The 115343-nt window shown below is 64.7% G+C and carries 94 protein-coding genes and 1 tRNA gene (1 of these 95 running past the window's edge); 39 read left to right on the forward strand and 56 right to left on the reverse strand.

Translation table 11 applies throughout. From position 1 onward, the window contains the following. Positions 1-165: 165 nt before the first annotated feature. Together ACE3OO_RS01995 and ACE3OO_RS02000 are read right to left on the reverse strand one after the other, a co-directional pair. On the reverse strand, positions 166-1050 hold the full coding sequence (locus ACE3OO_RS01995) for a hypothetical protein (protein ID WP_374299190.1): 885 nt from the start codon (positions 1048-1050) through the stop codon (positions 166-168). A gap of 364 nt (positions 1051-1414) precedes the next feature. Then, entirely contained in the window at positions 1415-2464 is a 1050-nt protein-coding gene (locus ACE3OO_RS02000) for a hypothetical protein (RefSeq protein WP_374299193.1), read from the reverse strand. Positions 2465-2562: 98 nt separating this feature from the next. On the opposite strand from ACE3OO_RS02000, the gene ACE3OO_RS02005 reads away from it, so the two are divergent. From ACE3OO_RS02005 to fabF, 3 genes are all read left to right on the forward strand, one after another. Further along, positions 2563-3882, forward strand: a complete 1320-nt coding sequence (locus ACE3OO_RS02005) for a ferric reductase-like transmembrane domain-containing protein (RefSeq protein ID WP_374299195.1) — start codon at positions 2563-2565, stop codon at positions 3880-3882. A 145-nt stretch (positions 3883-4027) separates the two neighbouring features. Then, positions 4028-4510 (forward strand): MarR family winged helix-turn-helix transcriptional regulator, encoded by a 483-nt coding sequence (locus ACE3OO_RS02010; RefSeq protein ID WP_374299197.1) that lies wholly within the window; start codon positions 4028-4030, stop codon positions 4508-4510. Between the two features lie 56 nt (positions 4511-4566). After that, positions 4567-5877 carry a beta-ketoacyl-ACP synthase II gene (fabF, locus tag ACE3OO_RS02015; RefSeq protein ID WP_374299199.1) on the forward strand — a complete coding sequence of 437 codons (1311 nt, stop codon included), beginning with the start codon at positions 4567-4569 and terminating at the stop codon, positions 5875-5877. On the opposite strand, the gene ACE3OO_RS02020 is transcribed toward fabF, so the two are convergent. Continuing rightward, a complete protein-coding gene (locus tag ACE3OO_RS02020) occupies positions 5874-6932 on the reverse strand; it encodes an anhydro-N-acetylmuramic acid kinase (RefSeq protein WP_374304648.1) in 1059 nt (352 codons plus the stop codon). The two genes, fabF and ACE3OO_RS02020, sit on opposite strands and share 4 nt — an antisense overlap. Before the next feature lie 140 nt (positions 6933-7072). Here ACE3OO_RS02020 and tyrS point away from each other — a divergent pair, with 140 nt between their 5' ends. Both tyrS and ACE3OO_RS02030 read left to right on the forward strand, forming a co-directional pair. Then, the gene (gene tyrS / locus ACE3OO_RS02025) at positions 7073-8329 is read left to right on the forward strand and encodes a tyrosine--tRNA ligase (protein WP_374299201.1); all 1257 of its coding nucleotides are present in this window, start codon (positions 7073-7075) and stop codon (positions 8327-8329) included. A gap of 163 nt (positions 8330-8492) precedes the next feature. After that, positions 8493-10880 (forward strand): penicillin acylase family protein, encoded by a 2388-nt coding sequence (locus ACE3OO_RS02030; protein ID WP_374299203.1) that lies wholly within the window; start codon positions 8493-8495, stop codon positions 10878-10880. 132 nt (positions 10881-11012) lie between these two features. Here ACE3OO_RS02030 and ACE3OO_RS02035 read toward each other — a convergent pair whose 3' ends face one another. Next, complete coding sequence (locus ACE3OO_RS02035) at positions 11013-14192, reverse strand: AsmA-like C-terminal domain-containing protein (RefSeq protein ID WP_374299205.1); 3180 nt, start codon at positions 14190-14192, stop codon at positions 11013-11015. 146 nt (positions 14193-14338) lie between these two features. On the opposite strand from ACE3OO_RS02035, the gene ACE3OO_RS02040 reads away from it, so the two are divergent. From ACE3OO_RS02040 to ACE3OO_RS02055, 4 genes are all read left to right on the forward strand, one after another. Then, on the forward strand, positions 14339-17644 hold the full coding sequence (locus tag ACE3OO_RS02040; protein ID WP_374299207.1) for a bifunctional [glutamine synthetase] adenylyltransferase/[glutamine synthetase]-adenylyl-L-tyrosine phosphorylase: 3306 nt from the start codon (positions 14339-14341) through the stop codon (positions 17642-17644). Then, positions 17628-18182 carry a thioredoxin-dependent thiol peroxidase gene (gene bcp / locus ACE3OO_RS02045; RefSeq protein WP_374299209.1) on the forward strand — a complete coding sequence of 185 codons (555 nt, stop codon included), beginning with the start codon at positions 17628-17630 and terminating at the stop codon, positions 18180-18182. The genes ACE3OO_RS02040 and bcp overlap by 17 nt, the downstream gene beginning before the upstream one ends. A gap of 269 nt (positions 18183-18451) precedes the next feature. After that, positions 18452-19723: a M23 family metallopeptidase gene (locus ACE3OO_RS02050; protein ID WP_374299211.1), complete on the forward strand. Its 1272-nt coding sequence runs from the start codon at positions 18452-18454 to the stop codon at positions 19721-19723. Continuing rightward, entirely contained in the window at positions 19680-20189 is a 510-nt protein-coding gene (locus ACE3OO_RS02055) for a polymer-forming cytoskeletal protein (protein ID WP_374299213.1), read from the forward strand. The genes ACE3OO_RS02050 and ACE3OO_RS02055 overlap by 44 nt, the downstream gene beginning before the upstream one ends. 58 nt (positions 20190-20247) lie before the next feature. Here ACE3OO_RS02055 and ACE3OO_RS02060 read toward each other — a convergent pair whose 3' ends face one another. The 4 genes from ACE3OO_RS02060 to ACE3OO_RS02075 form a co-directional block, all read right to left on the reverse strand. Further along, positions 20248-20928 carry an esterase/lipase family protein gene (locus tag ACE3OO_RS02060; RefSeq protein WP_374299215.1) on the reverse strand — a complete coding sequence of 227 codons (681 nt, stop codon included), beginning with the start codon at positions 20926-20928 and terminating at the stop codon, positions 20248-20250. 136 nt (positions 20929-21064) lie between these two features. Next, a protein-coding gene (gene prfB / locus ACE3OO_RS02065; RefSeq protein ID WP_374299217.1) for a peptide chain release factor 2 occupies positions 21065-22184 on the reverse strand; the annotation gives its coding sequence in 2 pieces (ribosomal slippage) (positions 21065-22114 and positions 22116-22184; 1119 coding nt in all). Between the two features lie 201 nt (positions 22185-22385). Next, a complete protein-coding gene (locus ACE3OO_RS02070; protein ID WP_374299220.1) occupies positions 22386-23150 on the reverse strand; it encodes a DsbA family protein in 765 nt (254 codons plus the stop codon). A gap of 120 nt (positions 23151-23270) precedes the next feature. Further along, on the reverse strand, positions 23271-24608 hold the full coding sequence (locus tag ACE3OO_RS02075; RefSeq protein ID WP_374299222.1) for a M48 family metalloprotease: 1338 nt from the start codon (positions 24606-24608) through the stop codon (positions 23271-23273). Between the two features lie 133 nt (positions 24609-24741). On the opposite strand from ACE3OO_RS02075, the gene ACE3OO_RS02080 reads away from it, so the two are divergent. Together ACE3OO_RS02080 and ACE3OO_RS02085 are read left to right on the forward strand one after the other, a co-directional pair. Then, the gene (locus tag ACE3OO_RS02080) at positions 24742-26211 is read left to right on the forward strand and encodes a gamma-glutamyltransferase (protein WP_374299224.1); all 1470 of its coding nucleotides are present in this window, start codon (positions 24742-24744) and stop codon (positions 26209-26211) included. A gap of 26 nt (positions 26212-26237) precedes the next feature. Continuing rightward, positions 26238-27395: a pyridoxal phosphate-dependent aminotransferase gene (locus ACE3OO_RS02085; protein WP_374299226.1), complete on the forward strand. Its 1158-nt coding sequence runs from the start codon at positions 26238-26240 to the stop codon at positions 27393-27395. A gap of 3 nt (positions 27396-27398) precedes the next feature. Here the strand turns inward: ACE3OO_RS02085 and ACE3OO_RS02090 are convergent, their stop codons facing one another. From ACE3OO_RS02090 to ACE3OO_RS02100, 3 genes are read right to left on the reverse strand one after another with little or no spacing between them, the layout of a single operon-like run. Next, on the reverse strand, positions 27399-27863 hold the full coding sequence (locus ACE3OO_RS02090) for a YiiD C-terminal domain-containing protein (RefSeq protein WP_374299228.1): 465 nt from the start codon (positions 27861-27863) through the stop codon (positions 27399-27401). Positions 27864-27877: 14 nt separating this feature from the next. Next, on the reverse strand, positions 27878-28369 hold the full coding sequence (locus tag ACE3OO_RS02095; RefSeq protein WP_374299230.1) for a GNAT family N-acetyltransferase: 492 nt from the start codon (positions 28367-28369) through the stop codon (positions 27878-27880). Next, positions 28366-31257: an Rne/Rng family ribonuclease gene (locus tag ACE3OO_RS02100; RefSeq protein WP_374299233.1), complete on the reverse strand. Its 2892-nt coding sequence runs from the start codon at positions 31255-31257 to the stop codon at positions 28366-28368. Before ACE3OO_RS02100 ends, ACE3OO_RS02095 begins: the two co-directional genes overlap by 4 nt. Positions 31258-31805: 548 nt before the next feature. On the opposite strand from ACE3OO_RS02100, the gene ACE3OO_RS02105 reads away from it, so the two are divergent. Next, positions 31806-32981, forward strand: coding sequence for an N-acetylmuramoyl-L-alanine amidase (locus tag ACE3OO_RS02105; RefSeq protein WP_374299235.1), 1176 nt, complete (start codon positions 31806-31808; stop codon positions 32979-32981). Here ACE3OO_RS02105 and ACE3OO_RS02110 read toward each other — a convergent pair. Beyond that, positions 32978-33397, reverse strand: a complete 420-nt coding sequence (locus ACE3OO_RS02110) for a YciI family protein (protein WP_374299237.1) — start codon at positions 33395-33397, stop codon at positions 32978-32980. The two genes, ACE3OO_RS02105 and ACE3OO_RS02110, sit on opposite strands and share 4 nt — an antisense overlap. A gap of 393 nt (positions 33398-33790) precedes the next feature. Here ACE3OO_RS02110 and ACE3OO_RS02115 point away from each other — a divergent pair, with 393 nt between their 5' ends. Next, a complete protein-coding gene (locus ACE3OO_RS02115; RefSeq protein WP_374299239.1) occupies positions 33791-36250 on the forward strand; it encodes a penicillin-binding protein 1A in 2460 nt (819 codons plus the stop codon). Positions 36251-36385: 135 nt separating this feature from the next. Further along, positions 36386-36460 (forward strand) — tRNA-Val (locus tag ACE3OO_RS02120). A gap of 25 nt (positions 36461-36485) precedes the next feature. Here ACE3OO_RS02120 and ACE3OO_RS02125 read toward each other — a convergent pair. The 7 genes from ACE3OO_RS02125 to ACE3OO_RS02155 form a co-directional block, all read right to left on the reverse strand. Then, positions 36486-38345, reverse strand: coding sequence for an MASE3 domain-containing protein (locus ACE3OO_RS02125; protein WP_374299241.1), 1860 nt, complete (start codon positions 38343-38345; stop codon positions 36486-36488). Positions 38346-38587: 242 nt separating this feature from the next. After that, complete coding sequence (locus ACE3OO_RS02130) at positions 38588-40498, reverse strand: bifunctional sugar phosphate isomerase/epimerase/4-hydroxyphenylpyruvate dioxygenase family protein (RefSeq protein ID WP_374299243.1); 1911 nt, start codon at positions 40496-40498, stop codon at positions 38588-38590. Positions 40499-40537: 39 nt separating this feature from the next. Continuing rightward, positions 40538-41419: a shikimate dehydrogenase gene (locus tag ACE3OO_RS02135; protein ID WP_374299245.1), complete on the reverse strand. Its 882-nt coding sequence runs from the start codon at positions 41417-41419 to the stop codon at positions 40538-40540. Between the two features lie 4 nt (positions 41420-41423). Next, positions 41424-42701 carry a TRAP transporter large permease gene (locus ACE3OO_RS02140; protein ID WP_374299247.1) on the reverse strand — a complete coding sequence of 426 codons (1278 nt, stop codon included), beginning with the start codon at positions 42699-42701 and terminating at the stop codon, positions 41424-41426. After that, positions 42698-43219 carry a TRAP transporter small permease gene (locus ACE3OO_RS02145; RefSeq protein ID WP_374299250.1) on the reverse strand — a complete coding sequence of 174 codons (522 nt, stop codon included), beginning with the start codon at positions 43217-43219 and terminating at the stop codon, positions 42698-42700. The genes ACE3OO_RS02140 and ACE3OO_RS02145 overlap by 4 nt, the downstream gene beginning before the upstream one ends. Positions 43220-43278: 59 nt before the next feature. Beyond that, positions 43279-44319: a DctP family TRAP transporter solute-binding subunit gene (locus tag ACE3OO_RS02150; RefSeq protein ID WP_374299252.1), complete on the reverse strand. Its 1041-nt coding sequence runs from the start codon at positions 44317-44319 to the stop codon at positions 43279-43281. Between the two features lie 233 nt (positions 44320-44552). Beyond that, positions 44553-45260: a TetR/AcrR family transcriptional regulator gene (locus tag ACE3OO_RS02155; protein WP_374299254.1), complete on the reverse strand. Its 708-nt coding sequence runs from the start codon at positions 45258-45260 to the stop codon at positions 44553-44555. A 226-nt stretch (positions 45261-45486) separates the two neighbouring features. Between ACE3OO_RS02155 and ACE3OO_RS02160 the strand changes: the two genes are divergently transcribed. Together ACE3OO_RS02160 and ACE3OO_RS02165 are read left to right on the forward strand one after the other, a co-directional pair. Continuing rightward, the gene (locus ACE3OO_RS02160) at positions 45487-46305 is read left to right on the forward strand and encodes an RMD1 family protein (RefSeq protein ID WP_374299256.1); all 819 of its coding nucleotides are present in this window, start codon (positions 45487-45489) and stop codon (positions 46303-46305) included. A gap of 33 nt (positions 46306-46338) precedes the next feature. After that, a complete protein-coding gene (locus tag ACE3OO_RS02165; RefSeq protein WP_374299258.1) occupies positions 46339-47748 on the forward strand; it encodes a homospermidine synthase in 1410 nt (469 codons plus the stop codon). Between the two features lie 48 nt (positions 47749-47796). On the opposite strand, the gene ACE3OO_RS02170 is transcribed toward ACE3OO_RS02165, so the two are convergent. The 3 genes from ACE3OO_RS02170 to ACE3OO_RS02180 form a co-directional block, all read right to left on the reverse strand. Further along, entirely contained in the window at positions 47797-48540 is a 744-nt protein-coding gene (locus ACE3OO_RS02170) for a CoA-transferase (RefSeq protein WP_374299259.1), read from the reverse strand. Between the two features lie 5 nt (positions 48541-48545). After that, positions 48546-49364 (reverse strand): CoA transferase subunit A, encoded by an 819-nt coding sequence (locus tag ACE3OO_RS02175; RefSeq protein ID WP_374299261.1) that lies wholly within the window; start codon positions 49362-49364, stop codon positions 48546-48548. A 66-nt stretch (positions 49365-49430) separates the two neighbouring features. Then, positions 49431-51026 carry a class I adenylate-forming enzyme family protein gene (locus ACE3OO_RS02180; RefSeq protein ID WP_374299263.1) on the reverse strand — a complete coding sequence of 532 codons (1596 nt, stop codon included), beginning with the start codon at positions 51024-51026 and terminating at the stop codon, positions 49431-49433. A gap of 198 nt (positions 51027-51224) precedes the next feature. Between ACE3OO_RS02180 and ACE3OO_RS02185 the strand changes: the two genes are divergently transcribed. Next, complete coding sequence (locus tag ACE3OO_RS02185; RefSeq protein WP_374299265.1) at positions 51225-53027, forward strand: PHA/PHB synthase family protein; 1803 nt, start codon at positions 51225-51227, stop codon at positions 53025-53027. A 4-nt stretch (positions 53028-53031) separates the two neighbouring features. Here ACE3OO_RS02185 and ACE3OO_RS02190 read toward each other — a convergent pair whose 3' ends face one another. The 9 genes from ACE3OO_RS02190 to ACE3OO_RS02230 form a co-directional block, all read right to left on the reverse strand. Further along, positions 53032-53565, reverse strand: coding sequence for a 2,4'-dihydroxyacetophenone dioxygenase family protein (locus ACE3OO_RS02190; protein ID WP_374299267.1), 534 nt, complete (start codon positions 53563-53565; stop codon positions 53032-53034). A gap of 32 nt (positions 53566-53597) precedes the next feature. Next, positions 53598-54362, reverse strand: a complete 765-nt coding sequence (locus ACE3OO_RS02195; protein WP_374299269.1) for an SDR family NAD(P)-dependent oxidoreductase — start codon at positions 54360-54362, stop codon at positions 53598-53600. Positions 54363-54373: 11 nt separating this feature from the next. Beyond that, the gene (locus ACE3OO_RS02200) at positions 54374-55825 is read right to left on the reverse strand and encodes an aldehyde dehydrogenase (RefSeq protein WP_374299271.1); all 1452 of its coding nucleotides are present in this window, start codon (positions 55823-55825) and stop codon (positions 54374-54376) included. A gap of 19 nt (positions 55826-55844) precedes the next feature. Then, positions 55845-56567, reverse strand: coding sequence for an ABC transporter ATP-binding protein (locus tag ACE3OO_RS02205; RefSeq protein WP_374299273.1), 723 nt, complete (start codon positions 56565-56567; stop codon positions 55845-55847). Then, positions 56560-57294, reverse strand: a complete 735-nt coding sequence (locus ACE3OO_RS02210) for an ABC transporter ATP-binding protein (RefSeq protein WP_374299275.1) — start codon at positions 57292-57294, stop codon at positions 56560-56562. The genes ACE3OO_RS02205 and ACE3OO_RS02210 overlap by 8 nt, the downstream gene beginning before the upstream one ends. Then, the gene (locus tag ACE3OO_RS02215) at positions 57291-58232 is read right to left on the reverse strand and encodes a branched-chain amino acid ABC transporter permease (RefSeq protein ID WP_374299277.1); all 942 of its coding nucleotides are present in this window, start codon (positions 58230-58232) and stop codon (positions 57291-57293) included. The genes ACE3OO_RS02210 and ACE3OO_RS02215 overlap by 4 nt, the downstream gene beginning before the upstream one ends. After that, positions 58229-59101: a branched-chain amino acid ABC transporter permease gene (locus ACE3OO_RS02220; RefSeq protein WP_374304649.1), complete on the reverse strand. Its 873-nt coding sequence runs from the start codon at positions 59099-59101 to the stop codon at positions 58229-58231. The genes ACE3OO_RS02215 and ACE3OO_RS02220 overlap by 4 nt, the downstream gene beginning before the upstream one ends. 75 nt (positions 59102-59176) lie before the next feature. Continuing rightward, entirely contained in the window at positions 59177-60385 is a 1209-nt protein-coding gene (locus tag ACE3OO_RS02225) for an amino acid ABC transporter substrate-binding protein (RefSeq protein WP_374299279.1), read from the reverse strand. Between the two features lie 248 nt (positions 60386-60633). Beyond that, positions 60634-61362 (reverse strand): DUF1194 domain-containing protein, encoded by a 729-nt coding sequence (locus ACE3OO_RS02230; RefSeq protein ID WP_374299281.1) that lies wholly within the window; start codon positions 61360-61362, stop codon positions 60634-60636. A 254-nt stretch (positions 61363-61616) separates the two neighbouring features. Here ACE3OO_RS02230 and ACE3OO_RS02235 point away from each other — a divergent pair, with 254 nt between their 5' ends. From ACE3OO_RS02235 to ACE3OO_RS02250, 4 genes are all read left to right on the forward strand, one after another. Then, positions 61617-61862 carry a hypothetical protein gene (locus ACE3OO_RS02235; RefSeq protein WP_374299282.1) on the forward strand — a complete coding sequence of 82 codons (246 nt, stop codon included), beginning with the start codon at positions 61617-61619 and terminating at the stop codon, positions 61860-61862. An 87-nt stretch (positions 61863-61949) separates the two neighbouring features. Further along, entirely contained in the window at positions 61950-62876 is a 927-nt protein-coding gene (locus ACE3OO_RS02240) for a glycosyltransferase family 2 protein (protein WP_374299284.1), read from the forward strand. 19 nt (positions 62877-62895) lie between these two features. Further along, positions 62896-64176, forward strand: coding sequence for an O-antigen ligase family protein (locus tag ACE3OO_RS02245; protein ID WP_374299286.1), 1281 nt, complete (start codon positions 62896-62898; stop codon positions 64174-64176). Between the two features lie 2 nt (positions 64177-64178). Continuing rightward, on the forward strand, positions 64179-65099 hold the full coding sequence (locus tag ACE3OO_RS02250) for a glycosyltransferase family 9 protein (protein WP_374299288.1): 921 nt from the start codon (positions 64179-64181) through the stop codon (positions 65097-65099). A gap of 22 nt (positions 65100-65121) precedes the next feature. Here the strand turns inward: ACE3OO_RS02250 and ACE3OO_RS02255 are convergent, their stop codons facing one another. The 5 genes from ACE3OO_RS02255 to ACE3OO_RS02275 form a co-directional block, all read right to left on the reverse strand. Continuing rightward, a complete protein-coding gene (locus ACE3OO_RS02255; protein ID WP_374299290.1) occupies positions 65122-65586 on the reverse strand; it encodes an HPP family protein in 465 nt (154 codons plus the stop codon). After that, entirely contained in the window at positions 65583-66611 is a 1029-nt protein-coding gene (locus ACE3OO_RS02260) for a lysophospholipase (protein ID WP_374299292.1), read from the reverse strand. The genes ACE3OO_RS02255 and ACE3OO_RS02260 overlap by 4 nt, the downstream gene beginning before the upstream one ends. Then, a complete protein-coding gene (locus tag ACE3OO_RS02265) occupies positions 66608-68050 on the reverse strand; it encodes a sensor histidine kinase (protein ID WP_374299294.1) in 1443 nt (480 codons plus the stop codon). The genes ACE3OO_RS02260 and ACE3OO_RS02265 overlap by 4 nt, the downstream gene beginning before the upstream one ends. After that, the gene (locus tag ACE3OO_RS02270; RefSeq protein ID WP_374299296.1) at positions 68050-68595 is read right to left on the reverse strand and encodes a molybdopterin-dependent oxidoreductase; all 546 of its coding nucleotides are present in this window, start codon (positions 68593-68595) and stop codon (positions 68050-68052) included. The genes ACE3OO_RS02265 and ACE3OO_RS02270 overlap by 1 nt, the downstream gene beginning before the upstream one ends. Before the next feature lie 107 nt (positions 68596-68702). Further along, complete coding sequence (locus ACE3OO_RS02275) at positions 68703-69476, reverse strand: SDR family oxidoreductase (RefSeq protein WP_374299298.1); 774 nt, start codon at positions 69474-69476, stop codon at positions 68703-68705. A gap of 90 nt (positions 69477-69566) precedes the next feature. Between ACE3OO_RS02275 and ACE3OO_RS02280 the strand changes: the two genes are divergently transcribed. The 3 genes from ACE3OO_RS02280 to ACE3OO_RS02290 all read left to right on the forward strand — a co-directional run bounded on the left by ACE3OO_RS02280 (position 69567) and on the right by ACE3OO_RS02290 (position 73441). Beyond that, a complete protein-coding gene (locus ACE3OO_RS02280) occupies positions 69567-70445 on the forward strand; it encodes an SDR family oxidoreductase (protein WP_374299300.1) in 879 nt (292 codons plus the stop codon). Positions 70446-70589: 144 nt separating this feature from the next. Next, positions 70590-72023 (forward strand): aspartate ammonia-lyase, encoded by a 1434-nt coding sequence (locus ACE3OO_RS02285; protein ID WP_374299302.1) that lies wholly within the window; start codon positions 70590-70592, stop codon positions 72021-72023. Between the two features lie 182 nt (positions 72024-72205). Then, complete coding sequence (locus tag ACE3OO_RS02290) at positions 72206-73441, forward strand: hypothetical protein (RefSeq protein ID WP_374299304.1); 1236 nt, start codon at positions 72206-72208, stop codon at positions 73439-73441. Here ACE3OO_RS02290 and ACE3OO_RS02295 read toward each other — a convergent pair. Together ACE3OO_RS02295 and ACE3OO_RS02300 are read right to left on the reverse strand one after the other, a co-directional pair. Continuing rightward, positions 73438-74298 (reverse strand): acyl-CoA dehydrogenase, encoded by an 861-nt coding sequence (locus ACE3OO_RS02295; protein ID WP_374299306.1) that lies wholly within the window; start codon positions 74296-74298, stop codon positions 73438-73440. The genes ACE3OO_RS02290 and ACE3OO_RS02295 overlap by 4 nt on opposite strands. Before the next feature lie 19 nt (positions 74299-74317). Continuing rightward, positions 74318-77791 (reverse strand): hypothetical protein, encoded by a 3474-nt coding sequence (locus ACE3OO_RS02300; protein ID WP_374299308.1) that lies wholly within the window; start codon positions 77789-77791, stop codon positions 74318-74320. A gap of 562 nt (positions 77792-78353) precedes the next feature. Here ACE3OO_RS02300 and ACE3OO_RS02305 point away from each other — a divergent pair. Both ACE3OO_RS02305 and ACE3OO_RS02310 read left to right on the forward strand, forming a co-directional pair. After that, on the forward strand, positions 78354-80279 hold the full coding sequence (locus tag ACE3OO_RS02305; protein WP_374299310.1) for a ribonucleoside-diphosphate reductase subunit alpha: 1926 nt from the start codon (positions 78354-78356) through the stop codon (positions 80277-80279). A gap of 174 nt (positions 80280-80453) precedes the next feature. Beyond that, on the forward strand, positions 80454-81011 hold the full coding sequence (locus tag ACE3OO_RS02310) for a PAS domain-containing protein (protein WP_374299312.1): 558 nt from the start codon (positions 80454-80456) through the stop codon (positions 81009-81011). Positions 81012-81084: 73 nt separating this feature from the next. Here ACE3OO_RS02310 and ACE3OO_RS02315 read toward each other — a convergent pair whose 3' ends face one another. From ACE3OO_RS02315 to ACE3OO_RS02330, 4 genes are all read right to left on the reverse strand, one after another. Further along, positions 81085-81477: an SPW repeat protein gene (locus ACE3OO_RS02315; protein ID WP_374299314.1), complete on the reverse strand. Its 393-nt coding sequence runs from the start codon at positions 81475-81477 to the stop codon at positions 81085-81087. A 208-nt stretch (positions 81478-81685) separates the two neighbouring features. Beyond that, complete coding sequence (locus ACE3OO_RS02320; protein WP_374299316.1) at positions 81686-84142, reverse strand: TonB-dependent siderophore receptor; 2457 nt, start codon at positions 84140-84142, stop codon at positions 81686-81688. Positions 84143-84292: 150 nt separating this feature from the next. Next, entirely contained in the window at positions 84293-85297 is a 1005-nt protein-coding gene (locus ACE3OO_RS02325) for a FecR domain-containing protein (RefSeq protein WP_374299318.1), read from the reverse strand. A 79-nt stretch (positions 85298-85376) separates the two neighbouring features. Next, positions 85377-85874 carry an RNA polymerase sigma factor gene (locus ACE3OO_RS02330; RefSeq protein ID WP_374299320.1) on the reverse strand — a complete coding sequence of 166 codons (498 nt, stop codon included), beginning with the start codon at positions 85872-85874 and terminating at the stop codon, positions 85377-85379. Positions 85875-86096: 222 nt separating this feature from the next. Between ACE3OO_RS02330 and ACE3OO_RS02335 the strand changes: the two genes are divergently transcribed. From ACE3OO_RS02335 to ACE3OO_RS02360, 6 genes are all read left to right on the forward strand, one after another. Next, on the forward strand, positions 86097-86519 hold the full coding sequence (locus ACE3OO_RS02335; protein WP_374299322.1) for an Ohr family peroxiredoxin: 423 nt from the start codon (positions 86097-86099) through the stop codon (positions 86517-86519). Between the two features lie 69 nt (positions 86520-86588). Beyond that, a complete protein-coding gene (locus tag ACE3OO_RS02340; RefSeq protein ID WP_374299324.1) occupies positions 86589-87050 on the forward strand; it encodes a MarR family winged helix-turn-helix transcriptional regulator in 462 nt (153 codons plus the stop codon). Between the two features lie 151 nt (positions 87051-87201). After that, entirely contained in the window at positions 87202-88161 is a 960-nt protein-coding gene (locus ACE3OO_RS02345; RefSeq protein WP_374299326.1) for a ribonucleotide-diphosphate reductase subunit beta, read from the forward strand. Between the two features lie 109 nt (positions 88162-88270). Continuing rightward, entirely contained in the window at positions 88271-88789 is a 519-nt protein-coding gene (locus ACE3OO_RS02350) for a GNAT family N-acetyltransferase (RefSeq protein WP_374299328.1), read from the forward strand. A gap of 109 nt (positions 88790-88898) precedes the next feature. Further along, on the forward strand, positions 88899-89852 hold the full coding sequence (locus ACE3OO_RS02355) for a M14 family metallopeptidase (protein ID WP_374299330.1): 954 nt from the start codon (positions 88899-88901) through the stop codon (positions 89850-89852). Further along, the gene (locus tag ACE3OO_RS02360; RefSeq protein ID WP_374299332.1) at positions 89849-90913 is read left to right on the forward strand and encodes an AbrB family transcriptional regulator; all 1065 of its coding nucleotides are present in this window, start codon (positions 89849-89851) and stop codon (positions 90911-90913) included. Before ACE3OO_RS02355 ends, ACE3OO_RS02360 begins: the two co-directional genes overlap by 4 nt. Here the strand turns inward: ACE3OO_RS02360 and ACE3OO_RS02365 are convergent. After that, positions 90910-91680 (reverse strand): methyltransferase domain-containing protein, encoded by a 771-nt coding sequence (locus tag ACE3OO_RS02365; RefSeq protein WP_374299334.1) that lies wholly within the window; start codon positions 91678-91680, stop codon positions 90910-90912. The genes ACE3OO_RS02360 and ACE3OO_RS02365 overlap by 4 nt on opposite strands. A 46-nt stretch (positions 91681-91726) precedes the next feature. On the opposite strand from ACE3OO_RS02365, the gene ACE3OO_RS02370 reads away from it, so the two are divergent. Continuing rightward, the gene (locus ACE3OO_RS02370; RefSeq protein WP_374299336.1) at positions 91727-92233 is read left to right on the forward strand and encodes a thioesterase family protein; all 507 of its coding nucleotides are present in this window, start codon (positions 91727-91729) and stop codon (positions 92231-92233) included. A 105-nt stretch (positions 92234-92338) separates the two neighbouring features. On the opposite strand, the gene ACE3OO_RS02375 is transcribed toward ACE3OO_RS02370, so the two are convergent. Genes ACE3OO_RS02375 through ACE3OO_RS02395 form a run of 5 tightly spaced genes read right to left on the reverse strand, consistent with a single transcriptional unit; the run spans position 92339 to position 98088 of the window. Continuing rightward, positions 92339-92623, reverse strand: coding sequence for a cupin domain-containing protein (locus ACE3OO_RS02375; RefSeq protein WP_374299338.1), 285 nt, complete (start codon positions 92621-92623; stop codon positions 92339-92341). An 11-nt stretch (positions 92624-92634) separates the two neighbouring features. Beyond that, positions 92635-93462 (reverse strand): RNA methyltransferase, encoded by an 828-nt coding sequence (locus ACE3OO_RS02380; RefSeq protein WP_374299340.1) that lies wholly within the window; start codon positions 93460-93462, stop codon positions 92635-92637. A 4-nt stretch (positions 93463-93466) separates the two neighbouring features. After that, the gene (cimA, locus tag ACE3OO_RS02385) at positions 93467-95074 is read right to left on the reverse strand and encodes a citramalate synthase (RefSeq protein WP_374299342.1); all 1608 of its coding nucleotides are present in this window, start codon (positions 95072-95074) and stop codon (positions 93467-93469) included. Between the two features lie 18 nt (positions 95075-95092). After that, positions 95093-96418, reverse strand: coding sequence for a glutamate--tRNA ligase (gene gltX, locus ACE3OO_RS02390; protein ID WP_374299344.1), 1326 nt, complete (start codon positions 96416-96418; stop codon positions 95093-95095). Continuing rightward, positions 96415-98088, reverse strand: a complete 1674-nt coding sequence (locus tag ACE3OO_RS02395; RefSeq protein ID WP_374299346.1) for an NAD+ synthase — start codon at positions 98086-98088, stop codon at positions 96415-96417. Before ACE3OO_RS02395 ends, gltX begins: the two co-directional genes overlap by 4 nt. A gap of 131 nt (positions 98089-98219) precedes the next feature. Here ACE3OO_RS02395 and ACE3OO_RS02400 point away from each other — a divergent pair, with 131 nt between their 5' ends. Continuing rightward, positions 98220-99230, forward strand: coding sequence for an NADP-dependent oxidoreductase (locus tag ACE3OO_RS02400; protein WP_374299348.1), 1011 nt, complete (start codon positions 98220-98222; stop codon positions 99228-99230). 50 nt (positions 99231-99280) lie between these two features. Then, entirely contained in the window at positions 99281-100267 is a 987-nt protein-coding gene (locus ACE3OO_RS02405) for a Bug family tripartite tricarboxylate transporter substrate binding protein (protein WP_374299351.1), read from the forward strand. A 66-nt stretch (positions 100268-100333) separates the two neighbouring features. On the opposite strand, the gene ACE3OO_RS02410 is transcribed toward ACE3OO_RS02405, so the two are convergent. The 4 genes from ACE3OO_RS02410 to ACE3OO_RS02425 all read right to left on the reverse strand — a co-directional run bounded on the left by ACE3OO_RS02410 (position 100334) and on the right by ACE3OO_RS02425 (position 105222). Beyond that, positions 100334-101506 carry a nicotinate phosphoribosyltransferase gene (locus ACE3OO_RS02410; RefSeq protein ID WP_374299353.1) on the reverse strand — a complete coding sequence of 391 codons (1173 nt, stop codon included), beginning with the start codon at positions 101504-101506 and terminating at the stop codon, positions 100334-100336. Then, positions 101490-102878 (reverse strand): class II 3-deoxy-7-phosphoheptulonate synthase, encoded by a 1389-nt coding sequence (locus ACE3OO_RS02415; RefSeq protein WP_374299355.1) that lies wholly within the window; start codon positions 102876-102878, stop codon positions 101490-101492. Before ACE3OO_RS02415 ends, ACE3OO_RS02410 begins: the two co-directional genes overlap by 17 nt. A 153-nt stretch (positions 102879-103031) precedes the next feature. Beyond that, on the reverse strand, positions 103032-103784 hold the full coding sequence (locus tag ACE3OO_RS02420; RefSeq protein ID WP_374299357.1) for a hypothetical protein: 753 nt from the start codon (positions 103782-103784) through the stop codon (positions 103032-103034). 31 nt (positions 103785-103815) lie between these two features. After that, positions 103816-105222 carry an FAD-binding oxidoreductase gene (locus ACE3OO_RS02425; RefSeq protein ID WP_374299359.1) on the reverse strand — a complete coding sequence of 469 codons (1407 nt, stop codon included), beginning with the start codon at positions 105220-105222 and terminating at the stop codon, positions 103816-103818. A gap of 211 nt (positions 105223-105433) precedes the next feature. On the opposite strand from ACE3OO_RS02425, the gene ACE3OO_RS02430 reads away from it, so the two are divergent. Together ACE3OO_RS02430 and ACE3OO_RS02435 are read left to right on the forward strand one after the other, a co-directional pair. Then, positions 105434-107689, forward strand: a complete 2256-nt coding sequence (locus tag ACE3OO_RS02430; RefSeq protein WP_374299360.1) for an ATP-dependent helicase — start codon at positions 105434-105436, stop codon at positions 107687-107689. Positions 107690-107706: 17 nt separating this feature from the next. Continuing rightward, complete coding sequence (locus tag ACE3OO_RS02435) at positions 107707-108618, forward strand: 50S ribosomal protein L11 methyltransferase (RefSeq protein WP_374299362.1); 912 nt, start codon at positions 107707-107709, stop codon at positions 108616-108618. Positions 108619-108640: 22 nt separating this feature from the next. Here the strand turns inward: ACE3OO_RS02435 and ACE3OO_RS02440 are convergent, their stop codons facing one another. Continuing rightward, complete coding sequence (locus ACE3OO_RS02440) at positions 108641-109141, reverse strand: DUF1127 domain-containing protein (protein WP_374299364.1); 501 nt, start codon at positions 109139-109141, stop codon at positions 108641-108643. A 445-nt stretch (positions 109142-109586) separates the two neighbouring features. Further along, positions 109587-109949: a DUF1127 domain-containing protein gene (locus ACE3OO_RS02445; protein ID WP_374299366.1), complete on the reverse strand. Its 363-nt coding sequence runs from the start codon at positions 109947-109949 to the stop codon at positions 109587-109589. 194 nt (positions 109950-110143) lie between these two features. Between ACE3OO_RS02445 and ACE3OO_RS02450 the strand changes: the two genes are divergently transcribed. Then, positions 110144-112150 carry an aminopeptidase P family protein gene (locus ACE3OO_RS02450; protein WP_374299368.1) on the forward strand — a complete coding sequence of 669 codons (2007 nt, stop codon included), beginning with the start codon at positions 110144-110146 and terminating at the stop codon, positions 112148-112150. A 126-nt stretch (positions 112151-112276) separates the two neighbouring features. Further along, on the forward strand, positions 112277-112984 hold the full coding sequence (locus tag ACE3OO_RS02455; protein WP_374299370.1) for a ribonuclease activity regulator RraA: 708 nt from the start codon (positions 112277-112279) through the stop codon (positions 112982-112984). Positions 112985-112988: 4 nt separating this feature from the next. Here the strand turns inward: ACE3OO_RS02455 and ACE3OO_RS02460 are convergent, their stop codons facing one another. Both ACE3OO_RS02460 and ligA read right to left on the reverse strand, forming a co-directional pair. After that, entirely contained in the window at positions 112989-113699 is a 711-nt protein-coding gene (locus ACE3OO_RS02460; protein ID WP_374299372.1) for a 3'-5' exonuclease, read from the reverse strand. Continuing rightward, positions 113675-115343, reverse strand: partial view of an NAD-dependent DNA ligase LigA gene (gene ligA, locus ACE3OO_RS02465; RefSeq protein WP_374299374.1) — the 3' portion only. The gene runs 437 nt beyond the window's last position; only the last 1669 of its 2106 coding nucleotides appear in the window; its start codon lies beyond the right edge, outside the window; the stop codon is at positions 113675-113677. The genes ACE3OO_RS02460 and ligA overlap by 25 nt, the downstream gene beginning before the upstream one ends.

Here is a 115343-nt window from a genome sequence, read left to right on the forward strand (position 1 = left end):
CCGGGCTTGACCCGGCCATCCACGTCTTTTGCCTATGCCATGCGACGGATGCCGATCCCGGTGCAAAGGCATGAAAAATGAACTCGTGGATGCCCGGACCAAGTCCGGGCATGACGGAAGAGAAAAGCGCGGACCCTTGAGCGTTCGCTGCCGTCCTGACCTTCATCACGTCTCCATCTCCTCATCCGGATCGGGATCCCTGGCATAGCGGATGCGGTGCATGTCCGGCCCCGGCAGGTCGGTGATCGTGCCCAGCAGTTCGGCGCGGCTGCGCGGCGGCGGCGGATCGGGTGGACGGGGCGGACGCGGCTCCGGTTTCCAGTCTTCCGGGTTGCTGCGCGGCCGGGGCCTGAAAGATGGAGGATGCGGTGGCGATGGCGCGGGCGATGGTGGCGCAGCCGGCGCCGGCTTTGCGTCGTTTTGCGATGGTTTTGCATCGCTTAACCCTTGATTTTGCTCAGGCTGATTTTGCCCAGACTGGTTTTGCCCAGGCTGGTTTTGCTGGCGCGCCGCCTCGGCCGCCTGCCGGCGCCTGAAGCTCTCTTCCATGCGCGCCACCTGGGCATCCATCCTGCCGCGCTGGGCGGCGATGCGCTTGCGGAACGCCTGGTTGGGCGGCGGCGCGGCAGCGAGCCGCAGCCGTTCGCCGGCATCGGGGCGATCCTGCGAACTCGCGCCGCCCTGCAGCCCCGCCTGCTCGCCCAGCCAGCGCAACGTCGCCGGATCGTAGTTTTCGATCTGCGGCATGGCGCGCAGCAGGGCGTCGCGCCCTTCGCGCGCCAGCCGGACCTGCGCCTGCAGCCGCCGGCGGTCGCCGGCCTGCTGGATCAGGAAACGGAAGCGCTGGCTGTTGCGCACATGGCGCCAGAAGCGCTCCTCGTCGATGCCCAGCACCGCGCAGATGGCGGACAGATCCTCGCCATCGGCCCACATCATCGCCCCGCGCCGCCAGGCAATCTGCGGCCGGCGCGGCTTTAGCTCGGATTGCGGCTGGGCCGGGGGTGGAACGTATTCTTCCTTGAACGGATCGTTTTCCGGTCGGTACGGCATGCTCGCCTCCTGCTCTGGGGAGACGGACAAGGATAACGCGGATTTGGGAAAAATAAAACAAAAAAAGAACAGATAGGAAAATAGATAAGAAAACCACTCATAGCATCATATGCACGGCACTACTTATTGCCTCGCTATGGCTGCGAAATCTGCCAATAGCTGTTTAGGGAGCAGTCGACGCTCCGCCGCAGTGTCACAGTCAATGAAAACAAGCCGGCAGCAAGAACCGTGGCGAAGATGTCGCCAGTTGCCCAATAACAAATTCTTGGCGTTCTGCATCCAGAGCACACAAATCAGCGTTTCCCGAAAGCAACTTTCAAAATACCCGAGTTGAATATCACTACATCATACAAAGACATTTTTCTTAATCACTTTTCATCGTTGCCTTGGATACGTGCTGATTAAACTCGGAAAGTTCTACTGACAAATCTTCCCAGTAGATAGTTTTGTCATAAAATTTATGTCTAAGAACCATCGCACCTCCATCAAAGTACGCCCCTCTTAAATCTTCTTGCGTTATTTTCATTAGATTCCGAGAGGGCGGCTTGCGGCCATAAATAGTGATATGCTGTGAAATGTATTGAGCCAGCCAGTTCAACCTTTCATCTGGCGTAGCACTTAATAAATCACTGCCACCCAACTTCTCAGCACCTAAAGCGAGCAATCGATTTCCCCTGAGATTTTCCTCATACAATCGTGTTGTCGCCTCTCGCATCGATATGAATTTCGGCGAATTTAAACGAATATCTAGAAACTCGTTTGGTTTTCGGCCGACAATTAGCATCGTTTGGCGGGTCCTAGGCTTTTCATTTTCGCGGTCAACGCCGCTAAACGAAACCTCCCATCCAGTCGCATGCTCAATCGCATGCTTGAGAGCAGCGCCAAATGAATCCCGCGGGTGAATCACAAGCCCATCAGCACCTGTTGCATCAAATCCTCCCGATCCCGAAAGAGTCGGCCAACCTAGATCACGAAATATATTCGTGAAGTCCCGTGCCAAATGTTCGCAGTCACTGCCTTCGCAGGCGACATACATATCGGGACGGACGGGCCAATCCTTGATGGCTAACTTGATTTGGCGAATTTGTGTCTCAGTCAGCGGCTCCCATTCGAGCGGACCCAGCCCTGACGACAAAGACACAGAGGTCATAGGGGAATGTTTTTGCCGAAAGAGTGCCAATAGTGCGAACACAACTAAAATGAAGCCAATCACATAGGCCAATAATTCGAATGGCGGCGGCCGAGTTAGTACTGCCTCAATGAGGTCAGCCACCCATTGGCGTTCTTTGACCAAGCCAATAATGAAATCAAATCTGGAAATCCAATCAAAGAGCCACCAAATCGCACCCCAGCTGGGGGTGACCAGCCCTATGAATAAGGTCCACCATGGATGGCGCTTGATAGTTTCCCACATACGTTAACTTTACTCCGACAGTTGGGCGGTAGTCCAAAAGATACTCTTTGGAATCTACGAGGCTTTCACTAAGCTGGCTTTATCACTTCCGTTAGCCCATGCCTCCAGCCCTCCTCATCGCCGGCTATGTGCTGCTCACCCTCGCCCCGCTGGCTCTGGCCTGGGCACAGGGCAAGCCGCCGCGCCCGTTCATGGACGAGCTGTCGTCCGGGCTGGCGCTGGCCGCCTTTGCCATCCTGCTGATGGAGTTCCTGCTGTCGGGCCGCTTCCGCAGCATCTCGGAACGCATCGGCATGGATGTGACCATGCGTTTCCACCAGTTGCTGGCGCGCGTGGCCGCCGCCTTCATCCTCTTGCATCCCTTCCTCTATTCCACGCCGATTGGCCTGGCGCGGCCCGACGACGCCACCCATCGCGGGCATCTGGGCCTGACCGGGGCCGCGGCCTATAGCGGCGTCCTTGGCTGGCTGCTGCTTCTGCTGCTGGTGATCACCGCCATGCGGCGCACCCAGATCGGCCACAGTTACGAACGCTGGCGCATCGGACATGCCATCGGCGCGGTGCTGATCGCCGGACTGGTGGCGCATCATGCCTTTGCCGCCGGGCGCTACAGCGGCGAAGGGCCGCTGCTGTGGTTCTGGATTCTGCTGCTGGCATTGGCGGCGATGACCATGCTGGTGGTCTATCTCATACGCCCGCTGCTGCGGCTGCGCCGGCCCTATGAGGTGGTGGCCGTGACACCCGTGGCAGCAAACACCTGGCAGCTTGAGATCAGACCGCGCCATGGCGCGGCGCTGGACTACGAGGCCGGGCAGTTCGTATGGCTGCGCGTGGGCCGCAATCCGTGGTCGCCCGATGAACATCCGTTTTCGCTGGCCTCGGCGCCGGCGGACCGCACCAAGCTGTCGTTCGTCATCAAGGCGTTTGGCGATTTCACCTCAAAGCTGGGCGGGATCGCGCCGGGCACGAAAGCCTATGTCGATGGTCCCTATGGGCATCTGACGCTGGCGCGACGGCAATGTGAGGGCGTGGCCCTGCTGGCCGGCGGCGTCGGCATCGCGCCGCTGCTGGGCATCCTGCGCCAGATGCAGGCGAGCGGCGACGACCGCCCGGTCGTCCTGGTCTATGGCAACCGCAGCCGGACGCAGATCGTGTTGGCCGATGAGCTGGAGTCGCTGAGCGCCAGCCTGAACCTGAAGGTGGTGCATGTGCTGTCGGAACCCGACGATGCGTGGACCGGCCGGCGCGGCATGCTCGACGAGGCTTTGCTGCGCGAGCTGTTCGGCTTCGATGGTGCGGCGCGCTGGTGCTACCTGCTGTGCGGGCCGCAGGGCATGATGGAAAGCTGCGAACGCAGCCTGCTGGGTTTAGGCGTCCCGGCGCGGCAGATCGTCTCCGAACGCTTTTATTACGACTGAGGTCTCATGACGGCCGCACACCGCCTGCTGATCGTGTTCTGGGGCATCACTGCCGCGATAGTGGCCGCCGTGCTGGCCTTCGCCCTGCGCTGAGGGGAGCTGGCGCGGCCTTTGACTTGTGCATATGCATATGTCAGGGTGGGGCATGGCCTCACGTCCCCTGAAAGCCGCCAAGACCAAAGCCGCCGCCTGCCCGCCGTCCGTGCTGCCCGAGGGCATGGCCGATGTGTGCATGGTGCTGAAGACGCGGCGCGCGGCGCGCGCGGTGACGCGGCGCTACAACGCCCTGCTGAAGCCTTTTGGATTGCAGAGCACGCAGGTCTCGCTGCTGGCGGCCATCGCCAAGGGCGGCTTCGAGTCGGTGAGCGACCTGGCCGAAACCATGGCGCTGGAGCGCAGCGCCATGCTGCGCAACCTGAAGCCGCTGGAACAGGCCGGCCTGATCGCCTGCCCGCAGGGCGGCCAGGGCCGGGCGCAGAAATTCGCCCTCACCCGCAAGGGCGAGGCCTTGATCGTGAAGCTGGTGCCGCTGTGGCACAAGGCGCAGGACGACCTGCGCAAAGCCCTGGGCGACAAGGCCTGGCGCGCGGCGCAGCAGGGGCTGGCGGCGCTGGGGGCGCTGGCGTGAGTTCGGGGACCTGAAAATTTTTTGCCTTAACATGTGTATATGCACAGGAGAAAGCCATGAGCACACCTAACGCCCGCCCCGCCAGCGACCGTATCGTCGTCACCGGCATGGGCCTCGTCACGCCGCTGGGCTGTGGCGTGGCGAAAGTCTGGGAGCGGCTGGTGGCGGCGAAATCCGGCATCCGGCGCAACACGCGCATCGATGTTTCCGACCTGCCCAACCAGATCGCCGGCCTGGTGCCGACCCGCGAAGACGATGCCGAGGCCGGCCTCGATATCGACAGCGTGGTGGCGCACAAGGAGCGCAAGAAGGTGGACCTCTTCACCATCTATGCGCTGGCCGCCGCCGAAGAGGCGCTGGTCCAGGCGAACTGGAAGCCCGAGGACGAACCCGCGCGCGAGCGCACCGCCACGGTGATCGCCAGCGGCATCGGCGGCTTCCCCACCATCACCGAAGCCAAGGCGACGCTGGATGCGCGCGGGCCGCGACGGCTGTCGCCCTTCGTGGTGCCGGCCTTCCTCGCCAACCTCGCCGCCGGCAATGTCTCGATCCGCTACGGCTTCAAGGGGCCGCTGGGCACGCCGGTCACCGCCTGCGCCGCCGGATTGCAGGCCATTGGAGACGCCATGCGCCTGATCCGCTCGGGCGAAGCGGACGTGGCGCTCGCCGGCGGCACGGAGGCCTGCATCGACCGGCTCTCCATCGGCGGCTTCGCGGCCGCGCGCGCCTTATCCACCGCGCGCAACGAGGCGCCCGAGACCGCCTCGCGGCCGTTCGACCGCGACCGCGACGGCTTCGTGATGGGCGAAGGCGCCGGCCTCTTGGTGCTGGAGACGCTGGAGCATGCGCAGGCGCGCGGCGCCACGCCGCTGGTGGAACTCACCGGCTATGGCACCAGCGCCGATGCCTATCACCTCACCTCGGGGCCGGAGGATGGCTCGGGCGCGGCGCGCGCCATGCAGGCCGCGCTGAAGATGGCGGGCGGCGATGGCAGCGGGATCGGCTACGTGAACGCGCACGCGACCTCGACGCCGGTGGGCGACAATGGCGAGGTGGCCGCCCTGCGCCGTGTGTTCGGCGCCCATTTGCGCGACGTGGCGATTTCCTCCACCAAGTCGGCCATCGGCCATCTGCTCGGCGCCGCCGGCGGCGTGGAGGCGGTGTTCACCGCCATGGCGATCCGCAGCGGCATCCTGCCGCCGACGCTGAACCTGCATGCCCCCGACGATGGCAACGAGGATCTCGATTTCGTGCCGCTGACGGCGAAGGCGCGCGCCATCACGGCCGCGCTCTGCAACGGCTTCGGCTTCGGCGGCGTGAATGCCGCGATTGTCATGAAGCAGATTGGCGTCATGCGCGCGGTTTAATCCGGGCGATACATCCGCCCGCCGCTCACCGGCCTGCGCACGCCGGTGGTGCCGGGCAGGCTTAAGCTCAGGCCCCGCACGGCGCGGGCGGCGAGGAAGGCGAAGGCTTCGGCTTCCAGATGGTCGCCATGCCAGCCCACGGCTTCGACGGCCTCGACCGGCATGTTGAGCTGCTGGGTCAGCATGTTCATCAGCGTGGCGTTATGCCGGCCGCCGCCGCAGACCAGGCAGCGCAGCGGCCGCTGCGGCAGGTGTTGCAGCCCGCGCGCCACGCTGGCGGCCGTGAACGCCGTGAGCGTGGCGGCGCCGTCGGCCAGCGACAGCCCCTGCACGGGGGCGGCGCTGAAATCGTTGCGGTCGAGCGATTTCGGCGGCGGCGCGCCGAAATAGGGATGATCGAGCAGGTGCTGCAAGGCGCGCTCATCCACGCGGCCTTTGGCGGCCGTCGCGCCGCCTTCGTCATGGGCCTGGCCGCTGTGATGCAGCATCCAGTCGTCGATCAGCGCGTTGCCCGGGCCGGTATCGAAGGCGATCAGATCGGCTTCCGTGGCGCCGCCGATATACGTCACGTTCCCCACGCCGCCGAGATTGAGCACCAGCAAAGGCGGCGGCAGACCGGCATGGCGCGCGAGTGCGGCGTGATAGAGCGGCACCAAAGGTGCGCCCTGCCCGCCCATGGCGACATCGGCCGAGCGGAAATCGGACACGGTGGGAATGCGCGTGAGGCGGGCCAGCAGCGCGCCATCGCCGATCTGCCAGGTGCGGCCGGCTTCAGGGCGATGCAGGATGGTCTGGCCGTGGAAGCCCAGCCAGGCGATGTCGCTGGCCGCCAGGCCGGCCTTGTCCAGCAGAGCGGCGACGGCTTCGGCATGGGCCTGGGTAAGCTGCCGCGCCGCCGCGCCGGCCTCGTGCCCCCCCTTGTTGAGCAGCGTCCGGATTTTCTCGCGCAAGTCCGGGGCATAGGGCAGCGTCAGCGCCGGACCGAACCCGGCAATCGCCTCGCCGTCGGTGCGCAGCAGGGCGGCATCGATGCCGTCCAGCGAAGTGCCGCTCATCAGGCCGATGATCCAGGAGGGCTGCGGGGACAAGTCGGGAACACCTGATCGAGGGGGCGGAGGCTGGGAGAATCGGGTCCGCTATGATAGACCATCGGGCCTTTCCCGCCCACAGGACCCAAGCCGAACCAGAGCGCGCCATGACCGAGTTCCGTTCCGATTTCCTGCAGACCATGAGCCAGCGCGGCTATCTGCACCAATGCACCGATGGCGCCGCCCTCGACGCGCTGGCGCAGCAGCCGTCGGGGATCACCTGCTATGTCGGCTACGACTGCACCGGGCCGAGCCTGCATGTCGGCCACCTGCTCTCGATCATGATGCTGCGCCGCCTGCAGCAGGCCGGCCACAAGCCCATCGTGCTGATGGGCGGCGGCACCACCAAGGTCGGCGATCCCTCGGGCAAGGACGAGGCGCGCAAGCTGCTGACGGTGGACGACATCGCCGCCAACATGGCGAGCATCAAGACCGCCTTCTCGCGCTTCGTGACCTTCGGCGACGGCCCGTCGGACGCCATCATGGTCAACAACGCCGACTGGCTGGACAAGCTCAACTACATTGACTTCCTGCGCGACTATGGCCGGCATTTCTCGGTCAACCGCATGCTGTCGTTCGACAGCGTGAAGCTGCGGCTGGAACGCGAGCAGCCGCTCAGCTTCCTCGAATTCAACTACATGATCCTGCAGGCCTACGATTTCGTCGAACTGGCGCGCCGGCACAAATGCAATCTGCAGATGGGCGGCTCGGACCAGTGGGGCAACATCGTCAACGGCGTGGAGCTGGGCCGCCGCGTGCATGACCTCAGCCTCTATGGCCTGACCTGCCCGCTGCTGACCACCGCCGCCGGCCACAAGATGGGCAAGACCGCCTCGGGCGCCGTGTGGCTGAACGAGGACATGCTGCCGACCTACGAGTACTGGCAGTACTGGCGCAACTGCGAGGATGCCGATGTGGGCCGCTTCCTGCGCCTGTTCACCGACCTGCCGCTGGACGAGATCACCCGGCTGGAACGCCTGCAGGGCGCCGAGCTGAACGAGGCCAAGAAGGTGCTGGCCACCGAGGCCACCGCACTCTGCCGTGGCCGCGAGGCTGCCGAACTGGCCGCCGAGACGGCGCGCAAGGCTTTCGAGGAAGGCAGTTTCGGCGGCGACCTGCCGGTGGTGAAGGTGGAGCGCGCCAAGCTGGAAGCCGGCATCGAGGCCTTCGCGCTGGTGCTGGAAGCCGGGCTGGCGAAATCGGGCGGCGAGGCGCGCCGGCATATCCGCGGCAACGCCATCAAGCTGAACGACCAGCCGGTGAAGGAAGAAACCCAGCGCATCTCGGCCACCGACCTCGGCGCCGATGGCCGCCTGCGCCTGAGCTTCGGCAAGAAGCAGCATGTGCTGATCGAGACGGCGTAAGACTGAAAAATGGGATCCCCGCTTTCGCGGGGATGACGCTCCGCGTTTTGTCATCCCGGCCTTGAGCCGGGATCCCATTTGCTGCTCCGAGTCGCTTCCCCAGCGGCAGGATTGCCGCCGCCGTCGCGCTGGCGGATAGTCTTGCCATCAAGGGAGACCCGCCATGTTGAAGCGCATCGTCAAAATCCTGCTCGCTCTCGTGATCGTCGTCGCCGCCGCCATCGGCGGCGGGCTGGCCTGGCTGCGCTGGGGCAACGGCTACAAGACCGATGGCGAGCTGCAGATGGCGGGCCTGAGCGCGCCGGTGCGCGTGCTGCGCGATGCCCATGGCATCCCCTACATCTTCGCGCAGAACACGCCCGACCTGATCCGCGCTCAAGGATTCGTCACCGCGCAGCACCGCCTGTTCCAGCTGGAAGCCTATCGCGCGCTGATATACGGCCGCGTGGCGGAAGTGGTCGGCGAGGCCGGACTGGCCAGTGATAAGGAAATGCGCATTCTGGGCCTGGCGCAGAATGCGCAGCGCCACGCGAAACTGCTCAGCGCGGAAGCCCGCGATTTCCTCACCTGGTATGCGGAAGGGCTGAATGCCTATGCAGCACAGACCGCCGATCATCCCATCGAGCTGAAGCTGGCCGGCTTCCGCGTCGGGCCGTGGAGCCTGGACGACATGGTGGCCGTGCTGCATTTCGTGAATTACAGCCACGCCACCAATTACAAAGCCGAGCTGCTGATGCAGGCGATGATCGACAGGCTGGGATTCGAGAAGGCGAAGGCGCTGTTCCCGCTCAACGTCAATCCCGACCGTAAGGCGCAGCTGGCTTCGCTGGATGCTCCGGTGCAGGTCGTCGAGGGCCTGAACGTGCAGGATCTGATCCTGCAGGGCGGCGCACCGGTTGCCGCGCCCATCGAACTCGGCAGCAACAACTGGGCGGTCTCGGCCGCGCGCTCGGCCTCGGGCGCCACGATTGTGTCCAACGATCCGCATCTGGATGCGCGCACCCTGCCCGGCGTGTGGCATCCCGTCGGCCTGTTCGCGCCCGGCATCCAGGCCGTGGGTGCCGCCCTGCCCGGCGTGCCCGGCCTGACGGTGGGCCGCACGCCCCATGTGGCCTTCGGCGTCACCAACGGCTATGGCGATTCCCAGGACCTGTTCATCGAGACCGTCGATCCGGCCAGCCCGGCCAATTATCTGGATAACGGCGCGAGCGTGCCGTTCGACACGCGCGAAGAGATCATCCGCGTGAAGGACAGCAAAGCGGAAGGCGGCCTGCGCGAGGAGAAACTGACCGTGCGCAGCACCAAGCGCGGCCCGGTGGTGGGAACCGCCGCCAATGGCCGTGTGCTGGCCCTGCGCATGGCCTCGGCCGAGATTCCGGGCGGTGGCTTAGGGATCGAAAAGCTGCTGACAGCGAAGACCGTGCAGGAAGTGGATGCCGCCGCGCAGCAGATGGGCGTGATGTATTTCAACTACGTGTTCGGCGACAGCAGCGGCGCGGTGGGCCATCGCGCCACCGGGCTGGTGCCGCTGCGCGCCAGCGGCCAGGGCGTGTTCCCCAAGCCGGCGGAAACGGCGGCCAATGACTGGCGCGGCTTCATCCCGTCCGACAGGCTGCCGGGCCAGATCGCGCCGGCGCGCGGCTGGGTGGGCACCGCCAATCACGACACCCAGCCGGACAATTATCCCTATCACTACGGCAGCTATTTCTCGCCGCCCTATCGCTACGCCACGATCAAGAACCGCATCGAGAACGGCCCGGCGATGAAGGCCGAGGACCACCTGAAACTGATGCAGGATATCAGCAACGCGCAGGCGCGCATGCTGGCGCCGAAGATCGTCGCCGCCCTGCAGGGCGGCAAGCATGCGGACATCGCCGCCATCCTCGGGGCCTGGGATTTCAACGAACGCACCGACAGCGCGGCGCCCACCCTCTATCACAGCATCTACGAGGCCCTGGCGGCGCAGACCTTTGCCGACGAACTGGGGCCGGAGTTGGCGAAACGCTGGCTCTCGAACTGGTATACCTGGCAGTCGCGTTTTGATGCGCTGCTGGCCGATCCCGCCTCGCCGTGGTTCGACGACACGGCCACGCCGGCCGTGGAAACCCTGCCCGACATGATCCAGCGCGCAACCGATATCGCCCGCGCCGATCTGGAAGCCAAATACGGACCCAAGCCGCAGGAGTGGCTGTGGGGCAAGGTCCATACCATCGCCTTCGTCAGTCCATTGCGCCGCAGCGGCCCCGGCGCCGCCCTGCTCGGCACGACACCGCAGCCCTATGCCGGCTCGGGCGAGACGGTGCAGCGCGCGCTGTCAGGTTACGGCCAGGGCTTCGACACGCGCTTCTTCGCATCGTTGCGCTTCATCGCCGATTTCTCGGATGCCGAGAAGGTGATGGCGGCCGTGTCGGGCGGCGTGGCCGAGCGCCAGTTCGGCCCGCACCAGACCGACCAGCTCGACGCCTGGATGGGCGGTCGCCTGCTGCCCTGGTGGTTCGCGCCGCAGGCGGTGGAGGCCAATGCGCGGCACGTGCTGGTGCTAAAGCCGTAGAGGCGGAAAGAAGACGTGGATGGCCGGCCAAGGAAGCGGTCCTGGGCCCGGCCATGACGTTCAGGGAAACGCCTCAATACATCCGTCATGCCCGGCCTTGTGCCGGGCATCCACGCTACGCCCTAACCGCGACTACGGCGTGATGCGCTGCTCGAACGGGATTTCGGTCGATGGCGGCGCTTGCTGCGTGCCATTGCCTTCGCCGGTAGTCGGCGCCTGGAAGATGCGGCGCAGGAAGCCCGGCGCGATGGCCGACAGCGGATTGACGGTGAATTGCGGATCGTCCTTCGGCCCCGAGACGGCGAAATTCACGCCGATGATGCCGTCGCCGACGAACAGGTCGCCCAGCAGCGGAATCTTGCCCAGGATGGTGTTGAGCACGAAGGCCGGCACGGCCGTTCCGGTGATGCTGACACTGTCGGTGCGGTTGTAGATATTGCCCTCGAAGGTGATGCCGAGCTGCTGGCCGGTCAGGCGCGCGGGCCGGATCGTCAACACGCCATCCTGCTGCCTGAACGGCACTTCGCCGTTTTCGAACAGGATACCCTCGCCCGACAGCAACGCCGACAGGCCGGCAAACGAGCCGATGCCGAACAGCCGCGCCAGGAACGGCGCGCGCACCGCGCGCACATTCTGCATGGTCATCCTGCCGGCCAGCGGCTGGTTGGCCTTGGTGTCGTCGTAGGCGGCATTGATCTGCATGGTGCCGCCCTGCATGTCGGTGATGCCGAGAAAACGCAGCATGGCGCCGGCATTGTCGGAATCGAGCCGCAGGGAGCGGCCTTCCAGCGCCGGCGTGATGAAGAAGGCGACGCCGCCGGTGGTGGCGAAACCGCCGGTCAGGCTCAGGCGCTCCAGCCGCTTGGGTTCGCGCTGCACGCTGAGCGACAGGTTGCGCATTTCCAGCGCGTCTTCGATCTGCGCCTCGTCCAGCCGCAGGTCGAGCGTCAGCCTGGGCTTGATCTGGCCCGGTTCGCTGTCGTCGTCGAACACATCCTTCACGAATGGCCGCAGGTCGTAACGTTTGCCGCTCAGTTCGATCTGGGCATCGCCATTGGCGGCATAGCTGATGCGGCCGCGCGCGTCGTTGTCGCCGGCCTTCAGGCTGGCGATCTCGGTGCTCCAGCCGCCATCGGTGTTGAGCTGCGCCTTGGCACGACCCGACAGCGTGGGGCCGGTCAGCTCGATCAGGTCGAACATCACCGGCTGGCCCGCGCGGGTGCGGATCTGCACGCGGCCCTGCGCCGGCGTGCCCGCCGGCTTGCCCAGATGCGCCTCGGCGACGACGATGGTGGCATCCTTGAGATCGAACTCGCCGCCCACCGCCGTTTCGCCGCCGCGGCGTTCCTCGATCTCCATGGTGGCATCCACCGGCCCGTCGATATAGGGCGCCAGCGGATAGCCCAGCGCCTTGCGCTGCGCCTCGTCGATGCGGCCCATCAGGCGATAGCGCGCCGGCACGGCGGCACGGGCATTGAATTCCTGGCGCCAGACAATCTGCAACGGCACGCCGTTCAGCGCCGCCTTGCCGCTGGCTTCCAGCGCCTTGGTATCGACCTTCAGCTTCATCGTGCCGTCGGTGAGGCCATAGCGGCCCATCAGGCCATCCATGCTGAGCGCGGCGAGATCGGCTTCGGCCGTCACCGCGATATCGTCGGTCTTCAGCGCATTGAGCAGCGGGAATTTCAGCCGCCACTTCACCACGGCGTCGCCGCCCACGCCGGCCGGCTTGATGGCGAGCTTGGACGGGAAACCGAGCGGCTTCTGGTCGATCAGCGTCAGCACGTCGCTGCTTTTGCCGCGCGCCGTGCTGGTGATGTCGGCATGCTGGTCGGCATCCTGCAGGCCGGTGATCTTCACGCTGCCGGGGCCGACCTGCAGCGCGCCGCCGGGAAGGTTCACCGAGGCCGTCTCCATCGAGAGGTCGAACGTATCGGCATCCAGCGCGGCACTGCCCTTCGCCTCGCGCAGCCTGGTCATCGGCGCCAGGTAATCCACCTGCAGGCCCTCGAAGGCGAAATCGAGCTTCACGGCTTCGCGCGGCAGCCGTTCCTGGCCGGCCACCATGGCCGGCGTCAACGCCGCGGCGAAACGGCCGGCCGAGACCTTGCCTTCGCGGATATTGGTGGTGACCCAGTCGCGCGCGTTCTTCGCCATGCCGGGCGGCCAGTATTGCCCGAGCGCATCGGTCGGCAGGTCGAAGAACTGGCCTTTCAGCTCCAGGCCATAGCGTTCGCCTTCGCTGCGGCTGACCCAGCCACCGAAGGAAAGCCGGAACTGGTCGGCAAAGCTGATGCTGCCCTCGTCGATATACAGCCGGCCGTTGGCGGCATCGGCATAACCGCGAAACCGCGCCTCGGTGAGATCGAGGGGCGCGGCGAGGAAATCGGGCGCCTGGATGCGGCCGGCGCCGGCATGCAGGTCGAAATTGAGGCCAAGCTGCTCGCCACTTTCGTTCAGGCGCAGGGTCAGGCTGCCGCCGAGCGGCGCCGCGAAATATTCCAGCGGCTGCAATTCGGGCACCACATCGGCGAAATCGGAGGGCTCGATATTGTCGAACTGCACGTTCACGCTGGCGGCGCGTTCGGCCGACACATAATCGGCGCCGACGGTGAGATTGACCCGCCGGTTGCGCCAGTCCAGCGCGCCGGTGGCCGAGGCATAGACATGGCCGTCGCCGCGCCGGAAGGACAATTGCGCCTCTGGCACCACCCAGCGCTGGTTGAGTTTCCAGTCCTCGATCACCAGGCGCTCGGCCAGCATCGACACCATCTCGAGCTGGCTGAGGGGATCGCCCGGATCGGGTGTACGCGACAGCAGCTCGAACACGCCGGCGAACATGCTGGTGGCCAGCGCATCGCTGGGGGTGCGCACTTCCTCGGACTCGGTGGTGGCACCGGGCTGGCCGTCGTTTTCCAGCGGCAGGCCGATCTGGAACCGCCCCCGCGCATCGCGCACCAGTCGCGCCTCGATGCCGCTGGCGAAGACGTAACGCGGCGCGATCACGCCGCGCAGCAGCGAGGGACCGCTGAGCGCCATGTCGATGAAGGGAATGCGCAGGGTGACGCGTTCGTCACTGGCGCGGTAGCGCGCATCCACCACGCGCAGGCGCAGACTCTGGTCGCGCTCCGACCAGGCCAGCACCAGGTCGGTCATCTCGGCGCGGATGCCGAATTGCGGCAAGGCCAGCGCCTCGCTGACATAGGGGATCAGGAAACCGACCGAGATGGGCTCCTGCGCCACACGCCAGGCCAGCAGCCCACCCAAACCCACCAGTGTCAGCGCCACCGCCACAACCGAGCGAACCAGCAACCGACTCCATCGCAAAACCACGTATCGCGTCCTCAATTTCCGTCGGCCAGAGATGACCGGGTAGGCTTTATGTCGACAGGGGGCCGCCGCTGCTTGACCCTGTGCCGAGTTTAGCCGAACTTCGCCCACGGCACGAGGGAAACGCCATGCCATCCAAGCGATTACCGGCCAAACCCGGGAAAAAGACAGTCACGGCCCGCAAGGCAAAATCCGGCGGTGCCAAATCCGGCCCTGCAAAATCCAGTGCCGGGAAATCCATCGCCGCCAAACCGGCCGCAGCCAAAAAGGCTGTCCCCACAGAGATCGGAACGAAAAGCGGCACCCGCAAGGCAGCACCGGGAAAAAAGACCGGGTCCGCGAGAAAAAACGGGCCGACGTCGAAAAAACCGCTGGCGGCCGCCAGCGGCGGGGCCGGTATCGGCCGGTCGGGGGCCGACTGGTCCGGCCTGCCCCGCCCCTTCGATACCGAGGCCGCCGCGCGCGGCTTCGAACACTGGGCCGACATGCTGGCCGAATGGCCGGACCGGAGCCTGGCGAAGCATCTGGCCGCGGCGACGAAGCAGCCTCCTGCGAAGACTGAAGGGGGCGCCAGAACCCTGCTGGCCTGCCTGTTCGGCAACAGCCCCTTCCTGACCCAGCTGGCGCTGGATGAACCCGCCACCGTGGCCCTGCTGCTGGACAAGGGGCCGGATGCCGCCTTCGAGCAGGCCATGCAGGCGGTGAAGGATATCGTGCGCGGCTGCGACGAACCCGAGGCGCTGGCCGCGCCGCTGCGCCAGGCCAAGAAACGCGTCGCGCTCTCGATCGCGGTGGCCGATATCGCCGGCCTGTGGCCGCTGGAAAAGATCACCGGGTGCTTAAGCGACTTCGCGTCCTTGAGCATCGACAGCGCCATGGCCGTGCTGCTGCGCCATGCTGCCGCGCAGGGCGAGCTGAAGCTGCCGGATGCGAAAAAGGATCCGTGCCGCGGCTCGGGCTTCGTGGCCTTGGGGATGGGCAAGCTGGGCGCGCGCGAGCTGAATTACTCCAGCGACATCGACCTGATCATGCTGTTCGACCAGGACGTGGTGCGCTACACCGGCCGCAAGACGCCGCTGGAATGTTTCGTGCGCCTGACCCAGCAGATGTTCCGCCTGCTGCATGACCGCACCGAGGACGGCTATGTGTTCCGCACCGATCTGCGGCTGCGGCCCGATCCGGGCTCGACGCCGGTGGCACTGTCGATGGCCGCCGCCGAGACCTATTACGAAAGCTTCGGCCAGAACTGGGAACGCGCGGCGATGATCAAGGCGCGGCCCGTGGGCGGCGACATCGCGGCCGGCACCGGCTTCCTGCAGCGCCTGACGCCCTATGTGTGGCGCAAGAACCTGGATTTCGCCGCCATCGAGGACATCCATTCGATCAAGCGCCAGATCCACGCCCATAAGGGCCATGCCGAGATCGCGGTGGAAGGCCACAACATCAAGCTGGGCCGCGGCGGCATCCGCGAGATCGAGTTCTTCGCCCAGACCCAGCAGCTAATCGCCGGCGGCCGCGACACGCGCCTGCGCGCCGCCCCCACCTGCGAGGCGTTGCGCGCGCTGGTCGCCACCGAACGCCTGAGCCAGGCCGTGTGCGACGAGCTGATCGCGGATTACCGTTACCTGCGCCGCGTGGAACACCGGCTGCAGATGATCGCCGACGAGCAGACCCACACCCTGCCGCGCGACATCGCGCATCTGGCCTGTTTCCTGGGTGAGGAAAATCCGCAGGCTTTCCGCGCGCGCCTGCTGGCCGTGCTGGCGCGGGTGAAGCGCTATTACGACGACCTGTTCAGCGAAGCGCCATCGCTGGGTTCGGAAGCCGGCAGCCTGGTTTTCACCGGCACCGACGACGATCCGGAGACGCTGAAAACACTCAGCGGCCTGGGTTTCTCCGATCCGCCGGAAATCGCCGCCATGATCCGCGGCTGGCATTTCGGCCGCTATCGCGCCATGCGTTCGGAACGCGCGCGCGAAAAGCTCACCGCCATCATGCCGCACCTGCTGGAAGCCTTTTCGCGCACCGGCAGCCCCGATGTGGCGATCCGCCGCTTCGATCAGTTCCTTGCCAGCCTGCCGGCCGGCGTGCAGCTTTTCGCGCTGCTGCAGGCCAATCCCGCCGTGCTCGACACATTGGCCGAGGTGCTGGCCGCCGCGCCGCAGCTGGCCGAGACGCTGTCGCAGAACAGCGCGCTGTTCGACAGCCTGCTGGAATATGCCGAGCATCCGCCCAGCTTCGATGCCGAGACGCTGGCGGCCAGCCTGAAGCGCCAATTGTCGGCGGCGCGCGATTTCCAGGACGTGCTGGACTGGACGCGGCGCTGGACCACCGAACTGAAACTGCAGGTCGGCATCGGCCTGCTGCGCGGCACGCTGGACGGCGTGGCGGCAGGCGACAGCTTGAGCCGCGTGGCCGATGCGGTGCTGGCCGAATTGCTGGAGCGCGTGGGCGACGAATTCGCCGCCCAGCACGGCAAGATCCGCGACATGGAACTCACGCTGATCGGACTGGGCCGGCTGGGCAGCCGCGAACTGACGCTGGAATCCGATCTCGATCTGGTGCTGATCTTCGACTGCCCGGAGAATGCGGGCGAGTCCAGCGGCGCGCGGCCGTTGAGCCCGGGCCTGTATTTCGCGCGGCTGTGCCAGCGCTTCATCAACGCGATCACGGCGATGACCGGCGAAGGCCGGCTGTATGAGATCGACATGCGGCTGCGGCCCAGCGGCGGCGCCGGACCGATCGCGATCAAGCTGGATGCCTTTGCCGATTACCAGCGCAACGAGGCGTGGACCTGGGAGCATATGGCACTGACCCGCGCCCGCGTGGTCTGCGGCGCGCCGAAACTGGCGACGCGATTCGAGGCGGTACGGCAGGAAATCCTGACGGCCAAGCGCGACGACAGGCGTCTGTTGGCCAATGTGGCGAGCATGCGGGCACGGCTGGCGGCGCAGAAGCAGGGCAAAAGCATCTGGGACCTGAAGCAGAGCCGCGGCGGCCTGGTCGACCTGGAATTCATCCTGCAATACCTGCTGCTGCGCCATGGCGCCATGCATCCCGACATCCTGCAGGCCAATCCGCTGCAGGCGCTGGAAGCCATGGCGCGGGCCGGGCTGCTGGAGGCAAAGACCTTGCGCATCCTGCGGCTGGCCGGGCCGCTCTATGCCACCTTGCTGGCCGCCACGCGGCTGGCCGGCCGCGAGGAAGCCGGCGATCCGGCATTGTGGCCGCCGGCGCTGGCCAAGCGCCTGCCGCAACTGGTGGGCGACGACAATCTTGCGGCCCTGAGCGAACGGCTGGAGGATTGCCAGCGCCAGGTGCACAAACTGTTTGTCACCCTGGTCGAGCAGCCGGCCGCCCCCTATCTCTCGCTCGCAGATTCGCTGAACCAGGATTCCAACCGCACAGGACAGGACGATGGCAACGCCCGCTAAAAAGAAACCCGCCGCGAAGAAGAAGGCCACGCCAAAGAAAGTAGCCGCGCCGAAGAAGGCCAGCGCCGCCTCCACCGGTTTGCAAGTGGGAGACCGCGCGCCCGCCTTCAGCATGCCCACCGATGGCGGCGGCAAGGTTTCGCTGGCCGATCTGAAGGGCAAGGCGGTGGTGCTGTATTTCTATCCCAAGGACGACACCTCGGGCTGCACGATGGAAGCCATCGACTTCACGGCGGCCAAGGCGAAGTTCGACAAGCTGAATGCCGTGGTGATCGGCTGCTCGCGCGACACGGCCAAAAGCCACGACAAATTCAAGGACAAGCACAAACTGAAGGTGATCCTGGCCGCTGACGAGTCGGGGCAAGTCACCGACTCGTATGGCGTCTGGGTTGAGAAAAGTCTGTACGGGCGCACCTATATGGGCATCGAGCGCGCGACATTCTTAATCGACCGTACCGGGAAGATCGCGGCAATCTGGCGCAAGGTGAAAGTGGCCGGTCATGTGGACTCGGTGCTGCAGGCCGTGCAGGCACTTTAGAATCAAGCGCTTGCGGTTCTTATCCACATTCTGTGGATAACACGCGCGACACGGGTTAAGTCCGTGTTCGCGCGTGTTTTTCTGAGATTCGTAACAGATTCTTTCTTGCATTAACCAAGCCAAATAAGCCCTAATCCCCTCAGCCACAGGCGAGCGGTTTCCAAGACAAAACGGGGGGCTTAGTGACGCGACGCGCGAGACGGCAATGGCGGGAGTTGCGCGACCGCCTGTTCCCAGAACGGCAGATCATTTTCCGTAGCCGGGGCGACGTGCGTTACGTCGCTCTCTCCAGTCGCGCCCAGATCGCGATGGCTGCCGGTGTGGTCGCTTTCGCCGGCTGGATTGGCTACGCCTCCGTGAACGTCTTCTATCGCGACGCCCTGCTCGACACCCGCGACCGCCGCATCGCCGAACTCAGCCTGGCCTATGAGCGGCTCGCCGCCGATTACGAAAAGAGCCAGGAGAATTTCGTCGTCACCTCGCGCGACCTGGAAGAGCGCTATCGCCGCCTTTACGACATGGCGATGAAGCAGCGCAGTCCTGCGCTGCCGGGCGATTCCGCCGACGCCGGCAAGACCGATGGCGGCAAGGCTGGCGCCAAGGTCACGGCCAAGGCCGCGCCAGAGCCCCAGCAGGCCGCGCCGAAAGCCGCCGCCGAGGCCACGAAACCTGACAGCAGCAAGCTGGCCTCCGCCGCGCCGGTCCGCAGCAGTGACGATCCCGCCTCGATCGAGGATCTGGAAGGCATGCTGCGTGAGTCGAAGGCCAAGCCGCCGATGCCGGCAGTGAAGCCGCGCGACATCGAGACCCGCATCCTTACCGTGCGCGGCCGCCAGCGCGAATTGCTGGACGAACTGGACCATCGCACCGAGCAAAGCCTGGCCGCGCTGGAAAAGGCGCTGACCCTCACCGGTCTCGATATCGGCGGCATGCTGGCCCGCGCCACCGAGGCCCGCGCCGAAGTTGGCGTCGGCGGCCCGCTGCGCAGCCTGGAGCCGCATCCGACCCAGACCGCGTCGCTGGATCCGGTGGACCGCGACATGAGCAGCCTGGAAGGCAAGCTTGGCCGCTGGGGCGAATTGATGGCCCTGGCCCAGCGCCTGCCGCTGGCCCTGCCGATGGGCATCGAGGCGGAAACCTCGTCCACCTTCGGCCGCCGCATCGATCCCTTCACCAAGCAGCCGGCTTTCCATGCCGGCATCGACTTCATCGGCCCGAACAAGGCGCCGGTGATGGCCACCGCACCCGGCGTGGTAGTCTTTGCCGGCCGCAAAGGACCCTACGGTCGCGCGGTGGAAATCGACCATGGCCTGGGCGTGAAAACGCGCTATGCTCACCTGAGTTCGATTTCCGTGCAGGCGGGCGAGACCGTCGCTTACGGACGCCCGCTGGGCACCATGGGTTCGACCGGTCGCAGCACCGGTCAGCATCTGCACTACGAAGTGCTGCTCGATGACGAGCAGATCGATCCCGCCAAATTCATCGAGGCTGGCTATCATGTTTTCAAGCAGCAAGAAAACCAATCCGCAGCCCGCCGCTAAGCAGGCGCCGCCGTCGATCCTGAGCGCCGGCCTGACGGTGAACGGCGATCTCAATTCCGAAGGCGAGATGCAGATCGACTGCCTGGTCAACGGCGACGTGACCGCGGTGCGGCTCGCCATCGGCGAGAATGCCAAGGTGGTGGGCGAAGTGGTGGCCGAGCAGGTGCTGATCCGCGGCGAGGTGATCGGCCGCATCCGCGCCAAGTCGGTGGAACTGGACAAGACCGCGAAGGTGCGCGGCGACATCTGGCACGAGTTGCTCTCGATTGCCGCCGGCGCCAAGATCGAAGGCCTGTGCAAGTTCGCCGAGAACCCGCGCGACATGGTGGCCAAGCTGAGCGTGGTCAGCAGCGAAGCCAAGGACGAAACCGAAAAGACCGTGCAGAAGGCGATCAAGGGCGCGGCCGAAACCGGCCTGTCGGGCGCCCTGCCCGGCCTCGCCGCCCGCGCCGCCACCGCGAGCTGAGACAGCCCTTATCCGGCATTTTTAAGGCGGCCCCTGCGGGCCGCCTTTTTTCATGGCGCTAGAAACGTCCGTCTTTCAGGAACCGTTGCACGGCCGCGATCACGCGCGGATCACTGGGCAGGAAGCTGTGCCCGACCGGCAGCATCAGCGTATGCGTCAGTGCCGGCGGCAGGGCGGAATCCAGTTCCACCGTGCCGTCGCCCTGCTCCGTGGCACCATGCAGCAGATTGACCCAGGCGCTGGGGATCAGCGGGTGAAACCGCCGCGTGCCGGCAACCGCGCCGGTTTCCAGCGGCGGCCAGGGCAGATCCTGCAGCCACGGCGCATCGCGATAGAGGTCGCGCGCCGGGCGGCCGAATATTTCGGGCAAACGGCTGAAGGCCCTGTGCGCCTGCAGCCGCGCCACGGATAACGCGCCGCGATTGGGCACACCCAGCAGCACCAGGCGACCGGCGGAGAATGGCAAGGGTTCCGACAACAGGCTGCGCAGCAGCAGGCCGCCGAGCGAATGGCCGACAAAATGCGTTCTGGCGAAATGCGTGCGCTGCGCGCCCGCCAGCGCGGCGATGCGCGGCCGCAGCAAAGTCAGCAGGCCGGCATACTCATGCTGCCGCGAGGGATAGTCCCAGTTTTCGACAGCGTAGCCCTCGCGCAGCAAGGCCTGCGCCAGCCGCGCCATCGATTGCTTCGTGCGCGCCAGGCCATGCAGCAGGATCACGCGGTCGGGTCCGGAGTTCACGTCCATCCCCTATTGTCATGCCCGGACTTGGTCCGGGCATCCACGAGTTTTTTTGCCTGACCGGACCAAAGACGTGGATGGCCGGCCAAGACGAGTTCCTGGGCCCGGCCATGACGATTATAGTAGCGGAAAGGAATTACGCCGCGTCCTTGTCGCCGCCACCGACCTTGGCGGCGAGCTGGGCAGCCATGAAGGCGTCGAGATCGCCGTCCAGCACGCCCTGGGTGTCGCTGGTTTCCAGCTCGGTGCGCAGGTCCTTCACCATCTGGTAGGGATGCAGCACATACGAGCGGATCTGGTGACCCCAGCCAATATCGGTCTTGCTATCGAACACCGCCTGCTTCTCGGCTTCGCGCTTCTGCAATTCGCGCTCGTACAGCCGCGCCTTCAGCATCTTCATCGCCTCGTCGCGGTTGCGATGCTGCGACTTGTTGGTCTGGCAGGCCACCACGATCCCGGACGGCATATGCGTGATGCGCACGGCGGAGTCGGTCTTGTTGACGTGCTGGCCGCCAGCACCCGAGGCGCGATAGGTGTCGACGCGCAGGTCCTTGTCCAGCACCTCGATCTCGATGGTGTCGTCCACCACCGGGTAGACGCCCACGGATGAGAAGCTGGTATGGCGGCGCGCGTTGGAATCGTAGGGCGAGATGCGCACCAGCCGGTGCACGCCGCTTTCGTTCTTCAGCCAGCCATAGGCATTCGGGCCGATCACCTTGATGGTGGCCGACTTGATGCCGGCTTCCTCGCCTTCGCTCTCTTCCTGGAATTCGACCTTGTAGCCGTGCTTCTCGGCCCAGCGCACATACATGCGCAGCAGCATCGAGGCCCAGTCCTGGCTTTCGGTGCCGCCAGCGCCGGCATGCACTTCCAGGAAGGTGTCGTTCATGTCGGCTTCACCCGACAGCAGGCTTTCCAGCCGCGCCTGCGCCACTTCCTTGGACAGGCCCATGATCACGGCTTCCGCCTCGTCGATCACGCCCTGGTCGCCCTCGGCCTCGCCGAGTTCGATCAGATCGATATTGTCCTGCAGGGCCGCTTCCAGCCGGCGCTGGGTGGATACCGCGCGTTCCAGCTTGGTGCGTTCGCGCATCAGGGCCTGCGCCTCGGCAGGCTTGTTCCACAGGCTCGGATCCTCCGAGCGGGCGTTCAGTTCCTCGAGTTTCTTGACTGCGTTATCCCAGTCAAAGAGACCTCCTCAGCAGTCCGAGCGACTGCTGGATTTCATCGGCCATCGCCTGGATTTCGGCGCGCATACTGTTTCCTTCATCAACTTTTGTCGGGCGGAAAGTAATAAGTCGTGGATGGCCGGGTCAAGTACCCGTTGCCGGCTGGCAAAGCCAGCCGTTGGCCCGGCCATGACGCAAAGGTCTGGAAACGGCGACAAAAAATAACCGTCCTGCCCGGGTCCGGGATGGTTTCTTGGCCGGGCATCCACGTTTTTTATTCCCGAAACATCACCCCCGCGCCGCCTTCACCAGCTGGCGCATCGAATCCAGCGAGATCGCGCCGGGCACCAGTTCCTTGCCTATCACGAAGCCGGGCGTGCCGTTGATGCCCAGCTTTTCGGCCAGCGCGAGATTGGCGCGGATCACCTGCTCCACCTTCGGCGCGGCCATGTCGGCCTTCAGCCTGGTCAGGTCCAGCCCGCTGGCGGCCGCCATGCGGAACACCTCGGGCTCGGTGAGCTGACCGCGGAAGCCCATCATGGCATTGTGGAAGGCAAAATACTTGCCGCCCTTATCCTGCTCCAGCGCGGCGATGGCGGCGCGCGCGGCGATCACGCTGTCGGGCCCCAGCACCGGCAGCTCCTTCAGCACGACGCGCAGCTTGGGGTCTTCCTTGATCAGCGTGATCAGGCTGGACTGCACCTGCTTGCAATAGCCGCAGCGGTAATCGAAGAACTCGACCAGCGTGACATCGCCTTTCGGATTGCCGGCGACATACGACACGCCATCGTCGAACAGCGCCTTGGCGTTGCTGGTCAGCGCCTCGCGCTGGGCCTCCGCCTTCTTCACCAGCACATGGCTGGCTTCCTGCAGGATCTCGGGGTGGCGCAGCAGCACTTCCAGCACTTCCGGATTGTCGACCAGCACGTCGCGCACCGCGGCCCGCTGTTCGGCCGGAAAGGCGGGGGCCTGCACCTGGGCCTGCACCTGTTTCGGGATGGGTGCCGCCAGCAGCAGGACGAAGGCAACGGCGGCAAAACGGAACGGCGACATGGAAAAATCCTTTGGTGGAAACCCTTGGTGACGCTGCCGGACTATGCGGCGGGGCCGGTGCCGGAACAAGGCACAAGACCGTGAGGAAAACGGGGCCGTGAAGCCCCGGAATCAGCGGAATCAGCGGCGTTGCTGTTGCTGGCGGCGCAGATCCTTGGCGGCGGCGATGATGTCCTGCGCGCGCAGCCAGCCGGGCGAGCCCTCCTTCAGCAGGCGCGAGGCGCGTTCGGCCTGGCCCTCGGCATCGCGCGCGCTGCCGATCACCAGATACCGTTCGGCCGAGGCCAGCGAGGCCATGCCGATATCGTTGCGGCGGCCATAGGCGGTGGCGAGCTGCTGCCAGGCACCGCCGTTGTCGGGTTCGCGCAACGTCACCTGGCGCAGGATGGTGATCGCCTCGTCCAGCCGGCTGTCGTCGTTCAGGGCTACCAGGCGCTGGCCCACGCCATAGGCGATCAGCGGCTCGTTCGGCGCCAGGCGGTGCGCCTCCTGGATCGGCGGCAGGGAGTCGGCGACGCGGCCCATGTTGAGCAGGATGTCGGCCTTCAATTCGTGGAAGAACGGATCGTTGGGATAATCGCGGATCAGGCTGTCGGTCTCGGTCAGGCTGCGCTGAAAATCCAGCGCGCGGAAATAGGCAAAGGCGCGGGCATAGCGGCCGTAGAGCGACGTGTCGCTTTCAGGGTATTTGCGCAGGGTGGCCGGCAGCCCTTCCAGATAGCCGATCAGCTTGGCCTGCATGCGCCGGAACCGCTCGAGATTCTCCGGGCTGTCCTTGGCATTGCGATAGGTCGAGCGCTGCGCCCGCGATTCCAGCGCGGCGACGCGTTCGGGCGTCAGCGGATGGGTGCGCACGTAAGGATCCTGGCGTTCGACCACCAGCGCCTCCTGGCCGCCGATGATGCGCAGGAACTCGATCAGGCCCGAACTCGACTGGCCGGTTTCCTCCAGATAGGTGGCGCCGGCCTGGTCGGCGGCCGATTCCTGGGTGCGGGTGAAGGACAGCAGGCTGCGTTCGGCCACCTGCTGGCCGCCCAGAATGGCCGCCGTGGCCGCCTCGCCGGACCCGGCCACGGCGGCGGCGGCGCCGAACAGCATGGACAGGATCATCGCGGTGGAGGCCGTGTCGAGGGCATCGTACAGCCGGGCCAGGTGGCCGCCCGAGATATGGCCGATTTCATGGGCCAGCACGCCGATTACCTGGGCCGGCCGTTCGGCCCGGATCAGCAGGCCGGTATTGACGAAGATGCGCTGGCCGCCGGCCACGAAGGCGTTCAGGGTCCGGTCGTTGACCAGATGGACCGAGATGGCCTCGCTGGAGAGCCCGGCCGCCCCGAAGAGTGGCGCGGCATAGACGCGGATGGTATTTTCGATCTCGGCGTCGCGCACCAGAGATGCGCCGCGACGCTGGGCCTCGGCGGCGGTCGGCAGAACCGTCCCGGCGGCCGTCAGCAGCATACAGCCGACAGCAAGCAAACGGCGGAGAGAACGGCGCATGGAAGACCAGCGTACGGCCATGGCGAAGTATTGTCCCAATCCCGGATATCCGGGCCAAGCAAGACGGTTCATTCTAGGTAAGGGCACCTCCGCGATGCGTCAATGCACCCTTCTCGCGATAGTGGCGGTTCTGGCCGCCGGCTGCTCGAAATCCGACAGTAACGTCCAGGTCGGCCAGATGGACTACCTGAAGGGCTTCATCGGCGGCGTGGCGGCCGATGAGCCGCGCGCCGCCCTGGTGGCCCGCGACATCCTCTCGGCCGGCGGTTCGGCCGCCGATGCCGCCGCCGCCGCCGCGCTGGCCTATGCCGTGACCTATCCCTCGGCTGGCGGGCTGGGCGCGGGTGGCGTCTGCGTCGTGGGCGACGGGCCAACCAAACGCATCGAAACCATCGAGTTTCCCATCGTTGCGCCAAAGAATGGCGGCAATGTGACGGTGCCGCCGCTGGTGCGCGGCATCGGCCTGCTGCAGAGCCGTTACGGCAAACTGCGCTGGGAAGCCGCCGTGACGCCGGCCGAACAGCTCGCCCGTTTCGGCGAACCGGCCAGCCGCGCCTTCGTGCAGGCCGCCGTGGAAACCATCCCGCCGGTGACGGCCAGCCCGAGCCTGACGCCGATCTTCGGCACGGCGCGCGGCCTGGTGCCGCAGGAAGGCGAACGCCGCGTGCAGCTGGCGCTGGCCGGCACGCTGGGCCGCCTGCGCACCGCCGGCCCGGGCGATCTGTATCAGGGCCAACTGGCGCATATCCTGCTGGCCGACAGCCGCGCGCTGGGCGGCAGCCTGACGGCCGAGGAGCTGCGCGGCTACACCGCCGCCATCGGCAAACCCATCGAGGTGCCGTTCGAGAACAACGTCACCTTCTATGCCTCGAACAACGCCGCCGGCGGCGCGGTCGCCGCCTGGCTGATCGAACAGGCCTATGACGGCGGCAGCCTGATCGGCAGCGGCAGCATGAAGCCCGACAAATTCGCCGCCGCGCTGGGCCAGGCCTATCGCGCCGAGCCGCCGCTGACCATGTATGGCTTCGGTTCGGCCAGCATCGCGGTGATCGACAGCAAAGGCATGGCGGTGTCCTGCGCCTTCGGCATGGGTCCGGCCTATGGCAGCCGCCTGGTCGGCCGCGAAACCGGCATCCTGTTCGGCGCGCTGCCCGGCACGGCCGGCGAGGAAACCGCCTACCTGACCGCCGTGGTGGGCATCAACAAGCGCGTCAGCCTGACCTATTACGCCGCTGGCGGCAGCGGCGGCGCGCCGGCCCCCGCCGCCGTGGCCTACAGCCTGCTGCAGGCCGCCTTCAGCAAGGCGAAGGACCCGACCACGCCGGCGCTGGGCGCGCCGCGCCTGTTCCAGGCCAACCCGCAGGCGCCGCTGCAGCACGAGCCGGGTGCCGACCCGGCCGCCCTGGCCGGCGCCCGCAGCCGGGGGGTGAGCGTGGCCGAATTCGGCCGGCTCGGCCGCGTGAACCTGGCCTATTGCAGCAACGGCCTGCCGCGGTCGCCCGAGACCTGCAGCTTCGCCGCCGACCGGCGCGGCTACGGCCTCAGCCTCGGTCGCCAGTTCTGAGCACCCGTTTCCGTCTGGAGTCCATCATGTCGGCTTCCCCTCCATCGCCATCGCGGCGCGGCGCCATCGATCCCTTCTTCGTGATGGAGGTGATGAAGGCCGCCGCCGCGCGCGAGGCCGCCGGCGGCGACGTGATCCACATGGAAGTGGGCCAGCCCTCGACGCCGGCGCCGCGCAAGGCCATCGAGGCCGCGGTGACGGCGGCGCAGCGCGATCCGCTGGGCTATACGCTGGCGCTGGGGATTCCGGAATTGCGGGCGGCGATCTCGGCCCATTACCGCAGCTATTACGGCCTGGATGTGCCGGCAGAACGCATCGTCGTCACCACCGGCTCCTCGGCCGGCTTTCAGCTCGCCTTCCTCGCCGCCTTCGATGCCGGCGACACGGTGGCGCTGGGCGAGCCGGCCTATCCGGCCTATCGCAACATCCTCAAGGCGCTCGATCTCAACCCGGCAATGATCGTGACCGAGCCACAGACGCGCTTCCAGCCGACGCCGCAGCTCATCAACGCCCAGGCGCCGCAGGCGAAAGGCGTGCTGGTGGCCAGTCCCGCCAATCCGACCGGCACCATGCTGGGCGATGCGGAGATGAAGGCGCTGGTGGACGACTGCGCGGCGAAGGGCCGCTGGCTGATCGTCGACGAGATCTATCACGGCATCACCTATAACGGCCGCGCGCAGTCGGTGCTGGCGCTGACCGACCAGGCCATCGTGATCAACAGCTTCAGCAAATACTTCTCGATGACCGGCTGGCGGCTGGGCTGGATGGTGGTGCCGGAAAGCCTGCTGCGCCCGATCGAATGCCTGACGCAGAATTTCTACATCTCGGCGCCCGGCATCAGCCAGGTGGCCGGCGTGGCGGCGATGTCGGCTTACGACGAACTGGAAGAAAACGTCGCGCGGTATGCCAAGAACCGCGAGATCCTGCTGAACGAACTGCCGCTGGCGGGTTTCGACAGGCTGGCGCCGGCCGATGGCGCGTTTTACATCTACGCCGATATCAGCCGCTTCACCAATGATGCGAACGATTTCTGCAAGCGCATGCTGGCCGAAACCGGCATCGCCGCCACGCCTGGCTTCGATTTCGACCGCGGCCGCGGCCATTACTTCATGCGCTATTCCTTCGCCGGCAGCACCGACCGCATGATCGAGGCGGCGAAGCGGCTGAAGGACTGGCGGAAGTAGATCTCAGCCCTGCGGCTGGTTCAGGAAGGCGACGAACTCGCCTTCGAAGCGGCCGCCGGTCACATCGCCGCAGCGGACGACCGATTTCGCAAGGATGCGCGCGCGGCCTCTGCGTTTCAGCATTTTGACGAAGGACGGCCAGGCGGCCGAATCGGCGAGCCTCGCGGTGGCGGTGAAATCCCCTTCAACCGGCGCGTCGTAATCCATGTGGTTGGACTGGATCACCAGCCGGCCGGGCAGCCCTTCGGCATTCAGCCGCATGTTCACCAGCGCCCAGGCCGAAAGGATCGCCAGCGTCGAAAGGCTGCCACCGAAAGCGGTGCTGCGATGGTTGATGTTGGGTGCCAGCGGCGCGCTTAAGGCAACCGCATCGTCAGACGCCGCGACGACGGCCACCTGCATCGCCGCCGATAGCGGAATATGGGTATGCAGATAGGCTTCGAGTTCTTGCGTGGGGCCGGCGGTCATTGCCGACGCGCCGCTTACGCCGTCGCCACCAGCGACTTGGCCATATGCACCAGCTCGCGGCCCTCGAAGGTTTCCAGGCCCGTCTCGGCATAGCCGAGATGGGCATAGAGTTCGCGGTTCTCGGTGAATTGCGCGTTGGTGTAGAGGCGCACTTCATTCAGGCCGCGTGCGCGCGCCTGTTCCTCGGCGAAATCGAGCAGGCGGCGGCCCAGTCCGGTGCCCTGCTGGGTGGGATCGACCGCCACGCTCCAGATCAGCAGGTGATCCGGCGCGGAACGCAGCACCAGCGCGCCGGCCAGGCCATCCTCCACGCCATCCACCACCCAGACTTCATAAGCCTGCAGCAAAGTCGCGGCGGTTTCGGCCATCGGCTGCGGCTCGGCGCCGATGCGCGGCACGTATTTCACATAGGCCCGCTTCTGCAGCGCGCCGAGGCGCGCTTCATCTCGTGCAGCGGCGCGGCGAATTCTCGCCTCGCTGACCGGATCCCCCGCCGGAAGACTCACCGGCGCCACCAACCCTTCTTCGGGGCCGGCGCGGCGGCTTCGGCCTTCTCGGCCTTGCCATCGGTGTGAATCACCACGGTCTCGAAGACCGGGCCGGTGCTGGCCGGCGCGGGTTCGGCAGCCGGAGCAGGCTCGGGCTGCGGCGCAGCGGCAACGGCAGGCGGTTCGGCCACGGGAGCGGGAACGGGAGCGGGAACCGGGGCCGGTTCAACCTTGGCCTCGCCCTTGGGGGGCGCGGGTTTCGGGGCCGGTTCCTCGTCGTCGAATTCGTAACCCGGCAGGCCATCGAGCAAGGCACCGATGGAGGCCGGCGTCATCGCCGGGGCCATGACCTCGCGTTGTTCGCGCTGGGGCTGGCGTTCCTGGCGCGGCGTATCCTGGCGCGGAGCTTCCTGCACCGGACCGCCTTCGTCGCCGGCCACGGCCGTGCCATCCTCGCGACGACGACGGCGACCGCCACGGCGGCCGCGACGACGGCGACGGCCTTCGGCGCCATCCTCATCGCGGGCTTCGGCACCGCCTTCATCCTGGGCTTCATCACCGCCGGCTTCATCGGCGGCGGATTCCGCACCGTCTTCCTCGCCGGCCGCGGCCTCATCCACATCGGTTTCGGCCTCGGCACCGGCTTCGACGCCCTCGCCGCGCTCGCGACCACCACGACGACGGCGGCGGCGGCGGCGGCGACGGCGGCCATCGCCATCTTCCTCGGCCCCTTCGGCGCCCGGTGCCGCCATCTCCTCGCCTTCGATCTCGTCAGCGGCGATATCGTCGGTTTCGGCATAGGCCGATTCCTGGGTGATCGGACGCGGCGCCTCGCTGCGCGGCGCCAGTTCCGGCCGATTGACCTCGCCCGGCTGGCGCGGCTTGTTGCGCTCGATGCGGAAATCGGGCGGCACCAGGCTGGCATCGGCGGCCAGAATCACGCGCATCACGTAACGGCGCTCGATTTCGCTCAGGCGCTCGCGCTTGTGATTGAGCAGATAGATCGCCACTTCCGCCGAGGTCGAGACGGTGATCTCGGCCGAACGGTCGCGGATGCCTTCCTCCTCGATGGCGCGCAGCACCTGCAAAGCGGTGGATTCCACCGAACGCACATAACCGCGGCCCTGGCAATGCGGGCAGGTCATGGTCGAGCTTTCGATCAGGCTCGGCCGCAGACGCTGGCGCGACATTTCGAGCAGGCCGAAAGCCGAGATACGGCCGACCTGGATGCGCGCGCGGTCGTTGCGCAGGCATTCCTTCAGGCGCTGCTCGACCTTTCGGATATTGCGGTTCTCCTCCATGTCGATGAAGTCGATGACCACAAGGCCGGCCAGATCGCGCAGGCGCAACTGGCGGGCAATTTCCTCGGCCGCCTCAAGGTTGGTCTTGTAGGCGGTCTCTTCGATATTGTGCTCGCGGGTCGACTTGCCCGAGTTCACGTCGATGGAAACCAGCGCCTCGGTCGGGTTGATCACGATGTAGCCGCCCGAACGGAGCTGCACCGTGGGCGAGAACATGGCGTCGAGCTGCTGTTCAACCTGATAGCGGGTGAACAGCGGGATCTTGTCCTGATACTGCTTCACGCGGTCGGCGTGATTGGGCATCAGCATCTGCATGAAGTCATGCGCGAAGCGATAACCCTCATCGCCCTCGACGATCACCTCGTCGATCTGGTCGGAATACAGGTCGCGGATCGAACGCTTGATCAATCCGGCCTCTTCGTAGATCAGGGCCGGCGCCGAGGATTCCAGCGTGCGTTCGCGGATGCTGTCCCAGGTGCGCAGCAGATATTCGAAATCGCGCTTGATCTCGGGCTTGGAACGCTCCATGCCGGCGGTGCGCACGATCACGCCCATGCCGTCCTGGATGTCCAGCTCGGCGGTGATCGCCTTCAGGCGCTTGCGGTCGGCCTGCGACTGGATCTTGCGCGAAATGCCGCCACCGCGCGCGGTGTTGGGCATCAGCACGCAATAGCGGCCGGCCAGCGAGAGATACGTGGTGAGCGCAGCGCCCTTGTTGCCGCGTTCTTCCTTCACCACCTGCACCAGCATGATCTGGCGGCGCTTGATGACTTCCTGGATCTTGTAGCGACGGAAGGCGTTGGCGCGGCGGCGCCGGCGGCCATCGCTGGTCTCGTCGTCGCTTTTGCCGTTTTCCTCGGCCCGCGCGTCGGCAATCTCTTCAGACTGGCCGGTTTCAGATGAACCGACCTCGCCTGCTTCCGCCAAGCCCGATTCAGCCAGGGCGGCTTCGCCATCAGCGGCGTCGGGCGCGGCATCGTCGTTCTCGTCCACCGGTGCGCTGACGCTGGGCGCCGGGCTGCTGCTGGCCGGAACGTTCCAGTAAGCCGGCGCGGCAACATCGCTGGCTGCCTCAACGGCATCGGCAATCGCCTCGCCCTGGGCGGCGGCTTCGGCGCCTTCGTTTGTGGCGCTTTCGGTTGCGGCATCAGAGGCCGAGGTTTCCGGCTTGATCTCTTCGACGGTGTCGTAATCGCCATCGACCGTTTCGATGCCGTGATCCTCGACATGCTCATCGCTGGCGCCAGCGGCCTGCGCCATGGCACGCGCTTCCTCGGCAGCCAGTTCGGCTTCCTCGGCAGCCGCAGCAGCCGCTTCTTCCTCGGCCTGTTGCGCCAGTAGGGCCTGCCGGTCAGCGATCGGGATCTGGTAATAATCGGGATGGATTTCGCTGAAGGCCAGGAAGCCATGGCGGTTGCCGCCATATTCCACGAAGGCCGCCTGCAGCGAGGGCTCTACGCGGGTGACCCGCGCCAGGTAGATGTTGCCCTTGTTTACCTGTTTGGTGGAGGTCTCGTAATCGAATTCCTCGAGACGGGTCCCCTTCACCACCACGACCCGGGTTTCCTCCGGATGGGTGGCATCGATCAGCATACGCATGCCCATGAGGCACTATTCCTGCGGCGCGGCGCCGCCCGCGCGAATAACAAACGGCGGCGCGCCTTGGTTCTCGTGGCTGGCATCGGCCGGATCGGCCCGTCGCGCGGCACAAACCGGAAGAACCGGCGAGCCTGCGGCGGTAATGATCCTGACGACCGAGAGGGGGGACTTCATCCGGGGACTTTCGTTCCACCGGGCGCGCCGCGCGCTGTCGGTCTGCCGAGCCCCCGCCGGATCCAGTCGATCCGGACGGACGCCCCGAAGGTTCACTCCAAATCCGTGCTGTCTTGAGCGCAGCTTCCGAGGCCATCCGCTCCAGGCCGCCTCCTTTAAGGGCTGACAACTGGCTATCGCAGACTGGCTCAGGGCCGATGCGCCGATCTTTCCGCTCTTCCGGCCGGCTAAATCCTTGACGGGCAAGCCTTTGGTCTGAGAGTCCGATCTGACTCGGATATTCGCGATTGCATCGTACGCTTTGGCAGGGCATACCGACAAGGTCTTTCTTGCCGCGCCGCATGACGACTCCGGGGATTTCCATCAAGCAGCTGTTTTTATTGACTTTTATTGCGCTTCTGCTGCCTGGCGCCTTTGCCGGCACGGCGGCGGCGGATCCTGCGCGGGTCACCCGCCTGCAACTGGGCCTGAATGCCGGCCTGACCCGTCTGGTGGTAGAGGCTTCAGGGCCCGTGGAAGCCGAACTTTCCGCGCAGCCTGACGGTCTGGGCCTGAGCCTGAGCCTGACGGACCTGCGCTGGGCCGCCCCACCGGCACAGCCCAACGCCGCCGGGCTGGTCGCCGCGCTTGGTCTGCCGGTGCAGAATGGCGGCCGCACCGACATCGCCATCGACCTGATCGAACCGGCGGTGGTGGAACGCGCTTTCCGGCTGGAACCGCAGAACGGCCCGCTGGGACCCAGCGGGCACCGGCTGGTGATCGACCTGCGGCCGGCCGATCCTCAGGCCTATGCCGCCGCCTTCACCGCCCCCGTCGCCCTGCCTCTGCCGACCACGGTGGATATCGCGCCGCCGCCGGCCCATGGTGCCGACCGCAAATACACCATCGTCCTGGATCCCGGCCATGGCGGGCAGGATCCCGGCGCGATCAGCGCCTCGGGCCGTCATGAGAAGGACATCACGCTGGCGGTGGCGCTGGCGGTGGCCAACCGGTTGCGCGCCACCGGGCGCTATCACGTGATCCTGACGCGCGACCGCGACCGCTTCGTGCGGCTGAACGATCGCGTGGCGCTGGCGCGCCAGCACGAGGCGGCGCTGTTCCTCTCGATCCATGCCGACAGCCTGCGCGGCGACCGCGCCACCAGCGGCGCCACCGTCTATACGCGTGCCGATGCCGCCACTGATCTGGAGGCCGAGGCGCTGGCGCTGCGCGAGAACCGCGCCGACCAGCTTGCCGACAGCGCGGCCGATCGCGAGGTGGATGACGTGGTGTCGATCCTGCTGGACCTGGCCTCGCGCGACACCGCACGGCTGTCGGGCCGCTTCGCCGGCCTGCTGACGGCATCCATGAGCGACAGCATCGCCCTGCGCCGCAATGCCATGCGGGCCGCGAATTTCCGCGTGCTGTCGGCACCCGACGTGCCCTCGGCGCTGCTCGAGCTGGGCTATCTGTCCAACCCGGGCGACGAGGCGCTGCTGTTCTCGGAAAGCGGCCGCAGCCGGCTGGCGGCGGCAGCCGTCGCCGCCATCGACCGCTATTTCGGAGTGGCGCCCTAGCGTTTGCCCTGCAGCTGCATGTCGGCAAAAGAGGCGATGGTGTCCTGCACCGCGTCGGGGAAATCCTCCATCTCCTGCACCTGGCGGATTTCGATGGTCTCGGTTTCGGTGGCGGGGCAACGGCGGGCCCAGTCGATGGCCTCCTGCCGCGAGGCGACCTGGATCATCCAGTAGCCGCCCAGCACTTCCTTGGCCTCGGCGAAGGGGCCGTCGGTGACAACCGGCTTGCCGCCGGGAAACGACACGCGGGCACCCATCGAGGGCGGATGCAGACCGTCGCAAGCCAGCAGGATGCCGGCCTGCTGCATCGATTCATTGTATTTCATCATCGCGGCGATGCGGTCGGCATCGTCGGGCACCGTGCCGGGCGCCGCGGTTTCGTAGCCTTTGGGAATCATCAGCAACATGAAGCGCATGGTCGTGTCCTCTTTGGTGTCGGACGGATGTCCTGCCTCAAGGACGGATCGGCCGCGCCCGATCCGACATTGCGGGCGACATCCAGGATGCGTTTTTTTGCCCGGGATGTTTCTGGTATGGAATCAGGGCCTTGCAGCCATGCCCGCGTCAGGCGCGCAGCGGAATGGCCGCGGCGGGCTCGCGTTGCCAAGCGGCTCAGTCTAGCGCCGCCCCCTGGCTGGCCGAAATCAAAAAAATCCCCGATTCCCGGCCTCATTCGCTCGCCCCGCCATGGCAGCGCCATAATTCTATCCCTATACAGGCCGGTATTTCGGGAGTACCTGTACGCCCGTTTTTCCGGCCCATAAAATCGGCCACGATCACCGCCCAGAAGCGGCCTGCCCCGGGGTGCCATGCGTCTGCTGTCGCGTTTCTTCTTCCTGCTGTTCCTGGCCGTGCTGGCCGTGATCGGCGCCGGCGCCGCCGGCCTGGCCGGCCTGTGGTATTACGGCCGCCAGTTGCCCGACTATCAGCAGCTGGCGAATTACGAACCGCCGGTGACGACCCGCGTGCATGCGGGCGACGGCCGCCTGATCGCGGAATTCGCCCGCGAGCGCCGGCTGTTCGTGCCGATCCAGGCGATCCCGAAACCGGTGATCCAGGCTTTCCTCTCGGCCGAGGACAAGAATTTCTACGAACATGCCGGCATCGATCCGATCGGCATCCTGCGTGCGGTGATGCAGAACCTGGCCAACCTGGCGCAAAGCCGCCGGCCGGTGGGCGCCTCGACCATCACGCAGCAGGTGGCGAAGAATTTCCTGCTCGGCAACGAGGTGTCGCTGGGCCGCAAGGCGAAGGAAGCCATCCTCGCCTTCCGCATCGAGAACACCTTCAGCAAGGACAAGATCCTCGAGCTGTACCTGAACGAGATCTATCTCGGCTCGGGCGCCTATGGCGTGGCCGCCGCCGCCCTGGTGTATTTCGACAAGTCGCTCTACGACCTCACCCTGCCCGAGGCCGCCTATCTGGCCGCCCTGCCCAAGGCGCCAAGCAACTATCACCCCGTGCGCCATTACGAACGCGCCAAGGCGCGCCGCGACTGGGTGATCGAACGCCTGCAGGAAGACGGCGTGATCACCGTGGAGCAGGCGCGCACCGCCATCGCCACGCCGCTGGTGGCGATGACGCGGCCGGATTCCGAACTCGCCCGCGCCGACTGGTTCGCCGAGGAAGTGCGTCGCGACCTGGCGCAACGCTTCGGCGACAAGGGATTGTATGAAGGCGGCTTAAGCGTCCGCACCACGATGGATCCCAAGCTGCAGGCGATCGGCGAGCGCGTGCTGCGCGACGGGCTGGAAGCCTATGACCGCCGCGCCGGCGGCTGGCGCGGTCCGCTGGCCCGCGTGACATTGACCATGCCGGGCCAGGACTGGCGCACGCATCTGAACGCCATCCTGCCGATCCCCGGCATCCTGCCACCCTGGCGCATCGGCGTGGTGCTGAAGGTGGACAACGACAGCGCCGAGCTGGGCTTCGGCGACGGCAGCAAGGGCACCCTGCCCTATGCCGGCCTGCGCTGGGCGCGCAAGAAATTCGGCCCCGACCATTTCGGTCCGGTGCCGCGCAACGTCGCCGAGGTGGTGGCGGCCGGCGACGTGATCGCGGTGGAGGCGATCAATCCGGCCAAGCCGCAGGACGGTTACGCCCTGCGCCAGATTCCGGAAGTGGGCGGCGGCCTTGTCGCCATGGACCCGCATACCGGCCGCGTGCTGGCGCTGGTGGGCGGCTTCGATTTCAAGCTCAGCCAGTTCAACCGCGCCACCCAGGCCAACCGCCAGCCCGGTTCGTCATTCAAGCCCTTCATCTACGCCGCCGCGCTGGACAGCGGTTTCACGCCGTCGTCGCTGGTGCTGGATGCGCCCTTCGTGCTGGACCAGGGCCCCGGCCTGCCGCTGTGGAAGCCGGGCAACTACACCGACCAGTTCTACGGCCCGTCCACCCTGCGCGTCGGCATCGAGAAATCGCGCAACCTGATGACCGTGCGGCTGGCCCAGGCCATCGGCATGGAGAAGGTGGTGGATTACGCCAAGCGCTTTGGCGTGATCGACAACATGCCGCCGGTGCTGTCGATGGCCCTGGGCGCGGGCGAGACCACGCTGCTGAAAATGACCACGGCCTATGCCGAGTTCGTCAATGGCGGCAAGAAGATCACGCCGACGCTGATCGACCGCATCCAGAACCGCAGCGGCGCGACGATCTATCGCCACGACACGCGGCCCTGCCAGGATTGCCTGGGCGTGGCCTGGCAGAACCAGTCCGAACCGGCCCTGCCCGATCCGCGGCCGCAGGTGATCGATGCCGTCACCGCCTATCAGATCACCTCGATGCTGGAAGGCGTGGTGCAGCGCGGCACCGGCATCCGCATCCGCGAGCTGGGCAAGCCGCTGGCCGGCAAGACCGGCACCACGAATGACAGCATGGACACCTGGTTCATGGGCTTCAGCCCCGACCTCGCCGTCGGTGTCTTCATCGGCTACGACACGCCCAAGGACATGGGCAAGCGCGAGACCGGCTCGTCGGTGGCGGTGCCGGTATTCAAGGCCTTCATGGCCGAGGCCCTGCAGGGCAAGCCGAACATCCAGTTCCGCGTGCCGCCGGGCGTGCGGCTGGTGCGCGTGCAGGCCGAGACCGGCGAACTGGCGCGGCCGGGCGACCGCAACGTGATCCTGGAAGCCTTCCGCCCCGGCACCGAACCGCAGCTGGGCGAGCGCAGCAGCGTGCTGGATGGCTCGATGACCGAACGCGACAGCATCTCGGGCGTGGGCGGCAGTGCCGGCGCGGCGCCGATCTCGGGCACCGGCGGCCTCTATTAAAAGATTGGCGGCCTGTATCAAGCCAGGCCTAAGTCGCTGTTCGCGCAGGCGGCTTTGCACCGCTTGACACCATCGGGCGGCGTCTTTATACGCTCCCCTCACGGTTTGATTGCCGGTCCTGTCTGGCCGGTTGGCGGGCGGTTAGCTCAGCGGTAGAGCACACCCTTCACATGGGTGGGGCCACTGGTTCAATCCCAGTACCGCCCACCATTTCCATTCCCCTTCTTCCCTTCCCCTATTCCGAACCCGTCCCAGGCATATTCGTGCCCGGCACGCTCGCTCCAGGCATACCCGTCCCTGGCACGGCGCGCTGCTCGGCGTGGCCCGCCTGCAGCGCCTCGATCCGCTGGCGCGCCCGCAGGGCGGCAGCCACCACGGCCGGGCTGAAGCTGGTACCCCTGCCCTTCTCGATTTCCTCGAAGGCCCTCGCGATGCCAAGCCTCTCGCGATAGGGCCGGTGCGAGCTGATTGCATCGAGCACGTCGGCGACGGACAGGATCTGCGCCTCGAGCGGAATCTTTTCACCGGCCCAGCCGTTCGGATAGCCGCTGCCATCCCATCGTTCGTGATGCGCCAGCACGATGGCCGGAACGTCCCACGGGAAGGGAATCCCCTTGATCGTCTCATAGGCGGTGCGCGGATGCTCCTTGATCAATTCGAACTCGTTCGGCGTCAGCTTGCCGGGCTTGTTCAGGATATCCATCGGCACCTTGATCTTGCCGATATCATGAATCATCGCGGCCAGCCGCAGACCTTCCATCTGCACGCTGGGCAGCCCCATCTCCTGGGCGATGATCTGCGCGATGGCACCGACCTTGCGGCTATGGCCGCCGGTATACGGGTCGCGGCTTTCCAGCAGCTCGACCATCGCCTCGATCGCGCCGGTCAGCATCTTGGTCGTCGCATTCTCGCTGTCGAGCAGGAATTCCTCGACCTGGCGCTTCTGCGTGACGTCTTCCTTGATGGCGACATAGGAGAGGATGCGGCCTCGCTCGTCGCGGATCGGCGAGATCGACGACTTGTCCCAGTACAGCGAGCCATCCTTGCGGACATTGCGGAAATAGCCGCGCCACATCTCGCCACGGCCGATCGTCTTCCACATCGTATCCAGGATTTGCGCCGGCATCTCGGCCGATTGCAGAATATCGACATGCTTGCCGATGATCTCGCTCGCGGTATAGCCGGTATCGATTTCGAATTGCGGATTGACATACTCCACGATGCCGTTGCGGTCGGTGATGATCACCATGGCCGGCGCCTGTTCGATCACCTGCGAGAGACGCTTGAGCGTCAGGAAAGGGGCCGTGAGGTTGATCTGGACCGACAGATCGAACAGCAGCCAGAAGGCCCATATCTTCATGATATGGCCGGACATGTTGATAAAACTGAACACATCGACATAGCGCGTGAACAGCAGTTCCGACATGATCGTCACGAACAGGGAATAGAGCACCACCGGCCGATGGGTTTTCGGCAGCATGTCTTCCGGCAGGAGGACGATCATCGCCATCGCCACCGCCAGGAATGCCATCACGACATACTCGGCCGCGATCTTGAAGGTGGACTGACCAACGCCTTCGACATAGGTCACGGGAAAATGGCCGGTGAATATTGGCGCCATCAGTGCCGCGGCAAGCAGGCCATAGATCGTCCACTGCACCCAGAGCTTCGGGCCGATACGGACCAGAAGCGGCGAAATCAGGAAGGTTGCGACCAGCACGATGCGGCCGGCAATCCAGATCGATGAGGCCGCATTGGCGCCGCCGAAGGGCAGCAGGCCCATGTCCTGGTAGGCCATCAGGTGGATCAGATCGATGGCGCCCACCCAAAAGAAGCCGCAGCCCATGGCGATCAGCAGGCGGTTGCCCCCGAGCAGGTTGGTCTTCCAGCCCATGGCGAAGAAGACCCAGGCAATCGAGACGGTGAACAGTTCGGCGGTGATATGGCCGATCAGGAAATTATAGGCATCCGCGCCGATCACCGCGGCGCTGAGCAGCACGGGCGGCACCCAGAAAAGCGGCCCGATCAGCCGCCGGTGGGTCGCATGCCAGGCCATGGCGGACAGGTTCTCGCGGAAATGCTGCATCACCGTCATTCGGACCGCCTGCCTTTTTCGCGTGGCTGGATCGTTTGGCAGACCATACCGCAACGCCGCCACAACCGGGACATAAACCCTCATTGTCAGCGGATGGAGTGTGACATAGGCCGCCCGGGCAGGTCTTGCGGAAGATCAACGCCATGGCGGGAGAACGCCATCCATGCCCCCACCCGGCCGACGCGGATGGGGGAAAACAGGCCCGACCCGGCCAGCCGTCGGCCATCACCCCCGCCGCCCGGCTAGAGCAGCGCCGCCGGCACCATGTCGCGGGCCTGCGCCTGCGCCGCCATGCGCACCGGGGCATTGATCGCCCCATACTGGTCGTAACCGCCCCGGCGCTGCACCACTTCGAAGAAAAAGCGGTCGTCGAACATCTGGGTGTAGACGTGGAAAAACTCCCCGCCTGCCTCGTCGCGGTCGTAGAGGATGCTGTGCTGGCGCAGGCGATCCACCAGAAGCGGATCGATATCGAATTTGGCCAACAGGTCGTCGTAGTAATTCTCGGGGATGCTGAGCAAAGGCACGCCACCCTCGCGCATGGCGGCGGCGGCGGCGAAGATGTCGTTCGTCGAGAACGCGATATGGTGTACGCCGGCACCGGAGAAATGCGAGACCGAGCGCGCGGTGGCGGTGTTGCGGTTTTCCGAGAAACTGAGCGGGAAGCGCAGGCTGCGCTGCGGGTTCGACACCGCGCGGCTGCGCACCAGGCCGTAGGGATCGGGCAGCACCCAGATATTGTCAGGCTGCAGACCAAGGACGGCGCGATAGAACAGCAGCCAGGAATCCATCTGCCCGGCCGGCACCGCCTGGGCGATGTGGTCGAAACGCTGCAAGCCGGCGATATCGGCCCCGCCCTCTTCCAAGACGAAGTCGGTGGAGAAGTCGAAGGCAGTGCCGACGAAATAGATCAGGCTGCCGTCGATGGAGCGGAAAGCCGGAATGCTGCGTTCGTTCGGGCCGAGCCGGCCCTCGTAGCGCGTGCAGCCATAGGCATCGGCGCGGTTGAGCATCTGCGCCTCGTCGGCCACCCGCAGGCAGATGGCGCAGATCGAGGTGCCATGCACCAGGTAATACGAATGGGCGAAGGAATCGCGCTCGGCATTCAGCACGATGTTCACGCCGCCCTGGCGGTAGAGCACCACATCCTTGGAGCGGTGCCGCCCGGCCAGGCGGAAACCCAGCGCCTTGAGCAGGCCGGCCAGCGACTGTTCGGCGGTGCTGTCGACGGCGAATTCGATGAAGGCAACATCGAGCAGGTCGGGCACGGCCGGCGGATCGAACAGCGCGACCCGGCGCGGCAGGGCAGCGATCTTGTCCTGTGGCGGTGCCGCCTCGGCGCGGCGGCGCATCTGCTCTTCCAGATACCGCAGCGAGCGCATGCCATCCTGCGCCGTCATGCGGGTGGGGCCGGCGCGGAAATCGTCGTTGAACACTTCCAGCGACAGCGGACCGGAATAGCCCGACGCCACCGCCTGCATGGCAAAGCCGGCGACATCGAAATCGCCCTGGCCGGGGAAGCAGCGGAAATGCCGGCTCCAGGTCAGCACATCCATGCTCAGGCGCGGCGCATCGGCCAGCTGCACGAAGAAGATGCGCTCACCCGGGATATCGGCAATGCCGGCCGGATCGTCGTTCAGCGCCAGGGTATGGAAACTGTCGAGCACCAGGCCGAGATGGGGATGACCGGCGGCCTGCACCGTCGCCCAGGCCTGGCCATAGGTATTCACATGTCGGCCCCAGGCCAAAGCCTCGTAGCCGATGCGCAGGCCACGACGACCAGCACGTTCGGCCAGTTCGTGCAGCTGCGCCGCCGCCAGGGATGCATCCGGCAGCGCAGCCGGCGAGACATTGGAGCAGACCAGCATCAGCGGTGCGCCGAGATCCTGCATCAGGTCGAATTTGCGTTCGGCGCGCTCCAGGTTGCGGCGGAACATCGCCTCGGGCACACCCTCGAAATCGCGGAAAGGCTGGAACAGCACGATCTTCAGCCCCAGATCGGCGGCCATGTCGTGCACCTGCCGGGCCGAGCCGTTGAAGAACAGCAGATCGTTCTCGAAAATCTCGACGGCATCGAAGCGCGCCGCCGCGATAGCCTCCAGCTTTTCCTGGAGGGTTCCGCTGATCGATACCGTCGCGATAGAGCGCCGCATGCCGCCCTCCTCCATCCGATGATGCAGACCGCGCCGGCTTCAGCCGGCGGCGGCCAGTTTCGCGTCGCGCCGGGCGCAGGCTTCGTTGAACAGCCGGTGCATGCGCGCCACATCGGGCTCCATGCCGGTGAACAGCCGGAAAGCCTCGGCCGCCTGGTGCACGCACATGCCGCCACCCGTCATCACCCGGCAGCCCTTGCGCCGTGCCGTGGCGATCAACTGGGTTTCCAGCGGCGTGTAGACCACATCGGCCACCCAGTGCCGCGCATCGATCAGTTCGGCCCCGATCGCCATGCCGGGATAACCGAGCATGCCGATGGGCGTGGCGTTGACGATCCCGGCGGCCTGCCAGGCCGCGCCGGCCAGATCGGCGGCGGCGCGGATCCGATCAGATCCAAAACGATTCTGCAGATCGGCGGCAAACGTCTGCGCGCGCGCAGCGTCGGTATCGAAGACATGCAGGACCTGCACGCCCAGATCCATCAAGGCGCAGGCCACGGCGCGGCCGGCACCGCCGGCCCCCAGCAGCAACACCTGCTGCCGCGCGGCGGCTTTCGTCCCCAGTACCTCCTCGAAAGCGCGGCGGAAGCCGGTGCGGTCGGTGTTATGCCCGGCGGTGCGGCCATCGCGACCAATCACCACGGTATTCACCGCGCCGATCTCGCGCGCCTCGGGCGAGACATCGTCCAGCAGCGGCAGCACGGCTTCCTTCACCGGATGGGTGACATTGACACCGGCAAAACCGGCCGTGCGCACCGCCGCCAGCAGGCTTTCCAGCGTGGCGCGCTGCAATACCTGCAAATCCATCAGATGGTAATAGCCCTGCGCGCCGGCGGCGGCGAAGGCATCCTCGTGCAGGGCCGGCGACAGCGACTTGCCGATATTCGCGCCGATCAGGCCAACCAGGAAACGCCGTTGCATCGGATCATCCATAACCAAGGAAACGCGGCAGGAAGGTGGAAAGTTGCGGGATCACCGTGACCAGCGCCAGCACGACCAGTTCGGCCAGCAACAACGGCCAGATGCGCCGCAGGATGGCCGGCAGGCCGACACGGGCGATGCCGTCCACCACGAACAGGCACAGGCCCATCGGCGGGGTGATCAGGCCGATCATGAGATTCAGCACCACCACCAGGGCAAAATGCACCGGATCGATGCCGAGCTGCACGGCGATCGGCGCCAGGATGGGCACCAGCACCACCATCGCCGCCAGCCCCTCGATCAGGCAGCCGACGATCAGCAGCAGGATGTTGACCATCAGCAGGAACATCAGCGGATCACTGATCTCGCCGATCACGAAGGCCGCGAAACGCTGCGGGATCTGGTCGGTGGTGAGCAGCCAGTTCACCAGGTTGGCCGAGGCCATGATCAACAGGATCACAGCCGACAGCAGCATCGAGCTGGCGAAGGCGCGCACCAGGGCGGCAAGGCTGATGCTGCGCAGGATCACAATGCCAACCACCAGGGCATAGAGCACGGCAACGGCGGCGGCCTCGGTGGGCGTGACGATGCCGGTGAGGATGGTGAACAGGATGATCACCGGCATCAGCATGGGGATGATGCCGGCCCGCAGCGCGGCCAGCAGGCCGCTCAGGTTCTGGCGCGGCTTGGGCGTCGGGCTGACGCGCCGCATGCTGAAATAGGTGACCAGCGCCAGCGCGATGCCCAGCATCAGGCCGGGAATGACGCCGGAAAGGAACAGCGCCGCCACCGATTCCTGGATGATCAGCGCGAACACGATCATCGGGATGCTGGGCGGAATAATCGGGCCGATCACCGAGGCGGCGGCGATCAGCGCGGCGCCGAAGTCGCGCGGATAGCCTTCCTTCTCCATCGCCGGGATGAAGACGCGGCCGAGCGCCGAGGCATCGGCCACCGCCGAACCGGAAATGCCGGCGAAGATCACCGAGGAGAGAATGCCCACCTGGCACAGGCCGGTGCGGATATGGCCGACGAAAGCATCGGCCATGCGGATGATGCGGTCGGTGATGCCGCTTTCATTCATCAGCTCGCCGGCCAGAATGAACAGCGGCACCGCCATGATCGGAAAGGAGTCGAGGCCGGTGAACAGGCGCTGGGCCAGCAACATCTCGGGCAGGCCGCGTTCCAGGATCGAAACGCCGCAGACCAGGATGATGGCGAACGAGATCGGCAGGCCGATCAGCAGCACGCCGGCCAGGAACAGACCCGACAGGCCGCTCATGGCGCCACGTCCTGCAACGGGCTGCCACGACGCAGCAGCCGCAGATCGACCCACAACCGGCGCAGGATTTCGATCAGCAGCATGGCGGCACCGACCGGGATGGCGCTGTAGACCCAGATCATGGCGATGCCGCTGCTCGGCCCCTGCAGCATGCCGAGCATGCCGCCGAGGATATGGCCGGAGCGGAAAATCAGGATGGCGACGACGATCGAGATCAGATGGCAGGCCAGCCGCAGGGCAAGCTGGACCCGTTCGGGGATCGTGTCGACCAGAAGGGTGACGGCAACATGCATGCCGCCGCGATAGGCCAGCGCCACGCCGATCATGGTGCCCCACACCATGGCGTAGCGGGCGATCTCCTCGGCCCAGATCAGCGGCGCGTCGAACAGGTAGCGCAGCAGCGCATTGGCGATGGCGATGGCGAACATGGCGACGCCCGAGAGCGCCAGCAGGCCGGTGGTGGCCGCATCGTAGTAGCGCCAGAGCGAAGGGGCGATGGTTGGGACGGGCTGGGTCATGGCTGCAGGCCGGATGGAACAATCGGGCCGGGCGGAATGAGACCGCCCGGCCCCGTCGTTCAGTTGGCGACCGCCTTTTCGGCTTCGGCCACGGCCTGCTGCACGGCCTCGACCCAGCCGGCCTCGACCTGGCCCTTCAGCCAGGCCAGAACCGGCGGCTGGGCCGCATCGCGGAACTGCTTCAGCTCGGCGGCAGTGGGCTTGTAGACCTTCATGCCCTTGGCGGCGAGTTCCGACACGCCGGCAGCCGAATTGATCTGCTGGATGGCACGGCCGGCATTGGCCGCCACCACGGCATTGCGCTTGAGCAGGGCGCGGCCTTCGGCATCGAGGCCCTGGTAGAACTTGTCGTTCACCAGCAGGAAATCGGTGCCGTAGACATGCTGGTCCAGCGTCAGGTAGGTCTGGAATTCATAGAACTTGTTGCCGAGGATGACGCTGACCGGGTTTTCCTGGCCATCCACCACCTTGGTCCGCAGCGCGCCGGGCGTTTCCGGCCAGGCCACGGGAGTCGGAATGCCGCCCAGGCCCTTCACCATCTCGACATAAAGCGGCAATTGCTGCACGCGCAGCTTCAGCCCCTTCATGTCGGCCGGGCTTTTCACCTCGCGCACCGAATTGGTGAAATTGCGGAAACCCGTTTCGCCATAGGCCAGCGTGCGCAGGCCGGTCTTCTTCAGGCAGTGCTCGGCCAGCTTGTCGCCGAAGGCGCCGTCCAGCGCTTTCCATGCCACGGCGGCGGACGAGAACAGGAACGGCGTGTCGAGCACTGCCGCTTCCTTGCAGTAATTGCCGAACACGCCCGAGACCATCACCACCTGGATCGCGCCGGCCTGGGCCTGGGCCACCAGCTCGGCCTCGCCGCCAATCTGGCCAGCGGGATACAGCTCGACCTTCACCTTGCTGCCGGATTCGGCTTCCACCAGATCCTTGAACACCTTGCCGGCCGCGCCCTTCTTCGACGTGGTCCAGTCGGCGGGATCGACATGGGCGAATTTCACGGTCTGCGCCTGGCCCGGCGCGGCAATGCCGGCAACCGCCAAAGCGCTGGCGAGCAGCATGCCCTTGAACATTGCGGATGTGATGCGAGACGCAATCATGATGTCCTCCCTCTGCGTTCTGTGACGCGGTTTTGCCTGACTGTAGCAACGGGATTCCAAGATGCGTCCGCCGGCGCCAAGCCATGCCGGCCGCTCCGTTCCCGTTTGCGTTTCCTCTCTCGTACTGACTGCCTTGGACTAACTGCGAGGATTATGTACGAACTAGTTAGTATGTCAATTCGGAATTGGCGACCCGCTGGCAATCCCGATGCCCGGCCGGGCATCCGGCCGGTTCAGGCCTTCACGAAGCGCAGGATCAAGTCCACGACATTGTCGCGGCGGCGGCGCAGGGCGGCCGGCGAGGCCATGTCGTGGTCGAAAATGGTGGAAAAGGTATGCCGGTTGGCGACGTTGAAAAAGCACAGCGCACTGATCGACATGTGCAGGTCCTTGGGATCCAGCCCCGGACGGAACACCTTCGCGGCCCGGCCGCGCTCATAGATTTTGCGGATCGCGTCGATGGCGGGCAGGTTGAGGCTGCGGATGGCCTTGGACTGCTTCAGGTATTCGCCCTGATGGATGTTTTCGTTCATCACCAGGCGAATGAAATCGGGATTGCTGCTCTCGTAATCGAAGGTGAAGGCCACCAGCTTGCGCAGGGCTTCTTCCGGCGGCAGGTCTTCCAGGTCGAGCTGCGCCTCGATGGCGCGGATTCCGCGATAGGCCTCTTCCAGCACAGCAATGTAGAGGCCCTCCTTGCTGCCGAAATAGTAATAAATCATCCGCTTGCTGGTCTGGGTGCGGGCGGCGATCTCGTCGATCCGCGCCCCGCTCAAACCCTTGGAGGAAAATTCCTCGCGGGCCACATCCAGAATGTCGCGCTTGGTTTTTTCCGGGTCGTTGGTCCGCCCGGCCTCGGCCCGGCCACGACCGGAATCGCCGCGCCCCGGCTCAGCCCGTTTGCGCCGCGTCGAAGCCCCCGTATTCGTGCTTTTTTCCATTGCCAGCCAGCGAGCCTGTCTGCATATACCGGGCTTGATCATAGCATTGATGAAATGTACGCACTAGTTCGTACGTTTTGCCCGGCCCGCCGGCCGCCGGCCGGGCGTTTTCACGGTATTATAATATTGCCAGCGCGGAAAAACCGATATATGCCGCGCGACGCTGCTTATGACCGGCCCTGCCGGCGGAGTCGGCATTCCGCCACCCTTTTCCATCCAGGCACCCGTGACCGACGCTCCGTCCCCCTCTCCTGTTCCCGCCAAAGCCTCGGGCCGCCTGACCGTCCGGGCCCTGCTGCTGGGCGAGCGTCTGGACGTTGCCGGGCTGGAACGCTCGGATGCCATCTCGACGGCGCCGTTTGCCTTCCGTGTCGGCGAGCAGGGCATGGTCGCCCTGTTCCGGTATGGCGCCGCCGTGCTGGCCGGCCTGTCGCCGGTGGAAGAAGACGACCTGCTGCGCAAGCTGGCGCCACGCGTCAGCGGCGCCTTCGCCACCATCGAGGACGAGGTCGCAACCATCAGCCTGAGCCCCGAGGGCGATGACAGCATCCCGCCCGGCGGCCCGATCCAGCTGCGCGAGCTGACGCCCGAGCGGTTCCTGGTGATCGCCGACGCGATGGCGAAAAGCGTGGCGCTGGCCTCGAACGAACGGCAGGTCAGCTCGGTTTTCGACGTGATCGACCCGCTGGCGCGTTCGCTGGCCCGCGAAGGCCGCCTGCCCGGCAACCGCCAGCAGCTGCTGAAGCTGATCGGCGGTTCGCTGCAGGTGGAGCATCGCGTCGCCGGCCGCGTCGCCGTGGAAGACAAGCCCGACGTGTTGTGGGACCGGCCGGAACTGGAACGCCTGTTCAAGCGCCTGCAGGACGAATACGAACTGAGCGAGCGCGCCTCGGCACTGGCCGAGAAGCTAGACGTGATCCAGAACTCCACCCGCGCGCTGACCGACCTGATCGATGCCCAGCGCAGCCTGCGGCTGGAGGCGGCCATCGTGCTGCTGATCGTGTTCGAGATCGTGCTCACCTTCATCAACTGGACTTTTTTCTAGAGCATCATCCTGTTTCGTAAGACGGAGAAAGAAATGAAGCATGTGTCGTTTTCCGGCCGCCTGGTCATGGTTGGCTTTGGCAGTATCGGTCAGGGCGTGCTGCCGCTGATCCTGCGCCATATCGCCATGCCGGCCGAGCGGATTACGATCGTCACGGCCGAAGAACGCGGCCATGACGTGGCGAAGGAATACGGCATCAAGTTCATGCGCCAGCCGCTGACGCGGGAAAATTACAGGACCGTGCTGGAACCGATGCTCGGCCAGGGCGATTTCCTGCTCAACCTGTCGGTCGACGTTTCCTCGGTGGCGCTGATCGAACTGGCGCAGGCGCGCGGCGCCTTCTATCTCGACACCTGCATCGAACCCTGGGCAGGCGGTTATACCGATCCGAGCAAGACGCCATCGGAGCGTTCCAACTACGCCCTGCGCGAATCCGCCCGCGCGCTGATCGCGAAATACAGGAACGGCCCGACTGCCGTGATGACCCATGGCGCCAATCCGGGCCTGGTGTCGCATTTCGTCAAGGAAGCGATGCTGCATATCGCCCGCGATACCGGCCTGCCGGCCATCGCGCCGACCGACCGCGCCGGCTGGGCCAAACTGGCGCAAACCCTGGGCGTGAAGGTGATCCATGTCGCCGAGCGCGATACCCAGGTGGCGGAACACCAACCCAAGCGGCGCGGTGAATTCGTCAACACCTGGTCGATCGACGGCTTTGTGGGCGAAGGCTGCCAGCCGGCCGAGCTGGGCTGGGGCAGCCACGAGAAGCATTTCCCCGCCGACGGCAAACGCCACGATTTCGGCTGCGATGCCGCGATCTACCTGATGCGGCCCGGCGCCGGCACACGGGTCCGCTCGTGGACACCGCTGGAAGGCCCGATGCACAGCTTCCTGGTGACGCATAACGAGTCGATCTCGATGGCCGACTATTACACGGTGAAGGACGGCGACACGGTGACCTACCGCCCCACCGTGCATTACGCCTACCACCCCTGCGACGACGCCGTGCTGTCGCTGCATGAGATCGCCGGCAAGAACTGGGACATGCAGCCCAGCAAACGGCTGATGATGGACGAGATCACCACCGGCATGGACGAGCTGGGCGTGCTGCTGATGGGCCACAAGAAGGGCGCCTACTGGTATGGCTCGCGGCTGACCATCGAGGATGCGCGCAAGCTCTGCCCGCACAACAACGCCACCAGCCTGCAGGTGACGGTGGCGGTGCTGGGCGGCCTGGTCTGGGCGCTGGAGAATCCGAAAGCCGGCCCGGTGGAAGCCGACGAGATCGACCATGCCCGCGTGATGGATGTCTGCCGCCCCTATCTGGGCGAAATGGCCGGCGCCTATACCGACTGGACGCCGCTGTCGGAACGCGAACGGCTGTTCCCCGAAGATGTGGATCGCAACGATCCCTGGCAGTTCAAGAATTTCCGCGTGGTGTGAGCGCGGCAGTATCCCCAATGAAACGGCCCGGTCATCCCGGGCCGTTTTTCATTGTGCCGCCGCAGCGTCGGGAAAAACCTGCGCCACGAAACGGGGATAGGTCTCGCCAATTTCCGCCGCGATACGGGTGCGCAGCAGCTGCAGCGTCGCCTCATCCGGCCCGGCGGTTTCCGGCACGGTATCCGGACAGTCGAAATCGAAGCCGGTATTGTCGCGCACCTCCTCGACGCTGTGGCCGCGATGCACGCTTTCGAGCCGGAAGCGCCGATGCTGGCGGTCGAAAGAAAACCAGCAGAGATTGGTGAGCAGGCCGATGGGGCCGCCGGGGCGGTAGATCGCCTCACCCGTCGGGCCGGCGGCGGAAATGAAATCCACCTTGGGCACCAGCACGCGGCGGGTATGCTCCTCGCGGAACAGGATCACGCGCGGCACGAGGTAATACAGATAGCCCGAGCCGAACGAACCCGGCCACCGCACGTCGGTCTGCGGATAGTCGCCGCCGGCGCCCACCAGATTGATGTTGGCCTGGCCGTCGATCTGCCCGCCGCCAAGGAAAAAGGCATCCAGCCGCCCCTGCCCAGCCAGGTCGAACAGCTCGACGCCGCCATCACAGAGGAAATCGTTGCGGATGCTGCCCAGCACGTTGACGCGCATGCGCCCGCCGGATTGGGCGCGGGCCAGCAACGCCCCGGCGCCGGGGATCGGTGACGACGCGCCGGTGGCGACCAGCCGGCAGCCGGCCAGCAGGCGGGCGATGGTGGTGATCAGCAATTCCTGGCGGCTGTATGTCATGTCCCTTACTCCGCCGCCTGGCGCGGTTGCACGAATTCGGCGAGGTAATGCGCGAAGCCCTCGTCACTGCGGGCCAGTTCCAGATACCGGCGCATGTGGGCATCGTCGTAATCGTAGATGTCCCACAGCTTGACCGGCCAGGCGCCGCGCGGCGCCACGGCGATGTCGCCGATATAGGCGGCCGTCAGCGTGCCGGCCGCGCTCTCTTCGGTTGCCAGCAGGTCGACATCGCGAATTTCCTCCACGGTGATCAGCGACACGGCCGAGGCATGAGCCATCGCCACCAGTTCGCGGCGGCGGCCGATGAAGACGTTGCCGTTGCGGTCGGCGAATGGCGCGTGGAACACCGCGATATCGGGCCGGATCGCCGGCAAGAGCACGATGGGATCCTTCTCTGCCGCGAAGGGATTGTCGATCACCTGCCAGTCGGGCCGGTTCTTGAGCAGATCGCTGCCCAGCAGGCCGCGCAGCGGCATGAAAGGCAGGCCCTTGCCGGCGGCCTGGATCGCCGCATGCACGGCGGGACAGGTGGCATCCATCATCCTGAATGCCTTGCGCTTCAGTCCGGCGGCAAAGCGCGGCGCGCCGCCATATTCACCGAGCGTCACCGCCGAGGTTTCCAGCGTGGCGACACAGCCCGCACCGATCAGCAGATCGGTTTGCAGACCCGAGACCGGCACGCAGACCACATGCAGGTTCCGCACCCCGCGCCGGATCATGGCACGGGTGAGTTCCATCGCCACGCCGGAATAATCGGGCGGCACGGCGATTTTGGCGCCATCGGGAATCTGCGCGGCAAGCTGCGCGACGGTTGAGCCCGGCATGACGGTTTCCTCCAGATTACCTTGGCACGGATTGTTGCGCGGATCGCCCCGCGCGGCAACCCGGAATCAGTTTGCGATACTGTCGCGCAACACACGCTTGAGCAGCTTGCCGTTGGCGTTGCGCGGCAGTGGCTCATCGAGCAGCGTGAAGCTTTCCGGAACCTTGTAGTCGGCCAGGTGTTTGGCGCAATAGGCCTGCAATTCGGCGGCGTCCACGGCTTGCCGTCGCGCGACGAAGGCATGCACGCGTTCACCCAGCACCGGGCAGGGTTTGGCGACGATGGCGCTTTCCAGCACACCGGGATGGCCGCTCAGCACATTCTCGACCTCGACGGAGAAAATCTTGTAGCCGCCGCGGTTGATCATGTCCTTCACGCGGTCGAAGACCCGCACAAAGCCATCGGTGTCGATGGAGCCAACATCGCCGGAATGCCAGAAGCCGGCGGTGAAGTTCTCGGCCGTGGCCTGCGGGTTGTTCCAGTAGCCGCGCACCACCATCGGCCCGCCGATCCAGATCTCGCCGCTTTCCCCGCGCGGCAGTTCGCGACCCTGCGCGTCCACCACGATCACCTCGGCGCAGGGCGCCTCCAGGCCCACCGAGTCGGAATGGCTGGCGGTGAAGCGCGGCGGCATGATGGTGGTGGGCGACGTGGTTTCGGTGGCGCCGTAGGCATTCATCAGCTGCAACTGCGGCAGTTTATCGGCCAGCGCCGCGATGGTGGCCTGCGGCATCGGCGCGCCGCCATAACCGCCGATGCGCCAGGACGAGAGATCGTATCGGTCGAAATCGGGCTGCAGCAGGCACAGATTATACATCGCCGGCACCATGATGGTGTGAGTCAGGCGCTCCGTCTGCGCCAGCGGCAGGAAATCGCGTGCCTTGAATTCCGGTACGACGATGACGCAGCCGCCGCCCTGCCAGGCGGTGACGATGATGGCGATCAGGCCGGTGACATGGCTGGCCGGCACCGCCAGCAACGAGCGGTCGCTCGGCCCCAGACCCATGCAATGCTGAAAATGCAGGGCCGAATGCACGATGTTGAAATGCGACAGCATCGCGCCTTTCGGCCGGCCGGTGGTGCCCGAGGTGTAGAGGATCACGGCCGTGTCTTCCTCGGCCGGCGCGACGAAGGCCGGTGCGGCAGCATCGCTGCGCAGATCGGCAAAGGGCAGCGAGCCCTTGCTGCCGCCGCCTACGGCGACGCGGTGCTTCAGGTGCGGTGCTTCTGCGGCAGAAGGCAGGCGATCAGACAGGTCGGCTTCGTGCACCAGCAATGATGCGCCGGCATGATCGAGGATATAGGCGATCTCGGGCCCCTGCAGGCGCGTGCCGAGCGGCACGGCGATGGCGCCCAGCCTTAGCGCGGCCAGCGTGACGGTGATGAACTCAATGCGGTTGCCGACCAGCAGGGCGACGCGATCGCCAGATCCGATCCCCAGCGCCGCCATGCCGGCGGCGATGCGCTCGGCTTGCTCGGCCAGCGCGCGGTAGCTCAGCCGCGTTTCGCCGGCCACCACGGCGTCGCTGTCCGGCCACGCTTCCACACTGCGCGCGAAGATGTCCCAGCTATGGGCCGGGCGGTCGGCGAAGCAGTGCACCACGCGGTCGCCGAAATGCGCCTCGCGGCGGATTTTGATGCTCGGATCGAGCGCCCAGGCCATGATTCCTCCCGATTGCATGTCGACAGGATGGCGGGTGCGGGGCCGGATCGTCAATTAACGGATTGATTTGGCAGCGTTATTTGCTGCAGCGCGGCAAATTGTCTGATCCGCGTCATTTATTGAGCATAATCAAATTCCTACCACAAACGCCTGATAGAGTTGCGGCATAAAAACACGCTTCTCAAACCCAGGCCAGACATGCACGCCAAGCTTCCCACCGCCCCGGCCGCCGCCCAGCCACCTGCTGCTGCACCGGCCGCCCCCTGCCCGCCCGAGGCCGAGGATGGTGCCGCTTTGCCGCTCGACCGGCTGGTGAATGCCACGCTGGCGAAGATGTCGCTCGGCATCTCGCCGCTGGCCCTGCCGGCGGCCTATCTGGACTGGGCGATGCACCTGGCGCTCTCGCCCGGCAAGCAGGCCGAGCTGGGGCACAAGGCGCTGCGCAAGATGTTGCGCTTCGCCCTTTATGCCAACAGCGGCATGGGCCAGGACCAGAGCGAAACCTGCATCAAGCCGTTGCCGCAGGATCGCCGCTTCGCCGATCCGGCCTGGCAGAAACCGCCCTTCAACTTCATCTACCAGTCCTTCCTGCTGGCCCAGCAATGGCTGCACAACGCCACCACCGGCGTGCGCGGCGTGTCGAAGCACCATGAGCAGGTGGTCGAATTCGCCACGCGCCAGATCTTCGATATCTTCTCGCCCAGCAACAATCTGCTGACCAATCCGGTGGCCCTGCAGCGCACGATCAACGAAGGCGGCATGAACCTGGTGCGCGGCTTCGGCAACTTCGTCGAGGACCTGCAGCGCAACCTGGCCGGCAAGCCGCCGGTGGGCGCGGAGGATTTTCGCGTGGGCGAGACCGTGGCGGTCACACCGGGCCAGGTGGTGTTCCGCAACCGCCTCATAGAAGTGATCCAGTATGCGCCAAGCACAGATACAGTACAGGCCGAGCCGGTGCTGCTGGTGCCGGCCTGGATCATGAAATACTACATCCTTGATTTGTCGGCGCGGAATTCGATGGTGCGCCATCTGGTCGAGCGCGGCCATACCGTGTTCATGATCTCGTGGAAGAACCCGGGCTACGACGACCGCGAGCTGGGTTTCGACGATTACCGCAAACTGGGCGTGATGGCGGCGCTGGACGCCGTATCGGCGATCTGCCCGGAACGGAAGATCCACGGCGTGGGTTATTGCCTGGGCGGCACGCTGCTGTCTGTGGCCGCCGCCGCCATGGCGCGCGACGGCGACGAGCGCCTGGCCAGCCTGACCCTGCTGGCGGCGCAGACCGATTTCTCGGAAGCCGGCGAACTGACGCTGTTCATCGACGAGAACCAGGTGACCTTCCTGGAAGACATGATGTGGCAGCAGGGTTATCTGGATACCAAGCAGATGGCCGGCGCCTTCCAGTTGCTGCGCTCCAACGACCTGATCTGGTCGCAGATGATGCACGACTATATCGTGGGCGAACGCAGCGGCATGATCGATCTGATGGCCTGGAACGCCGACCAGACCCGCATGCCCTATCGCATGCACAGCGAATACCTGCGCGGATTGTTCCTCAACAACGATTTCGCGGAAGGGCGGATGCAGGTGGATGGCCGCGCGGTGGCGCTGACCGATATCCGCGTGCCGGTTTTCGCCGTGGGCACCGAGTTCGACCATGTCGCGCCCTGGCATTCGGTGTTCAAGATCGTGCGCCTGGCCGATACCGACGTGACCTTCCTGCTCACCTCGGGCGGTCACAATGCCGGCATCGTCAGCGAGCCGGGCAAGAACAACCGGCATTACCGGCTGGCCCATCACCCCGAACATGCGCCTTATGTGGACCCCGACCGCTGGCTGGCCGATACGCCGGCGCAATCCGGTTCGTGGTGGCCGGCCTGGTTCGACTGGCTGGCCCAGCACAGCAGCGCCCGCGTCGCGCCGCCAGAGATGGGCAATGCGGCCGCCGGCTACAAAGCCCTGGAGCCGGCACCCGGTTCTTACGTGCGCCAGCCCTGAGGCTTCAGCGATACAGCGTGTTGATGTAATCGGCGCCAAGGCCGATCTTGTCGTAATGCGCCTTGCACATGGCGATATACTGGTGCACGTCGAAATACCCGTTCGGCTCGCCGGCTTCGTCCAGCCAGATCAGCGGCCCGGTGACGATGAAGAACACCTTCATCGGGTCCTTGTGCTCGTAAGCCACCAGGGTATGGCCCTCGCCCGGCGTCTCGTAGACGAAATCGCCGGCTGTCGCCGTCCAGTCATGCTCCAGATAGCCCCATTTGCCCGAGATGGTGTAGGCGAATACCTCATGGGGATGATAATGCCGGTTCACCAGCCCGGCGCTTTTCGCCATCAGGATGTCGCACCACTTGTTCTGCGACGGCGAAATCCATAACGGCCGTGACGATACCGTGTCGGTGAAGGGCACATACAGCTTCTCGTCATCCGTCGGCGCGTTGGCGATATAGGCTTCGGGCAGCGCATCGGGCTGGAACACCTTGGCTATGGGCTTGAGGTCTTTCCAGAATTCGGTGGTGGCGCGTTCGGGCATGGGGTTCCTCCAATTATTTTGGCGGTCGTTTCTCAGATATGCATGCCGCCATCGGCCATGAAGACGCTGCCGGTGGAGAAGCTGCTCTGGTCGCTGGCCAGAAACAGCACCGACCGCGCGACTTCCTCAGGCCGGGCATGGCGGCCGAGCGGGATGATGGAATCGAGCAGCTTGGTGGCATCGCGGCCGATGGCGGCCGAAAGCCCCGTCTCGATCTCCTTCTGGAAGCCGTTGTCGATCGGCCCCGGCGCGATCACGTTGACACGGATGCCGCGCGGTGCGGCCTCTTTCGCCGCCGTGCGCATCAGGCCGATCACGGCATGCTTGGAGGTGGCATAGGCGCAGATGCCGGGATCGCTGGTCACGCCCACCACGCTGGAGGTGATGATGATGCTGCCGCCTTTCGCCATCCTGGGCAGGCCATATTTGCAGGCCAGGAAGGATGCGCGCACATTCACGGCCATCACCGCATCGAATACATCTTCCGGATATTCGGTGATCGGGCTGATCACGCCGCTGATCCCAGCATTGGAGAACAGCACGTCGATGCGGCCCCATTGCGCCATGGTGGCATCGATATAGCCGCGCGTGGCCGCCGCGTCGGCCACGTCGGCGGCGAACACCGCCACGCGGTCGGCCGGCGCGTTCAGCTCACGCCGCGCGGCTTCCAGCTCATCCTGCTTCAGGTCCACCAGCATGACGCGTCCGCCCTCGTGCAGGAAGGCGGCGGCGCTGGCCAGCCCAAGACTGCCGGCCGCGCCGGTGACGATGCAGACCCTGCCCTCCAGCAATGCCATGACGCCTCCGCTCAGATCGGGTAATGGCCAGGCTGGGTCTCAATGGTGATCCAGCGCAGTTCGGTGAATTCCTCGATGCCGGCCTTGCCGCCGAAGCGGCCGTAACCGGACGCCTTGGTGCCGCCGAAGGGCATCTGCGCCTCGTCATGCACGGTGGGGCCGTTGATGTGGCAGATGCCGCTTTCGATGCGGCGCGCCACGCCCATGGCGCGCGGGATGTCGCGGCTGAACACGGCGGCGGCCAGGCCGTATTCGGTATCGTTGGCGATGCGGATGGCATCTTCCTCGTCGCGCGCCCGCACCACGCAGGTGACCGGACCGAAGGATTCCTCGTGATAGATATTCATGTCGGGCGTGACGTGATCGAGCACGCTGGCCGACATGATGGCGCCATCGGCCTTGCCGCCGGCCACCAGCCTGGCGCCCTTGGCCACCGCGTCGTCGATCAGATGCACCACCTTCTCGGCCGCCTCGCGGCTGACCACGGCGCCCAGCGGCGTGTTGCCCTGGCGCGGATCGCCGGCCACCAGCGTCTGCGCCTTGGCGGCGAATTTGGCGACGAAGGCATCGCCGACCTTCTGGTCCACCACGATGCGCTCGGTGGACATACATATCTGGCCCTGGTTCATGAAGGCGCCGAAGGCGGCGGCCTTCACGGCCTCGTCCAGGTCGGCATCCTCCAGCACCAGGAACGGCGCCTTGCCGCCCAGTTCCAGCAGCACCGGCTTGAGATACCGCGCCGCCGTCTCGGCGATGATGCGGCCCACTTTCGTGGAGCCGGTGAAGTTGATGCGCCGCACCGCCGGATGGGCGATCAGGGCCTCCACCACTTTCGCGGCATCGGCCGGCGCATTGGTCACCACATTCACCACGCCGGGCGGCAGGCCGGCATCGGCCAGCGCTTCGGCGATCAGGCGATGGGTGCCGGGGCAGATCTCGGACGCCTTCAGCACCACGGTGTTGCCGCAGGCCAGCGGCATCGCCAGCGCGCGGGTGGCGAGGATCACCGGTGCGTTCCAGGGCGCGATGCCGAGGATGACGCCGACCGGCTGGCGCACCGCCATCGCCACGCAGCCCGGTTTGTCAGAGGGAATCACCTCGCCGCCGATCTGGGTGGTCATCGCCGCCGCCTCGCGCAGCATGCCCGAGGCCAGATGCACGTTGAAGCCGGCCCAGGCCGCCGTCGCCCCGGTTTCCTCGGCCATGCGGGCGATGAAATCCTTGGCCCGCGCCGCCAGCGCGTCGGCCGCCTTCAGCAGATGGGCGCGCCGCGCATTCGGCCCCAGCGCCGACCAGGCGGGAAAGGCCTTGGCCGCCGCCTCGGCGGCCTTGATCGCATCGGATACGTCGGCGGCCGCCGCGCGGCTGGCCACGGCGCCCGTCAGCGGGTTGTGGCGCTCGAAGGTACGGCCGCCGACGGCCGCGACATTCTTGCCGTCAATCAGCAGATCGATGGTGAACATGCTTGCTCTCCCTTGGTCTTCAATGTGTGCCTGCGGCGACACCCAGATAGGCGCGCTGCACCGCCGGATCGTCACGCAGTGCGGCAGCATTGCCCTGCCCCACGATGCGTCCGTTCTCGATCAGGTAGCCCCGGTCGGCGATGGCGAGGCTGCGTTTGGCATTCTGCTCGACCAGCAGCACGCCGATGCCGGCCTCGCGTACCTTTTCCAGGGCACCGAACAACTCGCCGCACATCAGCGGCGACAGGCCCAGCGACGGCTCGTCCAGCAGCAGAATGTCGGGCGCCGACATCAGGGCACGGCCGATGGCCACCATCTGCTGCTCGCCGCCGCTCATGGTCCGGGCGGCCTGGTTCATGCGCTCGGCCAGGCGGGGAAACAGCGTCAGCACGCCCTGCAGGTTCTCACTCTCCTTGGTGCGTGCGCGCTTGGCGAAGGCACCGAGCTGCAAGTTCTCGCGCACGGTCAGCTCGCCGAAGATGCCGCGGCCCTCGGGCACCAGCGCCAGTCCGGCCTCGACGATCTGGTGCGCGCCCAGCCGGCGCAGATTCTGCCCGGCCAGCGTGATGCGGGTATCGGCCGCCGTCGGCTGCAGGCCGCCGATTGCCCGCAGCAGCGAGGTCTTGCCGCTGCCATTGGCGCCGAGGATCACGACAATCTCGCGCGCACCAACATTGAGGCCCACGTTATCGAGGGCGCGGTGCTTGCCGTAGGACACCGAGAGGCTGGCGATCTCAAGCATCGGCATCCCCCAGATAGGCACGCACGACTTCCGGATCGGCCAGCACGGCGGAGGGCCTGCCATCGGCGATCTTGCGCCCGGCATTCATCACCACGCAGCGGTCGCAGAGCGAACGGATAGCATCCATCACATGCTCGACCATCAGGATGGCGATGCCTTCGGAACGCAGCGAGCGGATCAGGTCGATGCCCTGCAGCAGTTCGGTGGGATTGAGCCCGGCCAGCCATTCATCCAGCAGCAGAAGCTGCGGCTTCAGCGCCAGCGCTCGCGCCAGTTCCAAGCGCTTCTGGTCGATATAGGTGAGTTCGGTCGTCATCGTCTCGGCGCGGCCGGCCAGACCGACCCGGACCAGGATATCCCCGGCCTCGCGGGCGGCGGCATTCCCCCACAGATGCCGGGTGCCGAACGCGAGGCCGGCCAGCACATTCTCGCGGCACGACAGGGAGGCGAGCACGCGGACGAGCTGGAAGGTGCGGGCGACGCCCAGGCGGGCGATCCGGTGCGGGGCCAGGCCATGGATCGCCGCGCCGCGCAACTGGATCGTGCCGTCATTGGGTGCGAGCGCGCCCGAGATCATGTTCAGCACCGTGGTCTTGCCCGAGCCGTTCGGCCCGAGCAGGCCGAGTATCTCGCCGTCGTTCACCGTGAATTCCACGCCATCGACGGCAACGAGACCGCCAAAGCGGCGGGTGAGGCCGGAAACCTGCAGTAGCGGCTGCGCGCTCATGGCCGCTTCTCCCCGCCGAAACCTCGTATGGCGCCGCGTCCCTGCTCCAGCAGGCCGACGATGCCGCGCGGGATGGCGTACACGATCAGCATGAAGGCCAGACCGATCAGGATGCTGAAATGGTTCGGGAAGTTGGCGAGCAGGTATTCGAACAGCAGCGCCAGCGGCACCACGCCCAGTACCGGGCCATAGAGGCGGTGCACGCCGCCCAGCAGGGCCATGATCAGCACCTGGAACGATGTGACCGGGTTGAAGGCGATAGCCGGATCGATATAGGTCCAGCGTGGCGCCATCACCGCGCCAGAGAGCGTCATGAACACGGCGCTGAGGGCGAACAACGCCACCTTGGCCGTGGTGGTGTTGATGCCGACATGGCGCGCCACGGTTTCGTCGTCGCCGATCACCCGCAGCGCCAGGCCCAGCCGCGACCGCCGGATCAGGATGCCGCAGAGGAAAACCAGCACGGCCAGACCGAGAAGCTGCCAGTAGATCTGCTCGGTGGTGATGTCGATGAACACATACCGCCCGAGGGTGCGGGTGATGTTGACCTCGTACCAGGTCACCAGCTGGCGGATCAGTTCCGCCAACCCAAAGGTGAAGATGACAAAATACACGCCCGAAAGGCGCAAAGTGGACAGACCGACCACCAGCGCGACGACCAGGCCGATGACCAACGCGATCAGCAGCACCAACGGCCAGGCGAGTACCTCGCCGAACACCGCCACCGTATAGGCGCCGATGCCGAAAAAGGCGACGGTGGCGAGCGAGACATAGCGCGTGGGACCAGAGAACAATGCCCAGGCGGTGGCCAGCACGGCGTAGTTCAGGATGCCGATCGCCAGCGACAGGCCATAGCCATCGGCAAAAAACGGCACCGCAGCCAATACGGTGACCGCGATCAGGGCCAGCGGCATACCCAGCAGGATCTGGCGGTTCATCGGCCGTCCCCGCCGAACAGGCCCTGCGGACGCACCAGCAGGATCAGCAGGAAGATCGTGTAGGTGGCGGCCAGCGTGAGGCCGGGATCGATCCAGGTGGCCACGAAGGTCTCGGTCAGGCCCAGGATGAGTCCGGCGACCAGCGCGCCCAGCATGTTGCCCACGCCGCCCATGATCACGACGATCAGCGCCTTCATGGTGAAGACCACGCCGATATTGGCATTAAAGGTGAGGAACATCGAGATCAGCACGCCGCTGGCTGCGATCAGGCCGCCGCCCAGCGCAAAGGCAATCGCCGCCGTGGCGCGCACGTCGATGGCGACAAGTTGCGCCGCAACGGGATCGACGGCGACGGCGCGCACCGCCGTACCGGCCCGCGTGCGGGTCAAGCCCCAGTAGAGCACCAGTCCGATCACGGCGGCGAAGGCCAGCGCCAGCAGGCGGTTGGCCGCGAGGGTGACGCCCAGCACATTCACCGGGATGGCCAGGAACGAATAGCTGTAATAGGCGCCGCCAAACAGCACGAGCATCACACCCTGCACCACGAAGAGCAGGCCGAAGGTGGCCAGGATGCTGTCGACTTCCAGCGCGTCGCGGGTCTTCGCGCGGCGCACCAGCGGCACCAGCAGGATGCGGTAGATGGCATAGGTGATGATCATGGCGGCCGGCACGATCACGAGCATGCCGGCCAACGGCGGCAGCCCGGCGGCGGTGAAGAACCAGAAGGCCGCAAAGGCGGCGGCGATCAGCAATTCGCCATATGACAGGTTCATGATCCGCGCCACGCCATATTGCAGGGTCAGTCCCATGGCGACGAGGGCGTACATACCCCCCAGCGTGATGCCGGACAGCAACGCTTCAATGAACATCAAGCAGAACCTTCACACACACAGACCTGACGGGCCGGCATGCGGCAGGCGCTCCGGCGCCTGCCGCATCTCCGCTTACGGCTTCCAGGCCGGCTTTGGCACGACCATCTGGCCGGCGCCGGGCTTTTCGGGTGCGACGCCCGTGAAGAAGCCGTTCTGCCATTGGCCGATATACCAGAAGGCATCCTTCGGCATGTTGTTTTCCAGCTTGATCTTGCCGAGTACGGTGTCGAAGGTGCCGGTCTGCAGTTCCTTGATGATGGCCGGACGATCGATTTTGCCGACGCGCTCGATGGCCTGCTCAAGCATCTGCAGCGAGGCATAGCCGACCTGGCTGCCCCAGTAATCGGGGTCACGGCCATGCATGTCGTTATGCTTCTTGCGGTATTCCAGCGTCCCCTTGTTGTCGGGCGACCAGCCGCCAAGCGTCATGATGCCTTCGGTATTGGGGCCGAACTTCTGCGGATAGAGCGGAAAGGCCACGCCCACGCCGAGGAACATCACCTTGGGCGAGAAATTGGCGATCTTGGCCTGATCGGTGATCGCCAGCGTATCGGGCGGATAGCTGAAGGCAACGAAGGTATCGGCGCCCGAGCGCTGCGCTTCGCTGATCAGCGGCGACATATCCTGCGTGCCGATCGGATAGCTCTTGTCATAGACCAGCTTCAACCCGGCCTTGGCAAAGCCATCGCGGGCCGCCTTCGACAGATCGATGCCGAACCCATCGGCGATGCTGATCATGGCAACATCACCACTGATCTTGCCGGCTTTCTTCTGTTTGGCCAGCAGGTCGGCCAGCGCATGCACATACATCTCGCTGGTGCCGAGGAACCAGAAGCTGTTGGGCCAGCGTTTGGCCAGCGCCGGCGCCTGGTCGGTGACGGCGCTGAAGGTCAGTTGCGGATAGCCGTATTTATTGAAAACCGGGCCGACCGCGAGGTTCAGGCCGGTACCCCAGGGCGGGAACAGCAGATCGACCTTGTCCTGGGTCACCAGGCGCTCGACGGCACGCACGGCTTCTTCCGAATTCGAGCGGTCGTCGTATTCGACCACCTCAATCGGCACGCGCTTGTCGCCGAGCTTGAGGCCGCCCTTGTCGTTCACCTCTTTCACCCAGAGCTGGTAATTCGGAATCTGGGTGATGTTGGCGCCGCCGGCATTCGGGCCGGTTTTGGAAATCGCGTAGCCGATCTTGATCTTGTCCTGCGCCATCGCGGCCGTCGCCGCAACCGTGAGCAGGCCGACGGCCAGCACGGCCGATAGCGCTTGCAATCGTTTTTTCATGTTTACTCCTCCCATTGATCGCCTGCTCCGGCGGATGATCCGGGCGAGGCGTTTCTTTTCCCGCCAGGGGGGCGGCAGGAAATCCGGCACAGAAGTAACGCTGTTCGGTTCCGCTATCTTGCCTCAGAGTGAACTGGAACTTATCCCGGCGCGAATATCACCGCCGCCGTTATCGTGCTGCGACGCACATAATCATTCGTGCAGGATTGACCCGCCAACGCTCCGCCCGCTGACGGATGACCAGTCGTTCAGGAGCGAGACGGGATACCGGTCCCCGCGATTTCCAGAATCAGTTTGCGGCGGATCGCAGTGGCAAAGGCTTCGAAATCCCGGGCGGGCATGACAAAGGCGCCCGGTCCGCCAATCACATGGTCGCGGTAATACTCATCGATCTCGGGTTCCATATGCAGGATCGGCAGACCATTGATGACAATGCCACCGGCCACGGCACGGTCGCGCGCGGCATCGGGCGGCGGCCCGTTGTTGCTGCGTCCGTCACCCGAGACATCGATGACGCGCCGCACTGTCTCGAATGGAGTCTGCATCAGCAGTGCCTGGCCGAATTCAATCGCCCCACCTGGCGATGTGCCACCGCTGAAGATCATCCGCTCCGTTCGCTCCAATGCATGGGCAAAGGCCAGAATCTCGGTGTCGGCCTGCAGGATTGTCCAAGGCATGAGCTGCGCCTGCAACCGATAGCCCGACCACTGAAAATACATGACTGCGATGGCGCCATGGATGCCGGAGCGGATCGCCTTGATCACTTTGGGGTCGCGAAAAGCATCGCCGTATCCGCGCTGCTGCAGGGCATAATGCTCGTTCTGAACGCTGCCCGAGCAATCGGCGGCCAGCGCCAGCGCCATGTCGACCTTGCGCTGCTGGCCGTACAGGATGCCCGGAACGCCAAGCGCAAGACCTGCCAGGCTGGCCCCACCGGACAGAAAGCCGCGACGTTTGATCAGACGACGAGATAACAAGAATCATCCCCCCGCATTCCCGGATTCCATTCCCGGCCCGCATTGCCGCACTGGCCGGCATTGTAGGGATCAAGTATGTCGGCCGGGGCGAGATGGCGAAATTCGCCATTCACCGGATCGCGGATTGGCCGACAACCCACTGAAAACATTTACATTTATTACGATTGTTTGCTGTGGATAAATAATTTGGTAACCTTATCATTATGTCTAATATCACCGCCATTATTCCGTCTCTCCCCATTGAGCGTGCCTCCATGACCCTGAGCACGGGCGGCATGCCGAAATCGCGTGCCGAGATCGTCAGCGAAGGGCAGTTGCCGGGGGCGGAGACCATGCTGCAGAAGCTGCTGGAAGTGCGCGGCGAGATCGGCGGACCCGACAAGGCCAAGGCCGAACGCGAGGCCCCGGTTCGTGAATTCCATGGTGCGCCGATCACCTATGACGGCTTTGCCAATGCGCAGCGCCGCCCGCCCGCCGAATCGATCTTTCTGGTCGCCTGAACCGCGATATTCCCAGCCGAGCTTGTAAACTGAGGCGAAAGCCTTTATTCGCGGCTATCCGCGTCCTCTCCCGACCAGCGGCTCAGCATGCCCGGCCAGCCTGAAATCAGTTTTGTGATTCCGGTCTACAACAAGGCAGACATCCTGCCCCATGTTGTGGCGGCCCTGGCTGGGCAGCGACCGCCTGTTTCCGCCGAATATATCTTCGTCGATGATGCCTCGCGGGATGGCTCGGCCGACATCCTGCAGGCCCGGGCCGACGCCCTGCCCGGCCTTATGGTCATTCGCAACAGCGACAATGCCGGCCCCAGCCGGCGCCTGAACCAGGGTGCGGCCCAGGCGCGCGGTCGCTATCTGTGCCTGATCGATGCCGACGAACTGATTGCCCCGGATGCCGTGGCGACGATGCTGCGCCTGACGCAGGAACATCGCGCCGACATGGTGCATGGCAAAGTGGCCCCTACGGCCCAGGCGGCGGCCGATCTTCGCCCGCCGGCCATCGGCGGCAATCCCGCCCTTGAAGTCAGCGACCGCCCACTGACCACCATCCTGAGCGGCCGCGGCTTCGTGCGCATGGCGTGGCTGGTCGAGACCACCCTGTTCTGCGCCGCCGGCGGCTGTGACGAACGCCTGTTCATCCAGGATGAATCATTGCCGCTGCGCCTGGCACTGAAAGCCCGTCGGCTGATCGACCTGCAGGCCAACGTGATGTGGGCGCCGCGGGCGGAGACGCATCTCTCGGCCGACAAGCGGCAGCAGCACCATGACCGTTTCTTCGCCTATTACAATCTGCTGCATGCCGATGCCGGGCTGACACCGCAGGACCGCCGCAAGATCGCCGCAACCTGCGCCTCCATCGTGTGGAAGGCGGTGCGCAGGAGTGGATTGCAAATTGGTGTGGTGCCTGCATTTGCCGGCTATCTGGCCGCAAAGATCGGCCTGGACGTGTCAGGCCGCCATCTTGATCAGGCCGCCGTGGCATTCCACGCCATGCCGGGCATACGCAGGCCCTGACGCAATCAGGAATATCAGCATGATTTCACCCTATATCCCCGCCGCCAGCGACTGGACCGGCAAATTGCGGCAGATCAACCTGGGCCTGTTCGCCATTCTGCCGGCCATGTTGCTGTTCTGGCGCGGTGGCGCCGAGGTTGTGGTTGGGCTGATCGGGGTCAGTTACCTGGTCGTGCTGGCATCCCGCCGCACATGGCGTGTGGCGCTGTATCCGCCGATCCTGGCGCTGCTGGCCACATGGCTGGCACTCAACCTGCTGGTTTCGCCGCTGGCCGTCGATCCCGGAACCTCGTTCAGCCGCAGCCTGCTGTGGATCCGCTTCATCGTGCTGTTCGCCGCTGTCTCGACCTGGCTGGTGCAATCGCCGCGCGATGCAAGATGGGTCGTCATGGCCTGGGCGGCAACCATCGGCTTTGCGGTGCTCGATGGCCTGATCCAGCTCCTGCGCGGCGTCTCGCTGACGGGCCGGCCCATATCCGGCACTCGCCTGACCGGGCCGCTCGACCGGCCGAATATCGGCATGTTCGTCGCCCGCATCGGTTTTCCCCTGCTGATCGGCGCCGTTTTCCTGCTGATACATTCGCGCTCACGTTCGCTGGCGCGGATCGCCGGTGTTGCCGTTGCCGCAATGGCAGGCTTTGGGTTCATTCTGCTGACCGGCGAACGGGCCGCATCGCTGCTGACGCTGATCGCCATCCTGACCAGCCTTGGGCTGGCCATCCTGTTCGCGCCGCCGCGTTATCGGCTTTACGGTCTGCTGCTGGGAGTGGTTGCGATCGGCATCATGATTATTATCGGGCTGACCAGCCCCCGCATCCTGGCCCGGATCGACAGCCTGCTGGATGTGCTGAACAACTTCTGGGCTTCGCCCTATGGCGAATTGTTTGCCGCAGGCTTGCATGTCTGGCGGGAATACCCGCTGACCGGCGCCGGCATGAAGAATTTCCAGGCCGCCTGCCAGATCGTGCTGGGCGATACGCTGAAGGATGGTTGTCACCCCCACCCGCATAATGTCTACATCGAATGGCTGGCGGAAACCGGTATCGCCGGAAGCCTGGGCTTCGTCGCCTTCGTCATTTCGCTGGCGGGCGTGAGCATCGATCTGCTGAAGCAGCAGGCAGAAAACCGCATCATCGGCGCATTGACGGCAGGCTGCTTCATGCTGTTGCTCTTCCCCTTCACGGCCAGCCAGAGTTTCTTCAGCAACTGGCCGGCGATGCTGCTATGGGCCTCTTTATCCATGGCCGTGGCCACCGCCCGCCTGACGCATCGCCAGGAAAAAAGCGACGAGACCCTCTGACCATGGCAATCCTGGTGATCAAGCATTCGGCTCTGGGAGACATGATCCTCTCCCTGCCTTTGTTTCGCGCGATCCGCCGGCATCATCCGGGCGAACATATCGTGCTGCTGACAACGGCACCTTATGTCGACCTGATCCGGCGTTCCGGCCTGGTCGACGAGATCTGGACCGACATGCGACCCAAGCTGTGGCAGATCGAAGCCACATGGCGGCTGATCCGCCGTATCCGCGACACCCGCTTCAGCCGCGTGTACGACCTGCAGGGCAGCCAGCGGACAAAATGGTATTACCGGCTGCTGCGCCTGTCTGGCGCGCGACCGGAATGGGTGGGCAACGCGCCGGGTTGCGCATACCACATCCCCGATCCGACCGGGCCGATGCATATCACCGAACTGCGCCGGCAACAGCTTGCCCTGGTGGGCATCCCCGATCCGGGCCTGCCCGATCTGGATTTCCTGCAAAGCGACATCGCCGGATTCAACCTGCCGCCGCGTTATGCCTTGCTGGTGCCGGGCGGCGCGCCCCATCGCCCGGCCAAGCGCTGGCCGGCCGAGCATTTCGCGGCCCTGGGCAACCGGCTGCTGGCAAAGGGCCTGACACCCGTGCTGATCGGCCGCGCCGCCGAGCGGACGGAAATCGAGGCGATCAAGGCCGCCTGCCCCTCTGCCGTCGATCTGTGCGAGCGGACTTCGATTACCGATCTGGCCGCTTTAGGGCGGCAGGCCGCGCTGGCCATCGGCAACGATACCGGACCGATGCATATCATCGCGGCCAGCGGCTGTCCTTCGCTGGTGCTGTATTCCCAGGAATCCGATCCGCGCAAGGTGTCGCCGCGGGGCGACTGGGTCAGGCTGCTGCAACGGCCGAGCCTGCAGGACCTGTCGGTCGAGGACGCCGAGGCGGCATTGCCGCCCATGCGGTAATGCCGGTCAGATCCAGCCTCGATCAAAGCCAGCGCAGCGGCCAGCGCGGTCCCGGCCGCAAGTGGCTCCAGACGAACACCGCCGACAACATGATCAACAAGGCCGGCAGCAACGGATAGGCCAGAAACAGCCAGCTGCTTTTGAGATTCAGCACGATCAGCGGGTTGGCGCCCGCCGGTGGATGCATGATGTTGAGCAGGCGCATCGCAAGCGCGATCAGCGCGACGCCGGCCCCCATGGTCCAGATATTGCTGCCGAAGACCTGCAGCAGCGTGATGCCGATGGCCGCGCCCAGCAGATGCGATACCAGCACGGCCACCGGCCGGGCGCCTTCATGGGTGGGAAAACAGAACAGCAGGATCGCGGTACTGCCCAGCGACGTGAGCGCCAGCCCATGCTCGGCGTCGATCAGCCATAACACCGCCGCCAGGCTCGGCACGATCCCCACCGCCGCCCAGATCACGTCCAGTAACGCCGCACGCGTCATTCGCCATCCTCCGGCATAAATAACGGTAATGCCCGGCGTTCCTCCCCCGATGGCAGGGCCGCGGTCGGATCGGCGATCCATGCCGCCGTGTCGCGCCAGACCGTTTCAGCCTGCAGATCGCGCAACAGCATATGCCAACCGTTGCGATACACAAGAATACGCATGTCGATATCCGGCCGGGATTTCAGGCGTTCGACAAAACGCTCGACCGGCGGCCTGGGGATGATCTCGTCTTTCAGGCCGTACATCAGCAGAACAGGTAATCGCTCAGGCCGCGCCAGCGATGCCGCATCCATCAGGTTGACCAGGCCATGGATGGCGTCGACACGCGTGGCCTTGATGAACAGCGGATCGCGCGACAACCGGCGCAGCATCTCGATATTGTCGGAGGCCTGCACTTTCAATCCACGGCCGGTAAAGGTTTTCCATGGAATGGTATAACTGGTCGTCCACAGGGCGACCCGGTAGAGCAACGGCATGCTCTCCCGCCCCCAGACCGCAGGCGCCACCAGAACCACGCCATCGGGCCGGGCAGCTACGCGTTCCAATGCATGCAGCACCACGGCGCCGCCCATGCTCTCGCCCAGCCAATATAGCGGCAGGCCGGGATGGCGCTGGCGCAGCAAGGCGCTCAGCTCGGCCAGATCGTCGGCCAGCCGGTCCTGGCCAGGCCATAAACCACGATAAGGCGCCAGGCCAAAACCGCGCTGATCGGGCGCATAGGTGGCGATGCCATGGGCGGCCCACCATTCCGCCGCCTCGGTAAAGGCATTGCTGTAATCGTTGAAGCCATGCACCGCCAGCACCACGGCCTTTGGCTGCGGCGGCCTCCAGCGGCGCAGGGGTAATTCACGCCCGTCACTGGCCTGCCAGCCGGCATCATCTGCCGCAAGCCGAGGCGTTGCGACCATATCGCCGGGCGGTTGCAGGCGCGGCGCGCAGGCCACGCAGAGCAGAAGGGAAAAGAGCAGAACAACCGGCACCACACGCCGTGACAGGCGGCGTGGCAGGCGCTTGCGCGTCACGCGGCGCTACCGGCGGCACTGAGCCGCCCGGCCGGGAAGATCAGGGTTGCCGTGGTGCCGCTGCTTTTGCGGCTGGCCAGATGAATCCGGCCATCGTGCAATTCGATCAACCGCTTGGTGATCGGCAGGCCGAGACCGCTGCCGCCGGCTTCGCGGGCGCGCATGGAATCGCCCTGTGAGAAAGGCTCGAACACCTTCTGCAACTGGCGATCACTCATGCCGACACCGGTATCGCGCACGCGGATCGCCAGCTCGCCCTCGCCCAGCAGCGCGGCCGCGATTTCCACTTGGCCGCCTTCGGGTGTGAATTTGATCGCGTTGCTCAGAAGATTGAGCAGCATCTGGCGCACCAGCTTTTCATCGGCCTGCAAATGCGGCAGAATCGCGGGCACCGCGCGCTCCAGCACCACGCCCTTGCCCTGCGCGGTGACCGATACCATGTCGAGCGCGTGATCGATCGCCTGGCGGATATCGAACTGGCTTTCCATCAGTTCCAGCCGGCCCGCCTCGATACGCGACATATCCAACACGTCGTTGATCAGGGACAGCAGATGCTGGCCGCTTTTCACGATGCCATCGAGATAATCGTTGTAGCGTGCATTGCCGATCGGGCCGAAAATGCCCTGCCGCATGATATCGGAAAAACCGAGGATGGCGTTGAGCGGCGTGCGCAATTCGTGGCTCATGGTCGCCAGGAAATTCGATTTCGTGCGGCTGGCCTCCTCGGCCAGTCGGCGGGCGTTTTCCAGATCCGCCGTCATCGCGCGCATCTCGGCATGCGCGGCCTCGCTGGCGCGCAACTGCCGCATCAGCGCATAGGCGAAGCCAATCACCAGCAGCCATGTGGCGACGCCAGTGGCAATCATGACATTGTACAACCCGCCCAGCCTTTCGCGGGCATCGTCCACGCGGCGGATGCCGATGGCATTCACGCCGGCGGCAAAGGCGCTGAAATCCGCATCGAGCCGGCGCATCGACACGGCAACCACATCACCGGCCTGACGATTGCCGGCAAAGAGCGCGCCAAGCTGGCCTTCCCAGTTCCGCACGATCGGGTCGATCCGCGTCAGCAGCGCGCTGAGATCGGGATCGCCCATATAGGTGGCCGAGGCACGCCCGGTTTGCAGCAGGTCGAGGCGGCTGCGCAGGATATCGTAGCGCCGGCGCACCTCGTCCTCGGTGGCGCCGGGGGTGCGGTTCAGGTATTCCAGCAGGGCGGCACGGAAAGCCTGATGCTCGTTGCGGAACTGCGCCCCCTCCCAGACGATGTTCTGGAAGGAGAAGCGGTTATATTCGCGCTGCTGCACATAGAAATAGGCCGCCAGCACCAGCGACAGACCCACCACCGTCGCCACCAGCACCAGCACGAAACGGCGCCCGGCGCCAGCCAGCGCCTCGGGCCGGTCTTTGATCTGCTGCGGCAGGAAACGACGCGGCATCAGCGGACCTCGAGCCGGCGCAATTGCCAGACGGATCGCGCGTATATTCCATCGGCCTTGAGCGTGCGGTCGTGATCGTAGGGATAGATGATGAAGATCGGTCCCATGTCGCGCAGGGTCAGGTCGCGGTCATCGGCGCGCAGAGCCAGGATCACATCGTGCCGTTCGGCATCCTGCACCGGCAGCCGCGCGGTGTAGTCGTTATGCGCGGTAGCGAGCAGGCTGCTGCCGCGTGCCTGCACCTCAGACAGCAGCGTACGCAACAGCACGCCTTCAAACCGCATCACCTTCGGGTGCCACGGCGTCGAGGTCACCACTTCGGTCAGGCCAAGCTTTTCCAGCATGGCGCGATCGAAACGGGCTTCACCATTCTTGCTGTTGCTGCGGCCGATCTGCCCGGCAACGGTGAGCAGCACGTCGCCCTGCGGCGGCGGCAGCGGTTCGGCGGCCCGGGCCGGCCAAAGACCGGCCACGGCGACCATGATGGCAAGGGCCGGCATTGCGCGCCGCATCCAGCGGCACAGCGCCTGCCCGATCCTGCTCACTCTCAATCCCCCAACTCCGGCCGTGGCGGCGACATTCTGCCTACGCATCATGGGTTCGGAGTGGCACTGCCGCCGCAAAAAAGCAAGCGAACAGTCGTTTTTTGTGCCTAAAGCGTGCGAGTCAGGCCCCCATCGACATCGAGAATCGCACCCTGGAGGTAACCGGAAAGCGGCGAAGCGAGAAAAGCGACGGCCCGGGCAATTTCTACGGGTTCACCGAATCGCGCCACGCCCATCGCCTTCGGCATCTGCCGGGCCGCCTCGGCCTCGGACAGGCCCTTGTCCTGGGCGAAACTGCGGATGCGGGTCTGCAGGCGCTCGGTGGCGATGGTGCCGGGGTTGATGGCATTGACGCGCACCCCATCGCTCACGCCGCGATCGGCCAGCACCTTGGTCAGGTTCAGGCAGGCCGCATTCACCGAACCGCCGATGGCGAATTCCGCCGCGCCGGTGCGGCCACCGACGCCGACGATATTCACGATGGCACCCTGGCGCCGCATCAGCTGCGGCCAAGCCGCGCGGCTCAGGCGCATGGCGCCGAAGAACTTCATGGCATAACCATCGGCCCAGTCCTCGTCGCTGAGCGTGAGGAAGTCACCGCGCTTGGTGGCACCGGCATTGTTGACCACCAGATCGAGGCCGCCGAAATGCGCTGCCGCGGCGGCAACCACCTGCGCCGGCACGGCCGGATCGCGCAGATCGGCGGCCTGCACCAGGCATTCGGCCTTCAGGCCGGCCGCCAGTTGCTCGAGCTGGTCGCGCGAGCGCGCCGCCAGCACCAGCTTCATCCCTTCACCGGCAAGCGTCTCGGCAATCGCGCGGCCGATGCCGCGACTGGCCCCGGTGACGATGGCAACCTTGCCGGCTAACTGAAGATCCATGATGACGCGCCCTCCTGATGGCGTGGCCCTGATGGCGTTGCGTTGACCCTTTGGCTAATCTGGCCGGAATCGATAAACAAGGGAGGCGACATGTTCCGCAGCGATCTGTTCCAGGGCAAGCGTATTCTGATCACCGGCGGCGGCACCGGCCTGGGCAAGGCCATGGCCCGCCGCCTGATGGAACTGGGCGCCGAGCTGCATATCTGCGGCCGCCGCGAGGGCGTGCTGCAGGAGGCCGCGCAAGAACTGGCGGCGGCCACCGGCGGCAAGATCGTCTGCCATCCCTGCGATATCCGCGTGGCCCAGGCGGTGGACGAGATGGTGCAGGCGATCTGGCAGCAGCATGGCCCGCTGGATGGCCTGGTGAACAATGCCGCCGGCAACTTCATCGCCCGCAGCGAGGACCTGAGCCCGCGCGGCTTCGACGCCATCGCCAATATCGTGCTGCATGGCAGTTTCTATGTGACGCAGGCAGTGGGCAAACGCTGGATCGCCGAGAAGCGCGGCGGCAGCATCATCTCCATTGTCACCACCTGGGTCTGGACCGGCTCGGCCTTCGTGGTGCCATCGGCCATGTCGAAAGCCGGCATCGCCGCGATGACCCAGTCGCTGGCTGTGGAATGGGGACCGAAGGGCATCCGCCTCAATGCCATCGCGCCCGGCCCCTTCCCCACCGAAGGCATGACCAAACGCCTGGCGCCAACCGAGAAGCTGGAGAAGCAGATGATCGGCGCCATCCCGATGCGTCGCGTCGGCAAGATGTCGGAACTGGCCAACCTGGCCGCTTTCCTGCTCAGCGACGAAGTCGGTTACATCAGCGGCGAGGTGATCGCCATCGACGGCGCGCAATGGCTGAACACTGCCGGCGGCTTCGGCGGCCTCACCGAACTGTCCGACGCCGAATGGCAGGAAATCCGCGACAACATCGCCGCCACCAATGCGAAGGACAAAGCCCAGCGGACGGTCTAGCCATAAGCGGGACTGATCGCTGCCGATTGATTGTTTGCATGTAAAACCATAGGTATTTCAACGAAATATCATCACTGAAAGCCTTCGCATTGCCGTTGCGGAAGCGCAGAATGCCGCTTCCGCAACAGCCATGGGGCAGCAGCGATGAGCAGCGACACCGCAACCCGTCTGGAACATGACAGCCTGGGCGAGATGGCGATCCCGGCCGCGGCCTATTTCGGCATCCAGACCCAGCGCGCGCTCGACAACTTCCATATCTCCGGCATCGGCATCAATCACTATCCCAACCTGATCCGCGCCTTCGGCATGGTGAAGAAAGCCTGTGCCTCGGCCAACAAGAAGCTGGGCTACCTGGAACCGGAGAAATACAAGGCCATCGCCAAGGCCTGCGACGAGCTGGTCGATGGCAAGCTGCATGAATGGTTCACCATCGACGTCTTCCAGGGCGGCGCGGGTACTTCCACAAACATGAACGTCAACGAGGTGATCGCTAATCGCGGGCTGGAGCTGATGGGCTTCCACAAGGGTGAATATGCCCACCTGCACCCCAACGACGACGTCAACCTGTCGCAGTCGACCAACGACGTCTATCCCTCGGCCGTGCGGCTGGGCGTGATCCTGAGCCATGCCGAACTGATGAAGGCGCTGGACGGGCTGGCCTACGAGTTCCGCCAGCGCGGCGTGGAATTCGCCGACATCATCAAGCTGGGCCGCACCCAGCTGCAGGATGCCGTGCCGATGACCCTGGGCCAGGAATTCGAGGCCTTCGCCATCAACATCAAGGAAGACGTGGCGCGCGGCGACGAGATCGTGAAGCTGTTCCGCGAGATCAATCTGGGCGGCACGGCGGTGGGCACCGGCATCAACACCGAGCCGGAATATTCCAACCTGGCGATCGACGAGCTGGCGCGGATCAGCGGCGTCGAGATGGTGCGGGCGGCCAACCTGATCGAGGCGAGCTGGGACATGGGCGCCTTCGTGCTCTATTCCGGCATGCTGAAACGCATCGCCGTGAAACTCAGCAAGATCGCCAACGACCTGCGGCTGCTCTCCTCCGGTCCGCGCGGCGGCCTGAACGAGATCGCCCTGCCGCCGATGCAGCCGGGCTCGTCGATCATGCCGGGCAAGGTGAACCCGGTGATCCCCGAGGTGGTGAACCAGGTATGTTTCCAGGTGATCGGCAACGACATGGCGGTGACCATGGCAGCCGAGGCCGGGCAGCTGCAGCTCAATGTGATGGAGCCGGTGATCGTCTACAACGTGCTCTCCTCCATGCAGCTGCTGGTGCGGGCGGCGCGCACCCTGGCCGAGAAATGCGTTTCCGGTATCCAGGCCAATGTCGAGCAGGCCAAACGCCATGTGGAGGCCAGCGTGGGCATCGTCACCGCGCTGAACCCCTATATCGGCTATGAGAAATCGGCGGCCGTGGCCAAGGAAGCGCTGAAGACCGGCCGCACCGTGCGCGAGCTGGTGATCGAAAAAGGCTGGCTCACCGAAGCCCAGCTCGACGACATCCTCGATGTCGCCAAGCTCACCGCGCCAAGGCGACGTGGGCGCAAGATCGTGGCGCCAAATTGAGAGAACGCTGATATTAAATCTATCTATGCATCTTGGAAAGCAGGCCTCATTGCTTCATCAGAGCAATGTCTTTTCTAGATTTTGTCTTTTTTAGATTTTCTGAATACATTTGTAAGTAACTCGCGGAATTTCCCCTCTGCCAAATTTGTGATAGTTTTGCAAAAAGTCCGCAGGGGGCGAAAATGAAGAATATTTATATATTTAGCATTTCAATCTTTCTCATCAGCACTCCGGCCTCAGAAAGCCGCGCACAAATTGTGATTGGCGATGATCCGATTGACCAAGCCGAAGCTGAGATCACGCTACCTCTTGTTGGGCTTCGCCCCTTTCCAACCGATTTCCTAGTTCAGAATCAAATTACCAAAGATAAGAAATGGGCCGTCGATGCTTCAGTTTTTTATACAGCAGCTAAATTTCAGACAAATTATAATTCAAACAACAAGATTTTATATTATCAACTTACGGCCGATATAAGCGATCAGGATGTTGTTTCTGCAATAAATACCCTAAAAACGAATTCCGTGCCTCTTCCAGATATCCTCACTTTGTATACCAATCAGCCGGAAAAAGCAGGCACGGCAAAATATTATCCCGTCGACGTTCAAGTGATAAAAACCATAGCCAATAAAGTGGAAACCCATGGTGGAGCGCCGTTAATTTTTGACTATAAAAATCAGCAAGGGAAAACCTCGAAAGCCGTATGGCTTGAAACAGGGTATGCGAAAGAATTAGCCGCCGTGTATTCTGAAAACGATAAGTACAAAGAAATGCAGCTTCCCAATGTTTTTAAGGTGGCTGGAAATACTGCAAAAGCACACTCGACGCTATCCGGTTCTCTGTCTGTCGATGTTGATTGGATTACTATTGGAAAACCTCTCGTGTTTCCCGCAGCCGACAAAAGCTTAAAGATTGAGCCCAGCATCCAGAAAAGTTTCGACGTATATTTCTTCCAGTTCGCCATGAGCCCGAGGAAAGATCCTAAATCGACTGGAGTACTCGAGCTTACATTTGCAGTAAAGTTGTCAAATCATTCCGCTGTTGCATTTGAAATCATCCCTTTGCGCACAGGTATTGAGCGAAGTGTAAGTGAGAACACTAAAACACCTGAAATTAAGATTGAGACTCCCGCAGGCGCTGGGGTTACAGTCGGCGAGGTATATGGTCAGAAAATCGAATACAAAACCCTTAAGCCGACGGTCATCGGGAATGGGTTACAAGAATCAACATTTGGCTGGACAGTAAAAGATGAAGCTCTTGATTCAAGTGCAAAGAGATTTATCGCGATCATTGGAGTTCCGAAGAGAACCAAGAACCTGACTGCTGAAATAGCCATATCCTCTCGAGTGAAAGGTGGATGGCTGCAAGAGGACCATGCCGCCACTAAACTTCACAATATTAAAATTGACTTGCCGAACTAACCGAACCGCGCTTCCGCCGTCATCGCCAGCGCATCATCGGCATCGACGATCCAAAGCGATACGACATTCTCGCCACTCAGTCGGCCACGCAGACTGAACGGCTGGCCGTCCAGCACCGGGCGGCGACCGCGAAAGCCGAACTGCTTCAGTTGCCGGCCCGGCAGGGCATCGCCGGCGAAATCGATCAGCAGCGTGGCGAGCAGCGGGCCATGCACCACCAGGCCCTCGTAGCCTTCCACATGGCGGGCATAGTCGCGGTCGTAATGGATGCGGTGGCCGTTGAAGGTGAGCGCGGAGTAGCGGAACAGCAGCACCGGATCGGCGACGAAACCCTCGTCCCATTCCTGATCCGTTGGCGCCGGTTCGGGCGGCGGCAGGGCCGCGCCGGGCTTTTCCTCGCGATAGACGATGTCATGCCGGTCGGTGATGCAGAGCGTGGCACCGTAATAGATCTCGTGCCGCACGGTGACGAAGACCAGCCGGCCGCTGCGGCCGCTTTTTTCGACTACGTTCTCGACGGTGGAAATGCGCCGTGCCGGGCGGCCCAGCGGCACGGGGTGATGAAACGCGATGCGGCTGCCGGCCCACATGCGGCGGGTCTGCGCGTCACCCCAGAAACGGCTCACATCGGGCAGGAAACCGCCCAGGGTCGGATGGCCGTCGCGGCCCAGCCGGGCCCGCGTGGCGATCGACCAGAAATACAGCCAGTGCCGCAACGGCGGCAGCGGCGTACCGGCAATGAGGCCCGCATCCGAGCGATCCAGCGCACGCGCCAGCGCGATGCAGCGCTCCGGCGAAATGAGATCGGCGGCCGTTTCCGAGCCGCCGATCCAGTCCTGCAACGATGTCTTGTCCATGTGCCGCTACTGAGCGCTCTTACTGGCGGGCCTTGCCGACCGCCTCGCGCAACAGCAGGTAGACTTTGCCGATATCGGCGGTGACAAAGGCCGAGGTGAGCAGCTCCTCGTGCTCCACGCCCTTGGCGCCGGCCAGCACACGCTCGAACTCGGCGATGTAGCGGTCGGTGAAGTCGCGGAACTCGCCGTCTTCCTGATACTTGCCACGGATCTTGTCGAGGTCGCGCTGGTCGATCAGCTTGCGGGTGAACAGGCCGCGTTCGCCCTTGTAGTAACGCCGCCACAGTTCTTCCGACAGGTCGCGGTTCAGCAGGCGGGTGATGTCGATGGCCATCGAGTTGAGGTGGCCGGTGATGAAAGCCGCGGTCTTGAGGAACTGCTCGCCGCGCAGCGCCTGGGTGGCCTTGCGCAACGCCTCGGCCTCGACGCTGGCGGTGCGGGCCGCATCGGCCAGCGCCTGGGCATCGGCCTTCAGGCTGGCTTCGGCGGACGCCGCCTCGCTGGCGGCGCGGGCGGCGGCGGACGCCAGTTCCTGCGCGCGCTGGCCCAGCGTTTCGGCCGTTTCGGCAGCACGTGCCGTGGCGCGGTCGGTGACGGCGCTGAATTCGGTGCCGGTGCGGGCAAGCCGTTCGCCGATTTCGGTCACCTTCTCGCTCAGGCGGGCGGCGCGTGTATCGACCTCGTCGGCCTGGCGGCGGAAACCGTCGCTCATCCGGTCGGTCTGCTTCATCGCGTCCTCGACGATATTCGCCAGTTCGCGGGTGCGGTTGCGCAGCACTTCGCTGGCATCGTCGATACGGCCCGAGGCGTTGCCGACGGCCAGATTGATCTCGCGGGCGCGGGCATCGAAGGTGGTGCCCACCTGCTCGACGCGGCTGATCGCCTCGTCGGAGACACGGGAGACTTCCTGGGCCTGGCGGCGGAAGCTGTCGCCGATATTCGCCGTCTTGAGGATGGCGGCATCGGACGCCTCGGCCAGTTCCTGCACGCGGCCGCGGAAATTCTCGCGGATGCTTTCGGCCTGACGCGTGAGTTCGGTGCTGAGCGCGGTGAGCGCGCCGGCCTGCTCGTGGATGGTGCTGCGCAGTTCCAGCGTGCGATCCACCACGCCCTGCGCCGCCTCGCCCAGTTCGACCGAACGGATACGCGCGGTGTCGCCGGCCGTATTGATGCTGCTGGTCGCCTTTTCGGCAGCGGCGTTCAGGCTGGTCGCCTCGATCTGCGCCTTCTCGCTCATGGCAACCAGGGCGGTGGTCTGCGCCGTCGCCCTCTCGGCCAGCTGCGCCATCGCCTCGGCGACGCCGAGCGAGAGATCCTGCAGATCCTTGGCGCGGGCCTGGGCCGTGCTGCCGGCAAGCTGCGATTCCATTGCCGCGCGTTCGGCGGCGGCGCTGAGGGCATGGGCCTGGGTCTGCGCGGTCTCGCTCACCTGATGCAGACGCTGCGACGCGCGTTCAGCCGCCGATTGCAACTGCACGGCATCCTGACCGGCGCTTTCGCCGGCTGCGCGCAGGCGCTGCGCCGTGCGGGCAGCGGCCTGGTCGAGGCCGTCGATCTGGTCGCGCACGCTGTCGCCGGTTTCGGTGATGCGCCGGGTGACACCGTCGATGGTGGTGACGAACTGTTCGGCGTGCTGGCGCAACTGGCCGCCGGCAGCCGAGATCTGATCGTCGGTTCGCTGGGCGGCCTGGGCCAGCAGGGCATTGGCCTGGGTCATGGTTTCCTGCACCTGCGCGGCCATCGCCAGCGCGTCGCGCCCGGCCTGGCCAAGGCTTTCGACACGTTCCCGGATGCTGGCATCGGCCTCGCCGATCTTGTTCAGCGCACGGCCCGAGGTTTCATCCAGGATGTCGGCGCGCTGCTTCAGTTCGTCGCCGGCGCGCATGGCGCGGTCGGTGATCTGCTGCAGCGTGCTGGTCATGTTGGCGCCTTCGCGGCGTAGCGCATCGCCGGCCTGGGCCAGACGCTGGTCGGCCAGTTCGGCGGCGGCGCCAAGCTGGTCGGCCTGATGCCGGACCAGGTCGCCGGTCAGTTTCAGGCGCTGTTCGGCCTGGGTGGCCGCCTCGGCAAAGGCATCGGCCTGACGGGTGGCAGAAGCCCCCGCCTGCTCCAATGCGCCGGTGCGGCCGCGCATCTCGTCGGCCGACAGGCGCAGACGTTCGGCAACGCGGGCGCCCTGCTCATCGAGCGAACCGACCTCGGAGCGAATGGTCTCACCGATATCGCGGATGCGGCCGATGGTGGTGCCGGTGGCCTGCTCGATCTCGCGCACGCGTTCGCGCAGCACGGTACCGGCGGCTTCGGCGCTGTCGATCACCTTCTGGCTGGCATTGCTGAACAGCAGGCTTTCGCGGCCAAAGCTTTCGCTGGCCGCAGTGGCGCGGGCAACCGTGACCTCGGCGGCGGTGGTGATGGTCTGGGCGGATTCGGCAAAGCTCATGCCGATACGGCCGGCCTCACCGCCCGCGCGGGTGACCGCCTGTTCCAGCGCCACGATCTTCTGCTCCAGTGCGGCGGCAATCTGCTGCGCCACTTCGGCGGCGCGCTGCACCGCCTGGTCCATCAGTTCGCCATGGCGGCGCGACAATTCCTCGACGCGTTCGTTCTGGAACTGGATCGCCGAGGTGATGCGGGAAATCTCGGAGGCCTTGGTCTGGAAGATGCCACGCGCGGTTTCCACCTCGCGCACGATCACGTCGGCGGCCTGCAACAGCACCTGGGCCTGGGTCGACACGGTCTGGCCGATGCCATTGACCTTGGCATTCATCTCGTTGCCGACCTTGTCGGCCGCATCGACCAGTGCCTTGCTCTGCTCCTCGAAACGGCCGGCCAGGCCCTTCACGGTGGCGTCCAGGTCGCGGTTCACCTGTTCGGCGGCGGCCAGCAGGCCCTGCGAGGATTGACTGAGGCTGCCGGTGATCTGCTTGGCCTGCAGCGCGACCTGTTCGCCGGCACCGGCGGCGGCATTGATCAGCACCTGCTGTTGACTGGCCATGGTCTCGCCCAGCGCGGCGATCCTGTCGGTGGCCGACTGGGCGGCCTCTTCCATCTCGCGGGCCTGGCGACGCAGCGCGCCAGCCAGGGCGGAGACGCGGCGCTCGGCTTCGGGCGTGGGATAGGTCAGATCGAGCAGCACCTGATGCAGGGCGGCGGCCTGACGCTTGATGGCGCTGCCGCGCCACATGTTGAGCAGCAGCAGCCAGAGGAAAGCCAGCGGCGCGGCCATGCCGGCAATGAAGGCGCCGACCTCGTGCGGCAGGGCATGCCACAGGTTCTGCCAGCCGATGGAATTCTGGATATAGAGGGCGCAGATGCCGAGCCAGAGCACGCTGACCACTGAGCCGCCCGCCACCATGATGCGGCGGCGGCGCTCCAGCGCCGGCATGCCGATCAGTTCGGCGGCTTCCGCTTCGGCGCGGTCGACCGCTACCTGGCTGGCTGCCTTGGCCGCATTGGCGGCCATATCGGCGCGCGGATGTTTAATCAGCGTCATCGCAACCTCCCCCGCCGGGCCGGATCGTCATCCAGCCGGTCGGATCGCGTTAAGGCCCGCATTGAAACACCAATTCAAGCAGGCACAAAGGCCGGCGCAGACGTAAATCCCGCGCCGGTAGCACAACTGATAGGGGAGCATTGGTTAACAGCGGCTTGCGAAAAACCGGCCCGCCATACTTATCCCCACAATCCACAGGCGGCTTTTTGCGCTGCAGCGACCGTCAGCGACACGGCATAAAATCAGGGGGTTCACGCTATACTGAATCCGTCAAGGCAATTTTTTACAGCCTCATGCCACACATCGTATTGACGCTCCCTTAACCGTCAGTACCATATGTTGTGTTCGCTGACGCTGTTTCGGGTCGACGCTGCGCCGCCTTCGAAAGCTGTTTTTCCGGGATTTCCCGGCGTTTCGAAGGTGAAAAGGCGGGGTGCGCAGCCGCCAGATAGCCAAAAGCGGACGGATATTGGGATTCATAGAAGAACGGCCGGGCCGGCCACCACAAAATGTGGTGCCACACATTGTGGGGCCGGGCCGCAAGAACGAGGGGAAGCCATCCGTGCTGAACACTCTGCAAACCGAACGCGGCATCCGCATCGACGTCGACCGCAGCCGCGACCGCCTGCTGACCGATTTCGGCAAGGCCACCCTCGATGACCGTTACCTGCTGCCCGGCGAGTCCTACCAGGACCTGTTCGCCCGCGTCGCCAGCCATTATGCCGACGACACCGCCCATGCCCAGCGGATGTACAGCTACATCAGCAAGCTCTGGTTCATGCCGGCGACACCGGTTCTGTCCAATGGCGGCACCAGCCGCGGCCTGCCGATCTCGTGCTTCCTGAACGAGGCCAATGACAGTCTGGACGGCATCGTCGGCCTGTGGAACGAGAATGTCTGGCTGGCGGCCCGCGGCGGCGGCATCGGCAGCTACTGGGGCAACCTGCGTTCGATCGGCGAAAAGGTCGGCCAGAACGGCAAGACCTCGGGCATCATTCCCTTCATCCGCGTGATGGACAGCCTGACCCTGGCGATCAGCCAGGGCTCGCTGCGCCGCGGCTCGGCCGCCTGCTACCTGCCGATCGACCATCCGGAAATCGAGGAATTCATCGAGATCCGCCGTCCGACCGGCGGCGATCCGAACCGCAAGGCGCTGAACCTGCATAACGGCATCCTGATCTCGGACGCCTTCATGCGCGCCGTGGAAGCCGACGAGGAATGGGCCCTGCTCAGCCCGCATGACCAGACCGTGCAGCGCACCGTCTCGGCCCGCGCGCTGTGGATCCGCATCCTCACCGCCCGCATCGAGACCGGCGAGCCGTATATCGTCTACATCGACCACGTGAACCGCGCCCTGCCCGAGCACCACAAGCTAGCCGGCCTGCGGGTCAAGACCTCGAACCTGTGCAGCGAAATCACGCTGCCGACCGGCATCGACCAGCATGGCCAGCAGCGTACGGCCGTGTGCTGCCTGTCGTCGCTGAACCTCGAATACTTCCATGAATGGAAGGAGCATCCGCTGTTCATCGAGGACTGCCTGCGCTTCCTCGACAACGTGCTGCAGGACTTCATCGAGAAGGCACCCGACAGCATGGCCAAGGCGCGTTACGCCGCCCAGCGCGAGCGTTCGGTGGGCCTGGGCGTGATGGGCTTCCACTCCTTCCTGCAAGCCAATGGCGTGCCGTGGGAAAGCGTGATGGCCAAGGTGTGGAACCGCACCATCTTCAAGCATGTGAAGGATGCCTCGGATGCCGCCTCGCGCAAGCTGGCGGAAGAACGCGGCCCCTGCCCCGATGCCGCCGAATACGGCATCATGGAACGCTTCTCGCACAAGATCGCGATCGCGCCGACCGCGTCGATCTCGATCATCGCCGGCGGCGCCTCGCCCGGTATCGAGCCGAACGTGGCCAATGCCTTCACCCACAAGACCCTGTCGGGCAGCTTCTCGGTGCGCAACCGCTATCTGGAAAAGACGCTGGAGCAGTACGAGAAGAACGATGACGAGACGTGGTCGTCGATCACCACCAACGGCGGCTCGGTGCAGCATCTCGACTTCCTGTCGGATGACGAGAAAGCCGTGTTCAAGACCGCCTTCGAGATCGACCAGCGCTGGCTGATCGACTTGGCGGCCGACCGCACGCCCTATATCTGCCAGGCGCAGAGCCTGAACATCTTCCTGCCGGCCAACGTGCACAAGCGCGATCTGCATCAGATCCACTTCCAGGCCTGGAAGAAGGGCGTGAAGAGCCTTTATTACTGCCGCTCACTCTCCATTCAGCGCGCCGAGACGGTGTCGGGCAAATCGGCCTCGGAAACCGTCACGAACGTCGTTTCGATCCCGCTGGTCGGTAAGATCAACGAAGGCGAACGTCCTCAGCGTGCGCCGGCGATCAACGAGCCCGAACTGCCGCTGGTGGCGGCGGCGGCTTCCGTCGGCGGCGGCCCGCGCGAGGCGGTTGATTACGACGAGTGCCTTGCCTGCCAGTAAGGCAATTGTAGCGATACGATGCAAAAAGCCCGGCCTGCAAGCCGGGCTTTTTCATGTGCATTTCGGCGCCGTAACGCTTGATGGTTGTCAAATCTTTAGACCGTCTTACGCATTGTTAATTTCACATCCTGCGGCAAACGACCTTTGATAGCGATGTCAACAGAGGACATCGCCATGATCACAGTTTCCCCGGTCAATCGCGCGCGCACCAGTCCCGCCGACCAGTTCCTGGTCACCCATGCCGACCTCACCGGCGGCATCACCTACGCGAATTCCTATTTCTGCCAGGCGCAGGCCTGCGGCGAGAAGGAGCTGCTCGGCCAGCCGCATAACATGCTGCGCCATCCCGACATGCCCGCCGCCGTGTTCCAACTGATCTGGCAGCGCATTCGCGACGGCGAGGAAGTCTTCGCTTATGTGAAGAACATGGCCTGCAATGGCGAGTATTACTGGACCCTGTCGCACCTCACGCCGCATTACGGTGCCGCCGCCCGCCATATCGACAGCTATCAGTGTTTCCGGCGTGCCGCCTCCGGCCGCAGCATCGCTGCCGCCGAGGAAGCCTATCGGGAATTGCGGCTGATTGAGCGGAGCACCAACAGCAAGGAACAAGGCGTGGCCGCGAGCCGCCAGCATCTGGATGGCATGATGAGCCGCAGCGGCACCAGCTATGACGAATGGGTACTGTCGCTGGCAGCCCTGGACGATGAGGAAACCGGCCTCGCGGCCTGAAATCTTTTCCCGGGCGGCAATGGTTTCCGCTTTGGTTTTCCGCTTTCAGTGGGCCGGAACGCCCGGTTTCTTGTCAGGTGTTCCGGCTGGCCTGCCAGATTTCCAGCACGGCAATCAACACGACGCTGCCGCCGATACCCAAATGGGCCAATAGCGCCATGTCATATCCGGTGAAGCCCAGCAGCCAGGGTGACAGCCCGGCCCACAGCCCGAGCACGGCGTTGATATAAGCCTCCCAGCGATCCAGCAGGGTAAGCGCCAGTGCCGACAGCGCAAAAACCAGCAGGCCGATGATCACCGCATTCATCGTCGCCTCTTCCAGGCCACGATAGCCCAGCAACCACGGCGATCCCGCCAGCGCGATGCCAAGCGCCATATTCGCCCAATCCTGCCAGCGTCGCGCTTCCGGCTCGCGATGGGGCTCGCGATGGGACCCACGATGGGGTTCGTGACTGATATGGACCATGACGCACCTCCTCCGGCTCTCGGCATCACTGCCAAAACCGTTCAGGCCGTGCGGCGACAGCCCCCCCCGATGCCGTTACACGGCGTCATTCTTCAAATAGGGCGGGTTCAGGCCATTCTCCAGAGGTGGCCAAAACGAAACAGCCGGCGCCGGCCCGTCGGGCCCGCCCCGGCTGTCTTGAGTGCCACCCGTTCAGGCGGCGGCCGGCTTACCAGCGATATCGCAGCCCGGCGGTTATCGTGCGCTCATACCCATAAGCACACCACTCGCCGTAATAGCAGGACGCCACGTAATCCTTGTCGAAGAGATTCTTCACATTCACCGAGAAATCGACACCGGCAAATGTGTCGGACAATGCGCCCAGATCGTAGTTCAGTGCCGCATCGACCAGAGTAAAGGACGGCACCTGGATGGTATTGGCGGGGTTGACCGTACTGCCCACATATCGGACGCCACTGCCCAGGCTGAGGCCCCTGAACGATGTATCGCGCGGCATGTGATACATGATCCAGGCCGAGGCCTGATGCTCGGGCACGGCACCAAGGCGCTTGCCCTGCAGACCGCTGTTGTCCCTCGTGACTTCGGTATCGAGGAAGGTATAGCTGCCCAGCAGGTCGATCTGCCTGGTGAGGCTGTGTCGCGCCTCGAACTCGAAGCCACGCGACTTCGCTTCGCCAACCGTGATGGAATAGCCTGAATGCGCGGGGTCGCCGGTTTTCAGGTTGCTGCGCGTCACATCGAAGACGGCAGCCGTGAAGAGGCTGTTGCTGCCCGGCGGCTGGTATTTCAGGCCGAGCTCATACTGCGCGCCCTCTTCCGGATCGAAGGGCTTGCCCGCGAAATCCGTGCCGCTTTGCGGCGTGAAGGCTTCGGAATAACTGACGTAAGGCGAGAGGCCATTCTCGAAGGCATACAAAATGCCCGCCTTGCCGGTCCAGGCGCTGTCGTTCTGCCGGGCCACGGCCCCGGTGTTGACGGTCGTCGTGGTGCGTTCCGCCTTGTCGTGCCGGCCGCCCAGCGTGACGACGAAACCGCCCAGCCGCATCTGATCCTGCAGGTAGAGTCCATACTGTTCCGCATCGACATTGGTGCGGTTGCGATTGGGCACGGTGATCGTCTGACCGTAGACCGGATTGAAGATATTGAGCGTCGGCGCCGTGCCGAAGCCGGTCGCGTAATGCCCGTCGATGACCTGGTAATCGAAACCGCCCAGCACCGTATGGTTGACGGGCCCGGTATCGACGCGCGCTTCCAACTGGTTGTCGAAGACATACGATGTCATCGACTCGCGCGAGGTCGCCGTGCCACGATTCAAGGTCTTGTTATCCGTCTGCACGCCGTTCGCGTAAACGCTGTCGTAGGCCAGCGTGCCATGCAGGGTGCGGCCATTCAGCCGCAGGGTCCAGATATCGTTGAGCCGCTTGTCGAACTCGTAGCCCAGCGCGGTTTGATGTCGGACGAATTTCTCAAAATTCGGATCGCCATCATAGAAATCCATCGGCAACGTGCCATAGGGATTTGCCAGCACCGTACCCTGCGGCGGAATGCCACCATAGGAATTGCCCTTCGGGTCGCTTTGATACAAACCGAACAGGGTCAGCGTGGTATCTTCATCCGGCCGCCAGGCGATGGACGGTGCGATGGAGACACGCTCATTCTCCGTTGTCTTCATCTGGCCGTCTTCGGTCAGGCCGACAACGGTGAAACGATAGGCCAGTTTGCCTTCCGCATCGACCTTCTCGGACATGTCGGCGGTAAGCCGGTAATGATTGTTGGTGCCGACTTCCATGCCAACCTCGTGCAGAGGCTCGTCGGTCGGACGTTTGCTGACCTGATTGACCAGGCCGCCGGCCGGCGCCTGACCATAAAGCGTGGAGTTGGGGCCCTTCAGAACCTCGGCGCGTTCCAGCAGATAGGGATCGAGCTGCGGCGCGAAATAATACAGATCCTGCTGCTTCAGGCCGTTCCAGTATCTGTGTGCATCGAAGCCGCGAATGGTGAACATGTCATAGCGTGTTGCGACCGCGCCGCGCGTCTCCGGCGTGACGCCGGCCGTATAGCGCAGCACCTGATTCAGGGTCTGCGCATTCTGGTCGGCGATCTGATCGCGGGGAATAACGGATATCGACTGCGACGTTTCCAGCAAGGGCGTATCGGTTTTGGTGCCGGTCCGCGCCCGCGAAGCGACATACCCGTCCACGGAATCCGTGGCCGTTTCAACCTGGCTGCCACGCCCTTCCACCGTTACCGGCGGCAATACCGTCGCGTCGCCGCTGCGCGGAATCTCGAACAGGGTGACATTGGCCGGACCGGTAAAGCGATAGCCCATGCCGGTGCCGTCCAGCATGCGCGCAAGCGCCTCCTGCGGTGTCAGGTTGCCACTGACGGCAGTGCTGCGCAAATTCTGCAACCGCGCACCATCGAACAGGATCTGGATCGAGGCGCGGTTTGCCAGGGCCAGGATGGCCCGGCTGAGTTCCTGAGCCGGTATATCGAATGCCATCCGCTGCTGCGACGCCGCCGGCGCGGCGGCGCCCTGGGCCTGTGCAGCGGCAGTTGCCAGATTCAAGCCGGCTGCCAATGCCACCGCGCTGACAGAAAGACCGACCAGACGGCGGGCACTCAGGCGCGGCATCACGGGCCGCACCGCCAATTTCGCATTCATACTTGAAATCCCCCTGAAGTGACGCAATCAGCACTTGCGCAAATGAAAATCATTCGCGACATATCACTAGGACGCGCCACTCCACGGATTTGATAAAAATAATCGAGCCGCTTGACCGAGTATCGGCAGAGGCAGGCTATCTATATGTTTCTACTTGTGAATTACGGTTATGAAGGGCAAAGCGGTGATGCGCAGGCCCAATTCATCCGCAATCACCCTGAGGGCGCCATCCGGTTCGCCGATGCGGAAAACGCCCGAGACGACGCGAGCGGACAGGTCGTCATTCGCCAGAAGGATCCGGCTGCGGCGATAGCGGTTGAGTTCCGCAACCACCTCATGCAGCGGCACCTGATAGAAGACAAGATTGCCGACCCGCCAGGGCGCGATCTCTTGCGGGTCCAGTCTGGCCATGTCGGGCGCCGACATACGGTCCCGCCGATATCGCAGGACCTGCCCCGGCGACAGAACCGTCACCGGCGGATCGCTGCCTGGCAGCTTCATGGTCACTGCAACGTCATGCTCGGCAACCGCCACGCCGTCGCCGCGCGGTAAATGCTCGACCAGGAATTGGGTACCCAATGCCCGGGCCGAGAGCAGGCCGGTATCGACGATGAAGGGACGCCCCTCTGCCATGGCCTGTGGCACGGCGCTGAAATAGGCACTGCCGGCCAGCAACTCGACCCGGCGTTCGGTATTGCTGAAATTCAGTTTCACCGCACTCGACGGCGCAAGCTCGAGACGGCTGCCATCCGGCAGCGTGACACCGCGAATTTCACCGGGCGCAGTGCTGTAATCGGCAATCAGGACGGTAACCGGATTGCCCAGCCAGGCCACCGTCAACCCGATTGCCAGAAGCAGGCTGGCAGCAACGGCAAAAACCGGCGCCAACCATCGCCGCCCGACCGGTGCCAAACCTGGCTTTGCATGCAGATCGGCCGTATGCCGCAGCAGATCGCCCGGCATCTGCTGCAATACGGCCAGCGCATCCCAGGTCTGCCGCATGCGCTCATAAACCGCACGATGCTGTGCGCTGCGTTGCAGCCAGTCCTTGAACAGCAGGGTTTCCGCCGGATCAAGCCGGCCGGCCGTGTGCTGGACGAGCCATTCGGTCGCCTCGCTTTCGATCTGGTCCAGGGGGGTGTCGCTGCTGGTCACGGGTTTCTGGTCGGCTGTAGGGGTATCTGCCTGTAAGACGTCCAAGCGGCAAAAGAGAAGAAGCAATACTGCAGACTGGCTAGCTGCGCAGCCCCCGTGCCAGTGACCGGAGGGCCTGGTTCATGTGTTTCTGTACGGAACTGATCGACAGATCCATCAGCGCCGCGGCATCGGCATAGGAATAGCCTTCGATGCGGATCAGGATGAAAATCCGTCGCGTACGGATCGGAAGCCGTTCGACCAGATCATGCAGCTTGGCCAGCCGCTCCTTCGCATCGGTCGCGTCTTCCAGCGATGGCTGGTTTTCCGGAATTTCCGCCAGCGAGTCATGCGAAACAGCCTGGGTCTGCTGTCGCCGTTTCGCCCGCACGTGATCGATCGCCAGGTTGCGGGCGGTGCGATAGAGATAGGCGCGCTCCTGCAATACCGTGCTGGTTGCCGGCTGCTGGGCATAGCGCAGAAAGGTTTCCTGCGTCAGGTCGGCCGCGGTTTCGATGTCCTGCAACTGGCGCACCAGATACGCCTGGATCTCGAATCTGTAGGCCAGGAACAACCGCTTCAAATCCTTGGGTGACACAACGCCGTCTGCCCTTTTGCTGCGACTGGCGGACTTTATTACGATTGCGAATTATTCGCAATTAATAGCGGCTCTACGCGATCCACATTGCGGCGGTGGCAGATCCTCTGGCTCCACCGTGATCTTCGTCACGCGGCTATGTATTGCGTAAAATTAAATCGTGCACTATATAATTTCTCACGACGCGCCCTTCCGGCCGTCACAACCAGAGGAGCACCCGCCATGTCCATCACCCCGCTTTACACCACCACTGCCACAGCCACCGGTGGCCGCGCCGGCAAGGTCACCTCGGCCGACGGCATCATCGATCTGGTCCTGGCCATGCCCAAGGAACTGGGCGGTCCTGGCAATGCCGCCAACCCGGAAACCTTCTTCGCCAGCGGTTATGCCGCCTGCTTCCAGGGCGCGCTGGGCCTGGTGGCCCGCAACCAGAAGATCGCCCTGCCCCAGGGCAACACGGTGAGCGTGACCATCGGCATCGGCAAGGACGAAACCAGCTTTGGCCTGAACGCCAAGATCGCGGTCGCCCTGCCCGGCATGGACAAGGCCCAGGCCGAGGCGCTGGTCGCCGCAGCGCACCAGGTCTGCCCGTATTCCAAGGCCACCCGGGGCAATATCGACGTGGCGCTGGAAACCACGGTCTGAACCACGTCTGACCACCATCGCGGCGCCGGATTGCCGCTTTATCCGGCGCCGCCTATCCTTGGCCCGACCATGTCCGCCGACGAATCGATCACGCTCGACCACCAGCTCTGCTTCGCGCTGTATGCCGCGTCGAATGCGATGACGCGTCTGTATCGCGACCGGCTGGAACCGCTGGGCCTGACCTATCCGCAATATCTGGTCATGCTCGTGCTGTGGGAACAGGCGCGCGCTGAGGCGGGACCGCATACTGTGAAAACCCTGGGCGAACGCCTGCATCTGGATTCAGGCACGCTCACGCCGATGCTCAAACGCATGGAGCAGGCCGGGCTGATCACCCGCAGCCGCGCTCCGGAAGACGAACGCCAGGTCACCATCGCCCTGACCGAACAGGGCCGCGCCCTGGAGGCCGCCGTGGCCGCCATGCAGCGCGACATGGCTTGCCTGCTGCCCCTCGGGCTGCAGGATCTGGCGCGCCTGCGCACCGAACTGCGCGGCCTGGCCGCCGGGCTGCAGGCCCGGACGGAAAAGTAATCCACAGGCCCCACCGGCAAGCCGGCCGGATACGGCGATATCCACAGACAACCCCCGCCCAAACCGCAACATCTAGGGACAAGCCCCTTGTCCGAACCACAAGATGTTGCAATATTCTCCGTCGCTGTTCGCTGTCGTGATGGGGGATTCGATGTCGCTTCTGGATGCCAAGCCGGTCTACAAGCCCTTCCAGTATCCGTGGGCCTATGAGGCCTGGATGACCCAGCAGCGCGTCCACTGGCTGCCCGAGGAAGTGCCGCTGGCCGACGACGTGAAGGACTGGCAGAAGAAGCTCAGCCCCGGCGAGAAGAACCTGCTGACGCAGATTTTCCGCTTCTTCACCCAGGCCGATGTGGAAGTGAACAACTGCTACATGAAGCACTACGCCCGGGTGTTCAAGCCAACGGAAGTGCAGATGATGCTGGCCGCCTTCTCCAACATGGAGACGGTGCATATTGCCGCCTATTCCCACCTGCTCGATACCATCGGCATGCCGGAAGAGGAATACTCGGCCTTCCTCCGCTACAAGGAGATGAAGGACAAATACGACTACATGCAGCAGTTCGGCGTGGAGACCAAGGCCGACATCGCCAAGACGCTGGCCGTATTCGGCGCCTTCACCGAGGGCCTGCAACTCTTCGCCTCGTTCGCCATCCTGCTGAACTTCCCGCGCTTCAACAAGATGAAGGGCATGGGCCAGATCGTGTCGTGGAGCGTGCGCGACGAGAGCCTGCACACCAATTCGATCATCAAGCTGTTCCGCACCTTCCTCGATGAAAATCCGGAAGTCTGGACCGAGGAATTCCAGCGCGACCTGTATGTCGCCTGCTCCACCATCGTCGATCACGAAGATGCCTTCATCGACCTGGCCTTCGAGATCGAGGGCGTGCAGGGCCTGACCGCGCAGGAAGTGAAGGATTACATCCGCTGGACAGCCGACCGCCGCCTGCTGCAGCTCGGCCTGCAACCGATGTACCGTATCGAGAAGAATCCGCTGCCGTGGCTGGATGCGATCCTCAACGGCGTGGAACACACCAATTTCTTCGAGAACCGCGCCACCGAATATTCCAAGGCATCGACCCTGGGCAGCTGGGAAGAAGCTTTCGCGTGACAGTCATCCTCGGGTTTGACCCGAGGATCCCGTTCCATCGCGGCCCAGAAACGGGATGCCCGGGTCAGGCCAAGGCATGACATATCGGGCATGACATATATTGTGTCGTATGCCCTATGCCATCCGCCTCGCCCGTCCCGACGAAGCCGGCCTGCTGCGCGAGATCGAGCGCGCCGCCGCCCAGGCTTTCATTACCGTTGGCTATCCCGCGCTGGCTGCCGGCGAACCCACGGCGGCAGAGGAATTCCGCGCCGCGGCCGCGGAAAACATGCTGGCTGTGGCCGTGGATGACCATGACCACCCGGTCGGCTTCCTGCTCGCCGCCGAACTCGATGACTGCCTCTATGTGCAGGAACTGGATGTGCATCCCGACCATGCCGGACATCGGCTGGCGTCCGGATTACTCGACGTGGCCGATGCCATGGCACGGCAGCGCCACCGGCCGGCCCTCACGCTGACCACCTTCCGCGATGTGCCGTGGAACGCGCCCTATTATGCGCGGCTGGGGTTCGTGCCCATGTCTGTTGCCGAAATCGGACCAGACCTGCGCATGCTGATCCAGCGCCAGCATGCAGCCGGACTGGATATCGCCAAACGGGTGGCGATGCGGCGCCCTCTGCCAGCCTGAATTTTCCTCAACCCTGGTCTCAACCCATCCTGGCCGCTGGGCTGGAGCGCCGATATGAGGCTATAACAGGTCTGCACAGACAGTTTCGATTCCCCATCAGCCAGGACCGATGTCAGCCCTTCCCCCCAATCCCCTGCTGCCGATCCCGATTTCCCAATACCGCGAAGGCAATACCGGCATTCCCTATGCCCATAGCTTCGACTCTGGCCTGCCCGGGCCGCATGCGGCGATCACAGCCCTCGTTCACGGCAATGAAGTCTGCGGCGCCCATGCGCTGGACCTGCTGCTGCGCGAGAAATTCCGCCCAGCCCGCGGCAAGCTGACCCTGATCTTCTGCAATGTCGCCGCCTATCTGCGTTTCGATCCGAACGAGCCGACCGCGTCGCGCTTCGTCGACGAGGATATGAACCGCGTCTGGGGCGCCGACGCGCTGGACGGACCTCGCCGTTCGATCGAACTCGACCGCGCCCGCGAAATCGAGCCGCTGATCGGCGAAGTGGATCTGCTGCTCGACCTGCATTCGATGCAGCAGCCCTCGCCGCCGCTGATGCTGTCGGGCCCGCTGGCCAAGGGCCGCCGTTTCGCCGCCGAGATCGGCGTGCCCGACACCGTGGTTGCCGATCAGGGCCACAAGGCCGGCTTGCGCATGCGCGATTACGGCGGCTTTGGCGATCCCGCCAGCGAAAAGAATGCCCTGCTGGTGGAATGCGGCCAGCACTGGCAGCAGGCCAGCCGCGGCGTGGCGATCGAAACCATGCTGCGCTTCCTGCACCAGACCGGCATGGCGGACGCCGCCTATCTGGCCCGTCACGGCATACAGGGTGCGCCGGCACCGCAGCGTTTCGTCGAAGTGACCGATGCGATTACCATCGAGACCGACAATTTCCGTTTCGAGCAAAGTTTCACGGGCCTTGAATCGATCCCCGCGGCCGGCACCGTGATCGCCCATGACGGCAGCAAACCGGTCCGCACGCCTTATGATCACTGCGTACTGATCATGCCGACCAAACGCCTCAAACCCGGCCAGACTGCGGTGCGTCTGGGCCGCTACATCGCGGCGTGAGCGCGGCACGCAGCCTCGCCTCCTACCTGCCGGCGCTGCTGATCGGCGCCGCCGGAGGCGCGGCGTTCCTGTACCTGCGCATGCCGCTGGCCTGGATGCTGGGCAGCATGGTGTTTGTCGGCATTGCCGTGCTGACCGGACTGAACCGCCGCCTGCCGTTGCGTGTGCATCCCTATCTGCGCGCCGCCATGATCGTGGTGATCGGCGTGATGCTGGGCAGCGCCTTCAAGCCGGCCATGATCGAACGCGCGCGCGAATGGCTTGGCCTGGTCGCGCTGATGCTGGTCTATGTGCCGGTGGCCACCACGCTGTGCTACGTGATCTTCCGCCGGTTTGCCGGCCTCGATCCGGTGACCAGCTATTTCTCGGCCACGCCCGGCGGCCTGCAGGAAATGACCCTGGTGGGCGAACATTATGGCGGCGACGGCCGCAGCATCATCCTGACCCATGCGCTGCGCATCTTCCTGGTGGTGATGACCGTGCCGGTCTACTTCCGTTTCATCGAGCGGCTGGACGTGCCGCCGATGGCCCAGGGTGCCCATCTGTGGCAGATGCTGCCGCTGGAAGGGGCGCTGTTGATCGCCTGCGGTGTGGCCGGCTGGTTCCTCGCCAGGCTGCTGCGCATTCCCGCCGCCGTTCTGGTGGGACCGATGCTGGTGTCGGCCATCGTGCATCTGCTCGGCTGGTCCAGCGCATCGCCGCCGCCCGAACTCGTGGCCGCCGCCCAGGTGGTGATGGGGGCGGCGCTCGGCTGCCGTTTTGTCGGCACGCCACTGCGTGAGGTAGGCCGCATCGCCGCCTGGGCCGCCTTCGCCACCTTGGTCATGCTCGCACTGGCGCTGGGCCTTACCGTCGCTTTCGCCGAGCGGGTCGGCATCAACCGCGAGGCGCTGATCCTCGTGCTGTCGCCCGGCGGCATGGCGGAAATGAGCCTGGTGGCGCTGGGGCTGGGCGTCGAAGTGGCCATCGTGTCGTCAATGCATGTCTTCCGCATCGCCGTGGTGGTGATCGCCGCGCCGGCCGTGTTCCGCCTGATAGGGCTGAAACGCGGATCAGACTAAAGCGGCTTCTGCGCCAGGATGAACAGGCGGCGGAAGGGGAACAGCGTGCGGCCGTCGTCTTCCTTCGGATAGGCCGCCGCCACGCGCTGGCGATAGTCGGCCTCGAAGGCGCTGCGCTCGGGTTCCTCCAGCCGGTCGAGGAACTGCTTCAGCCAGGTGCCCTTGGTGTATTCGGCCACCGGGTTGGCGCCCGACAGCACCTGCATGTATTCGGTTTCCCAGATTTCCAGGCTGGCGGTGCGCTCGTGCAGCAGGCGCCAGTAGGATTGCGGCTCGGCGACAGGGCGGCGGCGCAGATGCGGCTCCAGTTTCGGCCGCCATGGCCCCAACTCGATGGCATCGACGATGCACATATGCGAGGGCGCGCCGAAATTGCGCGGCATCTGGATGGCGAGCCAGCCGCCGGGTTTCAGGCAATCCAGCAGGCCGGGGATCAGCGCATCATGATCGGGCAACCAGTGCAGGGCGGCGTTGGAATAGAGCAGGTCAACGGGGGATTCCGGCCGCCAGGTGGCGATGTCGGCCAACACGAATTTCGCGGCGGGATAATCCTGCTGCGCCTTTTCCAGCATGGCAGCCGAGGAGTCGACGCCGGTGAGGGCTGCCTGCGGCCAGCGCTGCTGGATCAGCGGACTCAGATTTCCGGCGCCACAGCCCAGATCGACCACACTGACTGGTGCCACCAGCGGGATGCGCGCCAGCAGGTCGATGGCGGGCCTTAAACGCTCGCCGGCGAATTTCAGGTATTGCGTCGGGTCCCATGTCATGGAAGGAAAGGCTACCGGGAGAAACGAAAACGACAAGGGAAATCCGATGAATTCTTCTCAAGCCGCCTTGGATTACGCGCAACCCCTGCAGCTGGCCGGCATGCGGGTGAAGCCCGAACATATCGATGCCAACGGGCATATGAATGTGGGCTATTACAACGTGATCTTCGACCAGGCGCTGGATGAGTTCTTCAAGCCCTTCGATCTCGACTGGAGCTACGTGCAGCGCACCAACCTCTCCACCTTCGTCCTCGAGACCCATGTCTGCTACCTGCAGGAGGTGGTGGAAGGCGACGAACTGCGCTTCACCTTCCAGCTTCTGGGCCATGACGCCAAGCGCATTCACTATTTCATGGAAATGCACCACGCTTCGAAAGGCTATCTCGCCGCTACCTCGGAACAGGTGCTGGTGCATGTGGACCTGGCCACGCGCCGCTCCTGCCCCTTCCCGCCCGAACACCAGGCCCTGTTCACGCGCATGATGGAGGGGCATGGCCGGCTGCCGAAGCCGGCGCAGGCAGGACGGAGCATCGGGCTGGGGAAGAAAGGGTGACCAGAACCGTCATGCCACGGTTTGACCATGGCATCCACGTGTTGTTTTTAAAAAAGAACTCGTGGATGCTCGGGCCAAGCCCGAGCATGACAAAGATGATGTGGGTTAGAGTTTGATCTCGACTTCCACGAAAGCCATCGGCGCGCTGCCTGCGTTGATCACGTCATGCGCCACGCCCTTGGGCCGCGAATAGCTGCCGCCGGCCTTCATCTCGATGATGCTTTCCTTGCCGTCCCTGTCGATCAGTTTCATCGTCGCGTCGGTCAGGTAGGTCACCGCATAGGGATATTCATGCACATGGAAACCGGTCGATGCACCGGGGGCGAAATCCCAGCGTGTAATGCGCACGCGTTCGTCGTCGGCTTGCTGGGTCGGGACGGCCTGGGGCATGGCATTCTCCTTCAGTCGGCAGGCGGTTTCTTGTGACGCTGCGAATAGGGGGCACGGCGGGGTCTTCCCTGGGCAATCGCCTTCAGCATGCCGCGAAAGGTGTGCACTTCCTGGCTGGCCAGCGGCACGCGCTGCAGCACGCTGCGCAGGTTGCGCAGGATGGTGCCGCGCTTGGCCTCGACATTGTGGAAGAAGCCGGATTCATCCAGTTCACTCGTCAGATGCCCAAACAGGCCCTGCAGTTCCTCCTGGGTGGCGAAGCCGCCACGCACGGTTTCCATGCGGCTGGGCGGCGTGTCGTCATTGGCCGTGAACCATTCGTAACCGAGCAGCAGAACGGCCTGGGCCAGGTTCAGCGAGGAAAAGCCCGGATTGAGCGGCACGGTGATGCCGATATGGGCCAGCGCCACATCCTCATTGTCCAGCCCTGTGCGTTCGCGGCCGAACAGGATGCCGACGCGATGGCCCCCGGCTTCCTCGGCCCGCATGCGGCGGGCGGCCTCGCGCGGCGTGACGACCTCTTTCATCATGTCGCGGTGGCGCGCCGTGGTGGCATAGACGCGATGCAGGTCGGCGACGGCCTCGGCGGTGGATTTGAACACGCTGACCGCATCCAGCACCGGATCCGCCTTGCTGGCCAGCACATAGGCGGCTGGATTGGGCCAGCCGTCGCGCGGATTGACCAGCCGCAGCTCGGTGATGCCGCAATTGAGCATGGCGCGCGCGGCGGCGCCAATATTCTCGCCCAGCTGCGGCTCGACCAGCACGATCACCGGACCACGACGCAACGGCCCCGGTGGCGCATATTTGCCGAGTTTGGGTCGGTTGGTACCGCTCATCGGATTACTTCGAGGGCTGGGCGCCGTCGCGCAGCAGCTTCCACTGGATCGAGTCCATCAGCGCCACGAAGGCGGCATCGATGATGTTGGGCGATACGCCCACGGTGAACCAGCGATTGCCCTGCCCGTCGGCGCTTTCGATCATCACGCGCGTCGTGGCCTCGGTGCCGCCATTGAGGATACGGACCTTGAAATCCACAAGCCGCAGGTCGTCGATATAGGCCTGATATCGGCCGAGATCCTTGCGCAGGGCATGATCGAGCGCATTGACCGGACCGTTGCCTTCGGCCACTGAAAACAGCGTCTCGCCATCCACGTTCAGCTTCACCGTAGCTTCCGAGATCGTGACCAACTCGCCCTTCGCGTTGTAGCGGCGTTCCACCATCACGCGGAAACTGCGGATCTTGAAGAACTCCGGCATCTGGCCCAGGGCGCGGCGGGCCAGCACCTCGAAGCTCGCCTCGGCGCCATCGTAGGAATATCCCTCGGCCTCACGCTGTTTCACGTCGTCCAGCAACAGATTCAGCCGGCTGTCGTTCGGATCGAACGTGATGCCGGCCTCGGTAAGCCGCACCAGCAGGTTGGAGCGGCCCGCCTGGTCCGAGATCAGGATCTTGCGGGTGTTGCCCACGCTTTCCGGCGGCACATGCTCGTAGGTGCGCGGGTCTTTCATCACCGCCGAAACATGCAGCCCGCCCTTATGGGCAAAAGCCGAAGCGCCCACATAGGCGGCATGACGGTTCGGCGCGCGGTTGAGCAGTTCGTCCAGTATGCGCGAGGTGGCGGTCAGGTGCGTGAGATCCTGCTCGCTCATGCCGATATCGACATGGTCGCGGAACCACGGCTTGAGCATCAATGACGGAATCAACGCGATCAGATTGGCATTGCCGCAGCGTTCGCCCAGGCCGTTCAGCGTGCCCTGCACCTGGCGCACGCCGGCCTTCACGGCCATCAGCGAATTGGCGACGGCATTTTCGGTGTCATTATGGGTGTGGATGCCCAGCCGATCGGCCGAGCCAAGCGTGGCAGCCAGTTCGCCGACGATGCGTTCGATCTCGTCGGGCATGGTGCCGCCATTCGTGTCGCACAATACTGCCCAGCGGGCGCCGGCATCCAGCGCCGCCTTCACGCATTTCGTGGCGAAATCCGGATTGGCTTTGTAACCATCGAAGAAATGCTCGGCATCGAACATCGCCTCGCCGAAGCGTTTATGCGCAGCGGCAATGCTGTCGGCAATCAGCTCGATATTCTCGGCCTTGGTGATGCCGAGCGCGACATCAACCTGGAAGTCCCAGCTCTTGCCCACCAGGCAGGCGGCGTCGGCCTTGGCATCCAGAATGGCAGCCAGGCCCGGATCGTTGGCGGCCGAACGGCCCGGCCGTTTGGTCATGCCGAAGGCGACGAACTTGGCGCGCTTCAGCGCCGGTTTGGCCGAGAAAAATTCGCTGTCGGTCGGATTGGCGCCGGGCCAGCCGCCCTCGATATAGGCCACGCCAAGCTTGTCGAGTGCACGCGCGATCAGGCGCTTGTCCTCGACGGAGAAATCGACGCCCTGGGTCTGCGCCCCGTCCCGCAGGGTGGTATCGAACAGATATACGCGGTCCTTCGCCATGATGCTCACGCCTAACGCCTAAATACCCTGCAGGCGCGCCAGCACCCGCTCCCGCCCGATCAGGGGCAGCAGGGGCGCCATTTCGGGCCCCTTGTCGCGTCCGGTCAAGGCCAAACGCAGGGGATGGAACAACACCTTTCCCTTTGCCCCTGTCTTGGCGGAAATTGCCTGGCTCCAGGCCTTCCAGGTCATGCTGTCCCAGGGTTCGGGCGGCAGGGTCTCGATGGCGGCCTGCACCAGCAGGGCGTCCTCGATCACGGGGCTGATGCTGCCCGCCACCACCGGCCACCACTCGGCGGCTTCAGCCAGCTTGCCGATATTGCCGCGGATGGCGAGCCAGAAAGCCTCGGTCGCACCGGTGGGCAGGCGGTCGCGCACGGCCGCGAACGGCGTGACATGCAGGATGCGCGCATTGAGCAGGTCAAGCTCGTGCGGATCGAGCCGGGCGGGTGCGCGGCTGAACCGGCCAAGGTCGAAGCCGGCCACCAGTTCGGCGGGGGTGAAATGCGGCTCCACCGGATCGGCGGAGCCCAGCCGCGCCAGCAGCGAGTTCAGCGCCATCGGCTCATAACCCTGCTCGCGCAGATCGGCCAGCGAAAGCGAACCGATGCGCTTCGACAGGCCGGCGCCTTCGGCATCCAGCAGCCAAGAGAAATGCCCGAAGGTCGGCGCGGCATAGCCCAGCGCCTGGAACAACTGAATCTGCGCCGCCGTGTTGGTGACATGGTCTTCGCCACGGATCACGTGGCTGATGGCAAATTCCCCGTCATCGACCACGGACGACAATGTGTAGAGCGGGTAGCCATCGGAACGCACCAGCACGGGGTCGCTCAAGCTCGCCATGTCGATCTCGGTATGGCCGTGGATCAGGTCGTCCCAGGCGACGATGCCGGGCTGCAGCCTGAAGCGCCAATGCGGCTTGCGGCCTTCGGCCTCCAGCTTCGCCCGATCGGAATCGGTCAGTTTCAGCGCCGCGCGGTCATAGACCGGTGGCTTTTTCTGGCTGAGCTGGATCTTGCGGCGCAACTCCAGTTCTTCCGCCGTTTCATAGCAGGGATAGAGCCGGCCGGCGGCTTTGAGCTTTTCGGTCGCCGCACGGTAGAGGTCGAAACGGTCGGACTGTTTGGCGAAGCGATCCCAGTCCAGGCCAAGCCAGCGCAGGTCAGCCTCGATGCCGGCCGCGAATTCCGCCGTGGAACGGCCGGTATCAGTATCATCCAGCCGCAGCAGGAATGTGCCGCCATGCTTGCGGGCATAAAGCCAGTTCAGCAAGGCGGCGCGCGCATTGCCGACATGCAGCCGGCCGGTGGGGCTCGGCGCGAAACGAACGGCAACTGCACTCATTTGGACAGATCCCGGAAGGCGTTGGTAATCGGATAGCGACGGTCGCGGCCAAAATTGCGCGCCGTGATCTTCACACCCGGCGGCGCCTGGCGGCGCTTGTATTCCGCCACATAGAGCATGTGCTGGATGCGGCGCACCACATCCTCGGGCTGGCCGGTCGCCACGATGTCGCGCACCGGCATCTCCTTTTCGATCAGCATTTCCAGGATGGCATCGAGCTGCTCGTAAGGCGGCAGGCTGTCCTGATCCAGCTGGTTCTCGCGCAATTCGGCCGTGGGCGGACGCACGATGATGCTTTCCGGGATCACCTCGCCGGCAGGCCCGAGGCCACCGGCCGGAACATGGGCATTGCGCCAGCGCGACAGCGCGAAGACCGTCATCTTGTAGACGTCCTTCAACACGGAATAGCCGCCGCACATGTCGCCATAGAGGGTGGCATAGCCGACCGACATTTCCGACTTGTTGCCGGTGGTGAGCACCATATGGCCGAACTTGTTGCTGATCGCCATCACGGTGACGCCGCGCACGCGGGCCTGTATATTCTCTTCCGTCGCATCGGCGGCGCGATCAGCAAAGGCTGGCGCCAGCATGCCGGCAAAAGCCTGCACGGCGGGCTCGATCGGAATTGTCTCGTAACTCACGCCCAGCGCGTTGGCGCAGGCTTTGGCGTCGTCGAGGCTCTGCTGCGAAGTATAGCGCGACGGCATCATCACGCACCGCACCTTGTCGGCGCCCAGCGCATCCACCGCCACGGCCGCCGACAGCGCGGAGTCGATGCCACCCGAAAGCCCCAGCACCACGCCGGGGAAACGGTTGCGCGTCACGTAATCGCGCAGGCCCACCACCATGGCCTGATAGATCGCGCTGAGGCGATCCAGCGGTTCGGCCACCGCGCCGGCTTCGCAATGCCAGCCATCATTGCCGCGGCGCCATTCGGTGATCTGCAGATGCTCGACGAAATCGGGCTGACGCACCACCATGCGGCGATCGGCATTCAGCACGAAGCCGCCGCCATCGAACACCAGCTCGTCCTGCCCGCCGATATAGTTCACATACAGCAGCGGCAGTCCGGTCTCGACCACGCGGGCAACGCCGAGATTTAGGCGCATGTCCCACTTGCCGGCCTCAAACGGCGAGCCGTTCGGCACGACCAGCATCTCGGCGCCGGTCTCGGCCAGGCATTCGGCCACGTCTGGCAGCCACATATCCTCGCAGACCATCACGCCCAGCCGTACACCGCGGAATGGTACCGGCCCGGGCAGCGGCCCCGCGCTGAACACGCGCTTCTCGTCGAACACGCCGTAATTGGGCAGTTCATGCTTGAAGCGGATCGCGACGATGGCCCCGCCATCCAATAACAGCGCGGCGTTGTAGAGTTTGCCGCCATCGCGCCAGGGCGAACCGACCAGCAGCGCAGGGCCACCATCGGCGGTGAGCGCGGCAAGCCCATGCACGGCGGCTTCGCAGGCTTCCTGCACCGAGGGACGCAGCACCAGGTCCTCCGGCGGATAGCCCACCACGCAGAGTTCGGGGAACACGACCAGATCCGCGCCGGCCGTCGCCGCGCGGACGCGGGCAGCCTCGATCAGTCGGCGGTTGCCAGCGATATCGCCCATCACGGGGCTGATCTGGGCCATGGCGATCTTGAGGCGGTCGGGGGCGGCGGACATCTTTGGACGGGTCTGGTATGGGTTCGGGAGGCAAGAGTTAACCCTACGGCAGGTTTCTCTCAACGCCTTCCACAGTTTACATTGCCGGACGGCACGTTAGATAGCCCCGCAGCGGGCAAAGGGAGGGCCAAATGGCCGGGAAAAATACTCAAGTCCTGATGAAACAGCACCCCAAGGGCTGGGTGACCGAGGAAGATTTCGAGATCGTCGAGCGCGACATCCCGAAACCCGGCCCGGACCAGGTGCTGGTGCGCAACATCTACCTCTCGCTCGATCCCTACATGCGCGGCCGCATGGACCCCGTGCGCTCCTACGCCGCCCACCTCAAGCCCGGCGACATGATGGGCGGCGGCACGGTGGGCCAGGTGATCGAAAGCAACGTCGCGAGCCTGCCGGTCGGCGCCTATGTGAATGGCATGCTGGGCTGGCAGGGCTATGCCGTGGCCAAAGCCAACGAACTGCGCGTGCTCGATCCCAAGGTGGCGCCGATCTCAACGTCCCTGGGCGTGCTGGGCATGCCCGGCGTCACCGGCCATTACGGCCTGATGGAAATCGGCCAGCCCAAGGCCGGCGAGACCGTGGTTGTCTCGGCCGCCTCGGGCGCGGTGGGCTCGGTGGTGGGCCAGATCGCCAAGATCAAGGGCTGTCGTGTGGTGGGCATCGCCGGCGGCCAGGAAAAATGCGACTACGTCGTGAAGGAACTGGGCTTCGATGCCTGCATCGATTACAAGGCGCCCGACATGCAGGCCGCCTTCAAGGCCGCTACGCCCGACCGCGTCGACGTCTATTTCGAGAATGTTGGCGGCGAGATCATGGAGATGGTGTTCGGCCGGCTGAACAGCTTCGCCCGCGTGCCGCTCTGCGGCATCATCAGCCAGTATAACGGCCAGCCCTATCCCTTCACCGGCATGCGCCACATCCTGGTCAATCGCGCCAAGGTGCAGGGCTTCATCATCTCCGAGCATATGGGCTACTGGCCCGGCGCCATCATGGAGATGGCCGGATGGATCAAGACCGGCAAGCTGAAATACCGCGAGGACGTTGCCGAGGGCCTGCGCAGCGCGCCGGCCGCGTTCATCGGCCTGCTGAAAGGCAAGAATTTCGGCAAGCAGCTGGTGCGGATCGCCCCCGAGACGCTGTAAGCTTTTCGCTTAAGCGTTCAACCAGAAACCGTCTCGCGGGAGAAAAAAGCATGCTCCATCGTCGTCATTTCCTTGGCCTGGCCGGCACCACGGCCATGGCTGGCCTGCTGCCCGGTCTGTCCTTCGCCCAAGCCTGGAACCCGGGCAAGCCGGTCACGGTCGTTGTGCCCTACCCGGCCGGCGGCCCAACCGACAGCCTGGCTCGCCTGGTGGCACAGGAGATCGCCGGCCCGCTGGGCCAGGCCGTGGTCGTCGAGAATGTGCCCGGCGGTGCCGGTGCCATCGGCTCGCGCCGCGTGGCCCAAGGCCCGGCGGACGGCAGCGTGCTGATCGCCACCACCAACCAGACCCACGCCACCAACATCTCGCTGCTACCCGATGGCGGCGGCTATCACCCGGTGAAGGATTTCGCCCCCATCGCGCTGCTGGCCGACCTGCAGCACATCCTGGTGGTAAAGAACGACCTGCCGGTGCAGTCGATGGCCGATCTGCTGGCGCTGGCGAAGAAGCAGCCGGGCAGGATCAACTGCGGTTCGACCGGTCAGGGTTCGGCCTCGCATCTGACGCTGGAACTGTTCAAGGCCAAGGCTGGCGTGGACCTCACCCATGTCCCCTACAAGGGTTCGGCGCCACTGCTGAACGACCTGCTGGGCGGCCATGTGGATTGCAGTTTCGCCACCACGCCCACCGTGCTGGCGCAGGTGCAGGCCGGCAAGCTCCGCGCCATCGCGGTGGCCTCGCCGAACCGCTCGCCGCACCTGCCCAATCTGCCCACGGTGGCCGAGGCCGGCGTCAAGGGCGTGGAGGCCGATGCCTGGCTGGGCATGTTTGCGCCCGCCGCCGTGCCGGAAGCCGCGCTGGCGCGTTACCGCCAGCTTGTGCTGGATGTGATGAAGAAGGATGCCGTGCGCGAAACCTTCCTCAAGCAGGGCATGGTAGTGAACGTGCGCGACGCCAAGGCATTTGCCGCCTTCCTGCAGGACGACATCAAGCGCTGGGCCGAGGTGATCAAGACCGCCAACGTGAAGGCGGAATAAGCGCCGCATTCCTGAAATGAAAAGGCCGGGCAATGCCCGGCCTTTTTTATGGCTTTCCCGTCGAGCCTATTTGCGCAGCAGGAATTCGCGGCCGACCTTCACGCTCGGCACGCCATCATAGGCGACGATATCGGCGGTGGCATAGGTTTCCGTCCAGCTATCCGGCAGATACGAACCGGTGCCAACGATATCGATCGGCGCCGAGACGCTGGCCATCACCTTGCACTTGGCCGCGTTGAAGCCCGAGGATGCTACGATCTTCACGTTGATGAAGCCGGCGCGGTCGAGACTGGCGCGCATGTGATAAATGGCGGCGGCCGATACGCCCGTACCGACCAGCCAGCGTAGCTCCTGTTCGGTGCGGTACTGTCGGATGGCGTTGGGCACGTGGCGTTCCAGCACGGCGTAGGATGCCTGCGGGTCCAGTCCCTCGATATAGCGGCCACCATGGGTATCCAGTCGCACCGCCAGCCGGCCCTCATTGGCGGCATCGGGGAAGCGGTTGCAGACCGCCAGCGCGTCGGTCACTTCCTGGCCGTAATAATCGACCAGCACGGTAAGCTGTTCGCCGGTGAAGGTCTCGGCATACAGCTCGGCGGCGCGCAAGGTCGAGCCGGCATAACCGATCAAGGCGTGCGGCATGGTGCCGAACCCCTTGTCGTTACCGAAATAATGCGCGGTGGCATCGGTTGCATTGCCGATGAAGCCGGCCGCGCCGACATCGCGTCGCGCCGCCTTGCCGCCCACGCTGGCCGCATAAGCCATCATCTCGGCCATTTCCGGGCCGGCGCAATGGCGTGCGTCCATCGCCAGGAAACGCGCATTCGGCATGTCGCAGCACATGGAATACGCGTTGTAAGCGGCGACACAGGCTGGCCCGAGCTTTTGCAGATAAATCGTCTCGAGATCGACCAGCTGCGACATCGGGCCGGTGATATAGAGCAGCGGCTCGCCGGCACCGACCCAGGTGCCCTCTTCGTGCAGCAGATCGATCCGGATGCTGACGCCGCGAGCGGCGGCCACCTTCTCGATCCATTCCACCATCAGGCGCGGGCAGAAGATCACCGGGCGACGCATGAAGACGGCATAGGTGACCGTCTTGTCGCCGTAATGCTGGACGATCTCCTTGGTCTTCTTGAAATACGCGTCGGTATGCGCCGATATCTGGCGTTCCAGCTCGGCCGCCTGGGCAGGCGGCACGAGTGGGGTCACGGACTTGCTATCAGGCTTGGGCTGCATGGCGCTGGCTACCGCGGTTCATGCGCTCGAGCTTGAGCATCTCGGCGATCAGGAAAGCCAGCTCCAGCGACTGCGAGGCATTCAGCCGCGGATCGCAATGGGTGTGGTAACGACTGGACAGGTCGTCGTCGCCGATGGCCTGGGCACCACCCATGCATTCGGTGACGTCCTGGCCGGTCAGTTCCAGATGGATGCCGCCGGCATGGGTGCCCTCGGCCAGATGCACCTCGAAGAACTGCCGCACCTCCGACAGGATGCGGTCGAACGGCCGGGTCTTGTAGCCCGAGGCCGAGGTGAGCGTGTTGCCATGCATGGGGTCGCAGGACCACACCACGCTGCGGCCTTCCTGCGCCACCTTGCGCACCAGCGCCGGCAGGTGTTTCTGCACCTTGTCGTGACCCATGCGCGCGATCAGCGTCAGGCGGCCGGGCTTGTTCTGCGGATTCAGCAGATCGATCAGACGGATCAACTCGTCCGGATCGGTGGTCGGGCCGCATTTCAGGCCCAACGGGTTCAGCACGCCGCGCAGGAACTCGACATGAGCGCCGTCGGGCTGGCGCGTGCGGTCGCCGATCCACAGCATATGTGCCGAGGTATCGACCCACTCGCCCGAGGTGGAGTCCACGCGGGTCATCGCCTGCTCGTAGCCGAGCAGCAGGGCTTCGTGGCTGGTGTAGAAATCCACCGTGCGCATTTCCGGCGTACGCTCCGGGCTGATGCCGCAGGCTTCCATGAAATCCAGCGCCTCGGTGATGCGGGCCGCCACATCCTGCCAGCGCTCGGCTTCCGGGCTTTTCGCCACGAAGCCGAGATTCCAGCCGTGCACGCGATGCAGGTCGGCATAACCGCCCGAGGCGAAGGCGCGCAGCAGGTTGAGCGTCGCCGCCGCCTGGCTGTAGGCCTGCAGCAGGCGGCCCGGATCGGGCTGACGCCCGGCGGCATCGAAATCCATGCCGTTGATGATGTCGCCGCGATAGCTGGGCAACTCCACGTCGCCGCGCTTCTCGGTCGGCGCCGAACGCGGTTTGGCGAACTGGCCGGCGAGACGCCCGACCTTCACCACCGGCAAGGCGGCACCGAAGGTGAGCACCACGGCCATCTGCAGCAGCACGCGGAAAGTGTCGCGGATGTTGTTGGCGCTGAATTCGGCGAAGCTCTCGGCGCAGTCACCGCCCTGCAGCAGGAAAGCCCGGCCCTCCGCCACCTTACCCAGGGCGGTGGTCAGGTTGCGCGCCTCGCCGGCAAAGACCAGCGGCGGGTATTTCGACAGCTTCTCCTCGGCAGCAGCCAGGGCCGCCGCATCGGGGTAATCCGGCACCTGCTTGATCGGTTTGCTGCGCCAGCTATCGGGAGACCATTTCCGCGCACTCATCTCAAACCTCTGATCGTAACCACTTCGTATGCCTACAAGTTTTTGGAAAGACTAGAATAGAGCCCGCGGTTGCGTATTTCCAGCGATAGCCGAGCCGGAGCCCAATCGGGCGGCCATATTGACGAAAGCGAACGAAATATCCAACCAGACCAATTATTTGGGGGGGCCTTTGGCTGCCGGTGACAGTAGGGTCTGGTATTTGCGCTGTATGGGCCAGATCGGGTCCTGTTCGCCGATGCGTTCGGCGACTACATAGATAAGCCCCTTCATCGGCGGCGTGAAATTCTCGAATGGCTTTACGGTAAAAACTTCCAGACTGCTGTCCGGCTTATAGGCATATCCGGCCATGTGCAGCAGGCTGAAGCCATTCGCCTCGAAGTAATCGGGGTAGACCGTAGGCGAGAAATTCCAGAAACCGTGGTTAACCAGGGTCAGCGGCGCCATGTGGACCAGAAAGCCGCCCAGCCTCACCGCCTCGCAGACATTGCGGAAGGCCATACCAACATTGAAGCAATGCTCGCAGGTGCCTGGATCAATCACGAAATCGAAACGGCGACGCAAGTCGTCAGGCAAAGGATCGTTCAGATCGACAATCCGCTCCATCCCCTGCAGCGCAACCACATCGGCAATGGTGACGTTCATGCCAAGACGGTCGAACAGCGCCAGACTGTCATAGATGGGCTCCTCGTGCGCCATCCCATACCATGCCCGTATCTTGGCAGCGTCAGCCCGCTCGGGCAGGTTCCGCGCAAGATCGGTTCCAACCAATTCCTCAAGCCGTTTCTTCGACAGCAGCAGGTCAGGGTAGCCGAAAGCCAGCACCTCTAGGCGGCGATCGCCCGCCGTCTTGCGCAGACGCCGCACCGCAGCAATCAGCAGATGGAGCTGAACATCGTTGATTGCCATGGCGAGCGGTATCCAGGGCCGGCCGCAGCGTTCAGATACTGAAAATCTTGCCGGGGTTCATCAGATTGTCGGGATCCAGCGCCTTCTTGATCGCCCGCATCACCGCCACCGCCTCGCCATGCTCTGCGGTCAGGTACTTCATCTTGCCGCGGCCGATGCCGTGCTCGCCGGTGCAGGTGCCATCCATGCGCAGCGCCCGGTGCACCAGGCGCTCGTTGAAGGCCTCGATGGTCTCGATCTCGGCCTGGTTGTTGCGGTCGAGCACGATGGCGAGGTGGAAGTTGCCATCGCCGACATGGCCGACCAGCGGTGCGGTCAAACCGGTTTTCACCACGTCCGCCTTGGTCTCGAGGATGCATTCGGCCAGACGCGATATCGGTACGCAGACATCGGTGGCCCAGACCTCGCAGCCCTTGCGCAAAGCCTTGGCGGCATAGGCGGCATCATGGCGCGCCTGCCACAGCTTGGCGCGCTCTTCCGGCTTGGTGGTCCACTGGAAATTGTTGCCGCCATGGTCAGAGGCGATGGCCTGCACCATTTCGGCCTGCTCGGCGACCGCGGCCTCGGTGCCATGGAATTCCAGCATCAGCAGATTCTGCACTGGCATATCGGTTTTGGAATGCCGGTTGATCGCATCGACCTGCACGTCATCCAGCAATTCGATGCGCGCCACCGGGATGCCGGCCTGGATGGTCTGGATCACGGTATTCACCGCGCCTTCCAGCGTGGCAAACGAGCAGATCGCCGACGACATCGCCTCGGGGATGCCGTAGAGGCGCAGGGTGATTTCCGTGATAATGCCGAGCGTGCCTTCCGAGCCGGTGAACAACCGCGTGAGATCGTAACCGGCCGCCGATTTCTTGGCACGCTTGGAGGTGCGGATGATGCGGCCATCGGCCATCACCACGGTCAGCGCCAGCACGTTTTCGCGCATGGTGCCATAACGCACCGCATTGGTGCCGCTGGCGCGCGTGGAAACCATGCCGCCGATCGAGGCGTTGGCGCCGGGATCGATCGGGAAGAACAGGCCGGTATCGCGCAGGTATTCGTTAAGCTGCTTGCGGGTGACGCCCGGCTGGCAGACCACGTCAAGGTCCTCGGCATTCACTTGCAGCACCTTGTTCATCTGCATCAGGTCGATGCTGATGCCACCCTGCAGCGCGGTGACATGGCCCTCCAAGGAGGTGCCCGCGCCATAGGGAATGATCGGCAGGCCATGGGCGGCGCAGATCTTCACGACCTCGGCCACTTCCTCGGTGGAATGCGGGAAGGCCACGGCATCGGGTGGAAATGGCGGGTTCCACGACTCATCCCGGCCATGCTGGTCGCGGACCGCCTGGGCGGTGGTCAGCCGGTCGCCGAGCAACTGCTTCAACGCGGCTAGCGCCGTCTCGGTGGCGGCGGGGGTCAGGCGGGGCTGGGCGGCGACGGGGGCCATGGCGTTTCTCCTTGGAATGCCAATAGAGGTAACGCGTTGGCGCAGGCGGGGCAATCGGCAGACGGCGCGGGATATGCCCTGCAACGAGGTTGTGCGGGTGGTCAGCCCTGCCCGCTTGGGCTATGTAGGCGCCATGTCCGTTGACCCTTTCGACCTGTCCGGATTCGAGCCGGAAAATAGTCCTCCCGCCGACCCGGCCGCGGCAGCATCCATGCCCCCGCCGGATTGGCTGACGCGGCTGAACGAGGCGCAGGGCGCGGCGGTGAACCAGTTGGATGGCCCGCTGCTGGTGCTGGCCGGCGCCGGCACCGGCAAGACCCGGGTGCTGGTCTCGCGGCTGGCGCATATCCTCTACCGCCGGCTGGCATGGCCGAGCCAGATTCTGGCCGTTACCTTCACCAACAAGGCGGCGCGCGAGATGCGCGAGCGCGTGGAAAAACTGGTCGGCAACGCCGTCGATGGCCTGTGGCTGGGCACGTTCCACGGCATCGCCAACCGCATCCTGCGTCGCCATGCCGAGCTGGTCGGCCTGAAACCCAATTTCACCATCCTGGACGACGACGACCAGCTGCGCCTGATCAAGCAACTGATCGAGGCCGAAGGGCTGGACGAGAAGCAGGTACCACCGCGCCTGCTGAAAGCGCAGTTCGACCGCTGGAAGGATCGTGGCCTGGGGCCGAAGAAAATTCCCGACAGTGAAGGCGGCTTTGCCGAGGGCAAGGGCGCCGGCCTGTATCGCCAGTATTGCGAGCGCCTGCTGCAGCTCAATACCTGCGATTTTGGCGACCTGCTGCTGCATAACCTGACATTGTTCAACGAACACGCGCAGGTGCTGCAGAAATACCAGCACCAGTTTCGCTACATCCTGGTGGACGAATACCAGGACACCAACGTGGCGCAGTATCTGTGGCTGCGGCTGCTGGCGCAGACCCATCGCAACATCTGCTGCGTGGGCGACGACGACCAGTCGATCTACGGCTGGCGCGGTGCCGAAGTGGGCAACATCCTGCGCTTCGAGCAGGATTTCCCCGGTGCGAAAATCGTGCGGCTGGAACGCAATTACCGTTCCACCCCGCATATCCTGGGTGCTGCATCCGGCCTGATCGCCCATAATGAAAGCCGGCTGGGCAAGACGCTGTGGACCGACCTGAACGAGGGCGACAAGGTCATCGTGCAGGGTGTGTGGGACGGCGACGAGGAAGCCCGGCTGGTGGGCGAGGAAATCGAGGCGCTGGAGCGCGAGAAGGTTTCGCCCAACGAGATCGCCATCCTGGTGCGCGCCGGCCACCAGACCCGCGCCTTCGAAGAACGCTTTCTCACCATCGGGGTGAAATACCGCGTCGTCGGCGGCCTGCGTTTCTATGAACGCCGCGAGATCCGCGATGCCATAGCCTATTTCCGCGTCCTGATGCAGCCCGACGACGACCTGGCTTTCGAGCGCATCGTCAACGTGCCCAAGCGCGGCCTGGGTGAAAGCACGCTGCAGATGCTGCACAAGGCGGCGCGGGCCGCCGGCAAGTCGCTGACCGCCGCATTGCACGACCTGCTGCAGACCGACGAGATCAAGCCCAAACAGCGCAACACGCTGAAAAAACTGATGGCCGATTTCGAGCGCTGGCGCAGCCAGGCGGCCGAGCTGCCGCATACCGAGGTGGCTGCCATCCTGCTGGATGAATCCAGCTACATGCAGATGTGGCAGGAGGACAAGTCGCCCGAAGCGCCGGGCCGGCTGGAAAACCTGAAGGAATTGATTGGCGCTCTGGGCGAGTTCGAGAATTTCGCCGGTTTCCTTGATCACGTCGCGCTGGTGATGGATACCGAGAACAGCGAAGACGCCGAAATGGTCAGCCTGATGACCCTGCATGCGGCGAAGGGCCTGGAATTCGACTATGTGTTCCTGCCCGGCTGGGAAGAAGAGCTGTTCCCCAGCCGTCGCTCGCTGGAAAGCAACGGCACCGCCGGCCTGGAGGAAGAGCGCCGGCTGGCCTATGTGGGCCTGACGCGGGCGCGCAAACGCGCGCATGTCACCTTTGCCGCCAATCGCCGCATCTATAACCAGTGGACATCGGCGATCCCCTCGCGCTTCCTCGACGAACTGCCCGCCGAGCATATCGAGCAACGCGCGCAGCCAGGCCTGTATCGCGGCAACCAGCGCACGGGCTATATCGGCGGCGGTTTCAGCGAGAGCACGGCCGGCAGCAGCGGTTATCAAGGCACAAGCTGGGATTTCTCGCCGCAATATCCACGCAGCAAAAGCGGCCTGATCGAGGGCCGCGCCCGCCGGATTGATGACGACGACATCGTACAGCGCAGCCCCGACGACGCTGCGTTCAATCTCGGCGACCGCGTATTCCACCTGAAATTCGGGTACGGGAAAATCCGCGCCATCGAGGGCAACAAGCTGCTGATCGGTTTCGAGAAGGCCGGCGAGAAGCGCGTGATCGCCTCCTTCGTCGAGAAAGCCTGAGCCGAGAAAGCCTGAGCATGCCCCTCTCTCCTGAATTCTGGTCGGTCGAACTGGACGTGCCGGTCGACCTGGTGGCCGCCGCCGAGGAGATGCTCGGTGATGAGGCGTTGGCTGTGACGTCGTATGAAGTGCTGAAGCCCGGCGTGGCGGTCAGCCCCGACTGGCGCGTGCAGGTGCTGTTCGATACACCGCCGGATCAGAACCTCTGGCGCAAACGGCTGGGTGAAATCGCCGAAGCGCTGGGTATTCCCGCCATGATCCGCTTCGATCATCTGCCCGCGCAGGATTGGGTACGCCACACCAACAAGCTGAATGCGCCGATCCGCGCCGGACGTTTTTTCCTCTACGGCGCCCATGATGCCGACGCGATTCCACCCGGCAGTTTAAGCCTGCTGCTGGATGCCGGACTGGCTTTCGGTACCGGTCGCGCGCCATCCACCTATGGCTGCCTGCTGGCGATCGACGATCTCTGCCGCATCCGCGCGCCACGCCGCATGCTCGACATGGGCACCGGGTCGGGCGTATTGGCCATGGCGGCCGCGAAAGCCGGTGCGCGGCAGGTGCTGGCTGCCGATATCGATCCGGTGGCCGTCGCCGTAACGCGCGACAATATTCGTCTGAATGGCCTGACCAGCCGCATCACGGCGGTGACTGCAAGCCGGCCGGATGATCCACGACTGAAGGCGGACGGGCCCTATGATCTGGTGGTGGCGAATATCCTGGCCGAGCCGCTCTGCCGTATGGCCACAGGCCTCAGCCACCTGGTGGCAGCTGGTGGGCATCTGGTGCTTTCCGGCCTGCTGGCGCGCGAAGAGCGCCTGATCGTCGCCCGCTACCGCGCGACGGGGCTTCATGCCGGAGGGCTCAGCCTTGCGCGGCGCATCCCGCGCGAAGGCTGGCATACCCTCGTGTTTGAACGCCGCCTCTAAAGCGCGGCGTTCAAGCGTCGCGTTAGGCCGCGACGACTTCCTTCTGCTTCAGCACCTGCACCTTGGCTTCGCCGGCATTCTCGTTCGACGGCTGACCAGGGCGATAGATATCGCCAGCCACTGCCGCCGGAATATCGGAACGGCTAAGGCCCATATCATGCAGTGTACGGTCGTCCAGATTGCGCAGTTCGGCTTCCGCCGTGGCGCGCTGGATCGAGGCGACAATCCGCCGACCGAGCGAGGCGATTACATTGCCCAGCGACTGGCCGAACAGAGCGACGCGGATATCCTTCCGCGGCACGCCCATGGCGATCAGGTCGTCGGCGCTGAAATCGACCGCGTCATTCGGCTCCGGCTTCACGCCGAACAGGCTGTTCCAGGCACGGGTCAGGTACGACGCGATGAGACGGGCGCGGGCCCGGCGGGCTTCACGCTCCAGCTGCACGTAATCGGTCAAGCCCAGATAGAGGTAGGCCGAGCTGTCGAGGGTGGAGGGCATCTTGTTCAAGCGCGGGGTCTGCATGGCTATCTCCTTCACGTTGGATAAGCCGCCCCGGGTGTTCCTCAGCGAGCCTGCGTAACTTATGAAACTACGTCAGCACCGCTGCCGTATATATTGCATCGCACCATTTATTTTGCAAGAGCGAAATGATGAAATTTTTGAGCAAATTCAATTATGTATAAAAAATAACCGGCTGCCTAATTTTTCCGCCTGCTGATTAATCAAGCGGTTAGCGGGTGCCTTGCACCGGCTCGAAATCAGCCATGCCTTTATCGCATGCCGAGCGAATCCATCCTCGATCCCGAATCCGGCCCTGAACCCGACCCATAAAAAAACGCGCGGCCGAAGGGCAATGCCCTGGGCCGCGCGTTCTTGTCGGTAACCGGTGCGCCGCCCCCGTTCAGGGGGAGGAGACTATGAAGGCGACGCGATACTCTGCCGGTACCGGCGGGGGGAACTTTGCCGCTTAGGCCGCTTCGCGCGGCACCAGGCGGGCCACCTTGGCGGCGGCGACATTCTCGTTCACATGGGCGACCGGAGCCGGACGCTCGATCAGGCCGGCCACGGCGGCCGGGATCTGCGAGCGGCTGAGGCCGATATCGCGCAGCATGCTGTCATCGAGGCCGTTCAGTTCGTCCATCGCGCGCTTCTGGGCGAGATAGGCCTTGAAGCGGGTGGTCGCGCCCTTCAGGGCGGTCCAGGCACCGACGATCAGGTTGGCAATGGCTTCGGCGCGGATACGACGCGCATAGGCCTCGATCTCGGCGGCGCTCATGGGCGCCAGGTTGGCCGGGATGGCAAAAGCGGTCTGGTTGCGCAGGGTGTTCATGGTAGTCTCCGTTCTGTGGTCCGGGCTTCTCTGTGCATCGCGGCCACGGGCAGAATATTGCACTGCACCTATGAAAAAACAATGACTTACCCATGATCGTTTGCTTACGCAGCATTGCAGAAACTGCATAGCTTAGTCTGGACGAATGCCCTTCCCCGCCCCATAATTTCAACGACACAGCAACGGGTTATTCCATGACACTGCACCAGCCAGGCCCGCTTTCAGCCCTCACTGCCGGTCTGCCGCCCGTGCTTACAAATTGGTTACGTGGAATCGCCGCCGCGCCGGCAGTCTTCGGCGGCTTCCCCGGCCTGGCCCTGCTGCCGGCCGACGCAGCCCTGCCGGCCGACAAGGCCGCCGCCCTGGTGGCGGAACTGGCCGCGCGCTTTGCCGCCGCCATCGAGGACCGGAATGCCGTTGCCGGGCGGCTGGCCGCTCTGCGCGCCGAACTGGCCAAACGCGGGCTGGCCGGCGTAATCGTGCCGCTGACCGACGAATACCAGAGCGAATATGTGCCGATGCGCGCCCAGCGCCTGAGCTGGCTGACCGGTTTCACCGGCTCGGCCGGCCTGGCTATCGTGCTGACCGACAAGGCGGCGATCTGGAGCGACGGTCGCTATACCCTGCAACTCGCCCAGCAGGTCGACGGCGCGCTGTTCGAGCGCCTGCACAGCATCGACAATCCACCCACCGACTGGGTGAAGGCCAACCTGAAGGCCGGGGAGAAACTGGCCTACGATCCCTGGCTGCATGTTGAAGACGGCGTGAAGCGTTTTGCCGCCGCCTGCGAAGCCGCCGGTGCCACGCTTGTGGCAGCCGATGGCAACCCCATCGATGTGGTCTGGGCCGACCAGCCCCCGCCCCCGCTGGGACCGGTGCTGATCCAGTCGACGGATCTGGCTGGCCGTGGCGCCGCAGAGAAACGCGCCGAAATCGCCGCCGTCATCAAGGCGCGCGGGGCCGATGCGGTGGTGCTGACCCTGCCGGAATCGATTGCCTGGCTGCTGAACATCCGTGGCAGCGACGTGCCCCATACGCCGCTGCCGCTCTCCATGGCCGTGCTCAATGCTGACGGCGCGGTCGACCTTTATATCGATGCCCGCAAGCTTGACGCTGCCGTGCGCCAGCATCTGGCCGATGTGCGCCTGCATGCGCCGGAAGATTTCCCCGCCGCCCTCGCCACCCTGGGCCAGGCGAAAAAAGCCGTGCAGGTCGATCCGGCCACCAGCGGCATCTTCGTGCTGCAGACGCTGGAGCAGGCTGGCGCGAAACTGATCCGCGCCGAGGATCCCTGCCTGCTGCCCAAGGCATGCAAGACGGAAGCCGAGCTGGACGGCACCCGCGCCGCCCATCGCCGCGACGGAGCGGCCATCACGCGCTTCCTGGCCTGGCTGGACCAGCAGACGGCAAAAAGCATCGCCGTCGACGAGATCAGCGCGGCGGAAAAACTGCAGAGCTTCCGCCGGCTGGATAACGGCCTGCGCGACCTGTCGTTCAGCACGATCTCGGGCGCAGGCCCCAACGGCGCCATCGTGCATTACCGCGTCACCAAAGCCACCAATCGCAACCTGGAAAGCGGCAACCTCTATCTGGTCGATTCCGGCGGCCAGTATCCCGATGGCACCACCGATATCACCCGCACGGTTGCCATCGGCACGCCGACGGAAGAGATGCGCGACCGTTTCACCCGCGTGCTCAAGGGTCATATCGCCATCGCAACGGCGAAATTTCCCGAAGGTACCGCCGGCCAGCAGCTCGATGCCCTGGCGCGTAAGCCGTTGTGGGAAATCGGACTGGATTACGACCACGGTACCGGCCACGGCGTCGGCAGCTTCCTCTCGGTCCATGAAGGCCCGCAGCGCATCGCCAAGGCCGGCAGCGCGGTGCCGCTGAAACCCGGTATGATCGTCTCGAACGAGCCGGGTTATTACAAGACCGGCGGCTATGGCATACGCATCGAGAACCTGGTCGCCGTACGGGTCGAAACCGAGAAAGCCGAGAATGGCAAAAGCTGGCTCGGCTTCGAGACGCTGACCCGCGCACCCATCGACCGCCGCCTGATCGAACTATGCCTGCTCAACGCCGCCGAGGTCGCCTGGCTGGATGCCTACCATGCGCTGGTCTGGCACGACATCGCGCCCCTGGTGGACGACGAGACACGCGACTGGCTGAAACAGGCGACCGCCCCATTGGGGGCTTGAAGCCCCCCGTGCCGCTGGGGGGGTTGAAGCCGGATTGATTCAGCGCAAGCCGCTCCGGAAAAATCCGTCTGCCTGCTTGCCAGTGCTCCCCGGCCCTGCCTAGCCTGTCGTCCCCTGCAAGGAGAGATGACGATGCTGGATGCACGGATCAAGGCGGCCCTGGAACTGGTCACGACGGCGACGCTGACCACCGTCCTGCTCAAGAAGGGCCTGCGCAACGTGTGGCTGCGCGGCGCCAAGCCGCTGACCCCGCAGGACAGGCGCATCGTCGGCGAAGCCTTCACGCTGCGTTTCGTGCCGGCCCGTGAAGACCTCGCGACGCCGGCGAGCTGGGCCTCGCCGCGCAGCACGCGTGGCGCCATCGAGGACATGCCGGAAGGCTGCATCGCCGTGGTGGATGCCATGGGCGTCAAGGATGCCGGCATCTTCGGTGACATCCTCTGCGCGCGCATGCAGAAGCGCGGCGTGGCGGCCCTGGTCACCGATGGCGTGGTGCGCGATGGCGCCGGCGTGATCGGCACAGGCCTGCCGGTCTGGTGCGATGGTGTTGCCGCGCCACCCAGCGTGGCCGGCCTGACTTTCGTGAACTGGCAGGAGCCAATCGGCTGCGGCGGCGTGGCGGTGTTTCCCGGCGACGTGATCGTGCTGGACGCCGATGGCGCGGTTCTGATTCCTCAGGCACTCGTGACCGAGGTGACGGCCGAAGCCGTGGAACAGGAGAAACTGGAAACCTGGATCATGGGCGAGGTGGAAAAAGGCACACCCCTGCCCGGCCTCTATCCCCCCAATGCCGAAACCAAGGCCCGCTATGAGGCGGAGATGAAGAAGGGCTGAACGCCTATCGCAGCCACGGCGGCGGGCGATGGCGGCGGAAGGCCGAGCGCCGTTCCGTCATTGACGAACAGGCTTCGTGATATCCCGGCTCCAGCCGGCCGGGTTTGATCCCGAAGCGCGGGAGCAAGCCGATCAGGTCGTTGCTGCCGGCATCGGTCATGACGCGCAGGGCAATGCCAGCGCAGGCCGCCGCGTCGCTGTCGGCCGCATGATGTTGCAGCTCGAAGCCGATATGCTCGGCCACCGTGGGCAGCTTGTGGTTCGGCAGGTCGGGCCAGACGGCGCGGGCGATCTTCACCGTGCACAGATAAGAAAGCGTCGGCCAGGCCAGATCGTAATGGCTGAGCGCCGCCCGCAATACGCCGATATCGAACGGCGCGTTATGGGCCAGCAGCAAAGGCGTGGCCTCCAGATGCGGCAGAAGGTCGTCCCAGATGGCGGGAAATTCCGGCTCGAATTCCACGTCATGGGGCTGGATGCCATGGATGCTGACATGCCAGGGATCGAAGCGCATATCGTGTGGCCGGACCAGGCAATGGGCCGTGTGCGCCACCTGCCCATCCGCGATCCAGGCCAGACCGACCGAGCAGATACTGCCCGCGTTCTGGCTGGCGGTTTCGAAATCCAGCGCGATGGCCGAGGCGCCGGAAATAGATGCGACAGACGGAATCGCGCGCTGCACCAGCATGGTCAGCTGCCGATCAGCGTGAGCCACTCATCCTCGGTCAGCACCGTCACGCCATGCTTCTGCGCCTCGGCAAGTTTGCTGCCCGCACCGGGACCCGCCACCACGTAGTCGGTTTTCTTCGAGACCGAGCCGGCCACCTTGGCACCCAGACTCAAGGCACGCGCCTTGGCTTCGTCGCGGGTGAATCGTTCCAGCGAACCGGTGAACACCACGGTCTTGCCGGCGACAGGGGAATCCTGCGCCGGCTTTTCCGGCGGCACCACCTCGCGCAGTTCGGCCAGCAGATGATCGATCACCGCGCGGCTGTGCCGGCGGGTGGCGAAGGTGACAATGGCATCGGCCACCACGTCGCCCATCTTGTCGATGCTGTTGAGGTCGCCCCAGGCCTCGCCCTCGCGCTCCTTCGCCGCATCCATCGCATCCAGCCAGGCCTGCGGCGTGCCGTAATGCATCGCCACCAGGCGGGCGCGCTCCTGCCCGACATGGCGGATGCCCAGAGCATGGAGGAAACGGTCGAAACCGATCACGCGGCGCTGCTCGATGGCGGCCATCAGCTTGGCCACGGATGTCTCGCCGAAGCCCTCCTTGCGCTGCAGTGCATCGGCATGGCGATGCAGCAGGAAAATATCGCGAGGCTCCTTCAGCCAGCCCCATTCATAGAAGGCGGCGATCTGCTTCTCGCCCAGCCCTTCGATATCGAAGGCGTTGCGCGACACGAAATGCCGCAGGCTTTCCATGGCCTGGGCCGGGCAGCTGATGCTGCCCGTGCAGCGCCGCACTACATCCTCCTCGCCCGACTTCGGATCCGCCTCGCGCTCGGCCGGCGCGCCGCAGACCGGGCAATGGGTGGGAAACTTGAACGGCCGGGCATCCTTCGGGCGATGCTCCGGCACCACGCCGACGATCTGCGGGATCACGTCGCCGGCGCGCTGCACGATCACAGTATCGCCGATACGCACATCCTTGCGGGCGATCTCGTCCTCGTTATGCAGAGTGGCATTCGAAACCAGCACACCTCCGACATTCACGGGCTTGAGCTTGGCGACCGGCGTGAGCGCGCCGGTGCGACCGACCTGGATGTCGATATTCTCCAGGATTGTCTGGGCCTGCTCGGCCGGGAATTTGTGGGCGATGGCCCAGCGGGGCGAGCGGCTGATGAAACCGAGCCGCTCCTGCCAGTCGAGCCGGTCCACCTTGTAGACCACGCCGTCGATATCGAAGGCCATGCTGGCGCGCTGGGCGGCGATCTTGCGGTAATAACCGATCAGGTCCTCGAAACTATGACAAACCTTCACCGGATCGTTCAGCGTGAAACCCCAGTCGGCCAGCTTGTCGCGGGCCTGCCGCATCGTCTTGCCCAGGGGTTCGGAAACCTCACCCCAGTAGTATCCGAAGAAACGCAGCGGGCGCTGGGCGCTGATCTTCGGGTCAAGCTGGCGCAGGCTGCCGGCGGCGGCATTGCGCGGATTGGCGAAGATCTTGGCGCCTGCCTTTTCCTGGGCCTCGTTCAGCGCCAGGAAATCATGGCGCGTCATGTAGACTTCGCCGCGCACTTCCAGCACATCGGGCCAGCCACGGCCATGCAGCTTATGTGGTACGCCGTGCTTCAGCGTCAGGATGTTGGCGGTGACATCCTCGCCTTCCTGGCCATCGCCGCGCGTCGCCGCGCGC

This window comes from Ferrovibrio sp. (assembly GCF_041906005.1).
Classification (GTDB): domain Bacteria; phylum Pseudomonadota; class Alphaproteobacteria; order Ferrovibrionales; family Ferrovibrionaceae; genus Ferrovibrio.

Coding starts and splice junctions, on each gene's coding strand:
- ACE3OO_RS01995 (WP_374299190.1), bottom strand. CDS start 1,050: ATGCCGTACCGACCGGAAAACGATCCGTTCAAGGAAGAATACGTTCCA.
- ACE3OO_RS02000 (WP_374299193.1), bottom strand. CDS start 2,464: ATGTGGGAAACTATCAAGCGCCATCCATGGTGGACCTTATTCATAGGG.
- ACE3OO_RS02005 (WP_374299195.1), top strand. CDS start 2,563: ATGCCTCCAGCCCTCCTCATCGCCGGCTATGTGCTGCTCACCCTCGCC.
- ACE3OO_RS02010 (WP_374299197.1), top strand. CDS start 4,028: ATGGCCTCACGTCCCCTGAAAGCCGCCAAGACCAAAGCCGCCGCCTGC.
- fabF (WP_374299199.1), top strand. CDS start 4,567: ATGAGCACACCTAACGCCCGCCCCGCCAGCGACCGTATCGTCGTCACC.
- ACE3OO_RS02020 (WP_374304648.1), bottom strand. CDS start 6,932: ATGAGCGGCACTTCGCTGGACGGCATCGATGCCGCCCTGCTGCGCACC.
- tyrS (WP_374299201.1), top strand. CDS start 7,073: ATGACCGAGTTCCGTTCCGATTTCCTGCAGACCATGAGCCAGCGCGGC.
- ACE3OO_RS02030 (WP_374299203.1), top strand. CDS start 8,493: ATGTTGAAGCGCATCGTCAAAATCCTGCTCGCTCTCGTGATCGTCGTC.
- ACE3OO_RS02040 (WP_374299207.1), top strand. CDS start 14,339: ATGCCATCCAAGCGATTACCGGCCAAACCCGGGAAAAAGACAGTCACG.
- bcp (WP_374299209.1), top strand. CDS start 17,628: ATGGCAACGCCCGCTAAAAAGAAACCCGCCGCGAAGAAGAAGGCCACG.
- ACE3OO_RS02055 (WP_374299213.1), top strand. CDS start 19,680: ATGTTTTCAAGCAGCAAGAAAACCAATCCGCAGCCCGCCGCTAAGCAG.
- ACE3OO_RS02070 (WP_374299220.1), bottom strand. CDS start 23,150: ATGTCGCCGTTCCGTTTTGCCGCCGTTGCCTTCGTCCTGCTGCTGGCG.
- ACE3OO_RS02075 (WP_374299222.1), bottom strand. CDS start 24,608: ATGCTGCTGACGGCCGCCGGGACGGTTCTGCCGACCGCCGCCGAGGCC.
- ACE3OO_RS02080 (WP_374299224.1), top strand. CDS start 24,742: ATGCGTCAATGCACCCTTCTCGCGATAGTGGCGGTTCTGGCCGCCGGC.
- ACE3OO_RS02085 (WP_374299226.1), top strand. CDS start 26,238: ATGTCGGCTTCCCCTCCATCGCCATCGCGGCGCGGCGCCATCGATCCC.
- ACE3OO_RS02090 (WP_374299228.1), bottom strand. CDS start 27,863: ATGACCGCCGGCCCCACGCAAGAACTCGAAGCCTATCTGCATACCCAT.
- ACE3OO_RS02100 (WP_374299233.1), bottom strand. CDS start 31,257: ATGGGCATGCGTATGCTGATCGATGCCACCCATCCGGAGGAAACCCGG.
- ACE3OO_RS02110 (WP_374299237.1), bottom strand. CDS start 33,397: ATGCGCTTCATGTTGCTGATGATTCCCAAAGGCTACGAAACCGCGGCG.
- ACE3OO_RS02115 (WP_374299239.1), top strand. CDS start 33,791: ATGCGTCTGCTGTCGCGTTTCTTCTTCCTGCTGTTCCTGGCCGTGCTG.
- ACE3OO_RS02125 (WP_374299241.1), bottom strand. CDS start 38,345: ATGACGGTGATGCAGCATTTCCGCGAGAACCTGTCCGCCATGGCCTGG.
- ACE3OO_RS02130 (WP_374299243.1), bottom strand. CDS start 40,498: ATGCGGCGCTCTATCGCGACGGTATCGATCAGCGGAACCCTCCAGGAA.
- ACE3OO_RS02135 (WP_374299245.1), bottom strand. CDS start 41,419: ATGCAACGGCGTTTCCTGGTTGGCCTGATCGGCGCGAATATCGGCAAG.
- ACE3OO_RS02140 (WP_374299247.1), bottom strand. CDS start 42,701: ATGAGCGGCCTGTCGGGTCTGTTCCTGGCCGGCGTGCTGCTGATCGGC.
- ACE3OO_RS02145 (WP_374299250.1), bottom strand. CDS start 43,219: ATGACCCAGCCCGTCCCAACCATCGCCCCTTCGCTCTGGCGCTACTAC.
- ACE3OO_RS02150 (WP_374299252.1), bottom strand. CDS start 44,319: ATGATTGCGTCTCGCATCACATCCGCAATGTTCAAGGGCATGCTGCTC.
- ACE3OO_RS02155 (WP_374299254.1), bottom strand. CDS start 45,260: ATGGAAAAAAGCACGAATACGGGGGCTTCGACGCGGCGCAAACGGGCT.
- ACE3OO_RS02165 (WP_374299258.1), top strand. CDS start 46,339: ATGAAGCATGTGTCGTTTTCCGGCCGCCTGGTCATGGTTGGCTTTGGC.
- ACE3OO_RS02170 (WP_374299259.1), bottom strand. CDS start 48,540: ATGACATACAGCCGCCAGGAATTGCTGATCACCACCATCGCCCGCCTG.
- ACE3OO_RS02175 (WP_374299261.1), bottom strand. CDS start 49,364: ATGCCGGGCTCAACCGTCGCGCAGCTTGCCGCGCAGATTCCCGATGGC.
- ACE3OO_RS02180 (WP_374299263.1), bottom strand. CDS start 51,026: ATGGCCTGGGCGCTCGATCCGAGCATCAAAATCCGCCGCGAGGCGCAT.
- ACE3OO_RS02185 (WP_374299265.1), top strand. CDS start 51,225: ATGCACGCCAAGCTTCCCACCGCCCCGGCCGCCGCCCAGCCACCTGCT.
- ACE3OO_RS02190 (WP_374299267.1), bottom strand. CDS start 53,565: ATGCCCGAACGCGCCACCACCGAATTCTGGAAAGACCTCAAGCCCATA.
- ACE3OO_RS02195 (WP_374299269.1), bottom strand. CDS start 54,362: ATGGCATTGCTGGAGGGCAGGGTCTGCATCGTCACCGGCGCGGCCGGC.
- ACE3OO_RS02200 (WP_374299271.1), bottom strand. CDS start 55,825: ATGTTCACCATCGATCTGCTGATTGACGGCAAGAATGTCGCGGCCGTC.
- ACE3OO_RS02205 (WP_374299273.1), bottom strand. CDS start 56,567: ATGCTTGAGATCGCCAGCCTCTCGGTGTCCTACGGCAAGCACCGCGCC.
- ACE3OO_RS02210 (WP_374299275.1), bottom strand. CDS start 57,294: ATGAGCGCGCAGCCGCTACTGCAGGTTTCCGGCCTCACCCGCCGCTTT.
- ACE3OO_RS02215 (WP_374299277.1), bottom strand. CDS start 58,232: ATGAACCGCCAGATCCTGCTGGGTATGCCGCTGGCCCTGATCGCGGTC.
- ACE3OO_RS02220 (WP_374304649.1), bottom strand. CDS start 59,101: ATGTTCATTGAAGCGTTGCTGTCCGGCATCACGCTGGGGGGTATGTAC.
- ACE3OO_RS02225 (WP_374299279.1), bottom strand. CDS start 60,385: ATGAAAAAACGATTGCAAGCGCTATCGGCCGTGCTGGCCGTCGGCCTG.
- ACE3OO_RS02235 (WP_374299282.1), top strand. CDS start 61,617: ATGACCCTGAGCACGGGCGGCATGCCGAAATCGCGTGCCGAGATCGTC.
- ACE3OO_RS02240 (WP_374299284.1), top strand. CDS start 61,950: ATGCCCGGCCAGCCTGAAATCAGTTTTGTGATTCCGGTCTACAACAAG.
- ACE3OO_RS02245 (WP_374299286.1), top strand. CDS start 62,896: ATGATTTCACCCTATATCCCCGCCGCCAGCGACTGGACCGGCAAATTG.
- ACE3OO_RS02250 (WP_374299288.1), top strand. CDS start 64,179: ATGGCAATCCTGGTGATCAAGCATTCGGCTCTGGGAGACATGATCCTC.
- ACE3OO_RS02255 (WP_374299290.1), bottom strand. CDS start 65,586: ATGACGCGTGCGGCGTTACTGGACGTGATCTGGGCGGCGGTGGGGATC.
- ACE3OO_RS02265 (WP_374299294.1), bottom strand. CDS start 68,050: ATGCCGCGTCGTTTCCTGCCGCAGCAGATCAAAGACCGGCCCGAGGCG.
- ACE3OO_RS02275 (WP_374299298.1), bottom strand. CDS start 69,476: ATGGATCTTCAGTTAGCCGGCAAGGTTGCCATCGTCACCGGGGCCAGT.
- ACE3OO_RS02280 (WP_374299300.1), top strand. CDS start 69,567: ATGTTCCGCAGCGATCTGTTCCAGGGCAAGCGTATTCTGATCACCGGC.
- ACE3OO_RS02285 (WP_374299302.1), top strand. CDS start 70,590: ATGAGCAGCGACACCGCAACCCGTCTGGAACATGACAGCCTGGGCGAG.
- ACE3OO_RS02290 (WP_374299304.1), top strand. CDS start 72,206: ATGAAGAATATTTATATATTTAGCATTTCAATCTTTCTCATCAGCACT.
- ACE3OO_RS02295 (WP_374299306.1), bottom strand. CDS start 74,298: ATGGACAAGACATCGTTGCAGGACTGGATCGGCGGCTCGGAAACGGCC.
- ACE3OO_RS02300 (WP_374299308.1), bottom strand. CDS start 77,791: ATGACGCTGATTAAACATCCGCGCGCCGATATGGCCGCCAATGCGGCC.
- ACE3OO_RS02310 (WP_374299312.1), top strand. CDS start 80,454: ATGATCACAGTTTCCCCGGTCAATCGCGCGCGCACCAGTCCCGCCGAC.
- ACE3OO_RS02315 (WP_374299314.1), bottom strand. CDS start 81,477: ATGGTCCATATCAGTCACGAACCCCATCGTGGGTCCCATCGCGAGCCC.
- ACE3OO_RS02320 (WP_374299316.1), bottom strand. CDS start 84,142: ATGAATGCGAAATTGGCGGTGCGGCCCGTGATGCCGCGCCTGAGTGCC.
- ACE3OO_RS02335 (WP_374299322.1), top strand. CDS start 86,097: ATGTCCATCACCCCGCTTTACACCACCACTGCCACAGCCACCGGTGGC.
- ACE3OO_RS02340 (WP_374299324.1), top strand. CDS start 86,589: ATGTCCGCCGACGAATCGATCACGCTCGACCACCAGCTCTGCTTCGCG.
- ACE3OO_RS02345 (WP_374299326.1), top strand. CDS start 87,202: ATGTCGCTTCTGGATGCCAAGCCGGTCTACAAGCCCTTCCAGTATCCG.
- ACE3OO_RS02350 (WP_374299328.1), top strand. CDS start 88,271: ATGCCCTATGCCATCCGCCTCGCCCGTCCCGACGAAGCCGGCCTGCTG.
- ACE3OO_RS02355 (WP_374299330.1), top strand. CDS start 88,899: ATGTCAGCCCTTCCCCCCAATCCCCTGCTGCCGATCCCGATTTCCCAA.
- ACE3OO_RS02365 (WP_374299334.1), bottom strand. CDS start 91,680: ATGACATGGGACCCGACGCAATACCTGAAATTCGCCGGCGAGCGTTTA.
- ACE3OO_RS02370 (WP_374299336.1), top strand. CDS start 91,727: ATGAATTCTTCTCAAGCCGCCTTGGATTACGCGCAACCCCTGCAGCTG.
- ACE3OO_RS02375 (WP_374299338.1), bottom strand. CDS start 92,623: ATGCCCCAGGCCGTCCCGACCCAGCAAGCCGACGACGAACGCGTGCGC.
- ACE3OO_RS02380 (WP_374299340.1), bottom strand. CDS start 93,462: ATGAGCGGTACCAACCGACCCAAACTCGGCAAATATGCGCCACCGGGG.
- cimA (WP_374299342.1), bottom strand. CDS start 95,074: ATGGCGAAGGACCGCGTATATCTGTTCGATACCACCCTGCGGGACGGG.
- gltX (WP_374299344.1), bottom strand. CDS start 96,418: ATGAGTGCAGTTGCCGTTCGTTTCGCGCCGAGCCCCACCGGCCGGCTG.
- ACE3OO_RS02395 (WP_374299346.1), bottom strand. CDS start 98,088: ATGTCCGCCGCCCCCGACCGCCTCAAGATCGCCATGGCCCAGATCAGC.
- ACE3OO_RS02400 (WP_374299348.1), top strand. CDS start 98,220: ATGGCCGGGAAAAATACTCAAGTCCTGATGAAACAGCACCCCAAGGGC.
- ACE3OO_RS02405 (WP_374299351.1), top strand. CDS start 99,281: ATGCTCCATCGTCGTCATTTCCTTGGCCTGGCCGGCACCACGGCCATG.
- ACE3OO_RS02410 (WP_374299353.1), bottom strand. CDS start 101,506: ATGCAGCCCAAGCCTGATAGCAAGTCCGTGACCCCACTCGTGCCGCCT.
- ACE3OO_RS02415 (WP_374299355.1), bottom strand. CDS start 102,878: ATGAGTGCGCGGAAATGGTCTCCCGATAGCTGGCGCAGCAAACCGATC.
- ACE3OO_RS02420 (WP_374299357.1), bottom strand. CDS start 103,784: ATGGCAATCAACGATGTTCAGCTCCATCTGCTGATTGCTGCGGTGCGG.
- ACE3OO_RS02425 (WP_374299359.1), bottom strand. CDS start 105,222: ATGGCCCCCGTCGCCGCCCAGCCCCGCCTGACCCCCGCCGCCACCGAG.
- ACE3OO_RS02430 (WP_374299360.1), top strand. CDS start 105,434: ATGCCCCCGCCGGATTGGCTGACGCGGCTGAACGAGGCGCAGGGCGCG.
- ACE3OO_RS02435 (WP_374299362.1), top strand. CDS start 107,707: ATGCCCCTCTCTCCTGAATTCTGGTCGGTCGAACTGGACGTGCCGGTC.
- ACE3OO_RS02440 (WP_374299364.1), bottom strand. CDS start 109,141: ATGCAGACCCCGCGCTTGAACAAGATGCCCTCCACCCTCGACAGCTCG.
- ACE3OO_RS02445 (WP_374299366.1), bottom strand. CDS start 109,949: ATGAACACCCTGCGCAACCAGACCGCTTTTGCCATCCCGGCCAACCTG.
- ACE3OO_RS02450 (WP_374299368.1), top strand. CDS start 110,144: ATGACACTGCACCAGCCAGGCCCGCTTTCAGCCCTCACTGCCGGTCTG.
- ACE3OO_RS02455 (WP_374299370.1), top strand. CDS start 112,277: ATGACGATGCTGGATGCACGGATCAAGGCGGCCCTGGAACTGGTCACG.